Annotated in this window: 77 protein-coding genes, 1 tRNA gene and 5 pseudogenes; 41 read left to right on the top strand and 42 right to left on the bottom strand. The window is 67.2% G+C overall.

Annotated elements, in window-relative coordinates; genetic code table 11:
- The 4 genes and pseudogenes from M9979_RS13330 to M9979_RS13345 all read left to right on the top strand — a co-directional run.
- Window positions 1-111, top strand: a pseudogene (locus tag M9979_RS13330) (IS5/IS1182 family transposase); the annotation flags it as partial.
- A gap of 21 nt (window positions 112-132) precedes the next feature.
- Window positions 133-684, top strand: a complete 552-nt coding sequence (locus M9979_RS13335) for a hypothetical protein (RefSeq protein ID WP_277998563.1) — start codon at window positions 133-135, stop codon at window positions 682-684.
- Between the two features lie 83 nt (window positions 685-767).
- A pseudogene (locus tag M9979_RS13340) lies at window positions 768-1520 on the top strand (IS5 family transposase).
- 118 nt (window positions 1521-1638) lie between these two features.
- Complete coding sequence (locus M9979_RS13345) at window positions 1639-2118, top strand: SDR family NAD(P)-dependent oxidoreductase (protein ID WP_254289855.1); 480 nt, start codon at window positions 1639-1641, stop codon at window positions 2116-2118.
- Between the two features lie 192 nt (window positions 2119-2310).
- Here the strand turns inward: M9979_RS13345 and M9979_RS13350 are convergent, their stop codons facing one another.
- Both M9979_RS13350 and M9979_RS13355 read right to left on the bottom strand, forming a co-directional pair.
- On the bottom strand, window positions 2311-3165 hold the full coding sequence (locus M9979_RS13350; RefSeq protein ID WP_254289856.1) for an SDR family NAD(P)-dependent oxidoreductase: 855 nt from the start codon (window positions 3163-3165) through the stop codon (window positions 2311-2313).
- Window positions 3162-3845 (bottom strand): hypothetical protein, encoded by a 684-nt coding sequence (locus M9979_RS13355; RefSeq protein WP_254289857.1) that lies wholly within the window; start codon window positions 3843-3845, stop codon window positions 3162-3164. Before M9979_RS13355 ends, M9979_RS13350 begins: the two co-directional genes overlap by 4 nt.
- 264 nt (window positions 3846-4109) lie before the next feature.
- Between M9979_RS13355 and M9979_RS13360 the strand changes: the two genes are divergently transcribed.
- The gene (locus M9979_RS13360; RefSeq protein ID WP_254289858.1) at window positions 4110-4322 is read left to right on the top strand and encodes a hypothetical protein; all 213 of its coding nucleotides are present in this window, start codon (window positions 4110-4112) and stop codon (window positions 4320-4322) included.
- A gap of 72 nt (window positions 4323-4394) precedes the next feature.
- Here M9979_RS13360 and M9979_RS13365 read toward each other — a convergent pair whose 3' ends face one another.
- From M9979_RS13365 to rhmD (M9979_RS13385), 5 genes and pseudogenes are all read right to left on the bottom strand, one after another.
- The gene (locus tag M9979_RS13365; RefSeq protein WP_254289859.1) at window positions 4395-5627 is read right to left on the bottom strand and encodes a sugar MFS transporter; all 1233 of its coding nucleotides are present in this window, start codon (window positions 5625-5627) and stop codon (window positions 4395-4397) included.
- Window positions 5624-5929 carry a hypothetical protein gene (locus M9979_RS17360; protein ID WP_254289860.1) on the bottom strand — a complete coding sequence of 102 codons (306 nt, stop codon included), beginning with the start codon at window positions 5927-5929 and terminating at the stop codon, window positions 5624-5626. The genes M9979_RS13365 and M9979_RS17360 overlap by 4 nt, the downstream gene beginning before the upstream one ends.
- A gap of 132 nt (window positions 5930-6061) precedes the next feature.
- The gene (locus tag M9979_RS13375) at window positions 6062-6808 is read right to left on the bottom strand and encodes an SDR family NAD(P)-dependent oxidoreductase (protein ID WP_254289861.1); all 747 of its coding nucleotides are present in this window, start codon (window positions 6806-6808) and stop codon (window positions 6062-6064) included.
- The gene (locus M9979_RS13380; RefSeq protein ID WP_254289862.1) at window positions 6805-7488 is read right to left on the bottom strand and encodes a fumarylacetoacetate hydrolase family protein; all 684 of its coding nucleotides are present in this window, start codon (window positions 7486-7488) and stop codon (window positions 6805-6807) included. The genes M9979_RS13375 and M9979_RS13380 overlap by 4 nt, the downstream gene beginning before the upstream one ends.
- A gap of 10 nt (window positions 7489-7498) precedes the next feature.
- Window positions 7499-8679 (bottom strand): annotated as a pseudogene (gene rhmD / locus M9979_RS13385) (L-rhamnonate dehydratase).
- A 94-nt stretch (window positions 8680-8773) separates the two neighbouring features.
- On the opposite strand from rhmD (M9979_RS13385), the gene M9979_RS13390 reads away from it, so the two are divergent.
- The 4 genes and pseudogenes from M9979_RS13390 to M9979_RS17435 all read left to right on the top strand — a co-directional run.
- Window positions 8774-9232 carry an IclR family transcriptional regulator domain-containing protein gene (locus tag M9979_RS13390; protein ID WP_254289863.1) on the top strand — a complete coding sequence of 153 codons (459 nt, stop codon included), beginning with the start codon at window positions 8774-8776 and terminating at the stop codon, window positions 9230-9232.
- Window positions 9233-9258: 26 nt separating this feature from the next.
- Window positions 9259-10293, top strand: coding sequence for an alpha/beta hydrolase (locus M9979_RS13400; protein WP_340689071.1), 1035 nt, complete (start codon window positions 9259-9261; stop codon window positions 10291-10293).
- Between the two features lie 159 nt (window positions 10294-10452).
- Window positions 10453-10905 (top strand): alpha-hydroxy-acid oxidizing protein, encoded by a 453-nt coding sequence (locus M9979_RS13405; protein ID WP_422922123.1) that lies wholly within the window; start codon window positions 10453-10455, stop codon window positions 10903-10905.
- Window positions 10868-10975 (top strand): annotated as a pseudogene (locus tag M9979_RS17435) (alpha-hydroxy-acid oxidizing protein); the annotation flags it as partial. The gene M9979_RS13405 and the pseudogene M9979_RS17435, both read left to right, overlap by 38 nt.
- Window positions 10976-11040: 65 nt before the next feature.
- On the opposite strand, the gene M9979_RS13410 reads toward M9979_RS17435, so the two are convergent.
- Window positions 11041-11556 (bottom strand): Lrp/AsnC family transcriptional regulator, encoded by a 516-nt coding sequence (locus tag M9979_RS13410; RefSeq protein WP_254289928.1) that lies wholly within the window; start codon window positions 11554-11556, stop codon window positions 11041-11043.
- 92 nt (window positions 11557-11648) lie between these two features.
- Between M9979_RS13410 and M9979_RS13415 the strand changes: the two genes are divergently transcribed.
- The gene (locus tag M9979_RS13415; protein ID WP_254289864.1) at window positions 11649-12614 is read left to right on the top strand and encodes a DMT family transporter; all 966 of its coding nucleotides are present in this window, start codon (window positions 11649-11651) and stop codon (window positions 12612-12614) included.
- A 154-nt stretch (window positions 12615-12768) separates the two neighbouring features.
- Here M9979_RS13415 and M9979_RS13420 read toward each other — a convergent pair whose 3' ends face one another.
- The 3 genes from M9979_RS13420 to M9979_RS13430 all read right to left on the bottom strand — a co-directional run bounded on the left by M9979_RS13420 (window position 12769) and on the right by M9979_RS13430 (window position 14693).
- Complete coding sequence (locus M9979_RS13420) at window positions 12769-13317, bottom strand: LacI family DNA-binding transcriptional regulator (RefSeq protein ID WP_254289865.1); 549 nt, start codon at window positions 13315-13317, stop codon at window positions 12769-12771.
- Window positions 13318-13498: 181 nt separating this feature from the next.
- Window positions 13499-14368 (bottom strand): SDR family NAD(P)-dependent oxidoreductase, encoded by an 870-nt coding sequence (locus tag M9979_RS13425; RefSeq protein WP_254289866.1) that lies wholly within the window; start codon window positions 14366-14368, stop codon window positions 13499-13501.
- A gap of 13 nt (window positions 14369-14381) precedes the next feature.
- Window positions 14382-14693, bottom strand: coding sequence for a hypothetical protein (locus tag M9979_RS13430; protein WP_254289867.1), 312 nt, complete (start codon window positions 14691-14693; stop codon window positions 14382-14384).
- A 291-nt stretch (window positions 14694-14984) separates the two neighbouring features.
- Between M9979_RS13430 and M9979_RS13435 the strand changes: the two genes are divergently transcribed.
- The 4 genes from M9979_RS13435 to M9979_RS13450 all read left to right on the top strand — a co-directional run bounded on the left by M9979_RS13435 (window position 14985) and on the right by M9979_RS13450 (window position 17787).
- Entirely contained in the window at window positions 14985-15218 is a 234-nt protein-coding gene (locus M9979_RS13435; RefSeq protein ID WP_254289868.1) for a hypothetical protein, read from the top strand.
- A 120-nt stretch (window positions 15219-15338) separates the two neighbouring features.
- Entirely contained in the window at window positions 15339-16133 is a 795-nt protein-coding gene (locus M9979_RS13440) for an SDR family NAD(P)-dependent oxidoreductase (protein ID WP_254289869.1), read from the top strand.
- Between the two features lie 119 nt (window positions 16134-16252).
- Window positions 16253-16936 (top strand): hypothetical protein, encoded by a 684-nt coding sequence (locus M9979_RS13445; protein ID WP_254289870.1) that lies wholly within the window; start codon window positions 16253-16255, stop codon window positions 16934-16936.
- Window positions 16933-17787, top strand: a complete 855-nt coding sequence (locus M9979_RS13450) for an SDR family NAD(P)-dependent oxidoreductase (RefSeq protein WP_254289871.1) — start codon at window positions 16933-16935, stop codon at window positions 17785-17787. Before M9979_RS13445 ends, M9979_RS13450 begins: the two co-directional genes overlap by 4 nt.
- Window positions 17788-18107: 320 nt before the next feature.
- Here the strand turns inward: M9979_RS13450 and M9979_RS13455 are convergent, their stop codons facing one another.
- On the bottom strand, window positions 18108-19190 hold the full coding sequence (locus tag M9979_RS13455) for a hypothetical protein (protein WP_254289872.1): 1083 nt from the start codon (window positions 19188-19190) through the stop codon (window positions 18108-18110).
- A 147-nt stretch (window positions 19191-19337) separates the two neighbouring features.
- On the opposite strand from M9979_RS13455, the gene M9979_RS13460 reads away from it, so the two are divergent.
- Window positions 19338-20099: an SDR family oxidoreductase gene (locus M9979_RS13460; RefSeq protein ID WP_254289873.1), complete on the top strand. Its 762-nt coding sequence runs from the start codon at window positions 19338-19340 to the stop codon at window positions 20097-20099.
- Window positions 20099-20563, top strand: a complete 465-nt coding sequence (locus tag M9979_RS13465; RefSeq protein ID WP_254289874.1) for a nuclear transport factor 2 family protein — start codon at window positions 20099-20101, stop codon at window positions 20561-20563. Before M9979_RS13460 ends, M9979_RS13465 begins: the two co-directional genes overlap by 1 nt.
- Here M9979_RS13465 and M9979_RS13470 read toward each other — a convergent pair.
- The 3 genes from M9979_RS13470 to M9979_RS13480 are packed head-to-tail and all read right to left on the bottom strand — an operon-like array spanning window position 20560 to window position 23269.
- Complete coding sequence (locus M9979_RS13470; RefSeq protein ID WP_254289875.1) at window positions 20560-21306, bottom strand: SDR family NAD(P)-dependent oxidoreductase; 747 nt, start codon at window positions 21304-21306, stop codon at window positions 20560-20562. The genes M9979_RS13465 and M9979_RS13470 overlap by 4 nt on opposite strands.
- Window positions 21303-22169: an SDR family NAD(P)-dependent oxidoreductase gene (locus M9979_RS13475; protein WP_254289876.1), complete on the bottom strand. Its 867-nt coding sequence runs from the start codon at window positions 22167-22169 to the stop codon at window positions 21303-21305. The genes M9979_RS13470 and M9979_RS13475 overlap by 4 nt, the downstream gene beginning before the upstream one ends.
- Window positions 22170-22189: 20 nt before the next feature.
- Window positions 22190-23269 carry an aromatic ring-hydroxylating dioxygenase subunit alpha gene (locus tag M9979_RS13480; RefSeq protein ID WP_254289877.1) on the bottom strand — a complete coding sequence of 360 codons (1080 nt, stop codon included), beginning with the start codon at window positions 23267-23269 and terminating at the stop codon, window positions 22190-22192.
- A 191-nt stretch (window positions 23270-23460) separates the two neighbouring features.
- Between M9979_RS13480 and M9979_RS13485 the strand changes: the two genes are divergently transcribed.
- From M9979_RS13485 to M9979_RS13495, 3 genes are all read left to right on the top strand, one after another.
- Window positions 23461-24888, top strand: a complete 1428-nt coding sequence (locus M9979_RS13485) for an FAD-dependent oxidoreductase (RefSeq protein WP_254289878.1) — start codon at window positions 23461-23463, stop codon at window positions 24886-24888.
- An 85-nt stretch (window positions 24889-24973) separates the two neighbouring features.
- Window positions 24974-25723, top strand: coding sequence for an SDR family NAD(P)-dependent oxidoreductase (locus M9979_RS13490; RefSeq protein ID WP_254289879.1), 750 nt, complete (start codon window positions 24974-24976; stop codon window positions 25721-25723).
- An 11-nt stretch (window positions 25724-25734) separates the two neighbouring features.
- Window positions 25735-26454: an EthD domain-containing protein gene (locus tag M9979_RS13495; protein WP_254289880.1), complete on the top strand. Its 720-nt coding sequence runs from the start codon at window positions 25735-25737 to the stop codon at window positions 26452-26454.
- A gap of 47 nt (window positions 26455-26501) precedes the next feature.
- Here M9979_RS13495 and M9979_RS13500 read toward each other — a convergent pair whose 3' ends face one another.
- From M9979_RS13500 to M9979_RS13520, 5 genes are all read right to left on the bottom strand, one after another.
- The gene (locus M9979_RS13500) at window positions 26502-26909 is read right to left on the bottom strand and encodes a VOC family protein (protein WP_254289881.1); all 408 of its coding nucleotides are present in this window, start codon (window positions 26907-26909) and stop codon (window positions 26502-26504) included.
- A 22-nt stretch (window positions 26910-26931) separates the two neighbouring features.
- A complete protein-coding gene (locus M9979_RS13505; RefSeq protein ID WP_254289882.1) occupies window positions 26932-29373 on the bottom strand; it encodes a TonB-dependent receptor in 2442 nt (813 codons plus the stop codon).
- Window positions 29374-29600: 227 nt separating this feature from the next.
- Window positions 29601-30212: a hypothetical protein gene (locus M9979_RS13510; protein ID WP_254289883.1), complete on the bottom strand. Its 612-nt coding sequence runs from the start codon at window positions 30210-30212 to the stop codon at window positions 29601-29603.
- A gap of 307 nt (window positions 30213-30519) precedes the next feature.
- Complete coding sequence (locus M9979_RS17365) at window positions 30520-30996, bottom strand: Lrp/AsnC family transcriptional regulator (protein WP_254289884.1); 477 nt, start codon at window positions 30994-30996, stop codon at window positions 30520-30522.
- Window positions 30993-31475, bottom strand: coding sequence for an Lrp/AsnC family transcriptional regulator (locus tag M9979_RS13520; RefSeq protein ID WP_254289885.1), 483 nt, complete (start codon window positions 31473-31475; stop codon window positions 30993-30995). Before M9979_RS13520 ends, M9979_RS17365 begins: the two co-directional genes overlap by 4 nt.
- A gap of 224 nt (window positions 31476-31699) precedes the next feature.
- Between M9979_RS13520 and M9979_RS13525 the strand changes: the two genes are divergently transcribed.
- On the top strand, window positions 31700-32662 hold the full coding sequence (locus M9979_RS13525; RefSeq protein WP_254289886.1) for an aldo/keto reductase: 963 nt from the start codon (window positions 31700-31702) through the stop codon (window positions 32660-32662).
- A gap of 125 nt (window positions 32663-32787) precedes the next feature.
- On the opposite strand, the gene M9979_RS13530 is transcribed toward M9979_RS13525, so the two are convergent.
- Complete coding sequence (locus M9979_RS13530; protein WP_254289887.1) at window positions 32788-33480, bottom strand: sugar phosphate isomerase/epimerase family protein; 693 nt, start codon at window positions 33478-33480, stop codon at window positions 32788-32790.
- Window positions 33481-33603: 123 nt separating this feature from the next.
- Window positions 33604-34032, bottom strand: a pseudogene (locus M9979_RS13535) (4-hydroxy-2-oxovalerate aldolase); the annotation flags it as partial.
- A 5-nt stretch (window positions 34033-34037) separates the two neighbouring features.
- On the opposite strand from M9979_RS13535, the gene M9979_RS13540 reads away from it, so the two are divergent.
- The gene (locus M9979_RS13540; protein WP_254289930.1) at window positions 34038-34187 is read left to right on the top strand and encodes an alpha/beta hydrolase; all 150 of its coding nucleotides are present in this window, start codon (window positions 34038-34040) and stop codon (window positions 34185-34187) included.
- 39 nt (window positions 34188-34226) lie between these two features.
- Here M9979_RS13540 and M9979_RS13545 read toward each other — a convergent pair whose 3' ends face one another.
- Entirely contained in the window at window positions 34227-35282 is a 1056-nt protein-coding gene (locus M9979_RS13545) for a DUF1214 domain-containing protein (RefSeq protein WP_254289888.1), read from the bottom strand.
- A 183-nt stretch (window positions 35283-35465) separates the two neighbouring features.
- Between M9979_RS13545 and M9979_RS13550 the strand changes: the two genes are divergently transcribed.
- The gene (locus M9979_RS13550) at window positions 35466-37613 is read left to right on the top strand and encodes an oxidoreductase (protein ID WP_254289889.1); all 2148 of its coding nucleotides are present in this window, start codon (window positions 35466-35468) and stop codon (window positions 37611-37613) included.
- Between the two features lie 8 nt (window positions 37614-37621).
- Here M9979_RS13550 and M9979_RS13555 read toward each other — a convergent pair whose 3' ends face one another.
- Window positions 37622-39223: a GMC family oxidoreductase gene (locus M9979_RS13555; protein ID WP_254289890.1), complete on the bottom strand. Its 1602-nt coding sequence runs from the start codon at window positions 39221-39223 to the stop codon at window positions 37622-37624.
- A complete protein-coding gene (locus M9979_RS13560; RefSeq protein WP_254289891.1) occupies window positions 39220-40095 on the bottom strand; it encodes a helix-turn-helix domain-containing protein in 876 nt (291 codons plus the stop codon). The genes M9979_RS13555 and M9979_RS13560 overlap by 4 nt, the downstream gene beginning before the upstream one ends.
- A gap of 168 nt (window positions 40096-40263) precedes the next feature.
- Between M9979_RS13560 and M9979_RS13565 the strand changes: the two genes are divergently transcribed.
- From M9979_RS13565 to M9979_RS13580, 4 genes are read left to right on the top strand one after another with little or no spacing between them, the layout of a single operon-like run.
- Complete coding sequence (locus tag M9979_RS13565) at window positions 40264-41478, top strand: cytochrome P450 (protein ID WP_254289892.1); 1215 nt, start codon at window positions 40264-40266, stop codon at window positions 41476-41478.
- A 50-nt stretch (window positions 41479-41528) separates the two neighbouring features.
- The gene (locus M9979_RS13570) at window positions 41529-43232 is read left to right on the top strand and encodes an FAD-dependent oxidoreductase (protein WP_254289893.1); all 1704 of its coding nucleotides are present in this window, start codon (window positions 41529-41531) and stop codon (window positions 43230-43232) included.
- A gap of 34 nt (window positions 43233-43266) precedes the next feature.
- Window positions 43267-44313, top strand: coding sequence for a hypothetical protein (locus tag M9979_RS13575; RefSeq protein WP_254289894.1), 1047 nt, complete (start codon window positions 43267-43269; stop codon window positions 44311-44313).
- The gene (locus M9979_RS13580; protein ID WP_254289895.1) at window positions 44313-44822 is read left to right on the top strand and encodes an SRPBCC domain-containing protein; all 510 of its coding nucleotides are present in this window, start codon (window positions 44313-44315) and stop codon (window positions 44820-44822) included. Before M9979_RS13575 ends, M9979_RS13580 begins: the two co-directional genes overlap by 1 nt.
- Window positions 44823-44832: 10 nt before the next feature.
- Here the strand turns inward: M9979_RS13580 and M9979_RS13585 are convergent, their stop codons facing one another.
- Entirely contained in the window at window positions 44833-45348 is a 516-nt protein-coding gene (locus M9979_RS13585) for a nuclear transport factor 2 family protein (RefSeq protein WP_254289896.1), read from the bottom strand.
- A gap of 191 nt (window positions 45349-45539) precedes the next feature.
- On the opposite strand from M9979_RS13585, the gene M9979_RS13590 reads away from it, so the two are divergent.
- From M9979_RS13590 to M9979_RS13600, 3 genes are read left to right on the top strand one after another with little or no spacing between them, the layout of a single operon-like run.
- Complete coding sequence (locus M9979_RS13590) at window positions 45540-46709, top strand: sulfotransferase family protein (RefSeq protein WP_254289897.1); 1170 nt, start codon at window positions 45540-45542, stop codon at window positions 46707-46709.
- Window positions 46710-46720: 11 nt separating this feature from the next.
- On the top strand, window positions 46721-47512 hold the full coding sequence (locus M9979_RS13595) for an SDR family oxidoreductase (RefSeq protein WP_254289898.1): 792 nt from the start codon (window positions 46721-46723) through the stop codon (window positions 47510-47512).
- A 56-nt stretch (window positions 47513-47568) separates the two neighbouring features.
- On the top strand, window positions 47569-50133 hold the full coding sequence (locus M9979_RS13600; protein ID WP_254289899.1) for a TonB-dependent receptor: 2565 nt from the start codon (window positions 47569-47571) through the stop codon (window positions 50131-50133).
- Between the two features lie 51 nt (window positions 50134-50184).
- On the opposite strand, the gene M9979_RS13605 is transcribed toward M9979_RS13600, so the two are convergent.
- The 4 genes from M9979_RS13605 to M9979_RS13620 form a co-directional block, all read right to left on the bottom strand.
- A complete protein-coding gene (locus tag M9979_RS13605; RefSeq protein WP_254289900.1) occupies window positions 50185-50949 on the bottom strand; it encodes an SDR family oxidoreductase in 765 nt (254 codons plus the stop codon).
- Window positions 50946-52163 carry an MFS transporter gene (locus tag M9979_RS13610; RefSeq protein WP_254289901.1) on the bottom strand — a complete coding sequence of 406 codons (1218 nt, stop codon included), beginning with the start codon at window positions 52161-52163 and terminating at the stop codon, window positions 50946-50948. Before M9979_RS13610 ends, M9979_RS13605 begins: the two co-directional genes overlap by 4 nt.
- Before the next feature lie 20 nt (window positions 52164-52183).
- Window positions 52184-54133 (bottom strand): NAD(P)/FAD-dependent oxidoreductase, encoded by a 1950-nt coding sequence (locus M9979_RS13615; RefSeq protein ID WP_254289902.1) that lies wholly within the window; start codon window positions 54131-54133, stop codon window positions 52184-52186.
- Between the two features lie 155 nt (window positions 54134-54288).
- Entirely contained in the window at window positions 54289-54759 is a 471-nt protein-coding gene (locus tag M9979_RS13620) for a nuclear transport factor 2 family protein (RefSeq protein ID WP_254289903.1), read from the bottom strand.
- A gap of 154 nt (window positions 54760-54913) precedes the next feature.
- Between M9979_RS13620 and M9979_RS13625 the strand changes: the two genes are divergently transcribed.
- Window positions 54914-56341, top strand: coding sequence for an aldehyde dehydrogenase family protein (locus M9979_RS13625; RefSeq protein ID WP_254289904.1), 1428 nt, complete (start codon window positions 54914-54916; stop codon window positions 56339-56341).
- An 82-nt stretch (window positions 56342-56423) separates the two neighbouring features.
- Window positions 56424-57857: an NAD-dependent epimerase/dehydratase family protein gene (locus M9979_RS13630; protein WP_254289905.1), complete on the top strand. Its 1434-nt coding sequence runs from the start codon at window positions 56424-56426 to the stop codon at window positions 57855-57857.
- 36 nt (window positions 57858-57893) lie between these two features.
- Here the strand turns inward: M9979_RS13630 and M9979_RS13635 are convergent, their stop codons facing one another.
- From M9979_RS13635 to rhmD (M9979_RS13680), 10 genes are all read right to left on the bottom strand, one after another.
- A complete protein-coding gene (locus M9979_RS13635; protein ID WP_254289906.1) occupies window positions 57894-60311 on the bottom strand; it encodes an alpha-L-rhamnosidase-related protein in 2418 nt (805 codons plus the stop codon).
- Between the two features lie 40 nt (window positions 60312-60351).
- Window positions 60352-63213, bottom strand: a complete 2862-nt coding sequence (locus tag M9979_RS13640; protein ID WP_254289907.1) for a glycosyl hydrolase — start codon at window positions 63211-63213, stop codon at window positions 60352-60354.
- 17 nt (window positions 63214-63230) lie between these two features.
- Entirely contained in the window at window positions 63231-65444 is a 2214-nt protein-coding gene (locus M9979_RS13645; RefSeq protein WP_254289908.1) for a beta-glucosidase, read from the bottom strand.
- Window positions 65444-67777 carry a TonB-dependent receptor gene (locus M9979_RS13650; RefSeq protein WP_254289909.1) on the bottom strand — a complete coding sequence of 778 codons (2334 nt, stop codon included), beginning with the start codon at window positions 67775-67777 and terminating at the stop codon, window positions 65444-65446. The genes M9979_RS13645 and M9979_RS13650 overlap by 1 nt, the downstream gene beginning before the upstream one ends.
- Window positions 67778-67911: 134 nt before the next feature.
- Window positions 67912-69198, bottom strand: coding sequence for a glycoside hydrolase family 1 protein (locus tag M9979_RS13655; protein ID WP_254289910.1), 1287 nt, complete (start codon window positions 69196-69198; stop codon window positions 67912-67914).
- Window positions 69195-70430, bottom strand: a complete 1236-nt coding sequence (locus M9979_RS13660; RefSeq protein ID WP_254289911.1) for a sugar MFS transporter — start codon at window positions 70428-70430, stop codon at window positions 69195-69197. Before M9979_RS13660 ends, M9979_RS13655 begins: the two co-directional genes overlap by 4 nt.
- Window positions 70430-71347, bottom strand: coding sequence for an amidohydrolase family protein (locus M9979_RS13665; RefSeq protein WP_254289912.1), 918 nt, complete (start codon window positions 71345-71347; stop codon window positions 70430-70432). The genes M9979_RS13660 and M9979_RS13665 overlap by 1 nt, the downstream gene beginning before the upstream one ends.
- Before the next feature lie 54 nt (window positions 71348-71401).
- Complete coding sequence (locus tag M9979_RS13670; RefSeq protein WP_254289913.1) at window positions 71402-72151, bottom strand: SDR family NAD(P)-dependent oxidoreductase; 750 nt, start codon at window positions 72149-72151, stop codon at window positions 71402-71404.
- Window positions 72148-72996 (bottom strand): 2,4-didehydro-3-deoxy-L-rhamnonate hydrolase, encoded by an 849-nt coding sequence (locus tag M9979_RS13675; protein WP_254289914.1) that lies wholly within the window; start codon window positions 72994-72996, stop codon window positions 72148-72150. Before M9979_RS13675 ends, M9979_RS13670 begins: the two co-directional genes overlap by 4 nt.
- A 10-nt stretch (window positions 72997-73006) precedes the next feature.
- A complete protein-coding gene (rhmD, locus tag M9979_RS13680; protein WP_254289915.1) occupies window positions 73007-74188 on the bottom strand; it encodes an L-rhamnonate dehydratase in 1182 nt (393 codons plus the stop codon).
- 168 nt (window positions 74189-74356) lie between these two features.
- Here rhmD (M9979_RS13680) and M9979_RS13685 point away from each other — a divergent pair, with 168 nt between their 5' ends.
- From M9979_RS13685 to M9979_RS13715, 7 genes are all read left to right on the top strand, one after another.
- Window positions 74357-75097, top strand: coding sequence for an IclR family transcriptional regulator (locus M9979_RS13685; protein WP_422922147.1), 741 nt, complete (start codon window positions 74357-74359; stop codon window positions 75095-75097).
- Complete coding sequence (locus M9979_RS13690) at window positions 75087-75848, top strand: L-rhamnose 1-dehydrogenase Lra1 (protein ID WP_254289917.1); 762 nt, start codon at window positions 75087-75089, stop codon at window positions 75846-75848. The genes M9979_RS13685 and M9979_RS13690 overlap by 11 nt, the downstream gene beginning before the upstream one ends.
- 14 nt (window positions 75849-75862) lie before the next feature.
- Entirely contained in the window at window positions 75863-76768 is a 906-nt protein-coding gene (locus M9979_RS13695; protein WP_254289918.1) for an alpha/beta hydrolase, read from the top strand.
- Complete coding sequence (gene lldD / locus M9979_RS13700) at window positions 76765-77907, top strand: FMN-dependent L-lactate dehydrogenase LldD (protein WP_254289919.1); 1143 nt, start codon at window positions 76765-76767, stop codon at window positions 77905-77907. The genes M9979_RS13695 and lldD overlap by 4 nt, the downstream gene beginning before the upstream one ends.
- A 112-nt stretch (window positions 77908-78019) precedes the next feature.
- Complete coding sequence (locus M9979_RS13705; RefSeq protein WP_254289920.1) at window positions 78020-78607, top strand: TetR/AcrR family transcriptional regulator; 588 nt, start codon at window positions 78020-78022, stop codon at window positions 78605-78607.
- 93 nt (window positions 78608-78700) lie between these two features.
- Complete coding sequence (locus tag M9979_RS13710) at window positions 78701-79042, top strand: hypothetical protein (RefSeq protein ID WP_254289921.1); 342 nt, start codon at window positions 78701-78703, stop codon at window positions 79040-79042.
- Window positions 79043-79152: 110 nt separating this feature from the next.
- Window positions 79153-79632: a glutathione peroxidase gene (locus tag M9979_RS13715; protein WP_254289922.1), complete on the top strand. Its 480-nt coding sequence runs from the start codon at window positions 79153-79155 to the stop codon at window positions 79630-79632.
- Between the two features lie 15 nt (window positions 79633-79647).
- Here M9979_RS13715 and M9979_RS13720 read toward each other — a convergent pair whose 3' ends face one another.
- Entirely contained in the window at window positions 79648-80625 is a 978-nt protein-coding gene (locus M9979_RS13720) for a helix-turn-helix transcriptional regulator (RefSeq protein ID WP_254289923.1), read from the bottom strand.
- 83 nt (window positions 80626-80708) lie between these two features.
- On the opposite strand from M9979_RS13720, the gene cysD reads away from it, so the two are divergent.
- The 3 genes from cysD to M9979_RS13735 are packed head-to-tail and all read left to right on the top strand — an operon-like array spanning window position 80709 to window position 84336.
- Entirely contained in the window at window positions 80709-81623 is a 915-nt protein-coding gene (cysD, locus tag M9979_RS13725) for a sulfate adenylyltransferase subunit CysD (RefSeq protein WP_254289924.1), read from the top strand.
- Entirely contained in the window at window positions 81623-83545 is a 1923-nt protein-coding gene (cysN, locus tag M9979_RS13730; protein WP_254289925.1) for a sulfate adenylyltransferase subunit CysN, read from the top strand. Before cysD ends, cysN begins: the two co-directional genes overlap by 1 nt.
- A gap of 35 nt (window positions 83546-83580) precedes the next feature.
- Window positions 83581-84336 carry a 3'(2'),5'-bisphosphate nucleotidase CysQ gene (locus M9979_RS13735; RefSeq protein WP_254289929.1) on the top strand — a complete coding sequence of 252 codons (756 nt, stop codon included), beginning with the start codon at window positions 83581-83583 and terminating at the stop codon, window positions 84334-84336.
- A 309-nt stretch (window positions 84337-84645) separates the two neighbouring features.
- Here M9979_RS13735 and M9979_RS13740 read toward each other — a convergent pair.
- A tRNA-Met gene (locus tag M9979_RS13740) sits at window positions 84646-84722 on the bottom strand.
- Window positions 84723-84768: the final 46 nt, after the last annotated feature.

Below are 84768 nucleotides of genomic sequence, written 5' to 3' on the forward strand. Positions count from 1 at the left end.
ATGTTCTGTCGCCTGAAGGACTGGAGACGCATCGCCACCCGCTTCGACCGTAACATCAAGACCTTCATGGCTGCCATCGCCTTCGCAGCAGCCGTCATCTGGTGGTTATGAGTCCGGACCCTAGACTTCGCGCTGCCCGATTTCGGCGGGGACTACGGCTCGCCGGGCTGGATCAACTGGAAGATCAACCATATGGGCGATTTGAACAGCCACCCGATCGAGATCGTCGACAACATGGCCGATCTCGCGCATTTCCAGCCGATCCACGGCTCGATCGACGCCACCTATTTCGCCAACGAGTTCAAGGGCCATCAGGTCTGGCAGTATTTCTCGTCGGGACACCGCACGCTGGTAAGCGAAGCGGGGGCGCAACTGCACACCACCACCTGGTATACCGGGCCGGCGATCCTGCAGTCGGAGATGAAGGGCGACTTCAACTCGTTCATCATGATCGCCCATACCCCCGTGGAGGAAGGCTGCACGCGGGTCTGGCACGGGTTGATGGTGCAGGTGAACGACGGGACCGCGCCGATCACCGACGAGCATCGCGCCGGTGCGCTCGCCTATCAGGAGGGTAGCCGCCTCGCGCTTGCGCAGGACGTCGAGGTCTGGCAGCACAAGCTGCCGTGCATCAATCCGATGGTGGTGCCGGGCGACGGCCCCTTCGGCAAGCTCAGGACCTAGGCCGGATCGACATTCAGGATTCCCAAACTCGTTGCAGGCTGATTCATAGGCATCCGTGTCGCAGCGCGGAGGGAGTGATGGGGATCAAGCGGTACGAGTTGAGCGAGGCGCAATGGTCGCGGATTGCGTCGCTGGTTCCGGGCAAGACGACTGATCCCGGCCGAACGGGTTCGGACAACCGCTTGTTCTTTGAATGGATGTTTGTGGGTGCTGCGCTCGGGCGCGCACTGGTGCGACCTGCCGGAGCGCTATGGCAAGTGGAAGACGGTGCACCGGCGCTTCAGCCGCTGGTGCCATGCCGGCGTCTGGGAGCGCGTGTTCGAGGCGCTGACAGCCGACCGGGACAACCAGTATCTGATGATCGACAGCACTATCGTTCGCGCCCATCAACAGGCTGCGACCGGAAAAGGGGGGCCGAGGATCAGGCGCTGGGGCGTTCCCGAGGTGGATTGACGACCAAGATCCACATGCTCGCCGACACGTTCGGTCGCCCTGTGCGGTTCCGCATCACGCCGGGGCAAGCCAGCGACATCGCCTCCGCATCCGATCTGCTCGAAGGCCAGCAGGCCGGGGCGGTGCTGGCCGACAAAGCCTATGACGGCAACGACTTGCGCGACCAGATCGCAGGCATGAACGCCACCGCGGTCATCCCGTCAAAACGCAACCGCAAGGTCGTCATCCCGCACGACGCAGACATCTACAAGCATCGCAATCAGATCGAGCGATGCTTCGGGCGCCTCAAGCATTTCCGACGATTCGCCACCCGCTACGACCGCCGCACCATCCACTTCACCGGATTTGTCCACCTCGCCGCCACCATGATCTGGCTACGATGAATGTCGATCCGGCCTAGTACAGGCAGTTCTTCCAGTCGCGTGACAAGGTGGCGCCGATCCAGCAGCGCGTCGAGGGGCTGGTCGTCAGCGTCGACCGGCGCAGCGATCCGCAGGCGGCGTGACCATCCTGTCCCCGCCGTCCGCGCGCCGCGTCGCGGTTGCCGCGGGGCAGGGGCTGATCGTCTTCACCTCCTCGTTCGGCTCGGTCTGCTACATGCACGGCCCCGCCTATGGCGCGCAGAAGGCGGGGGTGGACAAGTTCGCCGCCGACATGGGCGTCGACTTCCGCGACACCGGCGTGACCGCCGTCTCGCTGTGGATGGGGCCGCTGCGCACCGAGTGGAGCGAACGCACGCTGACCGAGCATCCCGAACAATATGCGGCGTTCATGCACGATGCCGAGACGCCCGAATTCAACGGCCGCGTGATCGCCGCCATCCATGACGATGCCGGCCGCGCCGCGCTGAACGGCCAAACGCTGATCGCCGCCGAGATCGCCGGGCGTTACGGCATCACCGAAGCGGGCGGTCGCCGTCCTCCGTCGTACCGCGACCGCCTGGGCGAGCCACGCATCCCGCACCCGGCGATCGTCGTCTAGGACCGATCGACATTCAGCTTTGACGGCCTGCAAACGGCGGTTTCGCATGCTTCCGGTGCTCACGTACCGAAAGTACGCTGCGCTCCGGGTCACGCAAAACCACCGTTTTCGGCACGTCATCTTCTGAATGTCGATCGGTCCTAGCGGAAACAGGAACGGGGACGGCAGCAGAGCCGCCCCCGCCCCGCCTCGTCAGTCCTGCAACAGCGCGCGGGCCTGATCGGCCAATGTCGGTACGCCACGTTCCTGCAGGAACGTCACGCGACCGGCGACGATATCGCGAGTCATCTCCTCCTGCGTGTCCACCCAGAATTCGCCGGCGGCGATCTTGGCGACGATCTTGCGGCAGCCTTCGTCCAGTTCCATGCCATAGCTGGCCATCATATGCGCCATGGTCGCACGGTGCCGTGCCGCGGCGGCGGGCTCGCCGACACCCGCGGCGGCGTCGAAGATGCTCGTCTTGAGCATGCCGGGGATCACCGAACTGACGTGGATCGGCGCACCGGCCAGCTCCATTTCCAGGTACAGGCATTCGGAGAACGACTGGATGGCGTGTTTCGACATGATGTACGCGGTCTGCGTCGGCATCTGGCTGAACCCGCCGACCGACGACAGGTTGGCGATCCACGCCGGCGCCCCCGCCTTCAGCATGTGCGGCACGAACGCGCGCACGCCGTGAACGACGCCGTTGACGTTGACGCGCAGCGTCTGCTCCCAGCGCGCGACCGGGACTTCCCAGGTCAACCCGATCGTCTCGATCCCCGCATTGTTCACCAGCAGCCGCACCGCCCCGTGGCGTGCGAACACATCCGCGGCAAGTGCATCGAGCGCGGCGGGGTCGCCGACGTCGAGCCGCAGCGCCTCCGCCTTGCCGCCGGCCGCAACGATCGCGTCGGCGACCGATCGCGCGCGCTCGGCATCGATGTCCGTGACGATCACGGTCATGCCGATCTCGCCGCAGCGCCGCGCCAGCCCCATGCCGATCCCCGCGCCCGCGCCGGTGATGACGGCGACGCCGCCCGCGAACAGCTCCTCCTCGCGGCTCACGACTCGACCACCGACAGGATGTGGCTGTCATGCCCGGGGAAGACGTAGTCGAGTTCGAGCACCATCGAATCGGCCAGCGGGCCGGCGACGAGGATGTCGGTCTCGATGAACGCCTGCACGCCGGCGCGTCCGTAGCAGTAGCGATCGACGTCGCCGAACACCGGCGACGCGTCCAGCCGTGCATCTACCGCCGGCTCGCCGCGCCGCGCGCGGTTCATGGTGATTTTCAGCCGTCCCTTCATCTCGGGATCGTCGCGGTTCAGCCGTTGCAGTTCCTCCACCACGCGTTCGAGCTCCTCGAGCGAATCGAGCAAAACGCCGAGGTGGAAGGTATATTCGGGATCCGCGTCGATCGCCGCGCGCAGACCGGCGATCGAGGGATGCTCATCTGCGGTACCGAATCCCAGCGCCGCCCGCGCCGCATCGACGACCGCCGCCTGCGCGGGTGGCAGCAGCGACAGGAAGACGATGCCGTCCCCGCGCGCATGATGATGCCGGTCGACGACGAACCGGTAGAAGCTCGATCCGTCCGGCAACGGGAACGACTGCGTCTCCACATAGCCCGTGGTCGTCAGCAGCCGCGCCGCCAGCGAGGCTTCCTCCTTCTGGCCGTAATGCAGGGCGACATGCCCCATGGTCCGCCGGCTTGCCGGCAGCGCGGCGGTCGGTGCAACGCTCACGGATCTCTCCTTCGTGGTTTCGACGCATGATCCTTTCAAGCGGCAGGCAGGTCAACCTGCAATCTGCGCATTATAGCAGCCTGCGCCGCTACCAAACCTCCATTTGCGTATTTCTGTCATCGATCGGCAAATACGGATCGTCCCAGGCGCACAGTCCTTCTCCGTCTAGAAAACGGCCTTTTTCTACGCATATTGACAGCCATGGACGCATGGGCTTAGCATTCACGCAGACGCAAGCAACTTGCGCTATCGTGGAGAGCGAGCATGTACCTTCAGCCCGATGATCGATCGCAGCGCAGCCCGGACCGATCGCCGATCGCGATCGCGACGGACGTCACGCTGCTGCTGGCACTGGTGGTCGTGCTCGTCATTGCACCGTTCCTCATCCTCGCGATCGTCAAGTTCGCCGACCTCACGCTGCTCCCGCTTGTCGGCGACGGGTTCAACCACATCCATCAGTTCCGCTCCGGAAACTGATCCGCCCCGGCGTCGCGCGCCGCCGCGACGATAGATCCGAACCGTCCCCGGCCGTGTGTCGGCGCGCTCGTCCTACTCGTCCTCGAGCCCCGCGAAACGCCAGCCATAGAGCGCGACAACGGCGAAGGCGGCGGCCGGCAGGACGAAGGCCGCAGGCGCACCGTACACTTCCGCCAGCCGCCCCATCGGATAGGGCAGCACCACCCCGCCGCCGATCGCCATCACCATCGCCGACGCGCCGCGCTTCGCCCCCTTCCCCAGGTCGCGCACACCCAACGCGAAGATCGTCGGGAACATGGTCGACATGAAGAAGAACACGCCGATCATCGCCGCCAGCGACACCTTGTCGATGCCGGCGGCGACCAGCAGCGACAAGGCGACGTTGGCCAGCGCGAACAGCGTCAGCAGCCGCCGCGGCGCGACCCGTGCGAGCAACGCGGTGGAAGCGAAGCGGCCGAGCATGAAGGTGACGAGCGCCAGCGACAGCAGATAGGCGGCGGCCCGCGGCGTCAACCCGCTCCACGTGGTCAGCGCGACGTTGATGAACAGCGCGCCGATCCCGACCTGCGCACCGATGTAGATCGCCTGCGTCGCCACGCCGAACACGAAGTGACGGCGCTGCAGGATGCCGCCCGCGCGGCCACCTTCGGTCGCGTGGCTGTCCTCCGAGATCTCGGGCAGGTGCGCCCGCGCGACGAACAGCGCGAAGACGACGATGGCGATGCCGATCCCGGCGTAGATCATCCGCACGTTGTCGTGCGCACCCTCCGCCGCGGCCGGTGCACCGTCCGCGAAGAACAGCGTGCCCCCGATCAGCGGCCCGATGAACGTCCCCAGCCCGTTGAACGACTGGGCGAGGTTCAGACGGCGGGACGCGTCCTCGGGCGCCCCCAGCACCGCGACATAGCTGTCGGCGGCGGTTTCGAGGCACGCGAGCCCCGATGCCAGCACGAACATCGACAGCACGAACGGCAGGAACGTGCCCGCCGCCGCCGCAGGGATGAACAGGAACGCGCCGACCGCGGTGATGACCAGTCCGGTGAGGATGCCGATCTTGTACCCGGCCCGCGCGAGCCACAGCCCGGCGGGCAGGCTGACGACCAGATACGCCCCGAAGTAGGCGACCTGCAGCCACGTCGATTCCGCCGTACCGACGTGCAGCGTGTCCTGGAAATGCTTGTTGAGGACGTCGAGCAGGCCATAGGCCAGTCCCCAGATGAAGAAGAGGCTGATCGCGAACGACAGTGCGACGCGCAGCGTGCGGCGCGGCACCTCCGCCGCGTGAACGGGAACGGGGGGTGTCACGGGCGGTTCTCCCAATCGAGGTCGAGGCGGTAGAAACGGTCGGCATTGCCGCCGAACAGTGCGCGGCGTTCGGCGAGCGTGAAATCCGCGACGATCGCGTGATAGGCGGACAGGTGTCGGGCGACGGTGCCGAACAGCGCGTCGGTCGACAGGCCCGTGGCGTCGGCCGACCCGTCGAGCCATTGCGTTTCGGCCAGCGCCTCGTCCGCGCGTGCGCCCGCATCGACGGTGCCAGCGACGTTCCAGGCCGCCGTATCGCGGCGATACCCGGCGGGGCCGCAATCACGCGCGATGGCGGTCACGTCGCCTCCGGACCTTCTCCGGCGAAGGGCGGCGTCAGCCAGTCGTAGTGAAGATGCGCAAGGTCCCGGAAATGGACGTGGGCGTCGACAAAGGGAATGTCGTTCATCGCGCTCTCCGGTGCGGGCGCCCGCTCAATAGGTGGTCCGGCCGCCCGACGTGTCGAACGTGGCCGCGGTCGAGAAACTACATTCCTCCGACACCAGGAAGCAGACCATCGCGGTCGTCTCGTGCGTTTCGCCCAACCGCCCCATCGGGATCTTGCCGAGCATATAGTCGATCTGGCTTTGCGGCATCTGCTCCAGGATCGGGCTGACGAAGGTCGCGGGCGTCACCGCGCTGACCAGCACGTTCTGCTGCGCCAGTTCCTTGCCGAGGCTCTTGGTGAGGCCCAGCACGCCGGCCTTGGATGCCGAATAGGCGGAGGCGTTGGGATTGCCCTCCTTGCCCGCGACCGATGCGACGTTGACGACGCGGCCATAGCCGTTGGCGACCATGTGCGGCACCACCGCCCGACAGGTGTAGAACACGCCGTTGAGGTTGATGTCGATCACCCGCTGCCAGCCGTCGACCGGGAAATCGGTTACCGGGGTGGTCGGGCCGGTGATCCCCGCCGAACAGACCAGGATGTCGACCTTGCCCAGCGCCGCGGCGCTCTGCGCGGCGGCGCGCGCCACCGCATCGGGGTCGGCGATGTCGAGCGCGACGGTATGCGTCGCCCCGATCTCCGCCGCCGCCGCGGCGAGCGCGGCGGCGTCGAGATCCCACAGGGCCGCGGTGCTGCCCTCGGCGGTGATCCGGCGCGCCACGTCCTTGCCGAGCCCCGAGGCGCCGCCGGTGACGATCGCGGCGCGGCCGGCGAACCGATCCGCCGCGCTCACCGGAACCGCCCCAGATCGAACGCGACGACCGACTGCGTCGAGCTGCCCAGCCTGTCGATCGCCAGCGTCATCGTGTCGCCGGGCTTGAGGAATATCTTCTCGGGCTTCTTGCCCTCGCCCACGCCCGGCGGCGTACCGGTGATCATCAGGTCGCCGGGTTCCAGCGTGACATATTCGCTGACGTAGGAGATCAGCTCGGCGACGTCGAAGATCATCGTCTTCGTGTTGCCGGTCTGCATCCGCTCGCCGTTGACGTCCAGGCTCATGTCGAGAGTCTGCGGATCGCCGACCTCGTCGGGCGTCACCAGCCACGGACCGACCGGGCAGAAGGTGTCATGCCCCTTCCCCTTCGACCATTGCGTGCCGCGCTCCTTCTGGTTGAACCGCTCCGACACGTCGTTGACCAGGACATAGCCGGCGACATGGTCGAGTGCCGCCTCCTTCGTCACGTGACGGCAGGTCTTGCCGATCACGACGATCTTCGAGATACCCGAGAACGGCACGCCCAGACGTGGATCGCCCTCCACCAACGGCAGCGTCTCTGCATCGACATCGGCAAGACCGGCGATCGCCTCGACGGTCACATCGGCGATATGCCCCGACAGGTCGCGGACGCGACCTGCGGCGTCGACCAGACCGGGTTTCTCGGCACCCTTGGCACCGTAGCGACAAAATTTCATCGATCGATCCTCAGTGGGTGTAGGGACGGTGGAGCGCAATGTCGCGGTTGAGCTCGACGCCGAACCCCGGCGTGTCGAGCTGGCTCGCCCGGATACGGCCGTCGACCGGCACGGGCTCGCCGAGCAGTTGCGGCGCGAACATCGGCACCACCTCGGTGGGGCCGGGATGCATCATCAGGAACTCGGCGAACGGCGAGTTGTGACGGGTGATGACGAAATGGTAGCTGTAGACCGACGAGCCGTGCGGCACGACCATCTTGCCCTTGGCATCCGCCAGCGCGCTGATCTTGAGCAGCTCGGTCACGCCGCCGCACCAGCCCACGTCGGGCTGGATGATGTCGCAGCAGTCCATCTCCATGAGCATCCGGAAGCCCCAGCGCGTCGCCTCGTGCTCGCCCGTCGTCACCAGCATGCCGCGGGGCACGTTGCGCTTCAGCTCGGCATAGCCCCAATAGTCGTCGGGGCTGATCGCCTCCTCGATCCATTTCAGGCCATGCTCGTGGCACGCGATCGCCAGCCGGGTGGCGTAATCGACGTCGAGCGCCATCCAGCAATCGTACATCAGCCAGAAATCGGGGCTTACCTTCTCCCGCATGTCGGCAAGCAGCGCGACGTTCTTACGCAATCCCTCCAGCCCCTCGGCCGGTCCGTAATGCAACGGCAGCTTGCCGCCGATGAAGCCGAGCTCCTTGGCGCGTCCGGGCGCGCGCCCGTGGCGTAGAACTGCAGCTCGTCGCGTACGGCGCCGCCCAGCAGGTGATAGACCGGCTCCTGCCGCAGTTTGCCGAGCAGATCCCACAGCGCGAGATCGACGCCGGAGATGGCGTTGATGACCAGCCCCTTGCGGCCGTAATATTGGGTCGAGAAGTACATCTGGTCCCAGATCTTCTCATACTCGGTCGGATCGCGCCCCTCGAGGAAGCGCGCCAGATGCTTCTCGACGATGTAGCAGGCAGGCTCGCCGCCGGTGGTCACCGCGAAGCCGATCGTGCCGTCCTCCGCCTCGATCTCGACGACCAGCGTGCCCAGCACGTTGATGCCGAAGCTCTGCCGCGACTGGCGGTATTCGGGATAGCGCGACATTGGCGTCGCGATGTGATCGTCGATCCAGTGGCCGTCGCCCTGCTCGTGATAGTCGGCGCCGCCGCCGCGAACCACGAAGGCGCGAACGTGCCTGATCTTCGACAGCATGTTGCCTCTCCTGCCCGGGACGACCCGTGGCTAAAATGAACGAAGCTATGCAATATCTATTTTCTCATTGTGCCACGACGGCTAGGGAAGTGGGATGATCCACCCGGGTAGGACCGACCGGACGACCGTCGGCAACCAGACGCTGATGCGCGGACTCGATACTGTCGAGGCGGTGGCGAGCGGCGCGGCGACGCTGGCGCTGTTGGCGGATCGGCTGGGGTCGACGTGCAGCACGGCGCATCGGTTGGCGACCTCGCTGGTCGGGCGAGATTATCCCGCTTCTACCCCGCGCTCCGGCTACCGACGGGGGGCGAAACTGCTCGCGCTCGGTCATCTTGCGCCTGCACAGGCCGACATCGCGCAGATGGCACGCCCCGATTTGGAGGATCTTGCCGCCGCGACCGAGGATACGGCGCATTTCGGCGTCCTCGCCGGCGACGAGGCGGTGTATTGTGACAAGGTGACCGGTCGGCGGCGCAGGACGCGCGTTCGACCTGAAGGAAAACGAGGGTCAGATCCGCTGCGTCGCGGCACCAGCCGCGACCTGGGTTGATCGTAGGAAAGACAGGGAGAGATAGCTTGCTGCTGAAAGACAAGACCATCCTCGTTACCGGCGGATCATCGGGGATCGGCGCCGCCGCCGCCATCGGCGCGGCGCGGCAAGGCGCCGACGTCGCGATCAACGCTGCTGGTCGACGGCGGCGCGTTCGTGAAGCGGCAATGAGATACGTCGTTCTCGCCGCCGCCCTGGCGCTGGCGACGCCCGCCGCCGCCCAGATCACGGTTATTCCCGCTCCCGCACAGCCGGCCGCGATCCCGCTTGACACGGGCGACGTTGCCGGAGCGCGAGAAGCGGAAGGCTGGCTCGATCTCGCCGGCCAGCGGGTCGTCCGCAACGTCCGCAGCGCGACGCTGACGCCTTTCCTGCCGCCTCCCGGAAAGGCGACGGGAGCCGCCGTGATCGTCGCGCCCGGCGGCGGGTTCGCGATGCTGTCGATGGACAACGAAGGGTGGCCGGTGGCGCGCTGGCTGGCCGATCACGGCATCGCCGCCTTCGTCCTGAAATACCGGCTGCGTCAGACGCCCGCCGATCCGAAGGGTTTCCTGCGCGACATGGGCGCGGTGTTCGCCACGGCGATGCGGCCCGGTCCCGATCTGGCGGTCGAAACATCGCGTGATGCCGTCGCCGACGGCCTCGCCGCGCTGGCGCTGGTACGCCGCCGCGCGGGCGAGTGGCACGTCGACCCGGCGCGTGTCGGCATGCTCGGCTTCTCGGCGGGCGCGATGACGACGCTCGGCGTCGTCGAAGCCGCTACGCCGGAGACGATGCCCGCCTTCGCTGCGCCGATCTACGGGCCGATGCGGACGATCACCGTGCCGGCCGCGGCACCGCCGATGTTCGCTGCGATGGCGAGCGACGACCCGCTGTTCGCGCGCAAGGGCTTCGGGCTGATCGAGGCGTGGCAGGCTGCGCGCAAGCCGGTCGAGTTCCATCTCTATCAGAAGGGTGGCCATGGATACGGCATGGGCGCGAAGGGAACGACGAGCACCGGCTGGATCGCCTCCTTTCACGACTGGCTGGCCATGAACGGCTTTCTGAAGGCGCGGCCATGAAGCCGCCTCCACGCTCGACTATCGCGAACTCGCCCGGCGCAGGCTGCCGCATTTCCTGTTCGAATATATCGACGTCGGCTCCTACGCGGAGATGACGCTGCGCCGAAACATCTCCGATCGCCGATCGGGCTCGCCGGGCTCAACATCCGGCGCGGCGAGGTGCAGGCGGCGCGCGGCGCGCGGCGGCTCGAAGGCGGGTATCCCCTTCTGCCTGTCGACGGTATCCGCCTGCCCGATCGGCGAGGTGGCCGCGGGCACCGAACCGCCCTGCTAGTCCAGCTCTACATGATCCGCGACTGCGGCTTCATGTGCGACCTGATGGCGAAGGCGAAGGCGGAAGGCTGCTCGGCACTGGTCTTCGCGGTCGACAGCCGGTGCCGGGATCGCGTTAACGCGACTATCGATCGGGTCTCGCGGGTGCCTCGGACCTCCGCGGCTCGGCGCGACGCACGCTGCAGGTGCTGGGCCGTCCGGGCTGGACCTACGACGTCGGCATGCGCGGCCGGCCGCATCAGCTCGGCAACGTCGCGCCCGTACTCGGCAAAACACCGGATGGGCAGACTTCTTCGCCTGGGTGCGCGACAATTTCGATCCGACCGTCTCCTGGCGTGACCCAACGTTCGTCCGGGATATCTGGGACGGGCCGCTGGTCATCAAGGGCATCCTCGACGTCGAGGATGCGCACGCGGCGGCGGCGCTCGGGGCCGATGGCATCGTGGTGTCCAACCGCGGCGGCCGCGCTGGCCTTCATCGTCTGGTCGAAAGACGATCATCGGGGGGAATCACAAGCTCGCTACCGATTTTGACGCGATCGAGCGCGATGAGGCTGCGAAAACTCGCCACCGCCTCGTCCTGCGCGAACAAACGCCTGGTGATCGCCTCGTAAGCGGCCAGGTCGGGGACGACGATGACCAGGATGAAGCTGATCCCGCCAGTGACATAATAGCACTGCTGGACCTCGGGTGCGTCGCGGAACCTCGCCTTTGCCGAATCGACGGTGGACGATCGTTCGTCGATCAGATGCACCTCGACGATCGACGTGATCGCCATCCCTGCCGCCGCGGGCTCGACGATCGCCACGTTGCGCGTGATGATGCCTGCGTCCTCCAGTGCGGCGATCCGGCGCTGCACGGCTGCGGCAGAGAGGTTGACCGCCTCCGCGATCGTCCGCTGGGGCGTCTTGTTGTCGCGCTGGACTATACGCAGGATCGCACGGTCGAAGCCGTCCAGCACGGGATATCGGGTCGATGCAGCGCGGGTCATTCGCGAGTATTTGTTGCAATTCAACCGCTGCACAAGAGCGCATCGCTCGCCTTCACGGTGGTATGATGCGGCATCATCAGTGAGGATCAGCCGTGCCAACATCGACCTTCAGTCCGGCCGGACGTCATCGCACGACCCAGGGGATCGCGTGTGGCGCAGGTGCCGGCGCGCTGTGGGGACTGGTATTCCTCGCCCCGGCCCTCGTGCGCGACTTCACGCCGCTTCAGCTCGCGATCGGCCGTTATCTTGCCTATGGTATCATCTCGGCCGTGCTGATCGCGCCGCGATGGCGCACGCTCGTCGCCTCGATGGAGCGCCGCGACTGGTACACGCTCGCCTGGCTCTCGCTGGCGGGCAACACCCTCTACTACGTGTTGCTGTCGACGGCGGTTCAGCAGGCCGGCATCGCCACCACTTCGCTCGTCATCGGCTTCCTGCCGGTCGCGGTGACGACGATCGGCAGTCGTGACCGCGACGCCATACCGCTCGCCCGCCTCGCTCCCTCGCTGCTGCTCTGCGCTGCCGGCGCGCTGTGCATCGGATGGCAGGCGCTCGGCCATCCGGCGTCCAGCGATGCCGGCGGCGCGCTCTTCGGCTTTGCCTGCGCGGTCGGGGCCCTTGTCGCCTGGAGCGCCTATGCGGTCGGTAATGCCCGCGCCCTCCACCGGCTCCATCGCATGTCCGTGTATGACTGGAATCTGCTGACCGGGATTGTCACGGGCATCCAGGCCGTGACATTGATTCCGGTCAGTCTCGCGGCCGAACCGGTCCGCCACGCTGCCGATGCGTGGCTATACCTCGGCGGCGTGTCGGTTGCGGTTGCGGTCGGCGCCTCGATTCTCGGCAACGAGCTCTGGAACCGGATGAGCCGTCTGCTGCCGCTGACCATGGTGGGGCAGATGATCCTGTTCGAGACGCTGTTCGCGCTGCTCTACGGTTTCCTCTGGGAGCAGCGCCTCCCGGCGCCGCTCGAAATCGCGGCCTTCGGTCTGGTCGCGGCGAGCGTGCTGACCTGCATCGGTGCTCATCGGAGCCACGCCCCAGCTTCGACGTGCTGATCTCTGATGTGGGGTGTGCCATCCGCACGCGCGTTCCGTGCGCCAACATGACGCCTGCATTGACGTAGTCGAGGGGGCCATCGACGCCGCGGGCAGCCTCGTCATTGCGCAGACAATATCTCGAGGCGGTTCCCCGGACGCTTTTGAAGGGTTATCAAGGTTCGCGATGTACCGCCACGCTTTGCCGCACGATCAGCCGGTGCGGTAGCGTGACGGAAGCCGGCGGGGCTGACGGCCGAGCGAGAATGGCCAGAAGCAGCCCGACTGTCCGGCGACCTATGCAGCACACCGGCTGTCGGATCGCGGTCAGTGATGGGGCGCGACAGCGCGCCATTGCGATATCGACGAAACCGACGCCGGACATGTCGTCCGGGCAGGAGAGCTCCGCGGCGCGCGACGCGGCCAGTGCGCCGATCGCCATTTCGTCGCGGAAGCTGAAGATCGCGGTCGGTGGGCGCTCGGCCTTGATAATCTCGGCTGCGGTCCTTTGCCCTGACTCGGGAAAGAAATCCCCTCGCCGGATCTGCAGGCGCACAGACAGGCCGTGCCGTTCTGCAGACGCCCGGACACCGACGAGACAATTCCGGCTCAACGGGCTGACGAGCGGCCCGGTGATGACGCCGATGTCGCGACGACCGGCATCGTAGAGCGTATCCCCTGCCAGGCCGGCCGGCAAGGCGTTGTCGATATGTGCGCTCGGCATGTCGATCGATCCGCCGAACTCGCACCTGTTGACGACCGGTGCCCTCGCGCCGTCGCAACGACCCTGTGCGCCGGACAAGCTATCGGCAATCGCCAGATGGTAAGCTGGCTTCCTCGCGCGCACATCGATAGCCGCATCGGAGCGGGTCCGTCGCGGACATCCGTTTCGATGCCCGGCCGCGTCAGCCGCGCATGAGCGACCCGCCGTTGACGTCGATGATGGAGCCGTTGATCCAGCGGCCGTCATCGGACAGCAGCAGCGCGACGACGCCGGCATGGTCCTCGGACTCGCCCAGCCGGGTATGCGGCGTGCGCGCCATGAAATGGTCGGCCCATTTCTTGGCCTCTTCGGCATTGCCCTCCATCGATTTCTTCATCTCGCCGGTGACGGTGAAGCCGGGCGCGAGCACGTTGGCGGTCACGCCTTCCTTGCCCCAGCGCGAGGCGACGTGCCGCATCAGCGCGTTGACCCCCGCCTTCGTCATCGCGTAGCTCGGTCGCGTCGGCTCGGCGCCATGGGCCGAACCTGAACTGGTATAGACGATCGCCGACGCAGCGTTTTTCGTCAGATGCGGCAGGACGGCGCGGGTGCACAGCAGGTGGCCGCGCAGATTGACCGCGACAGTCCGGTCGAATACCGCAAGGTCCATCGCGAGCGCGTCGCTGTCCTCCATGATGACGCGCAGGTCGGCGGCATTGATGTGCGCGCCGTCGAGCCCGCCGAAACGATCGACGGTTGCCGCTACCGCCTGGTTCACCGAGGCTTCGTCGGAGATGTCGACATGGACGGCGAAGGTTTCTCCGCCAGCCTCGACGGCGACCTGGGTGGCGCCCTCGACGTTGATGTCGGCTGCGCAGACACGCGCGCCTTCCTCGGTCAGCCGCTTGACGGTCGCCGCGCCGATACCCGTGGCACTGCCGAACACGATGATGCGGCGGCCTTTCAGTCTGTCCTTCATGTCATTCTCCATATGCCCGCAAATGGCACTCGGTTGGTCAGCGGCCGATCGCCGATCTTGTGATCGACGTGACATCACTTCGGATCGCACCATCGACGGGGTCGGTTTATGTGTCGCCCTCGGTGAGGAACTGCAGTTCGTCGACCGGTCCGATCTTCTCCTCACCCGCGAACAATCGATCCAGCCTGGCGCGCACTTCGTCGCGATCGTCCCGGGACGCATGGCGGCGATAGGGCCCAAGCAGCAATTCGTCGCCGATCACCTGCTTGATCCGGGTCAACGCGGAATCGTCCAGCACATTGGCTGTGCGCAGCTCGATACACAGTTGGATGAGCCCCACAGCCGTCGCCTGAGCCCTGAGGCCGACATGGGTCACGTCGTGATGCAGCTGTTTCTGCTTTTCATGGGTCTTGCTCACCGATCCGCTCCAATCCTCTGCCTGCGCCGTAGTGTCCCGGCATCGTGGTCGCCCGCTCGCCAGTTCCATCGTCCGATGGCGAGGCATTACCGGCTGGGTCGGTTCAACGACATTCGCCCCGCGACGGCAATACCCAATCCCCGAATAAACGCAGTTTCCGACATTATGACGCAATAAATCCGCCCAATGCACATTTCCTTGACGTGCTTGCTACGCATATTGACAAGGATGACAAAGCGGATATGGCTTTTGGCACGACGCATCTCAGTGCGCGGCTGATGGAGAGTGAAGATGGTGACGGCTGATCGCGTTTCGCCCCGGACTCCGACCCTGGCCTCGGCCGGAGGCAGATCGCCCGAAGGCGCGTCGTCCGGACTGAGCCTGACCGACATGGCCCTGATCGTCGCGTTCGCAATCTTGTGCATCGCTACGCCGTTCGTTCTGCTCGCGGTCATCACGTTCGTCGCCGACACGATTCTGCCCGCACTGCGTCACGAGACCTATGCAGTCGCGTCGCATTGCTGAGCGGGATCGTCTGAAGCCCGAGGTCGGCAGGTTCGAGCCGCCCTGCGTGAAAGCGCCTCGCCCGGATCGCCCCCGGCGATCCTTGCAAGTCCAAAGGTCAACGACGAGAGGAACAGCCAGATGAGCGGACGGCTCGAAGGAAAGGTTGCGATCGTCACCGGTGGCGCCCGCGGAATGGGCGCAGCGACGGTCCGTGCCTTCGTTGCGGAGGGCGCCAGCGTCGTGATCGCCGACCGGCTCGTCGATCACGGAACCGCGCTGGCGGAGGAACTGGGCAGCGCCGCCTCGTTCGTGTCCCTCGACGTGACGCAGGAGGCGAGTTGGGAGGCGCTGGTCCGGGCCGTGGAGTCGCAGCACGGGCGGGCAGATGCGCTGGTGAACAACGCGGGCGTGGTCGCCTTCGGGCCGATCGAGGCGATCGACCCGGCGGATATCGATCGGGTGTTCGCGGTCAACGTCAAAGGCCCCTTGCTTGGCATGAAGCATGTCGGCAACTTGATGCGCGCAGCGCGGCGCGGGTCGATCGTCAACATTTCCTCGGTCGACGGGCTGCGCGGTGCCAACGCGCTGTCGATCTACAGCAGCTCGAAATGGGCGATCCGCGGCCTGACCAAGACGGCCGCGCTCGAGTTCGGGCCGCATGGCGTTCGCGTCAATTCGGTGCACCCGGGCGGGGTCGATACCCACATGGGCAACCCGCAGCAGCAGCAGGGCGCGGAGCGCAACTGGAGCTACACCCGCGTCCCGCTCCAGCGGATTGGTGAACCGCATGAGGTCGCGATGGCCACCTTGTTCCTCTGTTCGGACGAGGCGAGCTACGTCACCGGCGCCGAGCTGGCGGTCGATGGTGGTTGGGCGGCAGGATATTACCACCATTACATGCCCGGCGCCCCCGCCTCGCTCAACGGCGGCTGACGCTACGCGAATCCAGACATTACCCCGCGCGATGGGCCGCAAACACGCCGCTTGCTGTTGACCGTTTGCGCATTACCCGACATCGCTGTTTCCAACCACGATTTTTCAGGAGAAGTTCGTTGGCCACACTGGCACCCGAACGGGCCGCATCAGGCCATCGCACGATGGGGCATGTCGCACTCCATTACGGGCGCAAGGACGAGGCCGCGCTCGCCGCTCGCCTGTTGACGAAGATCGGCTATGTCGAGACCCAGTCGATCCCCCTGCCCGACGGCACGACCTTCTATCGCTTCGTCGTCGATCGCCACCATCATGCGCGCGGCGACGGGATCGTCTTCCTCTCCCTGCTGCCGCCCGCGCAGGCCGCGGTCGTCAATGCCGCGCGCGAGGCGCTTGGCGTCGGTACGGATCGCGAGCACCCGTCGGTTGCCGAGCTGCGGACCGCGATCGATGCGGACCCGGAATATACCTTCCATCTGGGCGTGCTGCTCGATTCGCTTGAGGAGCTGGAGGGCATCGTCGGCGAGCTCCAGGCGCTCAACGCCGCAGAGGGCGAGTTCAAGGGCCGGCTGAAGATCACCATGAACCGCGCGCGGCGTGGCGATGCCGACGTCGACGCGCGGCTCGATGCCTCGCCCGCCTTCGGGTCGGTCGATCGCTATTGCTACGGCCGCAACGGCGTCCAGGCATTCATCGAGACCGACATCCTGGTCAGCGGTCCGCTGGCCGACTCCATGGTGCTGGAACTCGACTACGTCTTCCCCGGTGCCGACAGCCACATCCTTTCGGTGGTCGAGCAATGAGCCGCGAGCAGGAACTCTTCGAGGGCGGCGTCGCCGTCATCACCGGCGCGGGTGCGGGCATCGGCATGGGGCTGGCGCGGCGCTGTGGCGAAATCGGGATGACCGTGATCGTCACCGATATCGAGGAGGCGCGCGCCCGATCGGTCGCGGATGCGATCATGGCCGCGGGTGGCAGGAGCGAGGCGCAGCGGCTCGACGTCGCCGATCCCGCCGCGCTCGACGCGTTCGCTGCCGACGTGTTCGCGCGGCACGGCGAGGTGCGGTTGCTGGTCAACAATGCTGGTATCGAGACGCTGGGCCTGACGTGGGAAATTCCCGCCGCGCGCTGGGAGCAGACGCTGAGCGTCAACATCAACGGCATCGTCCACGGCGTCCGCGCCTTCGTGCCGCACATGCTGAAGGCCGGGAAACAGGCGTGGATCGCCAATCTGGCGTCGGTGGGCGCATTCGGGCAGATGCCGACGCAAACCGCCTACATCATGTCGAAGCACGCCATCCAGGCGTTCAGCGAATGCCTGTACCTCGAGATGGAAGTGGCAGGCGCGCCGATCCATGTCAGTTCGGTGATCCCGGGCATGCTCAAGACCAGTATCTTCGATGCCGCCGCAGGCAAGGGCGAGCCCGAAGGCGCTGCCAGACATCGCGCCAAGATGGCCCATATGATGGCCAATTACGGCATGGATCTCGACGAGGGGTGCCACAAGATCATCGCCAAGATCGCCGCGGGCGAATTCTGGGTCGATACGCAGGAGCAGATGACCGACGATATCGTCGCGGGCCGCGTCGCGTTCCTGCAGAGCCGCGCGGCTCCGGCCATGGGGGCGGAGACGAAAGCACTGCTCGAGGATTGATCACCCAGACCGGCTTGCGAGCGGCAAGGCTCGACCGGCAGTTGATCGTTGGACACCAATTTCAGAAGGGCGGTCGATCGTCGCGATCGGCCGCCCTTCTTCGTTTGGTTGCGCGGCCAACGGACAGCCCCGCGCGACCCTGCCGCCCGCCATTGGTCGGATGGTCCATCCGGGACGGACAGGCAATTGGGCCTCAGATCAGGGCATCTCGTATTTTCGCTGCGGCGTTGACCTGATCGTCGATAAAACGGCCGCGCACCCCCGCGGGTGCGCGGCCGTCTCGTTGGATGCCCCTGCGCGTCGCAGGGGATAGCAGGACGTCAGGCGGCTGCGGCGTACACCCCGCCGCGCGGCGCCTCGGCGGGATATTCGGTAGGGCCGCCGTAATCATAGGCGTCGTTCAGCGCCTTGATGAACACCGGATCGCGCAACGGATCGGTGGGCGTCTCGATCTGGATACCCTTCGCGCGCACGTCGGCGATCAGCGTGTCGAACACGCGGTCGACCGTCAAGTCGTCCGACTGGTCCATGTTCTTCTTCAATTCGGCGAAATCCTGGAAGACCTCGGCGGACCAATGGACCAGGAAGCGCAGATCGTCGGTATGATAACGCTCGATCTCGCGATCGCCGGTCTTGACCACCCAGCCGTCGCGATCGCCCTCGGCACCCGTGAACACGCTGTCGAAGCCCAGCCCGTCGGGGCGCTGTCGCTCGACCGGCCCGCACGCCTCCCCGCGATGGACCATCATCTCGTTCTGCACCAGCACGCCCCTGTTGTAGATCGGCGAACGCAGCCGCTCCGGCTTGGCAAGCGGGCCATTGGGCCAATAGGTGAAGCCGCTGGCGGGATCGTTGCTGAACCAGGTGATGACCTGCGCCATCTTGATGAGATAGTCCTGGAACAGCCCCGAGCGGCCCATGATCGAGCACAGCCAGGTCGGCGAATTCTCGTAGCGCACGCCGCGGAAGCTGGGCGAATCGAGATGGCCGGGATCGTTGTTTCCGCACGGCCCGTTGATGTTGAACAGCATCATCTGCGGCTTGGCGTATTCGGCGCCCCAATAGGACCGCGCATGCGCCAGGAACGTCTCGTTGTAGAAGACGTCGTGCAGTTCCGGATACAGCACCGCCGAATAGTTCGCGAAGAAGCCGCGGAACGTGGGCGTCAGGAACATATCGAGCGTCGGGGTGAACCCCTCGGGGAAGCCGCCCGCGAACGTCGCGATCAGCTCCTCGGCATTGGCGAAATGCTGTGCGATGATGAGCTTCCACTCGCCCTTGTCGTGGACGACGTCGAGCATGCGGCGCCGCTGATCGTCGGTGAACAGGTTGTCGAGCTGCTGCGGCGGCGAGACGGGACGCAGGATTTCGGACAGTTCGCGCTTGCGGGCTTCGGTCAACATGACCCTCTCCATTTCGTACGGGTTGTGACCGCATGACTACCTCATCGTACGCTACCGTGCAATTACGTTGTTGGCATATGCGTACCGTTCCATGGCATTGATATGCGCCATCTGTTGGCGATTCGGTGGTTTGTGGAGCGTATGCGTATGAAGCGCTTTGTAGTGACGGGATCCGGATCGGGGATCGGACGCGCCACCGCGGCGCGCCTTCGCGATGCCGGACACGCGGTGCTGGGCGTGGACCGGGCGAATGCGGATGTCGCCGCAGACCTCGGCACCCCGACGGGACGCGCGCAGGCGATCGACGCGATCGCGCGGCACTGGCCCGACGGAATCGACGGCGTCCTCGCCGCCGCGGGCATTTCCGCGCCCGATCGCGCGGCGGAGACGATCGCGATCAACCATTTCGGCGCGGTCGCGGTGCTGGAGGGCGTGCGGCCGCTGCTGGCAAAACACGGGCGCGGACGTGCGGTCGCGATCGGATCGACGTCGGTCCTGCTGCCGAGCGACGCGGCCACGGTCGCGCTGTGCCTGGCCGGAGACGAGGCGGGCGCGATCGCCGCCGCCGCTGCATCCGCGCAAACGTCGTACATGACATCGAAGCTGGCGCTGACGCTGTGGCTCCGCCGCGAAGCGGTGACGCGCGACTGGGCCGGATCGGGGATCCTGCTGAACGGCGTAGCGCCCGGCGTGGTTTCGACGCCGATGACCGCGCCGCTGTTCGACGACCCGGCGATGATGGCGCTGATCGCGCAGTCCAACCCGATGGCCGTCGAAGGATTCGCACAGCCCGAAGAGATCGCCGAACTGATCGTCCACCTGCTGACGATGGAGGGGCATTATCTGCTCGGCCAGATGATCTTCATCGACGGCGGGACCGATGCGATCATGCGGCCGGAGCGTTTCTGATGACCGATACCGTCACGCTCGACATGCTGCTTGCGGAACGCGCGATCGCGCGCGGCTTGTCGATCTTCGCGCGCACGCTCGATACGAAATCCTGGCACCGGTTGTCGGAGGTGTTCGCGGCAGACATCGTGTTCGACTATGGCGATGGGCAGGACCGCGCCGGGATCGTCGCGCTCGAGGCGCACATGCGGCGGTTCCTCGACATGTGCGGGCCGACGCAGCATCTGATCGGCAGCCTGCTGATCGACGTCGACGGCGACACGGCGGTCAGCCGCGCCTATGTCCAGGCCCGCCACCAGCGACGCGACGATCCGGCCGGTGCGATCTTCGATTCGACCGGCGAATATGTCGATCGCTGGCGACGGCACGGCGAGGGATGGCGGATCGTGCGGCGCGACGCGCTGTGGCAGATGCACAGCGGCGACCCGGCCGTCCTCGGCGCCGTCGAGAGCGATCTGGGCTAGGCGTGGACGCCGCCGTCGACGCGGACGATCGCGCCGTTCATGTGCGCGCCGTCCCGGCTGGCCAGCATCGCGATCACGCCCCCGATCGCGTCAGGCTCCTGAAAGCCGTTGGGTGCCTGCATGTGCGTGTACAGATCCCAATCCGCGCCCGCGACCATTCCGGTCTGGACGCTCTGCGCCAGCGGCGTGCCGATGCTGCCCGGCGCGACCGCGTTCACACGGACACCGCGCTTCATATATTCCCACGCCAGCGATTGCGTGAACGCCGCGATCGCGCCCTTGCTGGCGGCATAGCCCGCGAGGAAGGGATGGCCGAACTGGCTGGAGGTCGACGCGGCGTTGACGATGTTGCCGCCGCTGCGCTCGAGATGCGGCAGCGCCTCGCGACACATCAGGAACGTGCTGCCCAGATTGACGTGGACGCACCACAGGAAATCGTCGAGGCTCGTCTCGGCGACATGGCCCGAGCGGATCACGCCCGCCATGTTGACCAACACGTCGATCGCGCCGCCCGCGGCCCAGTCGCCTACGATCGCGCGCGCGGTCGCCTCGTCCGCGACCGAGCCCGTGCGGGTCGCGATGCCGTCCGCCGCCAGCGCGTCGAGCGCGTCCGCGTTCATGTCGACCGCCAGCACCTCGGCGCCCTCCGCGGCCAGACGCAGCACGGTCGCGCGACCGATGCCCGACGCACCGCCGGTGACGATCGCGCGCTTGCCCGCGAACCGTTGCCCGTGATCGGTCATGCCACGATCGCCGGATGCGCGATCCGCGGCTCGCCCAGCATCGCGCGATAGGAAGGCGGGCGCCGCCCCCCGGCCTCGGTGATGCCGTAACGCTCGGCGACCTCGGCAGCGATCAGCGTCTGCCCGCTGAGCGTCTCGCGCTCCGCATCGTCATGGATCGCGGCGATCACGCGGCCGTTGAACTCGGGCGTCTCCGCCTCGGCCATGAAGCTTTCATACTGCTCGGGATGCTCCGCCAGCGTCCGCTCGCTTCGCTCGGTGCGCAACGGCCCCATCCACAGCGAAACCGCCGCCACGCCGGTGCCACGGAAATCGACGCCCATGTCGGCGGCGAACTTGTCCACCCCCGCCTTCTGCGCGCCATAGGCGGGGCCGTGCATGTAGCAGACGGAACCGAAGCTGGACGTGAACGCGATCAGCCCGGTCCCTGCGGGCACCATCATCCGCGCCGCATGCCAGCTGGCGAGATAGTGCGAGCGCAGACCCACGTCGAGGATGCCGACGAGGTCGGGGGATTTGTCCCAGAACGGCCCCGGCTTCACCAGATCGTCGTGGAGCGCGGCGACGTTGTTGACGAGGATATCGAGCCGTCCGCTCTCGTCGCCGATCCGCGCGAACAGGTCCGCGATCGCCTGCGCGTCGCCGTGATCCACCTGGACCGCGCGCCCCTCCCCGCCGGCCGCATCCACCTGCGCCGCGGTCGCGCCGATCGTGCCGGGCAGCGGCGCTGCGCCTTCCTGAAGCGTGCGACCCGTTACGTACACGCGGTATCCCGCGCCGCCCAGCGCGGCCGCGATCCCGCGCCCCGCACCACGGCTGGCGCCGGTGACGAGCGCCACCGGGCGCTCCGACCTGATCGGCATGACTGTTTTCGCCTCTTCGCTCAGGCCGCTTGCGGTTCGTTGCGGCGATCGACGCTGACCACCAGACCCTCGGCGCGCTTCTGATACTCGCCCGCCTTGTCGCGCGGCTGGAAGAACTGTTTGTACCAGGTGCGCAGCTTGCCGAACGGCCCGTCACCGGGCACGACCATCGGATTGAAGCACGGCCGCTTGTGCTGCCAGACCTCGACGTCCTGTGCCAGCGCCATGCGGCTGCCCTCCTGATAGGCGAGCGCTGCGCCGCGCAGTTCGTCGGTGATTGGCGCGGTGCCGTCGTTCACCTGCACCATCAGGCCGTGCCACACGCGCGTGCAGCCCTCCTCGACGGGGGTGTGCGCGATCATGATGAATGAGTCGAAATCGCCCTTCATGTCCGACTGGAGGATTGCGGGTCCGGTGTACCAGGTCGAGGTGTAGAGCTGTGCGTTGGGCTCGGTGACGAGCGTGCGGTGCCCCGACGAGAAATACTGCCAGACCTGATGGCCTTTGAACTCGTTGGCGAAATAGGTCGTGTTGATCGATCCGTGGATCGGCTGGAAATGCGCCAGATCGGCCATGTTGTCGACGATCTCGATCGGGTGGCTCTGCAGGTCGCCCATATGGTCGATCTTCCAGTTGACCCAGCCGGGCGAATCATAGTGGCCGCCGAAGACGGGCAGGTCGAAATCGGGCTCCAGCCCCTCGGGATCGTGCCAGACCCAGATGATGCCCGCGCGCTCCAGCGTGGGGAAGGTGCGCAGCCTCGCCGCCTTGGGCCGCGCGTCCGAATAGGGGATGTGATTGCACTGGCCATCGGTGCCGAAGCGCCAGCCATGATAGGGGCAGCGGATCGACTCGCCCTCGATCTGCTCGTTGTCGCGCACGATGTACGAGGTCGAATTGTTCGCCAGGTGCGCGCCCATGTGCGGACAATACGCCTCGACCACATAGGGGCTGCCGCTCTCGCCGCGATAGATCACCAGATCCTGCCCGAAATAGCGGATCGCGCGCGGCGCCTTGGTCGCTTCGCTCGCGGGGCCGACCATGAACCAGCCGCGCGGATAGTCGAAGTCGCCGAGGCGATAATCCTTGGAGGTCACCATGTCTTCATCCTCTCGTCCTGCTGCTGCGTGCCATGCGCGTTCGATGCGGCCCGGCGCAAGCCCGTGTCGGCTTTGCCTTTACCAGAAGCATCCTACGCATATCAATGATTGTTATGGCGCGATCTCTTGGAATATATAGAGGAACCGGACGATAAGATACGCAAAGCCCGAGCTGAAAGAGGATGCGAGCCATGACGGATGGCGAGATGGCGGACCTGATCGTGGTCGGGCTGGGTGCGGCCGGTGCCTCGGCGGCGATCGACGCGGCCCGCGCCGGGCTCGACGTGCTGGTGCTGGAACGCGCGTCGGGCGGCGGCGGGTCGACCGCCGCGTCCGGCGGGTATCTCTATCTCGGCGGCGGCACCTCGGTGCAGACCGCCAACGGCTATGCGGACTCGGTCGAGGACATGATTGCGTTCCTCACCTGCGAGATGCCCGATCCGCCGCACGACAAGATCCGTGCCTATTGCGAGGCCAGCGTCGCGCACTTCGAATGGCTGAAGGCGCAGGGGGTGCCGTTCAACACGAAATATTTCGGCGGCAAGCATTTCGAGGTGCCTTCCGACGAAACGCTGTCGTGGACCGGCGGTGAGAAGGCGCATCCCCACGTCACCGTCGCCCGCCCCGCCCCGCGCGGCCACATGGTCGCCGCGCAGGGGGCCGCGGGACACGTCCTGATCGAACGGCTGATCGCCGCCGCAGAGGGCGCAGGCGTGCGCTTCGCCTATGACGCCAACGTCACCGATCTGGTCACCGACGACGGCACGGTGACGGGCGTACGCTATCGCAGCGAAGGGGCAGAGCGTGTCGCGACCGCGCGCCACGGCGTGCTGCTGGCAACCGGCGGGTTCGCCATGGACCCCGCGATGCTCGCCGAACACCTGCCGGTGATGGCGCGCGACGACGTGTATGTCGTCGGCGGCGCCTATGCAGACGGCGTCGGCATCCGGCTGGGGCGGAGCGTCGGCGGCGCCACGAAGCATATGCACGCGCAGCTCATCACCTCGCCGCTGTATCCGCCCGAGGGTTATCTGAAGGGCGTGCTGGTCAACCGCGACGGCGACCGCTTCGTCGCGGAAGACAGCTATCACGCGCGCACCAGCCAGGCGATCGTCGACCAGCCCGGCCACGTCGCCTATCTGATCGTCGATACCGCGATGTACGAGCCGCCCAGCTTCGGCCAGCAGCAGCTGATCGACGTGTGGGAGGATTTCGCATCGATGGAGCGCGACCTTGGCCTGCCGGAAGGTCGCCTGCAGGCGACCGTCGCGCGCTACAACGCCGATGCGGCGGAGGGCCGCGACGGCGCGATGCACAAGCATGCCGACTGGTGCCAGCCACTGGTCGTGCCACCGTTCGCCGCGGTCGACTGTTCGCTGGGCAAGGCGGTGTTCTCCGGCTTCTCGCTGGGGGGCCTCGCCACCGACGTTGACGGTCGCGTCCTGCGCGAGGACGGCAGCGCGATCGACAGGCTCTACGCGGCCGGCGCGACCGCCTCGAACCTGGCGCAGGGCTCGTCGAGCTACGCCAGCGGCGTGTGCCTGGGCGAATCGACCTATTTCGCGCGACGGGTCGCGGCGGCGGTCGCACGTGATGCCGCGTTGGCCGCCGCGGCATGAGCGGCGACCGCATTCATTCGATCGATGCCCACGCGCGGATCGCCAGCCTGAAGGGCTATCGGGGCGGCAAGGATATGGAGCCCGCATGACCGATCTTTCGGGCAAGGTCGCGATCGTCACCGGCGGCGGGCAAGGCGTCGGCTTCGGGATCGCAAGCGCGCTGGCGGGCGCGGGCGCGCGGGTGATGATCTCGGGGCGCGACGAGGACCGGTTGCGCGCGGCGGTGGCTCGGATCGAGGGCGCATCGTGCCACGTGTCCGACGTGCGCGACCCGACGGGACTCGACGCGCTGGTCGCCGCGACGCTCGACGCGTTCGGCGCGATCGACATCCTGGTCAACAACGCGCAGCAGGTGCCGCTCGGCCGGCTGGCGGATGTTTCCGACGAGGCGTTCGTCGCGGGGTTCGAGAGCGGGCCATTGGCCACGTTCCGGCTGATGAAGCGGGTCGCGCCGCACATGGGCGCGCGTGGCGGCGGCGTCATCTTCAACCTGGTCAGTTCGGCGGGCGTGCGCTGGGACATGGGCGGGTTCGGTGCCTATGGCGCGGTCAAGCAGGCGACGCGGGTCCTCACCCGCGCGGCCGCGTCCGAATGGGGCGCGGACGGCATCCGCGTGCTGTCGATCGCGCCGCACGCGCTGAGCGAGGCGATGCAGGCGTGGATCGAAGCGAACCCGTCCGAGGCCACCGCCTTCTTCCGCACGATCCCGCTCAAGCGGCTGGGCGATCCGCACGACGACATCGGCCGCGCAGTCGTGCTGCTGTGTGATCCGGCGGCGAGCTATCTGACCGGCGCCACCATCCCGCTCGACGGCGGGCAGGCGAATTTCGACTGAGGACCCGATCGATGCAGAAGGTGATCTATGCGCTGTGGCGCCGCGGGAACGAGGATCGCACGGCGCTCAACGTGCGGCTTCGCGACACGATGGCGCCTGCGTTGCTGGCGCGCGACGACGTGCGGGGCATACGGCTGAACCTGCAGGACGACGATGTCGTCCGCGCCGCCGGGCTGCGGATGCGTTGCGGCGGCGCCGAACAGCCCGACGCGGTCGTCCAGCTTTGGCTCGACGTCGCGCACGACGCGTTCCGTGCACCGATCGATGCGCTGCTGTCCGACGGTGGCACGCGGATCGCGGCGTGGCTGGTGATGGCGTCGACCGTGATCCGCAACCCCGACACGCCCGCGCCGCCGGGCACGCGGACCAAGGGGTTCTCGCAGATCTGCTTCCTCAAACGGCCCGCGCATCTCGACGAGCCGGCGTGGCGCCATGCCTGGCAGGGGTTGCACACGTCGGTCGCGATCGAGACGCAGGCGAATTTCGAATATATCCAGAACCTGATCGTCCGCCCGCTGGTCGCGGGGCCGCACGACTATGCCGCGATCGTCGAGGAATGCTTTCCCGCCGACGCGATGGACGATCCGTACGTGTTCTTCGACGCGGTCGGCGACGAGGCCCAGTTCACCCGCAATACGAAGGCGATGGCGGACAGTTGCGCGCGCTTCATCGGGGCGGATTGCGTCGACCTGCTCCCGACCAGCCAGTACGACCTGCGTGTCGCCGGATAGCGAAGACTGCCGGTCGCGCACCCCCCGCGCGGCCGGCAGTCCCGTCCTCACGCGACGGGCGGGTTCCAGGCGCCCGTCACCTGGACGACCTCGATCAGATTGTCCTCCGGATCGGTGACGAACGCGACCCGGACGCCATGTTCTGGCATGTCCGTGGCCGCTTGGACGAGCGCTCCACCCGCCCCCGTCGCGCGTTCGACGAACGCGTCGACGTCCTCGGTCTGGAAGCCCAGGATCACGCTGTCGCCGGTCGCGCCCGCGCGATCGAGCCACTTCCACAGGACGAAGGTCGCCGCCCCCTGTCCCGTGGGGTTGAACAGGATCTCGTCGATCTTGCGGTCGTTGACCGCGGCGGAGACACGCGCCAGCTCGGTCAGCCGGCACACCGTCTTGTAGAAGGTGGCGGTCGCCTCGAGATCGTCGACGATCAGTTTGGTGAAGCCGAAATGGTCCATCGTCACTATCCTGTTCCCGCGCTTACCAGTTGAAGTTGAGCGACACGCCGATCTCGCGCGGTGGCGAAATGACAGCCGTACGATATCCTGAGTCGAACGGTGCGCCCGCCGCCCCGGTCGGCTGGAACGTCACCGGATCGAGCCCCGTCGTCGGGTAGGTCGCGACCCCCTGGCCGACCCGTGTCGCCCGTGCCTGATCGAGCAGGTTCTTGGCGAAGACACTGAGCTCCCACTTGTTGTCTGGTCCGCGCAGCCCGCCGAACAGGCTGATGTTGGTGAACGCACGATATGAGTAGTTGTCGAGCTCGGAGTCGAAACCCGGACGATAGCTCACCAGCCCGCGCAGGAACGGCTGGAGCTGTCCCGCCGCGAAATGGACCTCGCCATTGGCGGTCAGATTGAAGCGGGGTATCTGTGCCAGCCGGTCGTTGCGCGTGCATACCGCGACCTGCCGGCCGGCGGGCACCCGCGGCGTCCCGTTCGAATCCGGTGCACCATCGCCATTGTAATCGTTGCAGTAAATCTGCGCATTGTCGTAATGCGCATCGGCGTAGCTGGCGTTGACCGACAGATCGAAGGCGTCGCTGATGCGCGCCGAAATCTGCCCTTCGATCCCGCGTGAGCTGGCGTTGCCAAACGTGGGCAGCGGCGCGGTCGACGGATCGACCGCCCCCGCGACGCGCGACGAATTCGTCGTCAGGGCGGGCTCATAGCCGATATAGTTCTTGAACTTCTGGTAGAAGGCGGAGACGTTCACGTTGACCCGCCGCTCGAACAGACTGGTCTTGATGCCCACCTCGCCCGAGTCCGACGTTTCCTTGGGCGTGATGAGGATGCTGCTGTCGAGCGGCGTCGTGACCGCGACCGCCGACACGCCCGGACGGAACGAGCGGCCATAGCTGACATAGGTGGTGACGTCGGGCGTCACCTTCCACGTCAGGCTGGCGCCGCCGGTCAGCGCGCGGAAATGCTGGTCCGCGCCTTGCGGCGAGATCGTCGGGAAGTTCTTGAGCTGGTAGATGCCGAACGTCGGCAGGAAGACGCTGAGGAAACTCTGGCGCCGGATATCCGCCCAGTTGTAGCGCGCGCCAGCCTCGATCTTCAAAGTCGGCGTGAACTCATAGCCGACCGAGGCCGTCCCCGAATAGGCGATCGACTTCACCGGAACCTGGACCGCGACGTCGATCGGGAAGGTCGCGAGAGCGGCGGGCAATGGCGTGAACGCGAATCCGCTGAACACGTCGTTCTCCTGCGTGACATCGACGCTGTTCTTGGTGTTGAAATAATTCCCACCGACGCTCCAGCTGAACGGCCCGTCCCCGCTCGACGTCAGCCGCAGATCGGCATTCCATGTCCTGTAGGGAATGCTAGTGGTCTGGTTCAGCGACTTGTTGGGAACCGCATTGGCAACATCCTGATCGCGGCTCTGCTTGAGCAGCGTATCTTGGTAGCCGCCATTGAACGACAGGGTCGCGCCGTCGAAATGATAGTCCGCCGCCAGCGTGACGAGGTTGGTGCGATTCTGGAAGCGCGGTCGCGCCTCGGTCACGGAACGACGGTCACCGATCGAAAGAGCCGGGCCGCTACGCGACGGATCGAGCAGACTGGGCTGCTTGCCCGGCCCGAATACCGCGATGTAGGGCGACACGTCGTTGGTGAGATACTGGTAGGTCAGCACCGAATTGAACTTGCTCGACGGCGACCAACGCAGCGACAAGCGCGCACTTTCGGTGTCGCCGCGCGAGCGCTCGCCATTCACGTTGCGGACTTGGTTCGCCCGGTTCGCGTCGACCAGCACCGCGCCGCGGATCGCCAGCGTGCCGGGCACCAGGGGGATGCTCGCACCGCCCTGAAAATTACCGCTGCCCCGAAGCGTGCCGGTCGCCTGGACATAGCCCTCGGGCTCGTTCAGGTTGGGCCGCCGCGTGGTGAGCGTGATCGAACCCGCCGGCGATGTCTGCCCGCGGAAGATGCCCTGCGGACCGCGCAGCACCTCGATCTGGCCGACATCGTAGATGCCGGTGAATGCGGTCTGCGGATCTACGGGCACCTCGTTGATATAGACGGTCACGGCGGGCGATGATCCCGAGTCCGGATCGAAGGTGACGCCGCGCAAGGTCGCGACGTTCGAGCGGCCGTCGTTGTTGGTCAGCTGAAGCCCCGGCGACAGAGCCTGGACGTCCTTGAAATCGAACAGGTTGAGCTTTTTGATGTCCGCGCCCGACACCACGTCTACCGACAGCGGGACATCCTTCAACGCTTCCGCACGACGTGTCGCGGTGACGATGATCTCCGCGCTGTCCTGCGTCGCTTCGGAACCGGGGCGGGGGTTGTCGGTGCGCGCTTCCGGGGTCGGCTGTACAGCGCTGGGGACCGCGCCGGGCGCTGCCTCCTGGGCCATCGCCGGTACGCTCCACGCCAGCAAGCTACCCGATAGGAACAAAGTCGCGCGAACGGTAACCATATCCACCCCTCCGATAATGCGCAGCTTATAGCCGTCTTCTAATACGCAAATCGCGAATACGGCGGAGTGGCGGAATTTGCAATGCCCTTACGCAGCCGAGGCGTCAGCGCCATCGCCGAACCACGCAACGGTTGACGCGACAGACACACCGATGCGGATGCGGCTGAGTTCGCTTGCCCAATAGGCGGCCGATCCATCCGCGAGTCGCCAGACGTGCAGACATCGCATCAGCATCTGCAGATCATGTTCCTCGCTGATCCCGATCGCACCGAACACGCCATGTGCGATACCCGCAATCTCCGCCGCCGCGATCGCCGCACCGTGCTTGGCGACGGCTGCGTCGCGCGCACCCGGGACGATATCACCCCGGTGCCGATCCCGGCCGCGATTCGCGCCGCGACCGACTGCTCCGCCATCACCGCCAGCTGCTGTCGGCCGATCGGCTTGCCGAACGGGGTGCGGTCTTTGGCATGGGCCAGAATCAGATCGAGAATGTGCGTAGCGGCACCCGCGATCAGATGCGCACGCAGCATCGCCGACACCGGCCGCATCGCGACGCTGCCGGGTATGTCCAGGACGGCATCCAGCGCGCCGCCGTTGGACGGACCGTGCGTCGGCGTCGGCGGCGAGAGCGTGGGTGTCTCGGTCGTGCCGTGCAGCGCGTGTTCCGCAAAAACGCCACCCGGCGTCACGCCGCTGCCCGTGACCAGAACGATCGGCCCGTCGGGCCGCGCCAGTCCCGCGCGGGCAAGTAACGCCCGCGCCAGCATCGTCTCGCCGACCGGCAACGGCACGGCATGATGCCCCAGCAGCGTCAGCAGCGGCCCGACCTGCGCCATCGACAGGCCCGCGCTGCCTTCCGCTTCGGGACCAGCGCGTCGGGGAACCCGCTGTCGGCAACGCCTGCCACATGGCACGCCAGTCGCTGCCGCGTTCGATCGCGCGCACCGCATCCAGGCTCGATACGTCCGCCAGCAGACGCGCGAAGGGTTCGGTCAGTTCGTCCATCGGTTCACCTCAGCCTCAGGCCGCGCGCTGATGCCGCGCAGGATTTCGCGCGTGCCCCCGCGCAACGAAAAGCTCGGAGCGATCTGCGTCGTGTAGAGCCCGGCCCAACCGCCTTGGCCAGCCGCGACGATGGCGCGGTCAGGCCGAGGCGGAAATCTTTGCCACGCCCGCTTCGTATTTCAGATTGTGGATCGAGATCGACGTCTCGACCCGGCGGACGCCCGCCAGCGTACGAATCCGATCGGTGACCAGGTCGTTCAACCCCTCGACGCTGGTCATCAAGGCCATCGCCATCAGGCTGTAGCGACCCAGCAGAACGATGACGCATCCGATCTCCGCCATGTCGGACAGCTCGCGCGCGAGCGCTGCAACCCGCGACGGATCCGCGTCGATACCGATCATGCACAGGTTGGGGGAGCCCGCCATCCGGAAATCGGTCACGACCGTGAACTGGATCAGCCCTTCGGCCTGCAGCCGTTTGATCCGCGTGCGGATCGTGCCTTCGGTCACGCCCAGATCGGCGGCGATCCCGCGGTTCGACACGCGCGCGTCGCGCGACAGTTTGTCGACGATCTTGCGGTCGAGCTCGTCGAGGCGACTGTTCGCGCCGTTCACAGCGGCACCACGTTGAATTCGAACTTGACGATGTCGGCGGCGATGCCGGGGCTGATGTGGGTCACGCCGTGGATCGCGGCGATGTGTTCGAGGAGCAAGGTGTTGATCTCGCCGAAATCGTGCAGCCCCACCAGCAGCTCCAGTTCGTGCGGACCATTCATGATGTTGACGCTCAATACCTCTGGCAGCTTCGCCAGATCGCGACCGACCTGGCGCACGTCGCGCCCCTGCACCTTGACGCCGAGCGCGATCAGCACGTTGTAGTTATGCGCGGAGAAGTCGGTGACAGCGACGACACGCATGACGTGCGCATCTTCCATGCGCCGAAGCCGGGTCGATACCGTCGCGGCGGTTACCGAGAGCCGGTCGGCCAGTTCCTGGTTCGTCGCGCGTCCGTTGACCCGCAGAAGCTCGATGAGCTTCGTATCGAGGTCGTCCAGCGTCGGCGCCGAAAAGGCCTTCCCGTTTCGGATCTGCATTCAGCGTACTTTCTCGGTCATCCGCCGACGCATAACGCGACGATCCGGCAATCGCCAAGGGATAACGTCGTCAATCGACATACCCAGGACTGCGGCGCGTATCGCGCGAACGCTACGCAAATAGAACGCCGGCGTCCATATTTGCCTTGAGTTGCGCATATCAGCGACGCTATCGTCCGATCCAGAACCGGCCGTTCCGCACGGTCGCATATATGGAGATCAGGATGCTTGGCCACGTAACGCTTGCCCATACCGACCTGGACGTCAGCCGGCTGTGCTACGGCACGAACATGCTCGGCACCGCGATCGACCAGTCGGGCGCGAACGCGATCCTCGACCGGTTCGCAAGCCTGGGCGGCAATTTCATCGATACCGCGCGCTCCTATGGCGACTGGATCCCCGACGCGCCCGCCGGCGCGAGCGAGCGGGCGATTGGCGCATGGCTCAAGACGCAGGTTCGCAAGGATTTCGTGATCGGCACCAAGGGCGGATTCTACGACATGCGCGCCGGCGACTACCGCAACCGCGTGACGCCGGCCGACATCGCCGATGATCTGTCGCAGAGTCGGGAGCATCTCGGCGTCGACACGATCGATCTGTACTGGCTGCACATGGACAATGCCGAGGCCCCCGTCGAGCCGATCGTCGACACGCTGATCGCGGCGAAGAGCGCGGGTCACATCCGCTGGTTCGGCGCCTCGAACTGGACGGCGGCACGCGTTCTGGAAGCGAACGCCTATGCCAAGTCCAAGGGTAGCGAAGGCTTCGTCGCGGTCCAGCCCTTCTGGGGTCTGGCCAAGCCGAACGAGCCCAATGCGATGCAGCAGGGCTATCAACTGTATTTCGAGGATCACGGCGCGTCGCTCATCGACGCCGGTCTCGCGATCGTGCCGTATTGCGGGCAGAGCCGAGGTTATTTCTCGAAGCTCGACGCCGGTGGCGCGACCGACGATCTCAAGGCATTCTACGACAATCCCGCCAACGAGGCCCGGTTCGAGGCGGCTCGCCGCGTCGCTGCGAACCGGGGCGTTCCGATCGCCGACGTCGTGCTCGCCTATCTGCTCAACCAGCCGGGGCAGGTGATCCCGATCTTCGGCGCATCGAGCCCGACGCGCGTCGAGGAGAGCGTCGGCGCGGCCGCGCTCACCCTGACCGCGGATGAGGTCGCGGAACTGCGCGCGGCCTGACGGTTGGCGGCGGCGTTACCGGCCCGTCCGGTGACGCCGTGGCCGCGGGTCTTCACAAGCACCGGCCGATGCCACGTCGTGCGATAGATCGACCCGCCGGCGGCAAAGCCGGACGAGTCGTCCCATCATCCCTGCGCGCGTGTCATCGCGGCGACCGCCATCCGCACCCGATCGAGCATCGGTATCCCCGCCTCGATCGCAGACTGCTGCGGCACTTCGACGCTGACCGGCACGGACGCGTCCATGCCGGCGAGGACCTGCGCGATCGGAAAGCCCCCCTCACCCGGCAGCCATCGCTGGAGCCCCGCCTCCCACTCGATCCGGTCCGCAGCCATCGCCCCCGGCCCGTCGCTGACCTGGACGATGCGGATCGCCGGATCGGCCAGCCGCGACGCCATCAGCGGCCATTCGCCTGCGCGCATGAGGTGGAGCAGGTCGAGCGTCACGCCAACACCGTCGCACGCGACCGCGGCGACGGTATCCAGCGCGGCAACAAGCGACGCGACCTGCGACGGCGCGTAGAATTCCACCGCGAGCGCGATGCCGTGGCCTGCCGCCAGCGCGGCCAGTTCGCCTAGCCGCTCCACCCGGCGCTGCGGCTCACGATCGTAGCACAGCACGTTGGCCAGCGGCGCGCCCAGTTCGGCGGCGGCGGCCAGCGCCGGCTCAAAGTCGGCGACGATCGTGCGCCCGGTCATCGTGAACGGGTAGACCAGATCGACCGTCACCCCCGTGTCGCGCAGGACGTGCCGCAGGTCACGCACGCCGGCGGAATCACGGGTCAGGTCATAGGGTGGCATCGCCGGCAGCACCGGCATGGCGTGCAGGAAGGCACAGATGCCGGTGCAGCCGTCGCGGCCGCCAGCCGCGCCAGTTCGACCGGCGTCGCATCGACGACCGTCAGGTGATCGAGCGACAGCCGCCGCATGCCCACCCCTCGCCTATGCCGCCGCCTCGCGATCCCGCAGCATGTCGAGCGCGACATCGACGATCATGTCCTCCTGGCCCCCGACCATCTTGCGCCGGCCCAGTTCGACCAGGATCGTGCGTGTGTCGATGCCATAGGTCTCGCTCGCCTTCTCGGCATGCCGCAGGAAGCTCGAATAGACACCCGCATAGCCGAGCGCGAGCGTCTCGCGATCGACGCGAACCGGGCGATCCTGCAGCGGCCGGACCAGATCTTCCGCCGCATCCATCAGCGCCATGACGTCGCAGCCATGGTTCCAGCCCTTGCGATCGGCGGCGGCGACGAACACCTCGAGCGGCGCGTTGCCCGCACCCGCGCCCATGCCCGCGAGACTTGCGTCGATCCGCACCGCGCCGCATTCCGCGGCGACCAGCGAATTGGCGACGCCCACCGAAGGATTATGCGCCGGTGCGGCGCGCGGCGGGCGTCGAGGTGGAGATGACGCGCTATCCGGGAATGGTCCACGGGTTCGTGTCGTGGGTGGGGTTCCTGCCGGGCGCGCAGGCTGCGATCGCGGATGCCAGTGCTTTCCTGAAACGCGCGTTCGGCACGGCCTGACGCGGGATCCGGGGAGCGGCGTCGCTCCCCGGAACATCGTCAGACCTTGACCACACGGCATTGCGGGACGGGATGGTCGTGCGCCTCGATCCAGCGCCACAGCGCGGTTCCCGATCGGTGCCCCGACAGATCGATCCAGTTGCCGTAACCGGGATCGCGATCCGCACACACCACGATGACGCTGCCGTCCGCCTCATGGTGCGCGTTCGCACCATTGACCCAGACCTTGCGGTTGACGTGATCGAGTGACTCCATCCACCAGTTGTCGAGCTGAAAGTTCCAGAAGCGACATTCGGGCGGATGCGCCTCGATCACCAGCGCCTCGTCGGGGGCAAGATCGTAATAGAGGTGGCCGTACCAGATCTTGGGGTCGCCGCCCGCGCGATAGAACACGCTCTGGTCGCCGTCGTAGATCCGGTTAGGCTGCGCCATGAACCAGCGCGTCCATTCGGCGAAGGTATTGGCGGTGCCGCGCACCCATTGCGCCGCGCCGAACAGTTGCGCCTCGATCGCCTGTGGTGTCAGCAGCGCGGGCACGTCGGGCCCGGGGCTGATCCGCTCCACCCGGACGGTGGCGGGCGTCTCGACGCTCTTGTCGTTGAACGTCTGGCGGATGATGAGCAGCGTGGTATCGTCCGCCATCGGCAGCCAGTTGCCCGGCTGTCGCTGCGCGCTCGCGACGATCTCGAACGTGCCGTCGTCCTCGACCGCGACGTCGGCGAACTCGATCTCGCCGGTCGACGCCATCGTCCCGTCGATCGCGTAGCGGTTCGCCTTCGACCCGATCGACAGATACGGCACCGTCCCGCGCTGCCCGGTCAGGCGATATTCGCGATCGCCGCGCACGACGACCTGCTGGTACAGATTGTCGGGGTTGTCCGCGCCGATCTTGATCGTGTCGTCGGTCAGCAGGAACAGCCGCGGGAAATCGGGATCGGCGGAATCGACCAGCATGTTCAGCGCGGTGCGCGTCAGCCGGCTAAGATACCGTACCCCCTCCGCCTGATCGAGCGGCGTTGTCGGCGCATCGGGGCGAAGCAGGACGTCGCCGCAATCCGCCAGCCGCTCACAGAAAGCGCGCCACGTATCTGCCAAATGTACATCCGTTGCGGTTTCGTCGCTCATTCGATCCGTCTCCCACTCGCGGCGTTGGGTGCGACCATATCACGATGGCCACCGTTGACTACGCACAACAGCTATATACACGTGACGATTTGCCCTATATTCATCACGGTCGAGCATTTGGCCTACGCATATGATTAGAAGAGGATTCTGTCGATGGCGTTCGCCCTGAATCGCACTCCGGCGCGTGCGGCGCGATCCGCCTTGCTCGAACCGGGTCACATCGGGGCGCTTGCGCTGCCGAACCGGATCGTCCTGACCGCGATGGGGGTCAGCCTCGCCGAACCCGACGGCAGCGTCGGTGAACGGCTGATCGCGTATCATCGCGCGCAGGCGGAAGGCGGCGCGGGACTGATCGTGATGGGCGTGACGGGTGTCGCCTGGCCCGTCGGCGCGGTCCAGCCGCGGCAAAGCGCGATCTCGGACGATCGCTTCGTGCCCGGGCTGATGCTGCTGACCCGGACTGTCCATGACGCGGGCGGGCGGATCGCCGCGCAGCTCCACCATGGCGGGCTGGTCGCGTCGCATTCGGCGCAGGACGGCCACCCGCTCTGGGCGCCCGCGGTGCCGCCGCCGTTCGCAGGCGACTTCCCCGACTATTTCCTGCCCGAGGAGATGGCCGCGTTCGCGGGCGGCGCGGTACCCGAGCTCAAGGTGCTGGACGAGACCGACATCGCGGTGGTGGTCGCACAGTTCGCCGCGGCGGCGGATCGGGCGAAGCGCGCCGGGTTCGACGGGGTCGAGATCCATGGCGGGCACGGCTATCTGCTGTCGTCCTTCGTCTCGCCCGCCACCAACACGCGCACCGATGGCTATGGCGGCGATCTGGCGGGACGGGCACGGCTGCTGGTCGAGGTCGTCCGCGCGGTGCGTGCCGCGGTCGGCGCCGGATTCGCGATGTGGGTGAAGATCGACGCGCACGAGATCGGGCGCGCGAACGGCATCGCGATCGAGGATGCGGTTGCGCTGGCGCCGATGATCGAAGCGGCGGGCGCGGACGCGATCACCGTCACCGCCTATCACGACGTCGGCCAGGGCAAGCTGCACTCGGCGTCGAACATCCCGCACGTGCCGGGCGCGCATCTCGCGCTCGCGGCGCGGATAAAGGCGGCGGTGCGCATCCCGGTGATCGCTTCGGGACGGATCGAGATCGATCGCGGTGAACGCGCGCTGGCGGACGGCGCATGCGATTTCGTCGCGATGGGGCGCAAGCTGCTCGCGGACCCGGCGCTGCCCGCCAAGCTGGCGAACGGACGCGGGGCGGACATCCGCCCGTGCATCTATTGCTATACCTGCGTCAGCACCGCCTATCTGCGCGAGCAGGTGCGGTGTGCGGTACGGCCCGAGACGGGGTATGAGGACCTCGACTGGACGCCCGTCGCGGCGCCGGGTCGGGTCGTGATCGTCGGCGGTGGCCCCGCGGGGATGGAGGCGGCACGCAGGCTCGACGCGGCGGGATCGCGGGTCGTGCTGATCGAGCGATCGGATCGGCTGGGCGGCACGCTGCGCTTCGCCGCCCTCGCCTACGAGCCCAACGAGCGGCTGCTGGACTGGCTGCGCGCGCAGATCGCGGCGAGCGGCGTCGAGGTCCGGCTGTCGACCGAGGCGACGCCGGACCTGATCGCGTCGCTGACGCCCGACCGCGTGGTCGTCGCATCGGGCGCGGTGCGCGACATGCCGCCGATCCCGGGGGCGGAGCGCGACCATGTGCTGTCCGGCGACGACCTGCGCGCGCTGCTGCTCGGCGAACGGTCCGAGGCGGTGCGGCGCAAGGTGGGACTGGCCGCACGCGTGGCGGCGCGGATCGGCGCGGCGACGGGGGCGACCGCCAATCTGGAACTGGTGCGAACCGCGACGCGCGGCTGGATGCCGCTGGGCCAGCGGATCGTGATCGTCGGCGGCGAGCTGGTCGGCTGCGAGCTTGCGGAATTCCTCGTCGAGCGCGGGCGCGAGGTGACGATCGTCGGCGAGGCGGACAAGCTGGGGGGCGGGCTGTTGATCGTGCGGCGGATGCGGCTGCTGGCGGAGCTGCGCGAGCATGGCGTCGCGATGTTCGCGGGCGTATCGGGAATTGCGATCGACGAGGAGGCGGTGCGCTTCGTCGATACGCACGGAACAGCGCAGGCGATCGCGGCGGATCACGTCATCGTCGCGATGGGTGCGCGGGGCGACTCGACGCTTGCCGATGCGTTACGCGCGCACGGTCTGGCGGTCGATGAGATCGGCGACGGCACGGGCGTAGGGTATATCGAAGGCGCGATGCGCGGGGCGGCGACGCTGGTCGCGGGGTACGGCCGGGGCTGATTGGCGCGTCAGGCCAGGATCATGTCCGCGGCCTTTTCTGCGACCATCATCGTCGGCACGTTGGTGTTGCCACTCGGCACGCGCGGCATCACCGAGGCGTCGACGACGCGCAGCTGCGCGACGCCGTGGACGCGCAGCTGCGGATCGACCACCGCCATCGCGTCGTGCCCCATCCGGCACGTGCCGACGGTATGGATGTCGGACACCGCGGTCTGGCGGAGATAGGTGTCGAGTTCGTCGTCGGAGCGAACGTCCGCGCCGGGTGCGAGTTCGGCGCCGCGCACCGCATCGAACGGCGCCTGCACGAAGATGTCGCGCACCGCGCGGATCGCGGCGCGGCCGCGGGCTAGATCACCCGGCGTCGACAGGATGTTCGGATCGATCGCGAGCGGATCGCCGGGCTTGCCGCCGGTCAGCCGGATCTCGCCGACGCTTTCGGGATGGAGCAGATCGACATGCGCGAAATAGCCGTGCTCCATGATGAGCTTTCGCCCCATCGCCTCGTACAGCGCCATCGCGAAATGGATCTTGATGTCGGGCTCCGCGGCGCCGGGCATCGTGCGCAGATAGGCGAAGGTCTCGGCGGGCGGATTGGCGAGCGGGCCGCGGCGAAACAGCACGAAATTCGCCGCCGCCTTCGCCGCGACCAGCGGATGAAAGAAGTTGAACATCGAGATCGGCTGGGTGCACGCCTGCTTGACCGAGACCGCGACGTGATCGCGATAGTTCTGGCCGACGCCGGGCAGGTCGCGCTGGACCGAGATGCCATGTTCGCCGAGGTGCGCGGCGGGGCCGATCCCCGACAGCATCAGGATGTGCGGCGAATGGATCGCGCCTGCCGACACGATCACCTCGCGCGCCGCGTGCGCCGTCATGCTGGCACCGCGATGCCTGTAGGCGACACCGGTCGCCCTGCCCTGCGCGATGACGACGCGCTCGACATGCGCATCGGTGACGACGTGCAGGTTGGCGCGTGAGCGCGCGGGCTTGAGATAGGCGCGCGCCGCGCTCCACCGCCGGCCTGCGGACGCGGTGACGTCGGCAGGGCCGACGCCCTCGCGGTGCGTGCCGTTGGGATCGTCGTTCCACGGCACGCCGGCGGCGACCGCGGCATCGGCGAATGCGCGCGCGAGCGGGTGCGTGATCCCCGGCCTGGTCACCAGCACGGGACCGTCGTTGCCGTGATAGCCGGCATCGCCCCCGGGCCGGAAATCCTCGAGCTTGCGGAAATAGGGCAGCACATCGTCATATGCCCAGCCCTCGTTGCCGAGCTGGCGCCACAGGTCGTAATCGCCACGCGCGCCGCGATCATAGACCATGCCGTTGATCGATGACGATCCGCCCAGCACGCGGCCGCGCGGCGTGTAGACCTGGCGTCCGTCGGCGTGTTTCTGGGGCACGCTGACGTGCATCCACTGGAACAGCCCGCGATACATGATCGGAAGCAGCCCGCCGGGCGCGTGAATGAAGATGCTGCGATCGCGCCCGCCCGCCTCGATCAGCAGCACGCGGTTCGCGGGATCGGCGGAAAGGCGGTTGGCAAGGACGCAGCCGGCGGATCCCGCGCCCACGATGACGAAGTCGTACTGGCCAGCGGTCGTGTCGGTCATCGCGGCCCCTGCAACGATCGGTGCACGGCGGCGGCGGCGCGGCGACGCTGGCACCAGGTCCGCGGCGGCAGTCCGGTCGCACGCCGAAACGCGGCCGAGAAGGCACTGTCGCGCGTGAAGCCGGTGGCGGCGGCGATCGCCTTGATCGGCAGGTCGCCCGCATCGAGCAATGCCATCGCACGGCGCATCCGCGCGCGCTCGATCGTGCACGCCGCACTTTCGCCGGCCAGAGCGCGATACAGCCGCGTGAAATGCCGTTCGCTGACGCCGCACAGCGCGGCCAGTTCGGCAAGCGTCGGCACGGGTCCTTCCGCGTCGATCCGCGCGACGACGCGCGCATGCTGCCAATCCGCCAGTCGCGCCGCCACCTGCGTGCGCTCCGCCCGCGCGGCGATGCTGCGCCCGGTCTCGATCAGCAGGGCATCGGCATAGGCGCGGACAAGGCCGTCGCTTTCGGCACCGGGACGGATCAATTCGTCGCGAATATACCCCATCAGCTGGCGAAGCCGCGTGCCGCGCAGGTCGAGCCCGTCGCCCACACGCTCGCCGCCGAGCGCGAGGCGTTGCGCGGCTGTTCCTGCATCAGGGTTCACCGTGACCCGAACGACGCGGACGTGCCCACCGACGCTGCGCGCGTGGATGTCGACGTCGGCAGGCCGCATGAACAGCGTTCCCATGAAGCGGAACCGGGCCGGATCGAGCGCGGGAAAGGCGGCCATGCCGTCGGTCGAAAAGGGCGGCATCGACATCTCGATCATGTGCCGCGGTTCGCGCACCGTCAGGTCGATCGGCCCGGACCATCGCCATTCCACGATCTGCGCGCAGCCATAGGGCAGCGCGCGTTCGGCGATGATCGCTGGCTCCGTCGTCATGAAACAGACCTGCATCTGCGTAGTCCGTCGGTCAAGACGCGGACCGATCCGATGGCCGGGCGGCGGCGAAAGGGCCGGGTCGCGTATTGTCACCGGCTTGATGCGGTTGTGCGGCGATCGCACAGTCGATGCCTACAGGTCGCGCAGCCGGCCACAGGAGAGTGCCCGATGCCCCCCGCCCCCATTCCTTCGCATGTGCCCGAACACCGCGTCCACCGCTTCGATTTTCGCGACCAGGACGGATTGCGGCACGATCCCTGGACCTATCTGGCGGGCATGAGCGACTTGCCCGACATCTTCTTTTCCCCCGATCTGGGCGGCTATTGGGTGGTGACGCGCGCGGCGCTGATCGACGAGGTGTTCTGCGACCACGAACGCTTCACGGCGACGTCGCTCGCGATCCCGCGGATCGAGAATCCGATGACGCTGATCCCCAACCATTTCGATCCGCCCAGGCACGGCGTCTATCGCAAGCTGATGGCCAACGGCATGTTTTCGCCCCGCGCGCTGGCGACATTGGAGCCCGACACCCGGCGGCTGACGCTCGACCTGTTCGACGGGTTCGCGCCGGGCACGTGCGAGTTCGTGCACGACTTCGCGTACCGGCTGCCGATCGACATCTTCCTCGAGTTGATGGGGGCGGACGCGGCGTATCGCGACGAATGCCTGCATTTCATCAAGCTCGTCTTTCGCGGCACCACGCTTGCGCAGACGACCGAAGGGTTCGTCGCCGCCAACGCGTTCGTGACGCGCTGGCTGGACGCGCAGGTCGCGGCGCCGGCGGCAAATGCGGGCCCGATGTTCCAGGCGATGCTCGCCGCGCGGATCGAGGGCCGGCCGCTGAACGTCGAAGAGATGCGCGCGATCACGATGATGCTGTTCATGGGCGGGCTCGACACGATCACCTCGCAGATGACGCATATCATGCGGTTCCTGGCCGAAAGCCCCGGTCACCGCCAGGCGTTGATTGACCGGCCGGAGACGATCCCGGTGGCGCTCGAGGAACTGCTGCGCCGTTTCGGCATCTCGTATATCGGCCGCGCCGTCGCGACCGACTTCACGTGGCGGGGGGTGGAGCTGCGCCGGGGCGATGCGGTATGCGCGGCGACGCCGATCGCCGGGCTCGACCGCCGCGCCTTTCCCGACCCGCTGGTCGTGGACTTCGACCGCGCGGGCGCGGGCCGGCGCGTCAAGCATCTGGGCTTCGGTTCGGGCCCGCACCTGTGCATCGGGGCGCATCTGGCGCGCGTCCAGCTCACCGTCATGCTGCAGGAATTGTTGCCGCGGATGCCCGGGCTTCGCGTCGCGGCGGGGCACGCGATCGAGAACCTGCCGGGTTCGACGATGATGCTGAAGGCGCTGCCGCTCCAGTGGAACTGCTGAACGCTTGCACTGTCGATCTGCGTAGCTAAAAGATACGGTAACGACGTATTATGGTGGAGAGCGAAGCGATGGCGACTTGGGACAAGGAGGTCGACGTGCTCGTCGTCGGCACCGGCGCCGGTGGCCTGACCGCGGCGATCAACGCCGCCGACGCGCATGGCGACGTGCTGGTCGTGGAGAAAGCGGACGAGTTCGGCGGCACCTCTGCCACCTCTGGCGGCGGGATCTGGATCCCGGCGAGCGACCTGGCGCGCGATGCTGGGCAGGCGGACAGCGCGGAGGAGGCATTCGCCTATATCCGCCCGCAAAGCGCCGCCAACGTGCCCGACGGGACGATCAAGGCGTTCGTCGACCAGGCGCCGCGGATGCTGCGCTGGCTGCACGCGAAAACGCCGGTCCGCTACGACAGCGTGCCCTATCCCGACTATCACGTCGAATATGAGGGCGGGAAGCACGGCTTCCGCACGCATCTGCCGCGCGGCATCGACGGACGGCTGCTGGGCGACGACATCCTGAAGCTGCGCTCCGCCTCTCCCGCCGCCAGCCTGGGCGGGATCGTCAACTGGAGCTTCACCGACACCAACTACCTGCTGTTCCGGCACAAGGGCTGGCAAAAGGTGCTGGCGAAGATGCTGTGGGCGTACGCCAGCGACTGGAAGCACCGGCTCCGCTCGCGCAAGGATCGCAACCTGACGCTGGGCAACGCGCTGGTCGGGGGGCTGTGGATCGCGCTGCGCGAACGCAAGGTTCCGGTGTGGCTCGATACGCCGCTGGTCGATCTGGTCGAGGAGAACGGCGCGATCACGGGTGCGATCGTCCGGCACGAGGGCAAGACGGTGCGCGTGCGCGCGCGGCGCGGCGTGATCCTCGCCGCGGGCGGGTTCGAGCGCAACGCCGAGATGCGCGCCGAGCATCTGCCCGGATCGCCCGACCCGACGATCTCGGGTAGCCAGGTCAACAATACGGGTGATGCGATCAACGCCGCGGCGCGGATCGGCGCGGGCCTGCGCAACATGCAGTCGACCTGGTGCGCACCCGTCTTCCGCGTGCCCGGCGAGGATCGCGCGCGGCTGTCGTCGATCGAGCGCGCGCTGCCCGGCTCGATGATGGTCAACCGCGACGGCCGCCGTTTCCTGAACGAGGCGGCATCCTATCACGTCGTCGGGCAGAAGATGATCGAGGGCGAGCGCAGCGGCGGGAAGACCAGTCCCGCCTGGTTCGTGTTCGATGCGACCTATCGCAAGAAATACCCGGCGGGTCCGCTGTTCCCGATCGTTCCCGACGCGCTCCAGCTCAAGGGTGTACGCGAGACGATGAAGAAGGCGTCGAGTGTCGAGGGGCTGGCCGCCGCGATCGGGGTTCCCGCCGACACGCTCAAGGCGACGCTGGCGCGGTTCAACGCGGACGCGATCACCGGCGTCGATACCGAGTTCGACCGCGGCGGTCCGGCCTATGACCGGATGTATGGCGATCCGTCGGTCAAGCCCAACCCGACACTCGCACCGATCGTGGCCGCGCCCTTCTATGCTCTGCCGATCTATGGCGGCGACATCGGCACCAATGGCGGCATCGTGACCGACGAGAACGCGCGTGCGCTGGATACGGACGGCCACGTGATCGCGGGGCTGTACGCGATCGGCAATACCGCCGCCTCGGTGATGGGCGAGAGCTATCCCGGCGCGGGCGTGACGCTGGGACCCGCGATGACGTTCGGTTATGTCGCGGCGCGACATGCGATGGGCGTCAACGCCTGATCGGGCCAGATACAATAAGATAAGGAGAGACAGGATGACCGAAGTATTCGTGCCCGTCGCCGAGCCGCGCGTGATCGAAGGCGCCTACAGCGAGGATCAGCATCGCCGGTTGCTCGACGTCGTCCGGCGCGAGGGGCCGTGGTCGCTGATCCTGGCGCAGCATTTCAAATCGCCCGAGGAAGTCGTCGCGACCACGTCGGGCAACCTGCCCGAGGGGTTCAAGCCGACCTGGGACATGTTCCTGTCGCCGGTGTTCCGCGGCTATCTGGCCAAGGGGATGACCTCGCTCTACCCCGAGATCGACGATTGTTTCCTCAATCCTTCGCTGCTGAACCAGGTGCGCGACTATTGGGGCGCGAAATATGCGCGCGCGGAAAACATGCTGTTCAACATCCAGGGGCCGTGCAGCGGCGGCGGCGCGCCGCATGTCGACGCGACCAATTTTCGCGGCGTCACGCTCCAGACCACGCCGATCTGGCTGATGAACATGATGGTCAAGTCGAACCTGTTCGAACATTGGCGCACGAAGAAGGCGCAGGTGATAGCCTGGTATTACAAGGGCACCACCGGCGGCGGCTTCACCTATTGGCCGCAGGGGCTGGCAGCGGCGCCCAAGCAGATCCATGCGCCGATGTGGGGCCGTGCGGTCGTCGTCGAGAACGAGAAGATGTACCATGGCGCGGAAAGCTGCGGCCCCGCCGCGCTGCGCAAGCCCGCCGGGCTCGACATCGGTTCGGTGATGGAGGCCGATCCCGACAGTGCGGACGGTTGGCGGATCCGCACCGGCGAGCAGGTGATCCAGCGGATCCCGGAGTCCGAGTTCCGCTTCCTGATCCATTGGGGCGCCGACATCTTCATGGACCTGGACGAGCTGCGCGTGTCGCTCGACCATAGCGACGACCTGACGCACGAGCGGATCTTCGACATCCTGATCGCCGACCTGCGCCGCCGCGGCGTGCCGTTCGTGATGCCCACCGATCCGATGACGGATACCGCGTTCATCCAGGCGTTGACGCAGACCTACGATCCCGGGCTGCCCGCGATCTTCCCGGCCGAACCCGAAGAGCGCGAGGCGGCGTGATGGTGGACGGATACGACCCGTTCGCGCTGTACGACCCCGCAACCCTGGCCGCGTCCGATCCGATCGAGATCGACGCGCCGGCGTCCGTCGTGTGGCAGATCCTGATCGATCTGCCACGCTATGGGGAATGGAACCCGTTCTGCGTGTGGGCAGAATCGACGCTGGAAATGGGCGCACCGGTCTACATGCGGCTGGTGACGCCGGTGGCCCCTGGCACGCTTGCGCCCAATTGCGAATATGTCTGCGCGTTCGAGCCCGAGCGGATGCTGTCGTGGGAACTGGTCGACAGCCCCGAATGGCCATATCCCGCGCGGCGTGACCAGATCATCACGCCGCTGGGCCCCGATCGCTGCCGCTACGTATCGACCGATACGTTCACCGGCCCCAACGGGATCCACGTCATGCGGTTCGCCGGCCCGTGGGTGACGCGCGCGTTCAACGACAGCGCGCGTGCGCTCAAAGCCAGAGCGGAGGCCTTTCATGCGGCGGACACCCGGGCCGCCGCCTGACGTGAGCTGACTATCGCGGCGCGGCGGCGGGTCCCGGCTCGTCCGACCGGGCTGCGATCGTCACGCGTTCCAGCTCGTCCTCGCCCAGGTCGCGGACCAGCATCGACATCCGCCGGCTGACGCTGCGCGCAATCCGCCACTCGCCGTCGACCCGCCGCAGGTCGTCGTCATAGTCGACCGCAAGCTGCGTATGGCGCCTGGCCTGCATGTCGATCTGGAAGAAGAACAGGTCGAACCGCGCGCGGGCGGTGTCGGGCCCGGTCACCTCCACGATCGCGTTGTTCAGATGGTGCATGTCGACGATGTGCGGCTGGCAGCCCCATTGCTCGAAGATCGCGACGAACGCATCGGGGTCCGTGAACAGCGGAAAGCCTTCGAAATCGATCCTCGCATCATCGGTGAAGCAGGCGCGCACCGCCGCCGGCTGCTTGCGATCGCACGCGCGGACGTAACGCGCCTTGAGAATTTCGATTGCCTGGATGGCCTCCAGACGATCGAGGCGCCCAGCGATGTCTTCGATATTCATGGACGCTCCTGTCGGGCGAACCGGCCGAACCATCGCGATCCGGCCAAAGCGCATGCTTTCGCACTTCGCGCACAATCATAACGTGGTAACTACGCATGACAACGGTAATGCCCGGAATAATTCGTGTTTTTCGTATTGTCATCGCCGCCGCCGCGTAATAGGCCGTGTGACAGAAAAAGGAGAGGGCCGGCATGGCGACCATCGTCGCGAACCCCGAGACGCTGGACCGGGACGCGCTGCTCGAGGCGGCCCGCGACCGCGCGGGACTGACCGACTTCGGAGACACCTGGTTCCTCGAACCGATGGCGCAGTTCCTCGAGGCGGCAAATCGCGAGGGGAGGCTGACTCCGGCCGGCGTCGCGGGGCAGCGCGAGGTGATCGTCAAGGGTCTGACCAGCCGGCTGCGCATGGTCGAGGATCTGAAACGCCACCCCGAGATTCATGACGAGACGGTCAGCGTCGCCGCGATCATCCTGGGATTGCCGCGCACCGGCAGCACGATCTTCCAGCGCCTGCTCGCATCGGCGCCGGGCATGACCGGGATTCGCTGGTTCGAGCTGCAGAACTACGCGCCCTTCCCCGGCGAAGCCCCCGGCGCGCCCGTCGAGCGCCGCGCCTATGCCGACGCGATGATCGACGGCTGGTTGCAGGCTGCGCCCGAACTCGCCTCGATCCACCCGCTCGACCCCGATGCGCCCGACGAAGAGATCCTGATTCTGGGCCAGATGTTCGTCAGCACGATGGTGGAGGCGATGACGTTCGTCCCGTCGTTCGCGCGCTGGCTCGATGGATACGACCAGTCGAAGGGGCATGCCGACCTGACGACGATCCTGAAATATCTGCAATGGCAGGATCCGTCTCGGCGGGGCAAGCAGTGGGTCCTCAAAAGCCCGTCCAACCTGCCATTCGCCGAATATGCCGCGGCCGCTTTCCCCGACGCGCTGCTCATCATGACGCATCGCGATCCGGTCGATACGGTGCCGTCGTACATCAGCATGCAGGCCGCGCTGTACAAGCTGGTCGCGCAGATCGACGACCGCGAGGTGGCGGGCTTCTGGTTCCCGCGACTGCAGGAATGGATGCGCCGGTTCGCCGACGCGCGTGAACGGATCGGCGAGGATCGCTTCATCGACATCGACTATCGCGACGTGACCCGCCAGCCGGTCGAGCAGGCCCGCCGCGTTCTGCGCCGGATCGGCGTCGAACCCGGGCCCGACACCGAGGCCGCACTGGCAGAGTTCCTGGCGGGCAACCAGCGCGAGCAGCGCCCCGCGCACGACTATTCGCTCGATCGGTTCGGACTGGACGAGTCCGCGATCCGCGACGCCTTCGCCGACTATCGCGCGCGCTACATCGGCTGAGAGGAAGCATCATGGCTTTGCTTGCGGACAAGACGATCGTCGTCAGCGGGGTCGGCCCCGGCATGGGACGCGCGCTCGCACGGATCGCAGCGGCGGAAGGCGCGCGCGTGGTGCTTGCGGCGCGCAACCGCGCGTTCCTGGACGAAGTACAGGCGCAGATCGCCGACGCGGGCGGCACCGCGCTGGCGGTGCGCTGCGACGTCGCGCGCGACGACGAGTGCGTCGCGCTCGCCACCGCGGCGGCAGAGGCATTCGGCGGGCGGATCGACGGCCTGGTCAACAGCGCCTATTTCCACGGCGAATGGAGCCTGGTCGAGAGTGCGGACCCGGCCGATTTCGCCGCCGCGTTCGACGTCAACTGCCTTGGCGCATTGCGGCTGACCAAGGCGTGCGTGCCGTATCTGTCAGGCGGCGGCGCGGTGGTGAACGTGTCGACGATGGCGACGGTGCGGCCGTTCGGCACCGAACACGGCCTGGAAATGGGCTACGCCACGTCGAAGGCCGCGCTCAACACGCTGGGCAAGTACATGGCGGCCGATCTCGGGCGCCACGGCATCCGCGTCAACACGTGTCGCATGGGCTGGATCCATGGCGAACCCGTCCGCCAGTTCATCGCCACCAAGGTCGCGGGTGGCGAAGACGAGGTCGCGGTGGTCGGCGCGGTGACCAAGGACATTCCGCTCGGAATCATCCCGCCGGAGGACGACTGCGCACGCGCGGTGCTGATGCTTCTGTCGGATCATGCGCGCGTGGTGACCGGCGCGACGCTCGACGTGAACGGCGGCCATTGGATGGCGCCCTAATACGAATACCGGACGCCGAAAACGGCGCGGGCGAAACCAGGATGAGGGGATGACGAATGCGACTCCATGAACGATCCGCGCCGCTGCGCGCGGCCCTGCTGCTCGGCGCTGCGACCGCGTCGATCATGTTGACCAGCCCGGCGATCGGCCAGACCGCCGCTGCGCCGCCCGTGCCTGCGCCTGAAACGGTGCCGGCGGACAACACCATCGGCGACATCATCGTGACGGCGAACCGGCGCGAGGAACGCAACCAGGACGTGCCGATCGCGATCACCGCGATCGCGCCGGAACGGCTCCAGCAGCAAGGCATCGCACGCGAGCAGGACCTCGCCGCAAACGTGCCGTCGCTGGTCGTCGGTCCCAATGGGCAGGGATCGCGCGATTCGCAATCGTTCACGATCCGCGGCCAGGGCGCCACGTTCCAGGCGTCGCCCGGCGTCGTGGTGTATCTGAACGAAGTGCCGCTGCCGTCCGCGTTGACGGTCAGCCAACAGGGCGGCCCGGGCAATTTCCTCGATCTGGAAAGTCTTCAGGTGCTGTCGGGCCCGCAGGGCACGCTGTTCGGCCGGAACACGACGGGCGGTGCGGTCTTGCTGGTGCCCAGGAAGCCGACCGATACGCTGTCGGGCTGGATCCAGGGCACGATCGGCAATTACGACCGCCGCGAGGTCGAAGGCGCGATCAACCTGCCGATCGTGTCGGACAAGCTGATGATCCGCGTCGCGGGCGCGTTCCACGACCGGACCGGCTATACCTATGACGTGATCTGGAACAAGGATCGCGACAACGAGCATTACGGCACCGGACGGCTGGGCATCCTGTTCAAGCCGGTCGACGGCGTCACCAACTACACGATGGCGTACGGCACGAAATCCGACACCAACGGCACCGGCCTGATCCACAAGGGGTTCAACATCCCTGCGCTTTCGAGCCTGGGGCTTTGCGTCAACAGTCCGCTGGCCGGCGGATTCTCGTGCGACGTCTATCGCGCGAACACCGCACGCGCGGACGCGCTCGGCTCGCGCCGCACCGCGTTCAGCACCGACGTCTTCCAGCAGACCGAGACGTGGGGCGTGACGAACACGACCGATGTCGACCTGACCGAGGGTCTGACGCTGCGCAACATCGTTGCGTATCAGCGGATGCGGATCCGCTATCGCTACGACGCGGATGCGACCGCGCTGCAGCAGCACGACGTCGATCCCGGCGTTCTGCCCGGGACGATCGACGTGCCGGGGCTGGGCCCGACGACCTATGCCAATGCCACGCTGGGTCGCGAGGGACCGCGCGACAATCTGCGCGTGTGGACCGAGGAACTGCAGCTGCAGGGCAACATGCTCGACAACAAGTTCAACTGGACGGTCGGCGGCTTCTATTTCGATCAGCGCCCCGCCGGGCTTCAGCGCGCGAACGCGCTGCTATACTGCCCCGCCGGGCTGACGGGCAGCGCGGCGGTCTGTCAGGCGAGCTTCGCCGAATATGGCACCACCACGACCTCGAAGGCGGTGTACGCGCAGGCGACGCTGGATTTCGGCGCGCTCTCGCCGTCGCTCGACGGGCTGCGGCTGACCGGCGGCTATCGCCACACCTGGGACAAGATCGCGGGGTTCGCGACGCAGTATAATTTCAGCTCGCTGCTGCCGGCCGGCCTCGTCGTGTGCGGGAAAGACAGCACCCTCGTCGTGCCGGTCGCATCTGCTGTCGCCAGTTGTCTTTTCGCGGGGACGCAGAAATCGAACACGCCGTCGTGGCTGGTCGGTCTGGACTACAAGGTGATGCGCGACGTCCTGCTATATGCCAAGGTCAGCCGCGGCTACAAGGCAGGCGGGTTCAATCCCTATGCGGTGTTCTTCGGCCAGAATGGCGATCCCGACACGCGCACCTTCGGGCCCGAGACGGTCACCTCGTACGAGGCGGGCTTCAAATCCGACTTCCGCGTAGCGGACATTCCGTTCCGGCTGAACACCTCGGTGTACACGCTCACCTATGACGGTATCCAGCGCGCGACCGGCGACTATAACGTGACCACCAACGCGGGCGGCGCGCGCACGCTGAATGCGGACGCGCGCATCCGGGGGATCGAGGTGGAAGCGTCGGTACGGCCGTTCCGCGGCATCGAGATCGGCGGCAACTTCAGCTACACCGACGCCAAGTACAAACGATACACCTATGTCTCCAGTTCGGGTACGCAGGCGTGCAACGGTTTGGTGGCGCCGGGCGGCGTCGCGGACTCGTCGTGCCTGCCGTTCCAGTACGTTTCGCCTTATATCTGGAGCGCGCATGTCTCCGCCGAGCGCAAGCTGGGCAACGAGGCGGGCACGCTGGCGCTGTTCGTCAATTATGCGCACAACTCGTCGCAATATACCGAGGCGGTCAACATTCCCGCCGCACAACCCGGTGCACGGCTCGATGCGTACGGAATCCTCAATGTCTCGCTCGACCTGCGCGATATCGCGCGCTCGGGCATCGACGCGGGCATCTTCGCGACGAACCTGACGAACAATACGTTCCGGATCAGCAACAGCGACGTGTTCCAGGCCGGCGGGCTGCTGTATTGGGATACGCTGTACGGCGAGCCGCGGATGTACGGGCTGCGCGTCCGTTATCACTTCGATCGTTGAGGGGATCTGCGGTCGCCGCATCATCGTGCGGCGACCGTCCTTTCCGACGTGTTACGCCGGTGTTTCCTGCTTGACGATTTCCAGGAACATCGGCCGCTCGCCGCCGCCATGGACTTCGAGCTTTGCGCCGCTGACATAGGCCGCGGCGGGCGAAGCGAGAAACGCCACCGCTTCCGCCACGTCGTCGCCCCGCCCCATCCGCGCGAGCGGTAGCGATGCCGCGATGCGCCGCTGCGCGGTGTCGGAGCCGTAGGTCATCTCCGCGCTTTCGGTCTCGATCAGCCCGACGACGATTGCGTTGACGCGGATTTCGGGCCCCCATTCCTGCGCGAGACTGGTCGTGAGGCTCAACAGCCCCGCCTTCGCCGCGCCGTAGATTGCGGTATCGGGCGACGGGCGGACACCGCTGACGCTGGCGATGTTGACGATCGAGCCGCCGACCGCTCGCAGGTGTGGATAGGCCGCCTGCGCCACGTGCAGAGGCGCGAGCAGGTTGAGCTGGACGATGCGTTCGGAAAAGCGCGGGCTGGCGCTGGCCGCCTGCGCCTGTGGCGATCCGCCTGCATTGTTGACGACGAGATCGAGCCGGCCATGCGCCGCGACGACATCGGCGATCAGTTGCGCGACCGCCGGCTGGTCCCGGATGTCGCACGCGTGGAAGTCCGCAGTCCGGCCGCCGTCGTCGATCGCATGGTCGGGCGGGGTCCGGCCGCAGGTCGCGACGATCCAGCCGCGCGCAAGCAGGAGGCGCGTGATCGCCGCGCCGATCCCGCGCGTGCCGCCCGTCACGAGGGCTACCCTGTCGCTGGTCGTCATACGCCCACCCCTGCCATGACTCTCCGTTCGCTGCGCCCGACGAACAGCAGCAGCGCCGCGGTCGCGGCGCAGATCGCGACGATCGTGAGCATCACGGGCGCATAGCTCGCCGCCCGGTCGTGCAGCAGCCCGGCCGCCGGCGGCAGCAGGAACAGCAACGGCAGGCCGAACAGACTCATCAGCCCGATCACCCGGCCGAGCAACAGGAACCCGAACAGCCGCGTGATGAGCACGTTCGACGCGGTGAACACGCCCGAGCCGGCCATGCCGATCAACAACGTCGCCGCGATCATCGGCGCCAGAAGTGTCGTGTTCGCGATCACCGCCCAGCCGATCGCGAACGCCGCCGCCATCGTCGCCATCGCCCAGGCGCCGCCGAAACGATCCGCGCACCATCCCGATACCAGCGATCCAGCGATGCTCGCCCCTCCGAGGATCGCGGCGATCATCGCCGCCTGCGATGGCGCGATGCCGCGCTCGACCGCGATCGCGACGATATGCGAGACGCCGGTGATCCCGACCGCGTTGAGCAGCCCCCCGCCGAGCACGATGCACCAGAATGCCGGACGACGCAGGATCGCGACGGTCGTCACGCCGGGATCGTCCGACACGACTTCGCGGGCGTCGGGGATGAAGGGCGGATCGCGCACGCCCAGGATCACGGGCACGAGCACCAGATGCAGCAGCGCCATCGCGCCATAGAAGGCGGACAGCCCATGCATCGCGATCACCGACTGCCCGACGATCGGCATCACCATTACGAGGATCGGCATCATCGCGATCCCTACCGCGCGCCCGCGCATGTGCGGATACCATCCGCCTGCCAGCAGGCTGGTGGGCAATGACCCCGACAGCGCGACGCCGATGCCGATCAGCAGCGCGAACGCGACCAGCGCGATCGCGATGGTGCCTGCCAGTGCGAGCACGACATAGCCCGACCCTGACAGCGTGATCCCGATCAGCATCGTCGCGCGCAGTCCGAGCCGACGCACGGCCACGGCCACGAACGGGCCGGCGAGGCTCATTGTCAGGACCACAAGTGCAAGCCCCATCGACACGACGCCGAGTGGGACCTGGTATCGCGCCTGAAGCGCCAGCAGCGTGACGCCGAACCCGCCGAACGCGCATCCGATCGTCAGGTTCTGCGCGATCAGCGCGCGGACGACCATCGCGCGCGCCGTTCCCGTGTGCGGCGGGGCGAAGGCTGTTGCCACCGGACTGTCCACGAGCCGTCTCAATGAAGCTCGAAGTGATCTTTCTTCGGACCCCGCATCTCGTTCCAGTAATCGACGAGGCGGTAGGGCCACGACAGGAAGATCCGGCCCTTCGAGTTGTTGTAGTAGCTGTTGGCCTTGGGATGCGTCCAGATCATGTCCTGCATCCGCGTGTCGATCTGCGTGTTCCACGCCTCGAACGCGTCGCGCCTGGGCTCGACCGCGCGCTTGTCGCTGGCATTGGCCCAGTCGAGGCATTCGATGATGTAGTTGACCTGCACCTCGGAGATCAGGTTCTGCCCCGCTGCATGGTTGGGCGCGCTGTTCGGCCCGACCGTCAGGAAGTAGTTGGGGTAGCCCGGCACCGTCACGCCCATGTACGACCGCGGATCGTCATGCCCCCATTCGTCGCGCAGCGAGCGCCCGCCGATCCCGTGGACCTCAAGCTTGCCGAGCATGTTGGCGACGTCGAAGCCGGTCGCGCAGACGATCACGTCGACCTCGTAGGTCGTGCCGTCCTCCATCCGGATGCCGGTCTCGGTGATCTCGGCGATCCCGCCCGACTCCAGCGTCACGTTGTCGCGCTTCAACGCGTCGAACCAGCCATTGTCGAGGATGATGCGCTTGGAGAAGATCGGGAAATCCGGCGTCAGCTTTTCCAGCAGGTCCGGGCGATCGGCGAACTTGGCGTCGAGATGCGCCAGCGCATATTGCCGCATCCCCTCGTTCAGCGCGGACACCGACGGCGAGTCGACCGGCCATTCGGGATCCTTGAGCACGTTGGCGAACAGTCCGTCGGCAGCGAACCAGTAGACGCGGAAGCGGAACCACTCGCGGAAATGCGGGATGTGGCGCAACGCGAACTTCATGCCCGGCGGCACTTCGTGCGCGATCTCGGGATTGTAGATCACCCAGTGGCAGGAGCGCATGAAAACGGTCAGGTCCTTCACCTCGCCCGCGATCGCGGGGACGAGTTGCGCGCCGCTGGCGCCGGTGCCGATCACCGCGACGCGCTTGCCGCGCAGGTCGACCGCCGGGTCCCAGGTCGCCGTATGCATCCGCACGCCCCTGAACGTGTCGAAGCCGGGGATGTTGGGCCATTTCCAGCGATTGACCGGGCCGTGCGCGTTGATGACCGCGTTGACGCGCAGCACCTCCTCGGTGCCATCGACGCCGCGCACGGTGACGTCCCACATCGCGGCCTCGTCGTCATAGGCGAGCGAGACGACGGTCGTTTCGAAGCGGATGTGGCGGCGCAGGTCGTACTTCTCGGTCACGTGCAGCAGGTATTTCTGCATGTCCGCGCCAACCGGGTGATACGTCGTCCATTCGGGGGTGATCTCGAACGAATAGGAATAGAAATGGCTGGGCGTGTCGACGCCGACGCCGGGGTAGCGATTCTCGTACCAGGTGCCGCCGATTTCGGGATTCTTCTCGATCACGACCTGCTCGTAGCCGGCTTCCTCCAGCTTGATCGAGGCGGCGAGCCCGGTCAGCCCCGCGCCGATCACCAGCACCTTGAACCCGGCGGGTGCGGGCTTGCGGCCCGCGATCTCGCGGCGCGGCGTCGATCGCTCGAACCCGATCTGATCCATCAGCAGCGGCAGGAATTCGTCCTCAACCGGCTCGCCGACGCTGACGCTCATCATCCGCTGCATCAGCGCCTTCGACGGCGCATCCTCGCGCGCGGCGCCGGGCGTGGTGAGCACGTGGCGCAGCTTCTCGCGCAGTTCCTGCTGATATTCCTCGGGAATATCGGTGCCCGGCATCGCGAAGGGGGGCTTGATGTAGTTCTGGAACGTGGCGAGCATCGCCTCGTCATGCGTGAGGTGGACATAGACCATCAGCAGGGTCTGCACATTGGCCTCGACCAGCGCGGCCCGCAGATCCGCCGTGTCGGCCAGTGGCAGGCGACGATCCTGCCAGTCGAGCGCAGGCTGCCCCGCGTCGGTCGTAAGCTGCGTCGCCATGCGGTCCATTCCTCTTCCCGTCGTGTCAATCGTACGCTGACGGACGATAACTATCGGGTGACCGATCAAGCGTCAATCGGCATGTCGCGCCCAACCGTTGGGTCGAATACCGTTTTGCGTCGATGTTCCCGTAATATACTACGCACCAAGCCTGCTCAAGCCGCCAGTGGCGGGATCGGGGGCATGTCGGGCACATTGTGTGACCAGCTCATCTCCTCGACCCGTTCCGCGATACGCCAGCCATCGGTGGTCCGCACGAACACGTCGCGATACCACAGGCCGATGAAGAACGTCTGCTCCACCCCGTCCGCGCCGCGATACACCATCGGATTGAACAGGATCGTGCGACCGCTCGCGCGATCGCCGGCCAGATCAAGGGTGCTGGTCGCGACGAGATGCTGGAAGCGGGAAAACCGCTCGAGCGCGAGCGGAAGCCACGCCTTGACCTGCGCGAGCGAACCGACCGCGCCGCCCGTTTGCGTATAATCGATCCTGGCGTCGGCGGTGAAGATCGAATCGAGCGCCTCCCAGTCGCGATCGTCGATCGCGAAGCTGTAGCGCGCCAACAGGTCCTGGATCTCCAGCCTGTCGCCGATCTCCTGCAGGGTCATCCTACCGTTCGCCATGTGTCGTGATCCCGTTCCGGCTGCGCCGACCATCGGCATATGTATGCGTGATTACCGATACGCGCTGCGGCGACCGATATCCACTCCGCACATTGGTTGTACCGCGTCCTGTCGTACGGTAACGGCGTCGCCAACAATCCCGAAGGGCCCGACCATGGAAACATATGCCAATCTCGTCGCCGGTGTCTGGCGTTCGGACGCGGATGCGCGCCCCGACACCAGCCCGAGCGACACGTCCGACACCATCGGTCTGTTCGCGGCCGCCGATGCGGACCTCGTTGCCGAGGCGCTGGCCGCGGCGCATGCCGCCCAGCATGGCTGGGCGCGCACGACTGCGGCGTTCCGCGCCGCGATCCTGTCGCAGGCGAGCGCCGAGCTGTTCCGGCGCGCGCCCGAACTCGGCGAACTGCTGGCGCGTGAAGAGGGCAAGACCCGGCTCGACGCGACCGGCGAAGTGACGCGGGCGGCGCAGGTGCTTCAGTATTTCGCAGGCGAGGCGGTGCGCGCGATCGGCGAGAAATATCCGCAGGTCCGCCCCGACGTCGACGTCGACGTCACGCGCGAGCCGGTCGGCGTGGTGGGCATCATCACGCCGTGGAACTTCCCGATCGCGATCCCGGCGTGGAAGATCGCCGCCGCGCTCGCCTATGGCAACACGGTGGTCTTCAAGCCCGCGGACCTCACGCCCGCCAGCGCCTGGGCGCTGGTCGACATACTCCACCGTGCGGGGCTGCCGGCGGGCGTGCTGAACCTGGTCATGGGGCGCGGGTCGGTCGTTGGCGATCCGCTGGTCGACGGCGTCGACGCGATCAGCTTCACCGGTTCGGTTCCGACCGGACGGAGGATCGCGGCGCGCGCGATCGGGCGCATGACGCGGCTGCAGCTCGAGATGGGCGGCAAGAACCCCTTCGTCGTTCTCGACGATGCCGATCTCGACGTTGCGGTCGCCTGCGCGCTGAACGGCGCGTTCTTCCAGACCGGGCAGCGCTGCACCGCCTCGAGCCGGCTGATCGTCACCGAAGGCATCCACGACGCGTTCGTCGAGCGGCTGACCGCGGAGATGGGCAAGCTGCGGATCGGGCATGCGCTCGATGCCGAGACGCAGATCGGGCCGGTGGTCGATGCCAGGCAGATGGCGACCGACCTGGACTATATCCGGATCGCGCGCGACGAAGGTTGCGAGGTGGTCGGCGGCGAGCAGCTGGAACGCGCGACCACCGGGCATTTCCTTTCCCCCGCGCTGCTGGTCGGTGCGACCAATGCGATGCGCAGCAGCCGCGAGGAAATCTTCGGCCCCGTCGCCAGCCTGATCCGCGTGGCGAATTACGACGAGGCGCTGGCGGTCGCGAACGATACGGAGTTCGGTCTGTCGTCGGGCATATGCACGACGTCGCTGTCCCGCACCCGCGATTTCCAGCGCAATTCGGCGGCCGGGCTCGTCATGGTGAACGTGCCGACCGCAGGCCTCGATTATCATGTCCCGTTCGGCGGCCGGAAGGGATCAAGCTACGGCCCGCGGGAGCAGGGCAGCTATGCCCGTGAGTTCTACACGACCGTCAAGACAAGCTACATCAGCGGGTGATCTGGCCGGACGCACACCGTCGATGCCTTGACTATGGTACGACTGCGTATCATTGATAGCGCGGATATGATGGGGCGGTGTGATGACGAGCGGCGGTAAAAAGGTCTTCCTGACCGGCGTGACCGGCAACATGGGGCGCGAAGCCCTCAAGCGGCTGGTCGAGCATCGCGATGCGATCGCATTGACGGTGCTGATACGCCCGGAGGAGATGGGTCATCCGGTTGCCAGGCACATCCGTCGCACCGATTGTGCGACGATCGTGGTCGGCGACCTGACGAAACCGGATTCGCTCGACGACGGCATCCGCGGCGCCGACGTCGTCCTCCACGTCGGCGGGCTGGTATCGCCGCTGGCGGACCGGATGCCGCCCGAGGTGGTGACGGCGGTCAATGTCGGCGGCGCGCGCAACATCGTCGCCGCGATCCACCGCGTGGCGGATCCCGAGCGGACCCGCCTCGTCTATATCGGCACCGTCGCGCAGACGGGCAGCCGTAACACTCCGATCCACTGGGGCCGGACGGGCGATCCGATCAAGATCAGCACCTATGACCATTATGCGGTCACCAAGACCCAGGCCGAAGCGGTGATCGCGCAAGGAGGCATCCGCCACTGGGTGTCGCTGCGCCAGAGCGGGATGGCGCATCACGAGATGTGGCGGATGTTCGATCCGATCATGTTCCACAATCCGCTGAACGGCGTGTTCGAATGGTCGACCGCCAACGACAGCGGGCGGCTGATGGCGGCGGTGTGCGACGACGGCGTGCCGGCCGCATTCTGGCGGGGCTTCTACAATATCGGCGGCGGCGCGACATCGCGGGTGGTGAACCACGAATTCATGGCCGCGAGCATGGCGAACTATCGCGAAGTCCTTCGCCCGCACTGGTTCGCGACGCGCAACTTCCACGGGCAATGGTATTCGGATAGCGATCGGTTGGAGGCGCTGGTGCCATTCCGCGAACAATCGATCCACGAGCATCTCGCCGACGCCCCGACCCATATCCCGGCACTTGCGCGACTGGTACCCAAACTGTTGCCCGGCATGGTCCGCAAGCGGATCGAGGGGCTGGCGCGTGCACCCGGCGGATCGCTCCACTGGTTCGAGACGAACGACGAGGCGCATATCCACAGTTATTTCGGATCGCGCGAAGCCTGGGAGGCGATCCCGCGCAACTGGACGAATTATGCGCTCAAGCAGCCGTCACGCGACCCCGTGAACCTTGACCATGGCTATGACGAGACCCGCACGCCAGAGGAATGGCGGATCGGCGACCTGCGCGATGCCGCGGCCTTTCGTGGCGGGCGATGCCATGCCGACGCGTGCGACGGTCCGGACCACGCGGTCGAATGGTCGTGTGCGTCGGGGCACCGCTTCACGATGACGCCCAATCTGTATCTGCGCGGCGGGCATTGGTGCCCGACCTGCATGATCGATCCGACGACCTACGACGCGACAGCCGCGACCAGCCCGTTCTTTCGCCAGGTGTGGACCGAACCGACCTCAGCGGCGGACGCATGAAGCGCCGGCCCGGCGATGAGCCGGGCCGGCTCCCGCCTATTGCGTGGGTAGCGTGAGTTTCGTGGTGGCGCGGGTCAGCGGATAGCTGCGGCCCTGCCACTCGAACGTGCCGGGCAGAGACGCGGGGCGCGTGATCTGCGCGGTCAGCCGTGTGCCCGTGATCGCGTATTTCACGCTGACCGGGCCGGCCGGCGTCGCGGCCGTCGCGTCGACGCGCTTGAGCGTCCCGAGCGCGGGCGCGATGCGGACGCTGCGATAACCCGCTTCGCCGGGCCCGATCCCGGCCACGATGCCAAGCAGGTCGGCGGTAGGATGTGCGCTCCAGGCGTGGGTGTCCGAACGCGTGTCGCCGCGCTCCTCGGGCCAGGTCGTGTAGTTGAGCTTCAGCATGTCTCGCCAGGTATCGAGCAGTCCCAGATAGCGGTCACCCTGCCCCGCATGGACGAACGCCTGCGCCAGATACCAGGCGAAATAATAGCTCGTCGTGGTCATCCCGGCGGGTGCGTCGATGCCCCTGCCCGGTGCCACGATCTTGTCGAGGATAGCGCGCGCCTCCACCGGCGTCGCGACGTCATAGAGGATCGCCAGCGCGTTCATGTGCTGGCTGAACACCGCGCCGTCGGGATTGTCCGCGAACAGGCCGCGCGCCGGCACCCAGCAGCGCGCGCGGATCGCCTGCTTCAGCGTATCGGCCTTGGCTGCATACGCCGTCCCGCGCGCCGGGTCGCCCAGCGCCGCCTCGATCCGAGCCCCCTGTTGCAGCGCGCCGAGCCAGCTCACGGTCATCAGGCAGCTCTCGTTAGTACTGCCGTACGACGGGAATACCTTGCGGTCGGTTGCCGGTTGTCCCACCCAGTCGATGAAGTTCCACTGCGGGTTCTTGCCGAGCAGGCCGCTCGGCTGCTGCCACGGCCGGAACCAGTCGAGCACGGTCCGCATCCGGTCGAGATGGCGGACGATCGGCGCGGGGTCGCGCTGGCGCATCCGCCAGTCGTCCAGCATCGCGACCCAGATCAGCGAGAACGGCGCGATGACGTTGGGCGCGCGCTGCGGATAGGCGCCGTCCATCAGGCCGCCCTCGACGTTCGAGCCCGGAAACGCGTCGATGGCCTGCTCCGCCAACCGCGCGTCACCCGACACCGCATAGGAGATCAGCATCTGCAACCGCGTGTCACCGGTATATTGCAGCTGTTCCCAATAGGCGGTGTCCATGTAGGTTTCGTGCGCGTCGATCCGCGCGGTGCGCCAGCCCACGTCGAAGATGCGCGTCAACGTCGGATCGTCGCTGGTGAAGCGGGCGATTTGCTCGAACGGATAGCCGGTCTCGAACGCACGCAGGCCCTTGAGCACCAGCGGCGCGTCCTTCGTCTCGACCGCGATCTCCGCATAGCGCCACGTGCGCCACCACAAGGTCTCGAACGTACGCGGCCGGCCGTCGGGCAGGAACGTGTCGTGGATGCCGTACACGCTGCGATCGCCGACCAACGCGCGGTCGCCCTTCTTGCGGTTCGCATCGTACAGCGCCTCCGACCAGGTGAGCGTGACCCTGGCGCCCGCGCCGCCATCGACGTCGAGCTGCGGATAGGCCGCCACCATCGCGTCGCGCTGGATCAGCAGCGTGACCTTGCTGTTGGCGGGCACCGTCACCGCGCGGGTCGGGAAGGCTGTGCCGCCGGCCAGATCGGTGCGCACGACCTTGCCCGGCGAGGTCGCCGCATAGCCCTGCGGCAGAAGGCGATCGGCGACAATCCCGCGCCGCGCCGCGTCGGGCGCAGGCGTCGCATCCTGCCAGCCTGTGCCCTGTTCGTCGGGCCCGGCCCAGTCGAAATCGGCCCTGGCGGCGTCGATCGTCTCGGGGTGCGCGGCGACGTAGAAAAGGCCGCTCTTGATGATCTGTCGCCAGCCATTCTCGAAACCGTGGCCGGCATCGCGGCGGACTCGCCAGCCGGCACGCTCGGTCGAGATCGCGGCCGCCTTGCCGTCGCCGATCAGGCGGAACCCGGTCGCGACGCTCTGCTGGAAATTGGGCGCGGTCTGCGTGAACAGCATCGCGCCTTCCGCGCGCTGGCGCTGCTGCGGCGTGGCGTCGGCGGGGACGACGATCGGCTTCACCCCGTTCCACACCACCGCCGCGACGACGTTGCGACCGCGCCTCAACCACGGCGCCAGATCGATCGTCGCCTCGCGCCAGTGCGCGACGTCGCCGGTCGACGGCCCGGATGCGACGCGGGTGCCGTTGACGTACAGGACGAAGCGGTTGTCTGCGGTCACGCGCACCGGGAAGCGCGCGGGTTTCGCGGCCAGATCGACCGCGCGGCGGAAATGCAGCACGACGGGGTTGGCGGACGCGGGCGTGTCGGCCTGCGTGATCCAGCCCTGCGCCGCCGATCGCGCGGGCGCCTGCGCGACCGCCGCCCCCGCAACCATCGTCGAGACCAGGGCCGTCAGCATCATCGGTTTCATACCAGACCTTTCGCGATGGGCGCGCCGCCGATCATCGGCGGACCTCGAGCACGACCGGGCCGACGAGCCCGGCGGGAACGGGCTTGAGCAGCTTGTAGCCCGCCGCCCTGGGATCGATCATCGCGTTCTGCGGCGTGTTCGCGATCGCGATCACCACGTCGTTCGCGCCGGCGCGCACCGCATCGGTCACGTCGACGCGGAACGGCGCGGTGATGAGCGGCTGGAGCGCGCGGCCGTTGACCGTCACCGTCGCCATGTCGTGGACCGCCCCCAGATCGAGGACGATCCGCTGCCCGCGCGCCAGCCAGCCCGGCTCGACCTGGAGGCTGCGCCGATAGGTGCCGACGCCCGAGAATGCCGCCAGCCCGTCGACCGAGCGCCAGTCCCCCAGCGTCGCCGTCGCGACTGGCCTGACATAGGGCTGTCGGCCGCTATGTCCCTCGACGCCGAGCGTCCAGCCCGACGCGGGCAGCGCGACGCTCTGCACGACGACGGGGGGCGCCACCACCTGCGGACTCGATGCCGGATTGCTCACCAGCAGCGCGCTCTCCCCGCCCGCCAACGGCAGCGCGATGCGCACGCCGCCGGGCGCGGCGGTCGCCGCGACCGGCGCGATGGTGCCGTCCATCGCGTTCCAGCGCGTCACCCCGCCCGTCCCCCCCAGGATCATTCCTGCGTCGCGCGGCGCATCCGACAGATTGTGGACGAACGTCACCGTCCGCGCAGCCACCTTGCGCTGGACATAGACGACGTCGCTGACGCCCGGCGCGGTGAAGGTCAGGTTCGCGGGCACGCCGGCGGTTCGCAAGGCGGGCACCACCTGCGCGAGGGGCACGACCCTGGCGCCCGCCTTCATTGCAGCGGCCACGGCAGCGCGCACGCGGGCGTCGCGGTTGGCCGCGTCGGCGAGGCCTTCCTCGCGTTCGGGCGCGCGATCGGTGAAGATCACGCGCAGCCCGGCCCTGGCGAAGCGTGCAATCGCCTCCGCGGTTTCCGCGCGGATCCCCGCGATCGGCGGCAGCACCAGCACCGGGTAACGCGCGCCGCCCTTGGCGACGAGCACGCCGCGCTCGACCCGCGCGTCGCCGATCGCGTCGGGATTGATCCGGTCGAAATCGTAGCCGCCGCTGAGGAACGCCTTCTCGGCCGCCTGCTTGCCCGCGCCGCCATCCTCGATACCGACGTAATAGCCGGTCTGCCCGTAGAAATAGGCGACCGGGACGATCGGCTGCCCCTGCTGCAGCACCGACTGCATCCGGCCAAGATAGCGCGCGAGCGTCGGCACGCCGGCCCAGACCGGATTGCTCTCGGTGAACATGGTGCTGAAACCGAGCGCGAAGGGGCTGGGCTGGAATGCATGCCAGCCGGGCCAGCCTCCATCGGTGAGGCGATAGTCGTGGCCGTGCACGATCAGGCTGTTCACGCCGCCGGCGAAGATCAGATCGGCGCGCCGCCGCAGCTCGTCGGGCGTGACGTTATAGGGCCGATCCTTCCACACCAGGCTTTCGGCCGAGACGATGCGGTGCCCGTAAAGGTCCGCGCCGGATCGGGCAAAGCGCATGAAATAGGGATCGCCCTCGTGGACGAGATCCTCGGTTTCGGGAATATCGACGACGCCATAGCCGCGTACGATGTCGATCGCGCCGCCGTGCGCCTGGAACTTCGCCTTCAGGCCATGCGCATGGTTCCACGCGACATAAGGCAGGATGAAGCCGTCGAACATCAGGTCGGACACGGTGCGGCGATAATCGGCGCGGACGCGATCCGCGGTGCTGTCCCCCGCCTGGAAATAGGGCGGCGAGAAATGCTCGCTCCACGCCTGCATCCAGCCCGGCTGCAAGGTCAGCGGCAGATATCGGGTCAGGTCATAGCCGCGACGCTTGCGGAATTCGGTCAGGAACTGCCGCCCCCAGGGCAGATCCTGCATCAGCTCGAGACTGTCGACGAAGGTCGAGCGGATGCCGACGGGCTTCGTGCCGAGCGGATCGCCGACGCGCGCGGCGTGTGCGGCGAACGCGCCTGGGTCCATATGGTCGAGGATCAGCTGCGGCCCCTGCCCCGCCGCGCCGAGCACGCCCATGTTCGAGGCATATTGCTTGAAGACGAAGACCTGCCATGTCCCCGCAGGCGCCCGCCAGTCGAGCGTGCCGTCGGCCTTCAGCTTGTCGGTCAGAACGACCGCGCTGGCCGTATCGAGCGTGCCGGAGGCGATGACGTCCTTCCAGGGAGAAAGCTCCACCCCCATCATCGTGCTGGCGTCGGTCTTCAGCTTCGGCGCGGTGCCGCGCAGCGCGACGACCGCGACGATCTTCGCCTGCGCATCCATCCGCGCCGGCCAGTCCGCCGCGCGCGGATCCTTGACGCGGGGGTCGAACATCGAGAGCGCGCCGAGCCGCTTGGTGCGGGACGGCAGCGTCAACGTGACCGGCGTACCGGTGCCCCCGGTCACCTCCGTGCGCGCCATCGTCAGTTCGACGAACGCCTTTTCGGGCGGGATCGCGAAGCCGCCGCCCGACGGCCAAGCCGATCCTAGCGTATAGTCGAGCGTCAGCCCCCGCGCCGCGGCTGCCTTTGCCGCCGCGCGGACATGACCGAAAAAGGCGGGTTCGGCATAATCGTTGACCCGCGCCCTCTCGTCGGGCGTCAGGCTCGCGAAATTGGGGCCGAGCGCCTGGATCTCCGCACCGCCGAAGCCCGCCGCGTCGATGACGCCGATCTCGCGCTCGAGTTCGGGGTCGTTCACTGCGCCGCCCGGCCACCACCAGCGAAAGCGCGGGCGCGCCTCCTTGGGCGGATTGCGGAACCCGTCTTCCAGCGACTGCGCCGTGGCCGCGGTGCCGGTGAGCATCAGCGCGGCGGCACACGCCCCGGTCATCATCGCATGGAGGCGCATGGCGGTTCGATCCTTTGTCAGGGCTTCAGGGTTTGTTTCGCAAGCTTGACCCGTGCACGAAGCGAAGTCTCCGTCGCCGATGGCCCGACCTCGATGCCATAGATGCCGGCCGGCACCACCCAGCGTTGCGCCTTCACATCATAGTCGCCGATCACACGCGGATCGGCGACCACCGACACCTCGCGGGTTTCGCCCGGCGCCAGCATCGGCTTGCCCCAACCGATCAGTCGCTTGGCCCTGCCCGGCCGGGTCACATAGACCTGCGGTACGTCGGCACCGGCGCGCTGGCCGGTATTGGTCACCGAAAAGCGCACCGTCAGCGCCTTGCCGCCGCTCGCCGCCAGCCGGTCGTACCGGAAGCTGGTGTAGCTGAGCCCGTGACCGAAGGGATAAAGCGGGGTCAGCCCCTTGGCCGCATACCAGCGATATCCGGCATCGGCGCCTTCCGGAAAGGTCACCGCGAAGCTCTTGGTGCCCGCCATCAGGCCATAGGTCGCCCGGGTCGCCGCATCGGCGGGTGCCACGTTGCTGCCCGGCAGGACCGGATTGGGCAGCTGCGCGACGGATGCGGGGAAGGTCACGGGCAAATGCCCCGACGGATTGACAGCGCCCGTCAGGACACGCGCGATGGCGTCGCCGCCGCGCTGCCCGGGGAACCACGCCGCCAGGATCGCGGGCACCCGATCGCGCCAGGGCATCGCCACCGGATTGCCCGTCTCCAGCACGACGACGGTGCGCGGGTTGGCCGCCGCGACCGCCGCGATCAGCGCGTCGGCATTGCCGTCGAGCGACAGGTCCTTCTGGTCCGCCGCCTCGGTCGACCATTTCTCCGCGAAGACGATCGCGACGTCGGCCGCCTTCGCCGCCGCCGCGGCCGCCGCAGCATCGCTGCCGTCGACGAAGCTGATCTGCGCGTCGGGGCGGACGGCCTTGAGCGCGGCGAGCGGCGCGGTGCCGCCATAGCTGCGCTTGGCGAACGATGCCGTACCGGCGCCCTTCTGCCGTTCCTCGAGCGCGAAGCCGCCGACGGGGCGCACCTGGCTCGATCCGCCGCCCGACAGGACCCCGATATCCGCATGCCCGCCGATCACGACGATCGACCGCGCGGTCGCCGCGAGCGGCAGGATGCCGCCCTCGTTGCGCAACAGCACGATGCCGTCTTCGGCCGCACGCAGCGCGACCGCGCCGTTGGCACCATAGTCGATCGCGGCGCCCCCCGTCACCGGCCGGTCGACGACGCCGCTGGCATACATCGTGCGCAGGATCCGCCGCACCGACGTATCGACCGCACCCTGCGGCACGCGCCCGTCCGCGACCGCGGCGACCATCAGGTCGGAAAACCAGCGCTTGCCGTCGATCTGCTCGCCCGATTGCTGGTCGAGCCCCTTCAGGATCGCCTCGGAGGAATGGACCGCCCCCCAGTCCGACATGACGAAGCCCTTGAAGCCCCAATCGCGGCGCAGGACGTCGTTGAGGAGGAACGCGTTTTCGCACGCATAGGCGCCGTTGACGCGGTTGTAGCCGCACATCACCGAATGCGGATCGCCCGTCTCGATGCCGATCTGAAAGGCGAGGAGGTCGCTTTCGCGCATCTCTGCCTCGTCCATGTCGACGGTGTGGACGTTGCGCCCGGTTTCGATCGCATTGGCGGCGAAATGCTTGATCGTGCCGATGATATGGTTCGACTGGACGCCCGCGATCTGCGCGCCGACCATCGTGCCGGCGAGCAGCAGATCCTCGCCCAGATATTCGAAGTTGCGGCCGGCGCGCGGATCGCGGACCAGATTGACGCCGCCGACCAGCATCACGTTGAAGCCCTTGGCGCGCGCCTCGCTGCCGATCATCGCGCCGCCCGCACGAGCGACCTCGGGATCCCAGGTCGCCGCCAGCGCCATGCCCGACGGCAGTGCGGTCGCGACGTCGCCCTTGCGCAGGTCGTTGAGGTTGGAAACGCCCAGGCTGGCGTCCGTCTCGGTCAGGTTGGGAATGCCCAGCCGGGGCACCCCCATGATGACGCCCGCGCCGATCGGCACGCCCACGGGCCGCTTGGCCGCGGGCAGGAACGACGGCATCGGCCCGTGGATCAGGCTGATCTTCTCCGCCGGCGTCATCTGCTTGAGCGTTGCCTCGGCACGCGCGTCGGGGGACGCGGCGCGGCTCGCCTGCTGTGCCGTGGCGATCGAGGACGACGCAAGAAGCGCCAGCGCTGCGATACGTCGTCCCGTCGTCATCAGTAGGCCACCCGGAAGTTGAGGCCGAACTCGCGCGGGCGAACCGCGGTGCCGACCGCATAGCCCGTCGAGAACACGCTGTAGTCGACCTGGGTCGATCCGCGCGTCGTCAGCACCGCGACGTTGGCCAGGTTCTTGGCGAAGACCGAGAACTCGTACGAGTCCTTGGGTCCGCGCACGCCCAGGAACACGCTGTTGTTCAGCAGGTCGCCATATTTGACGTTGATGAACGGATCCTCACGCTTGGGCACGTAGTTCGCTAGGCCGCGCACGAACACCTCGCGCTCCCCGCTGACGGGCACGCGATATTCGGCGTTGACGCTCGCGCCCCACGGCGCCTGGTCGCTCAGGCGACCGTTCAGGCGGCAGAGTGAGACGTTCTGCCCGACCGGCACGCGCGGCGCGCCGACCGAATCGGCGATGCCGTCGCCGTTGAAGTCGTTGCACGGCGCAGTCGCGTTCTTGAACTTGGCGTCGTTGTACGTCGCGCTCAGCCCCAGCTGGAGCTGCGTGCCGATCCGTGCGGACAGCGTACCCTCGACGCCGCGCACGCGCGCGTCGCCGTTGAACGTGAACGCGGCGTTGTTGTCGACGACGCCGTTCTTGCCCGACGAGACCGCAAGGTACGAGTTGGTATAGGCCAGGTAGTTCTTGAAATCCTGCTGATACAGCGCGAGCGTGAATTGCACGTGGCGATCGGCGAACGCGCCCTTGACGCCGACTTCGTAGTTGTTCGACGTCTCCGCCCTGGTCACCAGCAGGTTTTCGTCGAGCGGCACGGACGTGGCATTGATGCTGCCGGGACGATAGGACCGGCCATAGGTGGCATAGGCGGTCAGATCGCGGCTGAACTCGTGGCGATAGCTGGCGCCGCCGGTCAACTGACGGAACGTACGGTCGCGGTTGGCCGGGCCGATCCCGGAGCTGACGATCGGCACGGGGCCGAGGATCGCACCACTGAGCGTCGTGGTGAAATCGGCGACGGTCTTTGTCTCCTGATAGCGCAGCCCGACCTGAAGCTGGTCGCGATCGGTCACGCGGAACCGGTGATCGGTGAAGACCGCATATGTGTCGGACTTGCTCGGAATGTCGACGCCGACGTTGAGCCTGGGCACGAACTGCACCGGCGTGCCCGCGGGCACGACCGAGAACAGATACTGGTCCTGCGCCACGTTGGTCTGCGTGGTGCCGTGCTCGTAATAGCCGCCCAGCAGGAAGTTCCAGAACCGGTCGCCCTGCGAGGTCAGCCGCACTTCCTGCGACACCTGTTCGCGGCCCGTGGTGAACGTCTGGTTCTGCGACAGGCCGGGGATGGAGCCGCCATAGGCGATGTCGCCCGAGCGGCCCTGGTCGATGTTCTGGTAGCCGCCGATATAGTTGATCGCGACGCCGCCCAGATCGAGGTTCGCCGCCAGGCTGACCAGGTGGCCGCGATACGAGAAGTTGTTGGGCCTGGTCACCAGCGCACTACGATCCGCCGGCGTGAGGATCGGAGCGGTCGTCTGCCCAGGCAGCGTGAACAGCATGGGGCTCTGGCGCGTGCGGTTGTTCAGATACTGGTAGGTCAGGTCGAACGACAGCCGCGAGGTCGGCTGGAACGCGACGCTCAGCCGCCCGCTCTCGGTGCGGTCGCGATCCTCGTCGCCGGTGCGCAGGTTGGTGACGCCCGTGCCGATGTTGCGGTCGAACAGCCCCGCGGCGCGCACGGCGAGGACGCCGGGGATCAACGGAACGCTGACCGCACCCTGCGAGTTGATCCCTTCCTGCGTCGTCAGCGTCTGCTGAAAATAGCCATCGATCTCGTTGAGGTTCGCGCGCCTGGTCGCGATCGTGATCGCACCCGACGGCGACGTGCGACCGCGCAGCGTGCCCTGCGGCCCGCGCAGCACCTCGATCTGGCCGACGTCGTACAGCCCGCGGAACGCACTGCTCGAATCGAGCGGCGTCTCGTTGAAATAGATGTCGACCGTCGGCGAGGTGCCCGAATTGGGATCGAAACCGACGCCGCGCAGCGTGACCGAGTTGGTCGTCGGCTCCTTCGCCGTCAGGCTGAGGCCGGGCGCGAGCTGGTCGATCTCGGCGAAGCTGCGCAGGTTGAGCTTCTGGATCGTGTCGCCCTGGACGACGTTGACCGACTTGGGCACGTCCTGCAGCCGCTCGGCGCGCTTCTGCGCGGTGACGATGATGTCGCCGCTGTCACCGCCGGGCGCTGGCGGCGAGGTGGCGGTATCCGCGGTCGACTGGGCCGCGGCGGGCGCGGGGTTCGTCGCCGAATCGGCGGCCTGCTGCGCCAGCGCGGGCGAGGACGCCAGCGCGAGGACCGAAACCGACACGATAGACAATGATTTGAAACGCAAAATCGTCCTCCCCAGGAGATGATTGCCGCCCTTTTTCCGAGCGTACCACAATGTGGGATGGTCTCTTACAGAATGACCGCGCGTCTGTCAACATAACGATCGGTCGCGTATCATAAGTCCTGGCTGCCCCACGGCCCCGACCGTCTCGCGCGAGCGATCGCACCGAGGTGACGCGCGCTGGGTTTGGGCGTACGCGTCTGCGTCGCGCGATCGACCGCCACCAGTCCGAACTTGGGCCGGTAGCCCATCAGCCATTCGAAGTTGTCGAACGCGGACCAGTGGACGTACCCGCGAACGTCGATGCCATCGCGCCTGCACGCGCCCAGCGCGGCGAGCGCGCCGTCGATGTAGCGGATGCGCAGCGCATCGTCCTCGGTGCCGACCCCGTTCTCGGTCACCAGGATCGGTCGGCCCGACACCTTGGCCGCATAGCGCACAGTGCCGCCCAGCGCGGCGGGATACACCTCCTGGCCGAGCTGCGTCCGGGGGGTCTCGGGCGACAGGCGGACGGGGCCCTTCGGCCCGACCACCAGCCGGGTATAGGTCTGCACGCCGACGAAATCGTCCTGGCGCGCCGCCTCCAGCCACACGTCGTACATCGCGGATCGCATCGCGGTGCCGCGGCCCGGCGCGTCGGGCGAATCCTGGACGTCGTCCATCGCCAGCGTGTAGCCGACCGGCAGCGCGGGCCTGATCGCCTTGATCGCGGTGCGCGCGGCGGCATGGCAGGCGCGGACAATGGGCTTCGAGACGCTGGTGTCCGAGAACAGGAAGGTCGAGAAATGGGTCGAGCCGGTCGCGGTCGCTGCGCTGGTTCGAAGGCGCGGCGACGGAGCGAACGAGAGGTTGGCCTCGTTGATCGTGCACAACCAGCCGATCCGGTCACCCAAGGCGGCAACGACGCGTGCGGCATAGCGTGCGAACACGGCGGGCGCATTCTGGTTCTCGAACCCGCCCGACGCAGCGAACCAGCGCGGCGAGGTGAAGTGATGCAGCGTCACGACCGGGGTCAGCCCGTGCCGCCGGCAGCAGTCGAGCATCCGCGCGTAATGCGCCATCTCCGCATCGGAGAATTGCCCCTCGGCCGGTTCCACGCGTGCCCACTCGATCGAGAAGCGATAGCTGGAGAATCCGAGCCGCGCGATTAGCGCGATATCGTCCTCAAACCGGTGGTAATGGTCGATCGCGTCGCCCGACTTGTCGACGAACGGCGTCCCGCTCAGTTGCTCGAGCAGCCAGACGTCGCTGTTGACGTTGCCGCCCTCCACCTGATGCGCCGCGGTCGCGACGCCCCACAGGAAGGCGGGCGAGGCGGCGCGCGCGACGGCGGCACCCGGCATCAGGCCGAGGCCCAGCGCCCCCGCGATCACGGCGCGACGATCCGTATCGAGGCTCATCCTTCGTCCTCGAGCCTCGAGAAGCGCGCGCCGTAGAGCGCGACGACCGCGAACGCGATCGCGGGCAGGACGAACGCGGCGGGCGCGCCATAGCGCTCCGCCATCAGCCCCATCGGATAGGGCAGCGCGACGCCGCCGCCGATCGCCATCACCATCGCCGATGCGCCGCGCTTGGCGCCCTTGCCCAGATCGCGCACGCCCAGCGCGAAGATCGTCGGGAACATCGTCGACATGAAGAAGAACACGCCGATCATCGCGATCAGCGAGACGCGGTCGATGCCCGCCGCGACCACCAGCGACAACACGACGTTGGCGACCGCGAAGATCGTCAGCAACCGGCGCGGGGTGACGCGCGCGAGCAGCGCGGTCGAGGCGAAGCGGCCGATCATGTACGTCACCAGCGCGAACGACAGCAGATACGCCGCCCCGCGCGTCGTCAGCCCGCTCCAGGTGCTCAGCGCCACGTTGATGAACAGCGCGCCGATGCCGACCTGCGCACCGATGTAGATCGCCTGCGTCGCGACGCCGAGCACGAAGTGGCGTCGTTGCAGGATACCCCCCTCGCGACCGCCTTCGGTCGCGTGGCTGTCCTCCGAGATCTCGGGCAGGTGCGCGCGCGCGACGAACAGCGCAAAGATTACGATCGCGATGCCGATGCCCGCATAGATCATCCGCACGCTGTCGTGCGCGCCCTGCGCGGAGGCGGCGGCGGGGCCGTCCGCGAAGAATAGCGTCCCGCCGATCAGCGGGCCGATGAAGGTGCCCAGCCCGTTGAACGACTGTGCCAGGTTCAGCCGCCGCGATGCGTCCTCGGGCGGGCCGAGCACCGCGACATAGCTGTCCGCCGCGGTCTCGAGACAGGCGAGGCCCGAGGCGAGGACGAACATCGACAGGACGAAGGGCAGGAACGTGCCCGCGGCGGCGGACGGGATGAACAGGAACGCGCCGATCGCGGTGATCGCAAGCCCCGTCAGGATGCCCACCTTGTAGCCGGCGCGCACAAGCCACAGGCCGGCCGGCAGGCTGACCACCAGATACGCACCGAAATAGGCGATCTGCAGCCAGGTCGACTCCGCGGTGCCGACGTGGAGCGTGTCCTGGAAATGCTTGTTGAGGACGTCGAGCAGGCCGTACGCCAGCCCCCAGATGAAGAACAGGCTGATCGCGAACGACAGCGCGACGCGCAGCGTGCGGCGCGGCACATCCGCCGCGTGGACGGGGACGAGAGGCATCACAAGGTCTCCAGATCGAGGTCGAGGCGATAGAGGCGGTTCGCGTTGCCGCCGAACAGCGCGCGGCGCTGGGACAGGCCGAAATCGGCGACGATCGCGTGATAGGCGGACAGATGCGCATCGACCGTGCCGAACAGTCGGTCGGTCGGCAGATCGCTGGCGAACATCGCGCGATCGGGGCCGAAGAGGTCGATCGCCTCGAGGATGAGCGGCCGGACGAGATCGGGCGTCCAGTCGCGCCGCACAAAGCCCATGCCCGACAGCTTGATCGCGACGTGCGGCAGCGCCGCGAGCGCGCGCAACCCTGCGCGCCACTGCGCGAGGCCGTCGGCGTCGGACACGACGGGCATGCCCATGTGGTTGAGGAAGACCGGCACGTCGCCGTGGCGGGCCAGGACCGGCGCCAGCGCCGCCATCGGCCCCGGATAGCATTGCAGGTCGAACGACAGGCCGTGCGCCGCAAGCCGCGCGAAGCCGCGCTGCCACGCCGGCGACAGCGTCATGTCGTCGGGCGTATAGGTGCGCTGCGGATCGGCATGCCAGTTGACGATCTGGCGGATGCCGCGCACCCGCGGCGATTCCGCCTGCCGTGCCAGCGCTTCGTCTACCGCCGGATCGGCCAGGTCGGCATAGGCGACGATCGCCGTGGGCAGGCCGGTTTCATCGCCCAGCCGCTCGAGCCAGACGGTTTCGTCCCACGCCTGATCGGCGCACGCGCCGGCATCGACATGGACCGCGCCAAGGACCCGCCACGCCGCAGTCTCTGCCTGGTAATCTGCCGGCAGATAGGTCCGCGCGATCGGCGAGACGTCACCATTGGGGCCCGACGCGTCGAACGGCGGCGTCAGCCAGTCGTAGCGCAGGTGATCGAGATCCCAGAAATGGACGTGCGCATCGACGAAGGGAATGTCTGTCATTGGCCTCCCCTGGAGGAACGCCCGGTCTTCCGGGTCGTCCTGGTCCGGTTCCGATCAGAAGGTGGTGCGACCGCCGGACGTGTCGAAGGTCGCAGCGGTCGTGAAGCTGCATTCCTCGCTCGCCATGAAGCACACCATGGCGGCGGATTCGGATACCTCCCCCAGCCGTCCCATCGGGATCTTGGAGCGCATGTAGTCGACCTGGCTTTGCGGCATCTGGTCGAGGATCGGGCTTTCGAACGTCGCCGGCGTGATCGCGTTGGCCAGCACGCCCTTGCCCGCCAGTTCCTTGCCGAGCGACTTGGTGAAGCCGATCACGGCGGCCTTCGATGCGGAATAGGCGCTGGCGTTGGGGTTACCCTCCTTGCCCGCGACCGACGACACGTTGACGATCCGGCCATAGCCCTGCGCCAGCATCGTCGGCACGATCGCGCGGTTGCAATAGAACAGCCCGTTGACGTTGATGTCGATCACGCGCCGCCAGCTGTCGAGCGGAAACTCATGCACCGGCACGGTCGCGCCGGTGATTCCCGCGGAGCAGACGAGCACGTCGACCTGCCCCAGCGCGGCGAGGCTTTCGGCGGCCGCACGCTCGACCGCCGCCTGGTCCGACACGTCGAGCGCGACGGTGTGCGTGGCGCCCACCTCCGCCTTGGCCGCGGCCAGGGTCTGCGCGTTCATGTCCCACAGCGCGACGCGACCGCCCTCGGCGACGATCCGCGCGGCGACCGCCTTGCCCAGCCCCGACGCACCGCCGGTGATGATCGCGGTGCGGCCCTCGAACCGGCCGGACCACACGCTCATGCGAGTGCCGCCAGATCGAACGCGACGACGTCCTGCGACTGGGTGCCCAGCTTGTCGATCGCGAGCGTCATCGTGTCGCCGGCCTTCAGGAAGATCTTGTCCGGCTTCTTGCCTTCGCCGACACCCGGCGGCGTGCCGGTTATCATCAGGTCGCCGGGCATCAGCGTGACATACTCGCTGACATAGGAGATCAGCTCGTCGATCGGGAAGATCATCGTCTTCGTGTTGCCGGTCTGCATCCGCTCGCCGTTCAGGTCGAGCGACATGTCCAGATCCATCGCGTCGCCGACCTCGTCGGGGGTCACCAGCCAGGGGCCGGTCGGGCAGAAGGTGTCGTGACCCTTGCCTTTCGACCATTGCGTGCCCCGCTCCTTCTGGTTGAAGCGCTCCGACACGTCGTTGCACAGGACATAGCCCGCAACGTGATCGAGCGCGTCTTCTTTGGCGACGTGGCGGCACGTCTTGCCGATGACGACACCCAGCTCGACCTCCCAGTCGCCGTGCGTGGAGCCCTTAGGCAGCACGACCGTGTCGTTGGGGCCCGACAGGCTGGAGAGCGCCTTCATGAACATCACCGGCTCGGTCGGGATCGGCAGGTTCGATTCGATCGCATGATCGCGGTAGTTCAACCCGATCGCGACGATCTTGGAAATACCCGTGACGGGCACGCCCAGACGTGGATTGCCCTCCACCAACGGCAGCGTCTCCGCATCGACATCGGCAAGACCGGCGATCGCCTCGACGGTCACATCGGCGATATGCCCCGACAGATCACGGATGCGGCCGTCGGCATCGACCAGCCCGGGCTTCTCGGCGCCCTTGGCGCCATAGCGGCAGAGTTTCATGGGTAAGTCCTCAGTGCGTGTAGGGGCGGTGAAGCGGGATGTCGCGGTTCAGCTCGACGCCGAAGCCGGGCCTGTCGAGCGCGCCGGCCTTCATCCGGCCGTTGACGGGTACCGGCTCGCCGAGCAGCTGCGGCGCGAACATCGGCACCACCTCGGTGGGTCCCGGGTGCATCATCAGGAATTCGGCGAATGGCGAATTGTGGCGCGTGACGACGAAGTGATAGCTGTAGACGCTCGACCCGTGCGGGATGACCAGCTTGCCCTTGGCGTCCGCCAGTGCGGAAATCTTGAGCAGCTCGGTCACGCCGCCGCACCAGCCCACGTCGGGCTGGATGATGTCGCAGCAGTCCATCTCCATGAGCATGCGGAAACCCCAGCGCGTCGCCTCGTGCTCGCCGGTCGTCACCAGCATGCCGCGGGGCACGTTGCGCTTCAGTTCGGCGTAGCCCCAGTAATCGTCGGGGCTGATCGCCTCCTCGATCCATTTCAGGCCATGCTCGTGGCACGCGATCGCCAGCCGGGTGGCGTAATCGACGTCGAGCGCCATCCAGCAATCGTACATCAGCCAGAAATCGGGGCCGCATTTCGCGCGCATGTCCGCGAGCAGTTCGACGTTCTTCCGCAATCCTTCCAGCCCCTCGGCCGGTCCGTGATGCAGCGGCAGCTTGCCGCCGATGAAGCCGAGCTCCTTGGCGACATCCGGGCGCGCGCCCGTGGCGTAGAACTGCAGCTCGTCACGCACCGCGCCGCCCAGCAGATGATAGACCGGCTCCTGCCGCAGCTTGCCGAGCAGATCCCACAGCGCGAGGTCGACGCCCGAAATGGCGTTGATGACCAGCCCCTTGCGCCCGTAATATTGCGTCGAGAAGTACATCTGGTCCCAGATCTTCTCATACTCGGTCGGATCGCGCCCCTCGAGGAAGCGCGCCAGATGCTTCTCGACGATATAGCAGGCAGGCTCGCCGCCGGTGGTCACCGCGAAGCCGATCGTGCCATCCTCCGCCTCGATCTCGACCACCAGCGTGCCCAGCACGTTGATACCGAAGCTCTGCCGCGACTGGCGGTATTCGGGATAGCGGCTCATCGGGGTCGCGATGTGATCGTCGATCCAGTGACCTGCACCCTGATCGTGATAGTCCGCGCCACCGCCACGTACTGTGAACGCACGGACGTGCTTGATCTTTGCGAGCATGAATCCCCTCCTGCGGTTGGCCGCGTCATAACGGAAGGATACATGAGCGTACAATATGTATTTTCCACATACTGAAACATCGTGTAAGCCAGTGGGATGAATAGGGAGAGATCTGAACTCCGGGGCCCGACGGGCCAAGCGACGAATACGGCCGGCAGCCAGACGCTGATGCGCGGCCTGGATGTGATCGAGGCGGTCGCGCAGGGCGCGAGGACGCTGCCCCCGCTGGCCGCGTATCTGGCGCTCAGCCGCAGCACGACGCACCGGCTGGCCTCTTCGCTCGTCGAGCGTGGCTATCTCGCCTTCACCCCGCGTGAGGGGTATCGGCTCGGGCCCAAGCTGATGCAGCTGGGGCATCTCGCGCGCGAACAGGCGGATATCGTTCAGGTCGCGCGCCCGCATTTGGAGGCACTGGCGGAGGCGACCGAGGATACGGTGCATTTCGGCATCCTCGACGGCGACCATGCGCTGTATCTCGACAAGATGCCCGGCAGGCGACGGATCACGATCTCGTCGCGTATCGGCGATCGCCAGCCGCTGACGTCGACCGGGCTGGGCAAGGCGCTGATGATCGACCAGCCGGAGACGTTCTGGACCGCGCGGCTCGACGCCGAGACGCAAGGCGGCGGGCCGCCGGTCGACCGCGCCGGCTGGCTGGCGCGGATGCACGCCTATGCGTCCGCGGGCCGCGCGTTCGACATCGAGGAAAACGAGGACCAGATCCGCTGCGTCGCGGCGCCCGTGCGCAACGTGGGCGGCGCGATCGTCGGTGCGCTCAGTGTGTCGAGCGCGGCGCAATACATGAACGACGCGCGCATGCAGGACCTGTCCGCGACGGTCGTTGCCGCCGCGCACGCCATCAGCCGAGACCTAGGATGGTCGCAAGAGGAGAGTAACGATGCTGCTTGAAGGCAAGACGGTCCTCGTCACGGGCGGCTCGTCCGGGATCGGTGCGGCCGCCGCGGTCGAGGCCGCGCGGCAGGGTGCCGATGTCGCGATCAATTATGTCGGCAACCAGGCGGGTGCCGACGCGGTCGTCGCGCAGATCGAGGCACTCGGCCGCCGCGCGCTCGCGGTGAGGGGCGACGTGGCGAAGCGCGAGACCGCGATCGCCTTCGTCGAGGCCGCGGTCGCCGCGTTCGACCGCGTCGACGTGTTCGTGTCGAATGCGGGCATCTGCCCGTTCCACGCCTTCCTCGACATGCCCGCCGACACGTTCGAGCGCACGATGCAGGTGAATCTGCACGGCGCCTTCTACATGGTGCAGGCTGCCGCGAACCAGATGGTGGCGCAGGGCGACGGCGGCGCGATCGTCGCGGTATCTTCAATCTCCGCACTGGTCGGCGGCGAGTTCCAGACGCACTATACGCCGACCAAGGCAGGCATCCATTCGCTGATGCAGTCCGCCGCGATCGCGCTGGGCCGGCACGGCATCCGCTGCAACTCGGTGCTGCCCGGCACGATCCTGACCGAGATCAACCGCGACGATCTGGCCGACGGCGAGAAGCGCGAGCGGATGGCCGCGCGCGTGCCGCTGGGCCGGCTCGGCGAGCCCGAGGATCTGGCGGGCCCGATCGTCTTCCTCGCCTCCGACATGGCGCGCTACGTCACCGGCGCGGCGCTGCTGGTCGACGGCGGCGCGTTCGTGAACCTGCAATGAGGACGCCGCTTCCCATGCGCCTTGCCGCCCTCGCCCTCCTCGCCTGCGCGCCGCCCCCGGCGATCGCTCAAACCGCACCGTCGTCGCTGCCTGCGCCCGCCGAACTCGCCCGCGCGATACCGCTCGGCACGGGTGAGTTGCCCGCCGGCAATGGCCCCGAGCAGTGGACCGGCAAGCCCGGTGCGATGTCCGTCCGCAACACCGTGTCCGCCAGCCTGCTGCCGGTGCTGCCGGAGGCGGGCAAGGCCAACGGAGCGGCGGTCGTGATCGCGCCGGGAGGGGCGTTCATGACGTTGTCCTGGGATCACGAGGGAATGGAAATCGCGCGAGCGATGGCCGCGCACGGCATCGCGGCGTTCGTCCTGAAATATCGGCTCGACCCCACGCCGCGCGACGGCGCGGGCTATGGCCGCGCGATGAGCGCGCGGATGTCGGGCTGGATCGGCAAGCCCGGCGAGGGGCTGAAGATCGTGACGCCGCCCACGGCGATCGCCGACGGCGTCGCCGCGCTGCGCCTGATCCGCGCGCGGGCGCCCGGCTGGGGGATCGATCCCGCACGCGTGGGCATGATCGGCTTTTCGGCCGGCGCGCGGCTGACGCTGGCCGTTGCGACCATGGCGGCGCCGGCGGATCGCCCGGCGTTCATCGCGCCGATCTACCCGCCGATGGAGCGGCTGTCCGTGCCCGCCGACGCGCCGCCGATGTTCGTCGCGATGGCGACCGACGATCCGCTGTCGGGTCGTGCGGGCTATGGCCTTGTCGAGAGCTGGGTGGTCGCGCGCCGTCCGGTCGAGTTCCACGCCTATCAGCGCAGCGGCCACGGCTTCGGTGCGGGCGTCAAGGGTACGACGACCGAGGGCTGGCTCGACGGACTGCTCCGCTGGATCGCGTTCAACGGCTTCCTGAAGGCCAAGTCGTGAAAGCCGCCTCCGCGCTCGACTATCGCGAACTCGCACGTCGCAAGCTGCCGCATTTCCTGTTCGAATATATCGATGGCGGCTCCTATGCGGAAGTGACGCTGCGCCGGAACATCGCCGATCTCGAGGCGATCGCGCTGCGCCAGCGGATTCTGACCGACGTGTCGGCGCTCGACGTGTCGACCGAGCTGTTCGGGCAGAAGCTGGCGATGCCGGTGGCGCTCGCGCCGATCGGGCTCGCCGGGCTGAACGCCAGGCGTGGCGAGGTGCAGGCCGCGCGCGCGGCCAGCAAGGCGGGCATCCCCTTCTGCCTGTCCACCGTGTCGGCCTGCCCGATCGCGGAGGTCGCCGCAGGCACCGACGCGCCCTTCTGGTTCCAGCTCTACATGATCCGCGATCGCGGCTTCATGCGCGACCTGATGGCGCAGGCGAAGGACGCGGGTTGCTCCGCGCTGATCTTCACCGTCGACATGCCCGTCCCCGGCTCGCGCTACCGTGATTATCGCTCGGGGCTGGCGGGCGCGTCCGGGTTCATGGGTTCGGCGCGGCGTACGGTCCAGGCGTTGCTGCGCCCTGCCTGGGCGTACGACGTCGGCGTACGCGGCCGCCCGCATCAGCTGGGCAACGTGGCGCCGGTGCTGGGCAAGAACACGGGGCTGGAGGATTTCTTCGCCTGGATGCGCAACAATTTCGATCCCACCGTTTCGTGGAAGGATCTGGAGTTCATCCGCGAGAGCTGGACCGGACCGCTCGTCATCAAGGGGATTCTCGACGTGGAGGACGCCAAGGCGGCGGCGACGCTGGGCGCCGACGGGATCGTCGTGTCCAACCATGGCGGGCGTCAGCTCGATGGCGTGCCGTCGAGCGCGGCGGCGCTGCCGGCAATCGCGGAGGCGGTGCGCGACCGGCTGACCATCCTGGCGGACGGCGGCATCCGCTCGGGGCTCGACGTCGTGCGGATGCTGGCGCTGGGTGCGCATGGCGTGATGCTCGGCCGCGCCTGGGTCTATGCATTGGCGGCGTCGGGAGAAAAGGGCGTGACGCACATGCTCCAACTCGTCGAGGCGGAAATGCGCGTGGCGATGGCGCTGACCGCGCGAACGAACATCGCCGCGCTGGATCGCAGCGCGCTGGTCGGCTGATCCGGTGACCTGCTTGCCCCTTGGTATCGCGCGGACGCTCGCATAAAAGCGCCGTATGACCCAGGCAGCACCGACGTTCGTACCCCGCCGAGGCCGCCCGACGGCCAAGCAGGTGGAAGCCATCGAAAAGGCGCTGATCGCCACCGCGCGCCGGCATTTCCTCGAAAACGGTTTCGATGCATCGGCGATGGAGGCGATAGCCACGGAGCTGGGTGTGTCCAAGAGCACGCTGTACGGCCGCTACCCGTCGAAGGAAGCGCTGTTCCACGCGATCGTCGAGGATGCTGTCGCGCGGTGGTCCGCCGATGCGGCGCGCGGCGATGCCGAGCTGACCGACGATATCGAACAGCGGCTGCGCCACCACGTCCGCGTCATCGCGCGTTCGCACGACAATCCCGAAGTGCAGGCGTTCCAGCGGATCATCGTGTCGACCGCCAGGCGTTTCCCAGCGCTCGCCAGATCGATGCACGAGGTGGGATCGCTGTACATCATCGCGATCATCGCGAACGATATCCGCGCCGCCGCGATCCGCGACGGTATTCCCGCGCGCGACCCCGACGAGATCGCAACGCGGATCGTCGCATCGATGACGGGCTGGTATCTTCAGCAGAGCCTGATCCGGCCGATCGGTCTTGCGGAGTTCGAGCGCTATGGCGATCGCACCGTCGATATCATCATGGCGGCGCGCGCCATCTGGTGACGCAACATCAGGCTTGACATAGATACGAGAGCGTACGATATTGCTGAGGCAGCCTCGATGCTGCGTGATGAGAGGATTTATATGCGTAGGTTGATGGCTGTTGCCGCCCTTCTGCTTGCCCCCGCGACGCTGGCGCATGCCCAGACCGCCAAGGCGCCCGCCGCGGCGCCGACGACGGCCGCATCTGCGGGCCGGTATTCGGTCGCGACCACCGAGATCGGCACGCTGCTCGACGATCCGGCCGCCAAGGCCGTGATCGAAAAGCACATCCCCGGCATGACGACCAACGAGCAGGTCGACATGGCGCGCGCCATGACGCTCAAGGATATCCAGCAATATTCGCCCGACCAGCTCACCGACAAGGTACTGGCCGAGACCGATGCCGATCTGGCCAAGCTGCCCGTGAAGCCGGTGGCCGCCGCCCCCGCGAAGTAACTGCAACCAGCGCCCCGTCCGCCATTCGTGGCAGGCGGGGTACTTGCATCTGCGGTCGGAATGGCGCGGATCTTTGCCCGCCGGCATCGGGCCAGCATCGGGATCAGGATATGAAGTCGATATATGATTTCACCGCACGGGACGCGACGGGCACCGAGCGGTCGCTGGCGGATTATCGCGGCAAGGTGATCCTGATCGTCAACACCGCGAGCAAATGCGGCTTCACCCCGCAATATGAAGGGCTGGAGGCGCTGTATCGTGACCTGCAGGATCGCGGGCTGGTCGTGCTGGGATTTCCCTGCAACCAGTTCAACAAGCAGGAACCCGGCAATTCGGACGAGATTGCGACGTTCTGCAGGCTGACCTACGATGTCAGCTTTCCCGTGTTCGCGAAGATCGACGTGAACGGAACGGACGAGGCACCGCTCTATACCTGGCTGAAGGCCCAAGCGCCCGGCGTTCTGGGCACCAAGTCGGTCAAGTGGAACTTCACCAAGTTCCTGGTCGATCGAGACGGATCGGTGCGTAGTCGCTATGCCCCGTCGACCAAGCCCGAGGATCTGCGCGGCGAGATCGAGGCGCTGCTCTGAGCACGGGGGCGCGGCTCACGCCAGCCCGTCCGCCTCGGTCAGGATGTGGCGGATCAGCGCCGCCTGCCCTCTCGTTCCCGTCTTGGCGAAGATCCGCTTCGAATAGTTGCGCGCGGTCTCCAGCGTCAGGCCGAGTGTCCGGGCAGCGTCCGCAAGGCTTTCGCCGCGCGCCAGCAACACCGCGATCCGCGCCTCGCCCTGCGTGAGGCCGAACCGGTCGCGAAGCGCGGTGGCGACGCGATCTCCCAGCACCCTGGCACGCCGGGTCAGGACGACGGTTGCGGGCAACGCGGTCGCGGCCAGCGGGTGATCCGCGGCGCGTACGGACAACGCGACGTCGGCAGGGTCGTCCGCGTGGGGAACGGCAGGACCACTGGTGTCGCCGCCGCGTTCGACGATCCGGCCGCTGCAGTCGAGCGCGGCCCAGCCCACCCCCGCACGGCACAGCGCATCGTCGTTCGCCGCGTCGCGGAACCGCGAACGTTCGATCGCGACGAGCGTTCGCAGCGCAATCTGCAGATGGACTGCCAATGACGAGATCAGCGCGCCATCGGCCGCGGAGAAATCGTCGGCGGCGCGCGTCACGATCAGCCAGCCGTCCAGTTCGCCGACCGGCGGAATCCGCATGAAACGGCCGTATCGTATCCCGATCCGTTCCAGATAGTCGCGGCGGAACCGGCTGTGCACCGCATCCTGCGGGTCGATCAGCTCGAACGCGGAATACACCCGCCCCGGACGCAGCAGGTGATACGGTGTCGGGTCGAGCGCGGCGAGATCGTCGAGCGTCTGCGCCCGCGCCTGAACGTCCTGCCCGGCGAACCACTGGATCTTGCGTTCAATCGGCACGTCGCGCCGCCCGACCACGATCGCGACGTAATCCGCGCGGGTCCGCCGTTGCAGCCGGTGGAGGAACGTGCCCCATCGGGGATCCTCGTGCGGTCCTTCGTGCAGCGCGGGCAGCAGATCGCGCTCGTCGATTCGCGATAGCGTCACGCCCCCTCCCATATGGGAGGTTCGCAGGTGACGGAAGGGCATAGGCACGCAGTCGCTACCACGACGCAAGGAACGAGCATCCGATGGCGCACGACGCGCGAACCCTGACCCATCTCGAACGGCTCGAGGCGGAGGCGATCCACATCCTTCGCGAGGTCGTCGCGGAATGCGACCGCCCCGTGATGCTGTACAGCGTCGGCAAGGACAGCGCCGTCATGCTTCATCTGGCGCGCAAGGCGTTCTACCCCTCCCCTCCGCCCTTCCCGCTGCTTCATGTCGACACGACGTGGAAGTTCAAGGCGATGTACGAGTTGCGCGACCGGATGGCGCGCGAAAGCGGGATGGAATTGCTGGTCTATCGCAACCAGGACGCCATGGATCGCGGCATCAACCCGTTCGATCACGGCGCGCTCCACACCGACATGTGGAAGACGGAAGGGTTGAAGCAGGCGCTCGACCTGTACGGCTTCGACGCGGCGTTCGGCGGCGCGCGGCGCGACGAGGAGAAGAGCCGCGCCAAGGAGCGCGTGTTCAGCTTCCGATCCGCCAATCACCGCTGGGATCCCAGGCATCAGCGCCCCGAGGTTTGGAACCTCTATAACGCGCGCAAGAACAAGGGCGAGAGCATCCGCGTCTTCCCGATCAGCAACTGGACCGAGCTCGATATCTGGCAATATATCCAGCTCAACGACGTGCCGATCGTCCCGCTGTATTTCGCGGCCCCGCGCCCGACGGTCGAGCGCGACGGCATGCTGCTGATGGTCGACGACGCGCGCTTTCCGCTGCGCGCCGGCGAAACGCCCGTCGAGCGCTCGATCCGGTTCCGAACGCTCGGCTGTTATCCGCTGACGGGCGCGGTCGAGAGCGAGGCGACGACGCTCAGCCAGGTCATCCAGGAGACTCTGCTGACGACGACGTCGGAGCGGCAGGGCCGCTCGATCGACAAGGACGCCGGCGGCGCGGGCATGGAAAAGAAGAAGCAGGAGGGGTATTTCTGATGGCGAGCATCGTCGCGCCTGCACAAGACAGCGCCTATCAGGTCGAGAGCCTGATCGCTCAGGACATCGACGCCTATCTCGATGCACATCAGCACAAGACGCTGCTGCGGTTCATCACCTGCGGATCGGTCGACGACGGGAAATCGACGCTGATCGGACGCCTGCTCTATGATTCCAAGATGATCTTCGAGGATCAGCTCGCCGCGCTCGAGGCGGACAGCAAGCGCGTCGGCACGCAGGGACAGGACATCGACTTCGCGTTGCTGGTCGACGGGCTGGCCGCCGAGCGCGAACAGGGCATCACGATCGACGTCGCCTATCGCTTCTTCGGCACCGAGAAGCGCAAGTTCATCGTCGCGGACACCCCCGGCCACGAACAATATACGCGCAACATGGTCACCGGCGCGTCCACCGCGGACCTGGCGGTGATCCTGATCGACGCGCGCAAGGGCGTGCTGACGCAGACGCGGCGGCACACCTATCTGGCGCACCTGATCGGCATCAGACACCTGGTGCTGGCGGTTAACAAGATGGACCTGATCGATTATGATCAGGCGCGCTACGACGCGATCGTCGCCGATTATGCGACGTTCGCGCGGTCGATCGGCATCGAATCCCATACCGCGATGCCGATCTCGGGGTTCAAGGGCGACAACATTGCGTCGCGCAGCGAACATACGCCGTGGTACGATGGCCCGACCCTGATGGAGCATCTCGAAACGGTCGAGCTGGACCAGACGGCGGACCAGTCCAGGCCGTTCCGGATGCCCGTCCAGTGGGTCAACCGCCCCAATCTGGACTTTCGCGGCTTTTCCGGGCTGGTGTCGACGGGCACGGTTAGCGTCGGCGATCCGGTGCGCGTGCTGCCGTCGGGCAAGATCAGCCACGTCGGGCGTATCGTCACGCCGGGCGGTGATCTGGACACGGCGATCACTGGCCAGTCGGTGACGCTGACGCTGGCCGACGAGATCGATTGTTCGCGCGGCGACGTGATCGCGGCCGCGGACAACCCGCCCCAGGCCGCCGACCAGTTCGAGACGACCCTGGTCTGGATGGCCGAGGACGCGATGGTGCCGGGCCGCTCCTATTGGCTCAAGCTGGCGATACAGACCGTGTCCGCGACGGTCCAGGCGCCCAAATATCAGGTCAACGTCAACACGATGGAGCAGCTGGCAGCCAAGACGCTCGAGCTGAACGGCATCGGCGTCGCCACGCTGGCGACCGACCGGCCGATTGTGTTCGAGCCCTATGCGCAGAATCGCGCGCTAGGCGGCTATATCCTGATCGACAAGATCACCAACGCGACGGTCGCGGCGGGGATGCTGCATTTCGCGCTGCGCCGCGCGCAGAACGTCCACTGGCAGGCGACCGATATAGGGCGCGCCCATCATGCCGCGCTGAAGAACCAGCGCCCTGCGACGCTGTGGCTGACGGGGCTGTCGGGCGCGGGCAAGTCGACGATCGCGAACCTCGTCGAGAAGAAGCTGGCGCGGATGAACCGGCACACCTTCCTGCTCGACGGCGACAATGTGCGCCACGGGCTGAACAAGGATCTGGGCTTTACCGAGGCCGACCGGATCGAGAATATCCGCCGCGTCGGCGAGGTCGCCCGGCTGATGACCGATGCGGGGCTGATCGTCATCACCGCCTTCATCTCGCCGTTCCGCGCCGAACGCGAGATCGTCCGCGCGATGATGGCACCCGGCGAGTTCGTCGAGGTGCATATCGACACGCCGCTGGCCGACGCCGAGGCGCGCGACGTGAAGGGGCTCTACGCCAAGGCGCGCGCGGGCGAACTCAAGAACTTCACCGGGATCGACAGCCCGTACGAACCGCCGCTCGATCCCGAGATCCGCATCGACACCACCGTGACGACCGCGGAGCAGGCCGCCGACGCGATCGTCGCAAGGCTGATCCCGTGAACAGTGCCGCCCCACGCGCGCCTGCCGACCCTGCGCTGGACGACGTCGCGCTCGCGCGACACATCGCCGAGACCGCAGGCGAGCTTCTCCTGACGCTCCAGCGCTCCGGGCTGTTTTCCGGCAACGCGCTGGGCAAAGCGGGGGACCGCACCGCCAACGCCTTCATCATGGAAGCGCTTCGTCACACCCGGCCGGACGATGCCATCCTGTCCGAAGAGGAAAGGGACAGCCCCGATCGCCTGCATGCCCGCCGGGTGTGGATCGTCGATCCGCTCGACGGCACGCGCGAATATGGCGAAGGGCGCGTCGACTGGGCCGTCCATGTGGCACTGACGATCGACGGCAGGCCCGTGAACGGCGCGGTGGCGCTGCCCGGCGTGCCGATGACGCTGTGTTCGGGAAGACCGGTGTCGGTGCCCGCGTCGCCGGAGCGGTTGCGCATGCTGGTCAGCCGCACGCGACCGGCCCGCGAAGCGGTCGCCGTCGCCGAGGCGCTGGACGCGGAACTGGTTCCGATGGGGTCGGCGGGCGCCAAGGCGATGGCGGTGCTGCGCGGCGAGGCGGACATCTATCTGCATACCGGCGGACAATATGAATGGGACAATTGCGCGCCGGCTGCGGTGGCGCTGGCCGCTGGTCTGCACGCCAGCCGGGTCGATGGGTCACCGCTCACCTACAACCAACCTGATACATATCTGCCCGATCTGCTGATCTGTCGCCCTCAGGCGGCGGATCGGGTGCTGACGCTCCTTGCAGAATTGCGGTCGAACCCTGCCGCCGGATCGAAATAGACGCTCGCGTTTCAGACAGGCGACCTGCTGCCCGTTTCCTGGACCGTTTTGACCTGGAAAATTCCCGTTACGATTGGAGAGCCTGGAAGCGCCGCGAGTGATGAAAAGATCGAAATACAGCGAGGCGCAGATCGCGTTCGTGTTGAAGCAGGCCGAAGACGGTGCGACGCTCATCGAGAGTGTGACGATCTAGCCGCACGAACCGGGTGGAGCGGAGGCGGAGGCAGTTGCGCGAGTTTCAGACCTCATGTCATTCGCGGCAAACAAGAACAGCCCCGTCGCGGAGCGATGGGGGCTGTTCTGTAATGTTGGTTGCGGGGACAGGATTTGAACCTGTGACCTTCAGGTTATGAGCCTGACGAGCTACCGGGCTGCTCCACCCCGCGATGAGGTCCATCAAAGTGGTACTTTGATGGATGAGGGTACCCGGGA

Source organism: Sphingomonas liriopis, assembly GCF_024211255.1.
GTDB classification, from domain to species: Bacteria; Pseudomonadota; Alphaproteobacteria; order Sphingomonadales; family Sphingomonadaceae; genus Sphingomonas; species Sphingomonas liriopis.

Coding starts and splice junctions, on each gene's coding strand:
- M9979_RS13480 (WP_254289877.1), bottom strand. CDS start 23,269: ATGGTGACCTCCAAGGATTATCGCCTCGGCGACTTCGACTATCCGCGC.
- M9979_RS13565 (WP_254289892.1), top strand. CDS start 40,264: ATGCCCCCCGCCCCCATTCCTTCGCATGTGCCCGAACACCGCGTCCAC.
- M9979_RS13585 (WP_254289896.1), bottom strand. CDS start 45,348: ATGAATATCGAAGACATCGCTGGGCGCCTCGATCGTCTGGAGGCCATC.
- M9979_RS13555 (WP_254289890.1), bottom strand. CDS start 39,223: ATGACCGACACGACCGCTGGCCAGTACGACTTCGTCATCGTGGGCGCG.
- M9979_RS13360 (WP_254289858.1), top strand. CDS start 4,110: ATGTACCTTCAGCCCGATGATCGATCGCAGCGCAGCCCGGACCGATCG.
- M9979_RS13575 (WP_254289894.1), top strand. CDS start 43,267: ATGACCGAAGTATTCGTGCCCGTCGCCGAGCCGCGCGTGATCGAAGGC.
- M9979_RS13450 (WP_254289871.1), top strand. CDS start 16,933: ATGAGCCGCGAGCAGGAACTCTTCGAGGGCGGCGTCGCCGTCATCACC.
- rhmD (WP_254289915.1), bottom strand. CDS start 74,188: ATGCTCGCAAAGATCAAGCACGTCCGTGCGTTCACAGTACGTGGCGGT.
- M9979_RS13475 (WP_254289876.1), bottom strand. CDS start 22,169: ATGCCGATCAGGTCGGAGCGCCCGGTGGCGCTCGTCACCGGCGCCAGC.
- M9979_RS13635 (WP_254289906.1), bottom strand. CDS start 60,311: ATGATGCTGACGGCCCTGGTCTCGACGATGGTTGCGGGGGCGGCGGTC.
- M9979_RS13595 (WP_254289898.1), top strand. CDS start 46,721: ATGGCTTTGCTTGCGGACAAGACGATCGTCGTCAGCGGGGTCGGCCCC.
- M9979_RS13550 (WP_254289889.1), top strand. CDS start 35,466: ATGGCGTTCGCCCTGAATCGCACTCCGGCGCGTGCGGCGCGATCCGCC.
- cysD (WP_254289924.1), top strand. CDS start 80,709: ATGGCGCACGACGCGCGAACCCTGACCCATCTCGAACGGCTCGAGGCG.
- M9979_RS13470 (WP_254289875.1), bottom strand. CDS start 21,306: ATGACCGATCACGGGCAACGGTTCGCGGGCAAGCGCGCGATCGTCACC.
- M9979_RS13560 (WP_254289891.1), bottom strand. CDS start 40,095: ATGACGACGGAGCCAGCGATCATCGCCGAACGCGCGCTGCCCTATGGC.
- M9979_RS13525 (WP_254289886.1), top strand. CDS start 31,700: ATGCTTGGCCACGTAACGCTTGCCCATACCGACCTGGACGTCAGCCGG.
- M9979_RS13690 (WP_254289917.1), top strand. CDS start 75,087: ATGCTGCTTGAAGGCAAGACGGTCCTCGTCACGGGCGGCTCGTCCGGG.
- M9979_RS13590 (WP_254289897.1), top strand. CDS start 45,540: ATGGCGACCATCGTCGCGAACCCCGAGACGCTGGACCGGGACGCGCTG.
- M9979_RS13460 (WP_254289873.1), top strand. CDS start 19,338: ATGAAGCGCTTTGTAGTGACGGGATCCGGATCGGGGATCGGACGCGCC.
- M9979_RS13500 (WP_254289881.1), bottom strand. CDS start 26,909: ATGGACCATTTCGGCTTCACCAAACTGATCGTCGACGATCTCGAGGCG.
- M9979_RS13410 (WP_254289928.1), bottom strand. CDS start 11,556: ATGACCCGCGCTGCATCGACCCGATATCCCGTGCTGGACGGCTTCGAC.
- M9979_RS13665 (WP_254289912.1), bottom strand. CDS start 71,347: ATGACAGACATTCCCTTCGTCGATGCGCACGTCCATTTCTGGGATCTC.
- M9979_RS13425 (WP_254289866.1), bottom strand. CDS start 14,368: ATGGTGCGATCCGAAGTGATGTCACGTCGATCACAAGATCGGCGATCG.
- cysN (WP_254289925.1), top strand. CDS start 81,623: ATGGCGAGCATCGTCGCGCCTGCACAAGACAGCGCCTATCAGGTCGAG.
- M9979_RS13615 (WP_254289902.1), bottom strand. CDS start 54,133: ATGGCGACGCAGCTTACGACCGACGCGGGGCAGCCTGCGCTCGACTGG.
- M9979_RS13710 (WP_254289921.1), top strand. CDS start 78,701: ATGGCTGTTGCCGCCCTTCTGCTTGCCCCCGCGACGCTGGCGCATGCC.
- M9979_RS13655 (WP_254289910.1), bottom strand. CDS start 69,198: ATGAGCCTCGATACGGATCGTCGCGCCGTGATCGCGGGGGCGCTGGGC.
- M9979_RS13580 (WP_254289895.1), top strand. CDS start 44,313: ATGGTGGACGGATACGACCCGTTCGCGCTGTACGACCCCGCAACCCTG.
- M9979_RS13420 (WP_254289865.1), bottom strand. CDS start 13,317: ATGCCGAGCGCACATATCGACAACGCCTTGCCGGCCGGCCTGGCAGGG.
- M9979_RS13600 (WP_254289899.1), top strand. CDS start 47,569: ATGCGACTCCATGAACGATCCGCGCCGCTGCGCGCGGCCCTGCTGCTC.
- M9979_RS13670 (WP_254289913.1), bottom strand. CDS start 72,151: ATGAGCGTGTGGTCCGGCCGGTTCGAGGGCCGCACCGCGATCATCACC.
- M9979_RS13625 (WP_254289904.1), top strand. CDS start 54,914: ATGGAAACATATGCCAATCTCGTCGCCGGTGTCTGGCGTTCGGACGCG.
- M9979_RS13510 (WP_254289883.1), bottom strand. CDS start 30,212: ATGGCGCAGGTCGGGCCGCTGCTGACGCTGCTGGGGCATCATGCCGTG.
- M9979_RS13380 (WP_254289862.1), bottom strand. CDS start 7,488: ATGAAATTTTGTCGCTACGGTGCCAAGGGTGCCGAGAAACCCGGTCTG.
- M9979_RS13640 (WP_254289907.1), bottom strand. CDS start 63,213: ATGCGCCTCCATGCGATGATGACCGGGGCGTGTGCCGCCGCGCTGATG.
- M9979_RS13605 (WP_254289900.1), bottom strand. CDS start 50,949: ATGACGACCAGCGACAGGGTAGCCCTCGTGACGGGCGGCACGCGCGGG.
- M9979_RS13520 (WP_254289885.1), bottom strand. CDS start 31,475: ATGCAGATCCGAAACGGGAAGGCCTTTTCGGCGCCGACGCTGGACGAC.
- M9979_RS13570 (WP_254289893.1), top strand. CDS start 41,529: ATGGTGGAGAGCGAAGCGATGGCGACTTGGGACAAGGAGGTCGACGTG.
- M9979_RS13440 (WP_254289869.1), top strand. CDS start 15,339: ATGAGCGGACGGCTCGAAGGAAAGGTTGCGATCGTCACCGGTGGCGCC.
- M9979_RS13645 (WP_254289908.1), bottom strand. CDS start 65,444: ATGACGACGGGACGACGTATCGCAGCGCTGGCGCTTCTTGCGTCGTCC.
- M9979_RS13455 (WP_254289872.1), bottom strand. CDS start 19,190: ATGTTGACCGAAGCCCGCAAGCGCGAACTGTCCGAAATCCTGCGTCCC.
- M9979_RS13435 (WP_254289868.1), top strand. CDS start 14,985: ATGGTGACGGCTGATCGCGTTTCGCCCCGGACTCCGACCCTGGCCTCG.
- M9979_RS13685 (WP_422922147.1), top strand. CDS start 74,357: ATGCGCGGCCTGGATGTGATCGAGGCGGTCGCGCAGGGCGCGAGGACG.
- M9979_RS13620 (WP_254289903.1), bottom strand. CDS start 54,759: ATGGCGAACGGTAGGATGACCCTGCAGGAGATCGGCGACAGGCTGGAG.
- M9979_RS13495 (WP_254289880.1), top strand. CDS start 25,735: ATGCAGAAGGTGATCTATGCGCTGTGGCGCCGCGGGAACGAGGATCGC.
- M9979_RS13485 (WP_254289878.1), top strand. CDS start 23,461: ATGACGGATGGCGAGATGGCGGACCTGATCGTGGTCGGGCTGGGTGCG.
- M9979_RS13505 (WP_254289882.1), bottom strand. CDS start 29,373: ATGGTTACCGTTCGCGCGACTTTGTTCCTATCGGGTAGCTTGCTGGCG.
- M9979_RS13630 (WP_254289905.1), top strand. CDS start 56,424: ATGACGAGCGGCGGTAAAAAGGTCTTCCTGACCGGCGTGACCGGCAAC.
- M9979_RS13695 (WP_254289918.1), top strand. CDS start 75,863: ATGCGCCTTGCCGCCCTCGCCCTCCTCGCCTGCGCGCCGCCCCCGGCG.
- M9979_RS13530 (WP_254289887.1), bottom strand. CDS start 33,480: ATGCCGGTGCTGCCGGCGATGCCACCCTATGACCTGACCCGTGATTCC.
- M9979_RS13715 (WP_254289922.1), top strand. CDS start 79,153: ATGAAGTCGATATATGATTTCACCGCACGGGACGCGACGGGCACCGAG.
- M9979_RS13490 (WP_254289879.1), top strand. CDS start 24,974: ATGACCGATCTTTCGGGCAAGGTCGCGATCGTCACCGGCGGCGGGCAA.
- M9979_RS13465 (WP_254289874.1), top strand. CDS start 20,099: ATGACCGATACCGTCACGCTCGACATGCTGCTTGCGGAACGCGCGATC.
- M9979_RS13675 (WP_254289914.1), bottom strand. CDS start 72,996: ATGAAACTCTGCCGCTATGGCGCCAAGGGCGCCGAGAAGCCCGGGCTG.
- M9979_RS13660 (WP_254289911.1), bottom strand. CDS start 70,430: ATGCCTCTCGTCCCCGTCCACGCGGCGGATGTGCCGCGCCGCACGCTG.
- M9979_RS13390 (WP_254289863.1), top strand. CDS start 8,774: ATGATCCACCCGGGTAGGACCGACCGGACGACCGTCGGCAACCAGACG.